Annotated in this window: 130 protein-coding genes, 1 riboswitch and 1 other annotated feature (1 of these 132 running past the window's edge); of the genes, 8 read left to right on the top strand and 122 right to left on the bottom strand. The window is 51.2% G+C overall.

All coding sequences use genetic code 11. The annotated features are described in order from the left end of the window. From M1D70_RS11615 to M1D70_RS11605, 3 genes are all read left to right on the top strand, one after another. A protein-coding gene (locus M1D70_RS11615; RefSeq protein WP_456289902.1) for a 2-hydroxy-3-keto-5-methylthiopentenyl-1-phosphate phosphatase crosses the window boundary here: on the top strand, positions 1-606 show its 3' portion. Its footprint begins 75 nt before the window's first position; only the last 606 of its 681 coding nucleotides appear in the window; the start codon falls outside the window, past its left edge; the stop codon is at positions 604-606. Further along, on the top strand, positions 607-1263 hold the full coding sequence (locus M1D70_RS11610) for a methylthioribulose 1-phosphate dehydratase (RefSeq protein WP_456289901.1): 657 nt from the start codon (positions 607-609) through the stop codon (positions 1261-1263). A 124-nt stretch (positions 1264-1387) separates the two neighbouring features. Continuing rightward, on the top strand, positions 1388-1681 hold the full coding sequence (locus M1D70_RS11605) for an SdpI family protein (protein ID WP_090910864.1): 294 nt from the start codon (positions 1388-1390) through the stop codon (positions 1679-1681). Positions 1682-1736: 55 nt separating this feature from the next. Here the strand turns inward: M1D70_RS11605 and M1D70_RS11600 are convergent, their stop codons facing one another. The 33 genes from M1D70_RS11600 to M1D70_RS11440 form a co-directional block, all read right to left on the bottom strand. After that, the gene (locus tag M1D70_RS11600) at positions 1737-1877 is read right to left on the bottom strand and encodes a hypothetical protein (RefSeq protein ID WP_009595238.1); all 141 of its coding nucleotides are present in this window, start codon (positions 1875-1877) and stop codon (positions 1737-1739) included. A gap of 88 nt (positions 1878-1965) precedes the next feature. Next, complete coding sequence (locus M1D70_RS11595; protein ID WP_009595199.1) at positions 1966-3081, bottom strand: hypothetical protein; 1116 nt, start codon at positions 3079-3081, stop codon at positions 1966-1968. A 23-nt stretch (positions 3082-3104) separates the two neighbouring features. After that, the gene (locus tag M1D70_RS11590) at positions 3105-3563 is read right to left on the bottom strand and encodes a hypothetical protein (RefSeq protein ID WP_456289900.1); all 459 of its coding nucleotides are present in this window, start codon (positions 3561-3563) and stop codon (positions 3105-3107) included. Further along, on the bottom strand, positions 3560-4051 hold the full coding sequence (locus tag M1D70_RS11585; protein ID WP_009595216.1) for an RNA polymerase sigma factor: 492 nt from the start codon (positions 4049-4051) through the stop codon (positions 3560-3562). The genes M1D70_RS11590 and M1D70_RS11585 overlap by 4 nt, the downstream gene beginning before the upstream one ends. A 231-nt stretch (positions 4052-4282) precedes the next feature. Beyond that, a complete protein-coding gene (locus M1D70_RS11580) occupies positions 4283-5107 on the bottom strand; it encodes a CPBP family intramembrane glutamic endopeptidase (RefSeq protein ID WP_456289899.1) in 825 nt (274 codons plus the stop codon). A 63-nt stretch (positions 5108-5170) separates the two neighbouring features. Beyond that, complete coding sequence (locus M1D70_RS11575; RefSeq protein WP_456289898.1) at positions 5171-6205, bottom strand: phosphotransferase enzyme family protein; 1035 nt, start codon at positions 6203-6205, stop codon at positions 5171-5173. 146 nt (positions 6206-6351) lie between these two features. Continuing rightward, positions 6352-6621 (bottom strand): CD3324 family protein, encoded by a 270-nt coding sequence (locus M1D70_RS11570; RefSeq protein ID WP_009595112.1) that lies wholly within the window; start codon positions 6619-6621, stop codon positions 6352-6354. Between the two features lie 281 nt (positions 6622-6902). Continuing rightward, on the bottom strand, positions 6903-7568 hold the full coding sequence (locus M1D70_RS11565; protein ID WP_456289897.1) for an HAD family hydrolase: 666 nt from the start codon (positions 7566-7568) through the stop codon (positions 6903-6905). Positions 7569-7587: 19 nt separating this feature from the next. Beyond that, positions 7588-8277: an HAD family hydrolase gene (locus M1D70_RS11560; protein ID WP_254664123.1), complete on the bottom strand. Its 690-nt coding sequence runs from the start codon at positions 8275-8277 to the stop codon at positions 7588-7590. Between the two features lie 88 nt (positions 8278-8365). Continuing rightward, positions 8366-8983 (bottom strand): DUF4367 domain-containing protein, encoded by a 618-nt coding sequence (locus M1D70_RS11555; RefSeq protein ID WP_456289896.1) that lies wholly within the window; start codon positions 8981-8983, stop codon positions 8366-8368. Then, the gene (locus M1D70_RS11550; RefSeq protein WP_456289895.1) at positions 8980-9279 is read right to left on the bottom strand and encodes an RNA polymerase sigma factor; all 300 of its coding nucleotides are present in this window, start codon (positions 9277-9279) and stop codon (positions 8980-8982) included. Before M1D70_RS11550 ends, M1D70_RS11555 begins: the two co-directional genes overlap by 4 nt. 219 nt (positions 9280-9498) lie before the next feature. Continuing rightward, positions 9499-10245 carry a DnaD domain-containing protein gene (locus tag M1D70_RS11545; protein WP_009595106.1) on the bottom strand — a complete coding sequence of 249 codons (747 nt, stop codon included), beginning with the start codon at positions 10243-10245 and terminating at the stop codon, positions 9499-9501. A gap of 18 nt (positions 10246-10263) precedes the next feature. Then, positions 10264-11559, bottom strand: coding sequence for an asparagine--tRNA ligase (gene asnS, locus M1D70_RS11540; protein WP_456289894.1), 1296 nt, complete (start codon positions 11557-11559; stop codon positions 10264-10266). Between the two features lie 30 nt (positions 11560-11589). Further along, positions 11590-12798 carry an acetate/propionate family kinase gene (locus M1D70_RS11535; protein ID WP_433939271.1) on the bottom strand — a complete coding sequence of 403 codons (1209 nt, stop codon included), beginning with the start codon at positions 12796-12798 and terminating at the stop codon, positions 11590-11592. Next, the gene (locus tag M1D70_RS11530; protein WP_009595114.1) at positions 12795-13667 is read right to left on the bottom strand and encodes a 3-hydroxyacyl-CoA dehydrogenase family protein; all 873 of its coding nucleotides are present in this window, start codon (positions 13665-13667) and stop codon (positions 12795-12797) included. Before M1D70_RS11530 ends, M1D70_RS11535 begins: the two co-directional genes overlap by 4 nt. 134 nt (positions 13668-13801) lie before the next feature. Then, positions 13802-15304 (bottom strand): AAA family ATPase, encoded by a 1503-nt coding sequence (locus tag M1D70_RS11525; protein WP_456289893.1) that lies wholly within the window; start codon positions 15302-15304, stop codon positions 13802-13804. After that, entirely contained in the window at positions 15297-15830 is a 534-nt protein-coding gene (locus M1D70_RS11520; RefSeq protein ID WP_009595224.1) for a hypothetical protein, read from the bottom strand. The genes M1D70_RS11525 and M1D70_RS11520 overlap by 8 nt, the downstream gene beginning before the upstream one ends. Before the next feature lie 257 nt (positions 15831-16087). Further along, positions 16088-16606: a cell wall elongation regulator TseB-like domain-containing protein gene (locus M1D70_RS11515; protein ID WP_009595138.1), complete on the bottom strand. Its 519-nt coding sequence runs from the start codon at positions 16604-16606 to the stop codon at positions 16088-16090. Positions 16607-16637: 31 nt separating this feature from the next. Continuing rightward, positions 16638-17939 (bottom strand): amidohydrolase family protein, encoded by a 1302-nt coding sequence (locus tag M1D70_RS11510; protein WP_433939269.1) that lies wholly within the window; start codon positions 17937-17939, stop codon positions 16638-16640. Further along, on the bottom strand, positions 17914-18579 hold the full coding sequence (locus M1D70_RS11505; RefSeq protein WP_009595150.1) for a redox-sensing transcriptional repressor Rex: 666 nt from the start codon (positions 18577-18579) through the stop codon (positions 17914-17916). Before M1D70_RS11505 ends, M1D70_RS11510 begins: the two co-directional genes overlap by 26 nt. Before the next feature lie 65 nt (positions 18580-18644). Beyond that, on the bottom strand, positions 18645-21521 hold the full coding sequence (gene dinG / locus M1D70_RS11500) for an ATP-dependent DNA helicase DinG (protein ID WP_036673793.1): 2877 nt from the start codon (positions 21519-21521) through the stop codon (positions 18645-18647). Between the two features lie 169 nt (positions 21522-21690). After that, positions 21691-22296, bottom strand: a complete 606-nt coding sequence (locus M1D70_RS11495) for a hypothetical protein (protein ID WP_341283258.1) — start codon at positions 22294-22296, stop codon at positions 21691-21693. 134 nt (positions 22297-22430) lie between these two features. Next, positions 22431-22814 carry an aspartate 1-decarboxylase gene (gene panD, locus M1D70_RS11490; protein ID WP_009595228.1) on the bottom strand — a complete coding sequence of 128 codons (384 nt, stop codon included), beginning with the start codon at positions 22812-22814 and terminating at the stop codon, positions 22431-22433. Further along, complete coding sequence (gene panC, locus M1D70_RS11485; protein WP_145035569.1) at positions 22807-23697, bottom strand: pantoate--beta-alanine ligase; 891 nt, start codon at positions 23695-23697, stop codon at positions 22807-22809. Before panC ends, panD begins: the two co-directional genes overlap by 8 nt. Then, positions 23694-24581, bottom strand: a complete 888-nt coding sequence (gene panB / locus M1D70_RS11480) for a 3-methyl-2-oxobutanoate hydroxymethyltransferase (protein ID WP_456289892.1) — start codon at positions 24579-24581, stop codon at positions 23694-23696. Before panB ends, panC begins: the two co-directional genes overlap by 4 nt. 281 nt (positions 24582-24862) lie before the next feature. Further along, positions 24863-25852: a biotin--[acetyl-CoA-carboxylase] ligase gene (locus M1D70_RS11475; protein ID WP_456289891.1), complete on the bottom strand. Its 990-nt coding sequence runs from the start codon at positions 25850-25852 to the stop codon at positions 24863-24865. Next, positions 25839-27137: a CCA tRNA nucleotidyltransferase gene (locus tag M1D70_RS11470; protein WP_456289890.1), complete on the bottom strand. Its 1299-nt coding sequence runs from the start codon at positions 27135-27137 to the stop codon at positions 25839-25841. Before M1D70_RS11470 ends, M1D70_RS11475 begins: the two co-directional genes overlap by 14 nt. Before the next feature lie 44 nt (positions 27138-27181). Then, the gene (gene bshA / locus M1D70_RS11465) at positions 27182-28345 is read right to left on the bottom strand and encodes an N-acetyl-alpha-D-glucosaminyl L-malate synthase BshA (protein ID WP_009595219.1); all 1164 of its coding nucleotides are present in this window, start codon (positions 28343-28345) and stop codon (positions 27182-27184) included. Between the two features lie 31 nt (positions 28346-28376). Beyond that, positions 28377-29084 carry a bacillithiol biosynthesis deacetylase BshB1 gene (gene bshB1 / locus M1D70_RS11460; protein WP_456289889.1) on the bottom strand — a complete coding sequence of 236 codons (708 nt, stop codon included), beginning with the start codon at positions 29082-29084 and terminating at the stop codon, positions 28377-28379. After that, the gene (gene mgsA / locus M1D70_RS11455; protein ID WP_009595198.1) at positions 29084-29503 is read right to left on the bottom strand and encodes a methylglyoxal synthase; all 420 of its coding nucleotides are present in this window, start codon (positions 29501-29503) and stop codon (positions 29084-29086) included. Before mgsA ends, bshB1 begins: the two co-directional genes overlap by 1 nt. An 18-nt stretch (positions 29504-29521) precedes the next feature. After that, entirely contained in the window at positions 29522-30325 is an 804-nt protein-coding gene (gene dapB, locus M1D70_RS11450; RefSeq protein ID WP_009595251.1) for a 4-hydroxy-tetrahydrodipicolinate reductase, read from the bottom strand. 11 nt (positions 30326-30336) lie between these two features. Further along, positions 30337-30882, bottom strand: a complete 546-nt coding sequence (locus M1D70_RS11445; protein ID WP_009595137.1) for a tetratricopeptide repeat protein — start codon at positions 30880-30882, stop codon at positions 30337-30339. A 49-nt stretch (positions 30883-30931) separates the two neighbouring features. Continuing rightward, the gene (locus M1D70_RS11440; protein WP_009595193.1) at positions 30932-31261 is read right to left on the bottom strand and encodes a nucleotide pyrophosphohydrolase; all 330 of its coding nucleotides are present in this window, start codon (positions 31259-31261) and stop codon (positions 30932-30934) included. Between the two features lie 223 nt (positions 31262-31484). Here M1D70_RS11440 and M1D70_RS11435 point away from each other — a divergent pair, with 223 nt between their 5' ends. Then, on the top strand, positions 31485-32354 hold the full coding sequence (locus M1D70_RS11435) for a YitT family protein (RefSeq protein ID WP_456289888.1): 870 nt from the start codon (positions 31485-31487) through the stop codon (positions 32352-32354). A 42-nt stretch (positions 32355-32396) separates the two neighbouring features. Here M1D70_RS11435 and M1D70_RS11430 read toward each other — a convergent pair whose 3' ends face one another. The 8 genes from M1D70_RS11430 to M1D70_RS11395 form a co-directional block, all read right to left on the bottom strand. After that, on the bottom strand, positions 32397-33254 hold the full coding sequence (locus M1D70_RS11430; protein ID WP_456289887.1) for a sporulation protein YpjB: 858 nt from the start codon (positions 33252-33254) through the stop codon (positions 32397-32399). A gap of 66 nt (positions 33255-33320) precedes the next feature. Then, positions 33321-33953 (bottom strand): DUF1405 domain-containing protein, encoded by a 633-nt coding sequence (locus M1D70_RS11425; RefSeq protein WP_009595245.1) that lies wholly within the window; start codon positions 33951-33953, stop codon positions 33321-33323. 132 nt (positions 33954-34085) lie between these two features. Next, positions 34086-34973, bottom strand: coding sequence for a menaquinol-cytochrome c reductase cytochrome b/c subunit (locus M1D70_RS11420; protein ID WP_009595210.1), 888 nt, complete (start codon positions 34971-34973; stop codon positions 34086-34088). 21 nt (positions 34974-34994) lie between these two features. Then, positions 34995-35666, bottom strand: coding sequence for a menaquinol-cytochrome c reductase cytochrome b subunit (gene qcrB, locus M1D70_RS11415; RefSeq protein ID WP_006209500.1), 672 nt, complete (start codon positions 35664-35666; stop codon positions 34995-34997). Between the two features lie 15 nt (positions 35667-35681). Further along, entirely contained in the window at positions 35682-36227 is a 546-nt protein-coding gene (locus tag M1D70_RS11410; RefSeq protein ID WP_015734548.1) for a ubiquinol-cytochrome c reductase iron-sulfur subunit, read from the bottom strand. A 169-nt stretch (positions 36228-36396) separates the two neighbouring features. Continuing rightward, a complete protein-coding gene (locus tag M1D70_RS11405; RefSeq protein WP_456289886.1) occupies positions 36397-36834 on the bottom strand; it encodes a DUF2487 family protein in 438 nt (145 codons plus the stop codon). A gap of 103 nt (positions 36835-36937) precedes the next feature. Continuing rightward, the gene (locus M1D70_RS11400) at positions 36938-37117 is read right to left on the bottom strand and encodes an IDEAL domain-containing protein (protein WP_009595190.1); all 180 of its coding nucleotides are present in this window, start codon (positions 37115-37117) and stop codon (positions 36938-36940) included. A 107-nt stretch (positions 37118-37224) separates the two neighbouring features. Further along, positions 37225-38379 carry a hypothetical protein gene (locus M1D70_RS11395; RefSeq protein ID WP_456289885.1) on the bottom strand — a complete coding sequence of 385 codons (1155 nt, stop codon included), beginning with the start codon at positions 38377-38379 and terminating at the stop codon, positions 37225-37227. A gap of 363 nt (positions 38380-38742) precedes the next feature. On the opposite strand from M1D70_RS11395, the gene M1D70_RS11390 reads away from it, so the two are divergent. Further along, a complete protein-coding gene (locus M1D70_RS11390; RefSeq protein ID WP_456289884.1) occupies positions 38743-39501 on the top strand; it encodes a class I SAM-dependent methyltransferase in 759 nt (252 codons plus the stop codon). Positions 39502-39572: 71 nt separating this feature from the next. Here the strand turns inward: M1D70_RS11390 and M1D70_RS11385 are convergent, their stop codons facing one another. From M1D70_RS11385 to M1D70_RS11165, 45 genes are all read right to left on the bottom strand, one after another. Further along, complete coding sequence (locus tag M1D70_RS11385) at positions 39573-40160, bottom strand: histidine phosphatase family protein (protein WP_009595148.1); 588 nt, start codon at positions 40158-40160, stop codon at positions 39573-39575. A 28-nt stretch (positions 40161-40188) separates the two neighbouring features. Beyond that, positions 40189-40791, bottom strand: coding sequence for an anti-sigma factor family protein (locus M1D70_RS11380; RefSeq protein WP_009595201.1), 603 nt, complete (start codon positions 40789-40791; stop codon positions 40189-40191). Beyond that, positions 40788-41381: an RNA polymerase sigma factor gene (locus M1D70_RS11375; RefSeq protein WP_015734542.1), complete on the bottom strand. Its 594-nt coding sequence runs from the start codon at positions 41379-41381 to the stop codon at positions 40788-40790. Before M1D70_RS11375 ends, M1D70_RS11380 begins: the two co-directional genes overlap by 4 nt. Before the next feature lie 407 nt (positions 41382-41788). Then, entirely contained in the window at positions 41789-42877 is a 1089-nt protein-coding gene (locus M1D70_RS11370) for a prephenate dehydrogenase (RefSeq protein WP_175320817.1), read from the bottom strand. Between the two features lie 53 nt (positions 42878-42930). Then, positions 42931-44028 carry a histidinol-phosphate transaminase gene (hisC, locus tag M1D70_RS11365; RefSeq protein WP_452519561.1) on the bottom strand — a complete coding sequence of 366 codons (1098 nt, stop codon included), beginning with the start codon at positions 44026-44028 and terminating at the stop codon, positions 42931-42933. Positions 44029-44068: 40 nt separating this feature from the next. Further along, positions 44069-44875, bottom strand: coding sequence for a tryptophan synthase subunit alpha (trpA, locus tag M1D70_RS11360; RefSeq protein ID WP_456289883.1), 807 nt, complete (start codon positions 44873-44875; stop codon positions 44069-44071). Further along, complete coding sequence (trpB, locus tag M1D70_RS11355; RefSeq protein WP_015734538.1) at positions 44872-46068, bottom strand: tryptophan synthase subunit beta; 1197 nt, start codon at positions 46066-46068, stop codon at positions 44872-44874. Before trpB ends, trpA begins: the two co-directional genes overlap by 4 nt. Next, on the bottom strand, positions 46065-46739 hold the full coding sequence (locus M1D70_RS11350) for a phosphoribosylanthranilate isomerase (RefSeq protein WP_096773285.1): 675 nt from the start codon (positions 46737-46739) through the stop codon (positions 46065-46067). Before M1D70_RS11350 ends, trpB begins: the two co-directional genes overlap by 4 nt. Before the next feature lie 12 nt (positions 46740-46751). After that, positions 46752-47561, bottom strand: a complete 810-nt coding sequence (gene trpC / locus M1D70_RS11345; RefSeq protein ID WP_009595123.1) for an indole-3-glycerol phosphate synthase TrpC — start codon at positions 47559-47561, stop codon at positions 46752-46754. Further along, on the bottom strand, positions 47551-48591 hold the full coding sequence (gene trpD / locus M1D70_RS11340) for an anthranilate phosphoribosyltransferase (protein WP_009595156.1): 1041 nt from the start codon (positions 48589-48591) through the stop codon (positions 47551-47553). Before trpD ends, trpC begins: the two co-directional genes overlap by 11 nt. Before the next feature lie 19 nt (positions 48592-48610). After that, on the bottom strand, positions 48611-50164 hold the full coding sequence (trpE, locus tag M1D70_RS11335; protein ID WP_009595247.1) for an anthranilate synthase component I: 1554 nt from the start codon (positions 50162-50164) through the stop codon (positions 48611-48613). 348 nt (positions 50165-50512) lie between these two features. Beyond that, positions 50513-50887, bottom strand: a complete 375-nt coding sequence (gene aroH, locus M1D70_RS11330; RefSeq protein WP_009595253.1) for a chorismate mutase — start codon at positions 50885-50887, stop codon at positions 50513-50515. A 2-nt stretch (positions 50888-50889) separates the two neighbouring features. Next, on the bottom strand, positions 50890-51984 hold the full coding sequence (gene aroB, locus M1D70_RS11325; protein WP_009595250.1) for a 3-dehydroquinate synthase: 1095 nt from the start codon (positions 51982-51984) through the stop codon (positions 50890-50892). Position 51985: 1 nt separating this feature from the next. After that, the gene (aroC, locus tag M1D70_RS11320; RefSeq protein ID WP_456289882.1) at positions 51986-53155 is read right to left on the bottom strand and encodes a chorismate synthase; all 1170 of its coding nucleotides are present in this window, start codon (positions 53153-53155) and stop codon (positions 51986-51988) included. Between the two features lie 168 nt (positions 53156-53323). After that, a complete protein-coding gene (locus tag M1D70_RS11315; RefSeq protein WP_456289881.1) occupies positions 53324-54127 on the bottom strand; it encodes a CheR family methyltransferase in 804 nt (267 codons plus the stop codon). Positions 54128-54169: 42 nt separating this feature from the next. After that, positions 54170-54613 (bottom strand): nucleoside-diphosphate kinase, encoded by a 444-nt coding sequence (gene ndk, locus M1D70_RS11310; RefSeq protein WP_009595207.1) that lies wholly within the window; start codon positions 54611-54613, stop codon positions 54170-54172. Between the two features lie 119 nt (positions 54614-54732). Then, complete coding sequence (locus M1D70_RS11305; protein WP_009595187.1) at positions 54733-55707, bottom strand: polyprenyl synthetase family protein; 975 nt, start codon at positions 55705-55707, stop codon at positions 54733-54735. Positions 55708-55863: 156 nt separating this feature from the next. Beyond that, positions 55864-56466: a UbiX family flavin prenyltransferase gene (locus M1D70_RS11300; protein ID WP_015734528.1), complete on the bottom strand. Its 603-nt coding sequence runs from the start codon at positions 56464-56466 to the stop codon at positions 55864-55866. Then, positions 56466-57338, bottom strand: coding sequence for a UbiA-like polyprenyltransferase (locus M1D70_RS11295; RefSeq protein WP_009595147.1), 873 nt, complete (start codon positions 57336-57338; stop codon positions 56466-56468). Before M1D70_RS11295 ends, M1D70_RS11300 begins: the two co-directional genes overlap by 1 nt. After that, positions 57331-58089 carry a demethylmenaquinone methyltransferase gene (locus M1D70_RS11290; protein WP_009595260.1) on the bottom strand — a complete coding sequence of 253 codons (759 nt, stop codon included), beginning with the start codon at positions 58087-58089 and terminating at the stop codon, positions 57331-57333. Before M1D70_RS11290 ends, M1D70_RS11295 begins: the two co-directional genes overlap by 8 nt. A 9-nt stretch (positions 58090-58098) precedes the next feature. Beyond that, a complete protein-coding gene (locus tag M1D70_RS11285; RefSeq protein ID WP_456289880.1) occupies positions 58099-58959 on the bottom strand; it encodes a heptaprenyl diphosphate synthase component 1 in 861 nt (286 codons plus the stop codon). Between the two features lie 103 nt (positions 58960-59062). After that, positions 59063-59614, bottom strand: coding sequence for a hypothetical protein (locus tag M1D70_RS11280; protein WP_456289879.1), 552 nt, complete (start codon positions 59612-59614; stop codon positions 59063-59065). Positions 59615-59726: 112 nt separating this feature from the next. Continuing rightward, a complete protein-coding gene (locus tag M1D70_RS11275) occupies positions 59727-60689 on the bottom strand; it encodes a 1,4-dihydroxy-2-naphthoate polyprenyltransferase (RefSeq protein WP_456289878.1) in 963 nt (320 codons plus the stop codon). A 121-nt stretch (positions 60690-60810) separates the two neighbouring features. Then, a complete protein-coding gene (locus M1D70_RS11270; protein ID WP_009595236.1) occupies positions 60811-61404 on the bottom strand; it encodes a DoxX family membrane protein in 594 nt (197 codons plus the stop codon). A gap of 161 nt (positions 61405-61565) precedes the next feature. Next, complete coding sequence (mtrB, locus tag M1D70_RS11265; protein WP_009595134.1) at positions 61566-61790, bottom strand: trp RNA-binding attenuation protein MtrB; 225 nt, start codon at positions 61788-61790, stop codon at positions 61566-61568. 85 nt (positions 61791-61875) lie between these two features. Beyond that, positions 61876-62148, bottom strand: coding sequence for an HU family DNA-binding protein (locus tag M1D70_RS11260; RefSeq protein WP_006209463.1), 273 nt, complete (start codon positions 62146-62148; stop codon positions 61876-61878). Between the two features lie 259 nt (positions 62149-62407). Then, the gene (gene spoIVA, locus M1D70_RS11255; RefSeq protein ID WP_456289877.1) at positions 62408-63886 is read right to left on the bottom strand and encodes a stage IV sporulation protein A; all 1479 of its coding nucleotides are present in this window, start codon (positions 63884-63886) and stop codon (positions 62408-62410) included. 606 nt (positions 63887-64492) lie between these two features. Further along, positions 64493-65245 carry a hypothetical protein gene (locus M1D70_RS11250; protein WP_009595110.1) on the bottom strand — a complete coding sequence of 251 codons (753 nt, stop codon included), beginning with the start codon at positions 65243-65245 and terminating at the stop codon, positions 64493-64495. A 396-nt stretch (positions 65246-65641) separates the two neighbouring features. Further along, entirely contained in the window at positions 65642-66001 is a 360-nt protein-coding gene (locus M1D70_RS11245) for a 2Fe-2S iron-sulfur cluster-binding protein (protein WP_009595225.1), read from the bottom strand. A gap of 60 nt (positions 66002-66061) precedes the next feature. Continuing rightward, positions 66062-66652: a hypothetical protein gene (locus tag M1D70_RS11240; protein WP_456289876.1), complete on the bottom strand. Its 591-nt coding sequence runs from the start codon at positions 66650-66652 to the stop codon at positions 66062-66064. Between the two features lie 43 nt (positions 66653-66695). Further along, positions 66696-66875, bottom strand: coding sequence for a DUF2768 family protein (locus tag M1D70_RS11235; protein WP_006209457.1), 180 nt, complete (start codon positions 66873-66875; stop codon positions 66696-66698). 144 nt (positions 66876-67019) lie between these two features. After that, a complete protein-coding gene (locus tag M1D70_RS11230; protein WP_009595189.1) occupies positions 67020-67295 on the bottom strand; it encodes a stage VI sporulation protein F in 276 nt (91 codons plus the stop codon). 63 nt (positions 67296-67358) lie between these two features. Continuing rightward, positions 67359-68399, bottom strand: coding sequence for an NAD(P)H-dependent glycerol-3-phosphate dehydrogenase (locus M1D70_RS11225; protein ID WP_456289875.1), 1041 nt, complete (start codon positions 68397-68399; stop codon positions 67359-67361). Next, a complete protein-coding gene (gene plsY, locus M1D70_RS11220; RefSeq protein WP_009595194.1) occupies positions 68392-69018 on the bottom strand; it encodes a glycerol-3-phosphate 1-O-acyltransferase PlsY in 627 nt (208 codons plus the stop codon). The genes M1D70_RS11225 and plsY overlap by 8 nt, the downstream gene beginning before the upstream one ends. An 11-nt stretch (positions 69019-69029) precedes the next feature. Beyond that, positions 69030-70352 carry a ribosome biogenesis GTPase Der gene (gene der / locus M1D70_RS11215; protein ID WP_009595099.1) on the bottom strand — a complete coding sequence of 441 codons (1323 nt, stop codon included), beginning with the start codon at positions 70350-70352 and terminating at the stop codon, positions 69030-69032. Positions 70353-70563: 211 nt separating this feature from the next. Then, positions 70564-71781 (bottom strand): 30S ribosomal protein S1, encoded by a 1218-nt coding sequence (gene rpsA, locus M1D70_RS11210; RefSeq protein WP_456289874.1) that lies wholly within the window; start codon positions 71779-71781, stop codon positions 70564-70566. A 120-nt stretch (positions 71782-71901) separates the two neighbouring features. After that, positions 71902-72492, bottom strand: coding sequence for a lysophospholipid acyltransferase family protein (locus M1D70_RS11205; RefSeq protein WP_009595120.1), 591 nt, complete (start codon positions 72490-72492; stop codon positions 71902-71904). Between the two features lie 21 nt (positions 72493-72513). Next, entirely contained in the window at positions 72514-73188 is a 675-nt protein-coding gene (gene cmk / locus M1D70_RS11200; RefSeq protein WP_176502384.1) for a (d)CMP kinase, read from the bottom strand. Between the two features lie 182 nt (positions 73189-73370). Continuing rightward, a complete protein-coding gene (locus M1D70_RS11195) occupies positions 73371-73658 on the bottom strand; it encodes a DUF5359 family protein (protein ID WP_036673814.1) in 288 nt (95 codons plus the stop codon). Positions 73659-73723: 65 nt separating this feature from the next. Then, positions 73724-74386: a flagellar brake protein gene (locus M1D70_RS11190; RefSeq protein ID WP_456289873.1), complete on the bottom strand. Its 663-nt coding sequence runs from the start codon at positions 74384-74386 to the stop codon at positions 73724-73726. Between the two features lie 212 nt (positions 74387-74598). After that, positions 74599-75948: a germination protein YpeB gene (gene ypeB, locus M1D70_RS11185; RefSeq protein ID WP_009595103.1), complete on the bottom strand. Its 1350-nt coding sequence runs from the start codon at positions 75946-75948 to the stop codon at positions 74599-74601. Positions 75949-76037: 89 nt separating this feature from the next. Continuing rightward, positions 76038-76184, bottom strand: a complete 147-nt coding sequence (locus M1D70_RS11180) for a hypothetical protein (RefSeq protein WP_009595221.1) — start codon at positions 76182-76184, stop codon at positions 76038-76040. 73 nt (positions 76185-76257) lie between these two features. Continuing rightward, a complete protein-coding gene (gene prsW / locus M1D70_RS11175) occupies positions 76258-76953 on the bottom strand; it encodes a glutamic-type intramembrane protease PrsW (protein ID WP_009595146.1) in 696 nt (231 codons plus the stop codon). A 57-nt stretch (positions 76954-77010) separates the two neighbouring features. Next, positions 77011-77622, bottom strand: coding sequence for a genetic competence negative regulator (locus tag M1D70_RS11170; protein ID WP_456289871.1), 612 nt, complete (start codon positions 77620-77622; stop codon positions 77011-77013). A gap of 201 nt (positions 77623-77823) precedes the next feature. Continuing rightward, complete coding sequence (locus M1D70_RS11165) at positions 77824-78195, bottom strand: hypothetical protein (protein WP_009595177.1); 372 nt, start codon at positions 78193-78195, stop codon at positions 77824-77826. Positions 78196-78288: 93 nt separating this feature from the next. Between M1D70_RS11165 and M1D70_RS11160 the strand changes: the two genes are divergently transcribed. Further along, positions 78289-79215: a polysaccharide deacetylase family protein gene (locus M1D70_RS11160; protein ID WP_456289870.1), complete on the top strand. Its 927-nt coding sequence runs from the start codon at positions 78289-78291 to the stop codon at positions 79213-79215. Between the two features lie 52 nt (positions 79216-79267). Here the strand turns inward: M1D70_RS11160 and M1D70_RS11155 are convergent, their stop codons facing one another. Genes M1D70_RS11155 through M1D70_RS11145 form a run of 3 tightly spaced genes read right to left on the bottom strand, consistent with a single transcriptional unit; the run spans position 79268 to position 81079 of the window. Next, entirely contained in the window at positions 79268-80086 is an 819-nt protein-coding gene (locus M1D70_RS11155; protein WP_456289869.1) for a metallophosphoesterase, read from the bottom strand. After that, complete coding sequence (locus M1D70_RS11150; protein WP_456289868.1) at positions 80083-80475, bottom strand: hypothetical protein; 393 nt, start codon at positions 80473-80475, stop codon at positions 80083-80085. Before M1D70_RS11150 ends, M1D70_RS11155 begins: the two co-directional genes overlap by 4 nt. A gap of 4 nt (positions 80476-80479) precedes the next feature. Then, positions 80480-81079, bottom strand: coding sequence for a CPBP family intramembrane glutamic endopeptidase (locus M1D70_RS11145; protein ID WP_009595100.1), 600 nt, complete (start codon positions 81077-81079; stop codon positions 80480-80482). A gap of 225 nt (positions 81080-81304) precedes the next feature. Beyond that, positions 81305-81534, top strand: a binding site (T-box leader). Positions 81535-81726: 192 nt separating this feature from the next. Between M1D70_RS11145 and serA the strand changes: the two genes are divergently transcribed. Continuing rightward, positions 81727-83319 (top strand): phosphoglycerate dehydrogenase, encoded by a 1593-nt coding sequence (serA, locus tag M1D70_RS11140; protein WP_009595252.1) that lies wholly within the window; start codon positions 81727-81729, stop codon positions 83317-83319. Between the two features lie 112 nt (positions 83320-83431). Here serA and M1D70_RS11135 read toward each other — a convergent pair whose 3' ends face one another. The 18 genes from M1D70_RS11135 to ribD form a co-directional block, all read right to left on the bottom strand. Next, positions 83432-84865, bottom strand: coding sequence for an ATP-binding protein (locus M1D70_RS11135; RefSeq protein WP_009595229.1), 1434 nt, complete (start codon positions 84863-84865; stop codon positions 83432-83434). Position 84866: 1 nt separating this feature from the next. Beyond that, entirely contained in the window at positions 84867-85583 is a 717-nt protein-coding gene (locus tag M1D70_RS11130; protein WP_009595176.1) for a response regulator transcription factor, read from the bottom strand. Positions 85584-85683: 100 nt separating this feature from the next. Further along, a complete protein-coding gene (gene ccsB, locus M1D70_RS11125; protein WP_009595211.1) occupies positions 85684-86937 on the bottom strand; it encodes a c-type cytochrome biogenesis protein CcsB in 1254 nt (417 codons plus the stop codon). Further along, positions 86924-88627: a cytochrome c biogenesis protein ResB gene (gene resB / locus M1D70_RS11120; RefSeq protein ID WP_009595213.1), complete on the bottom strand. Its 1704-nt coding sequence runs from the start codon at positions 88625-88627 to the stop codon at positions 86924-86926. The genes ccsB and resB overlap by 14 nt, the downstream gene beginning before the upstream one ends. After that, on the bottom strand, positions 88624-89151 hold the full coding sequence (locus M1D70_RS11115; protein ID WP_456289867.1) for a redoxin domain-containing protein: 528 nt from the start codon (positions 89149-89151) through the stop codon (positions 88624-88626). The genes resB and M1D70_RS11115 overlap by 4 nt, the downstream gene beginning before the upstream one ends. A gap of 125 nt (positions 89152-89276) precedes the next feature. Then, entirely contained in the window at positions 89277-90032 is a 756-nt protein-coding gene (locus M1D70_RS11110; RefSeq protein WP_009595165.1) for a pseudouridine synthase, read from the bottom strand. A gap of 21 nt (positions 90033-90053) precedes the next feature. Next, positions 90054-90392: an N-acetylmuramoyl-L-alanine amidase gene (locus M1D70_RS11105; RefSeq protein WP_433939235.1), complete on the bottom strand. Its 339-nt coding sequence runs from the start codon at positions 90390-90392 to the stop codon at positions 90054-90056. A gap of 148 nt (positions 90393-90540) precedes the next feature. Next, positions 90541-91074, bottom strand: a complete 534-nt coding sequence (locus tag M1D70_RS11100) for a spore maturation protein (protein WP_009595151.1) — start codon at positions 91072-91074, stop codon at positions 90541-90543. Between the two features lie 6 nt (positions 91075-91080). Continuing rightward, positions 91081-91713 (bottom strand): nucleoside recognition domain-containing protein, encoded by a 633-nt coding sequence (locus M1D70_RS11095; protein ID WP_009595212.1) that lies wholly within the window; start codon positions 91711-91713, stop codon positions 91081-91083. Between the two features lie 59 nt (positions 91714-91772). Then, entirely contained in the window at positions 91773-92957 is a 1185-nt protein-coding gene (locus M1D70_RS11090; protein WP_456289866.1) for a D-alanyl-D-alanine carboxypeptidase family protein, read from the bottom strand. 119 nt (positions 92958-93076) lie between these two features. Beyond that, complete coding sequence (gene ytfJ, locus M1D70_RS11085; RefSeq protein ID WP_009595256.1) at positions 93077-93526, bottom strand: GerW family sporulation protein; 450 nt, start codon at positions 93524-93526, stop codon at positions 93077-93079. Next, positions 93499-94179 carry a DUF2953 domain-containing protein gene (locus M1D70_RS11080; RefSeq protein ID WP_009595104.1) on the bottom strand — a complete coding sequence of 227 codons (681 nt, stop codon included), beginning with the start codon at positions 94177-94179 and terminating at the stop codon, positions 93499-93501. Before M1D70_RS11080 ends, ytfJ begins: the two co-directional genes overlap by 28 nt. 200 nt (positions 94180-94379) lie before the next feature. Next, positions 94380-94985, bottom strand: a complete 606-nt coding sequence (gene scpB, locus M1D70_RS11075) for an SMC-Scp complex subunit ScpB (protein ID WP_009595153.1) — start codon at positions 94983-94985, stop codon at positions 94380-94382. After that, a complete protein-coding gene (locus M1D70_RS11070) occupies positions 94954-95745 on the bottom strand; it encodes a segregation and condensation protein A (RefSeq protein WP_009595095.1) in 792 nt (263 codons plus the stop codon). The genes scpB and M1D70_RS11070 overlap by 32 nt, the downstream gene beginning before the upstream one ends. Positions 95746-95810: 65 nt before the next feature. Continuing rightward, the gene (ribH, locus tag M1D70_RS11065) at positions 95811-96278 is read right to left on the bottom strand and encodes a 6,7-dimethyl-8-ribityllumazine synthase (RefSeq protein ID WP_009595158.1); all 468 of its coding nucleotides are present in this window, start codon (positions 96276-96278) and stop codon (positions 95811-95813) included. 258 nt (positions 96279-96536) lie between these two features. After that, positions 96537-97775 carry a bifunctional 3,4-dihydroxy-2-butanone-4-phosphate synthase/GTP cyclohydrolase II gene (locus M1D70_RS11060; protein ID WP_009595119.1) on the bottom strand — a complete coding sequence of 413 codons (1239 nt, stop codon included), beginning with the start codon at positions 97773-97775 and terminating at the stop codon, positions 96537-96539. Positions 97776-97825: 50 nt separating this feature from the next. Continuing rightward, a complete protein-coding gene (gene ribE, locus M1D70_RS11055) occupies positions 97826-98494 on the bottom strand; it encodes a riboflavin synthase (RefSeq protein WP_456289865.1) in 669 nt (222 codons plus the stop codon). Between the two features lie 23 nt (positions 98495-98517). Next, the gene (ribD, locus tag M1D70_RS11050; RefSeq protein ID WP_456289864.1) at positions 98518-99618 is read right to left on the bottom strand and encodes a bifunctional diaminohydroxyphosphoribosylaminopyrimidine deaminase/5-amino-6-(5-phosphoribosylamino)uracil reductase RibD; all 1101 of its coding nucleotides are present in this window, start codon (positions 99616-99618) and stop codon (positions 98518-98520) included. A gap of 268 nt (positions 99619-99886) precedes the next feature. Then, positions 99887-100070: riboswitch (FMN riboswitch) on the bottom strand. 201 nt (positions 100071-100271) lie between these two features. Between ribD and M1D70_RS11045 the strand changes: the two genes are divergently transcribed. Then, on the top strand, positions 100272-100673 hold the full coding sequence (locus M1D70_RS11045) for an acyl-CoA thioesterase (RefSeq protein WP_456289863.1): 402 nt from the start codon (positions 100272-100274) through the stop codon (positions 100671-100673). A gap of 75 nt (positions 100674-100748) precedes the next feature. On the opposite strand, the gene M1D70_RS11040 is transcribed toward M1D70_RS11045, so the two are convergent. The 15 genes from M1D70_RS11040 to M1D70_RS10970 form a co-directional block, all read right to left on the bottom strand. Next, positions 100749-101180, bottom strand: coding sequence for a peptidylprolyl isomerase (locus M1D70_RS11040; protein WP_009595227.1), 432 nt, complete (start codon positions 101178-101180; stop codon positions 100749-100751). Positions 101181-101380: 200 nt separating this feature from the next. After that, positions 101381-102715, bottom strand: a complete 1335-nt coding sequence (lysA, locus tag M1D70_RS11035; RefSeq protein ID WP_456289862.1) for a diaminopimelate decarboxylase — start codon at positions 102713-102715, stop codon at positions 101381-101383. A 118-nt stretch (positions 102716-102833) separates the two neighbouring features. After that, complete coding sequence (locus tag M1D70_RS11030) at positions 102834-104468, bottom strand: spore germination protein (protein ID WP_009595242.1); 1635 nt, start codon at positions 104466-104468, stop codon at positions 102834-102836. Positions 104469-104491: 23 nt separating this feature from the next. Further along, positions 104492-104920 (bottom strand): stage V sporulation protein AB, encoded by a 429-nt coding sequence (locus M1D70_RS11025; RefSeq protein ID WP_009595161.1) that lies wholly within the window; start codon positions 104918-104920, stop codon positions 104492-104494. After that, entirely contained in the window at positions 104917-105561 is a 645-nt protein-coding gene (locus M1D70_RS11020) for a stage V sporulation protein AA (RefSeq protein WP_009595232.1), read from the bottom strand. Before M1D70_RS11020 ends, M1D70_RS11025 begins: the two co-directional genes overlap by 4 nt. A gap of 295 nt (positions 105562-105856) precedes the next feature. Continuing rightward, positions 105857-106612: an RNA polymerase sporulation sigma factor SigF gene (gene sigF / locus M1D70_RS11015; RefSeq protein ID WP_009595135.1), complete on the bottom strand. Its 756-nt coding sequence runs from the start codon at positions 106610-106612 to the stop codon at positions 105857-105859. An 11-nt stretch (positions 106613-106623) separates the two neighbouring features. Beyond that, entirely contained in the window at positions 106624-107082 is a 459-nt protein-coding gene (gene spoIIAB, locus M1D70_RS11010) for an anti-sigma F factor (protein ID WP_009595262.1), read from the bottom strand. Next, entirely contained in the window at positions 107079-107432 is a 354-nt protein-coding gene (gene spoIIAA, locus M1D70_RS11005) for an anti-sigma F factor antagonist (protein WP_009595152.1), read from the bottom strand. Before spoIIAA ends, spoIIAB begins: the two co-directional genes overlap by 4 nt. Before the next feature lie 91 nt (positions 107433-107523). Continuing rightward, positions 107524-108714 (bottom strand): D-alanyl-D-alanine carboxypeptidase family protein, encoded by a 1191-nt coding sequence (locus M1D70_RS11000; protein ID WP_009595223.1) that lies wholly within the window; start codon positions 108712-108714, stop codon positions 107524-107526. Between the two features lie 193 nt (positions 108715-108907). Then, positions 108908-109732 (bottom strand): purine-nucleoside phosphorylase, encoded by an 825-nt coding sequence (locus tag M1D70_RS10995; protein ID WP_456289861.1) that lies wholly within the window; start codon positions 109730-109732, stop codon positions 108908-108910. 58 nt (positions 109733-109790) lie between these two features. Then, the gene (locus M1D70_RS10990; protein WP_456289860.1) at positions 109791-110675 is read right to left on the bottom strand and encodes a site-specific tyrosine recombinase; all 885 of its coding nucleotides are present in this window, start codon (positions 110673-110675) and stop codon (positions 109791-109793) included. Positions 110676-110715: 40 nt separating this feature from the next. After that, entirely contained in the window at positions 110716-110949 is a 234-nt protein-coding gene (locus tag M1D70_RS10985; RefSeq protein ID WP_009595237.1) for a YqzK family protein, read from the bottom strand. 339 nt (positions 110950-111288) lie between these two features. After that, entirely contained in the window at positions 111289-111753 is a 465-nt protein-coding gene (gene fur, locus M1D70_RS10980) for a ferric iron uptake transcriptional regulator (protein ID WP_006209405.1), read from the bottom strand. Between the two features lie 109 nt (positions 111754-111862). Then, positions 111863-112486 (bottom strand): stage II sporulation protein M, encoded by a 624-nt coding sequence (gene spoIIM / locus M1D70_RS10975; RefSeq protein ID WP_009595126.1) that lies wholly within the window; start codon positions 112484-112486, stop codon positions 111863-111865. 89 nt (positions 112487-112575) lie between these two features. Then, the gene (locus M1D70_RS10970) at positions 112576-113790 is read right to left on the bottom strand and encodes an endonuclease Q family protein (RefSeq protein ID WP_009595195.1); all 1215 of its coding nucleotides are present in this window, start codon (positions 113788-113790) and stop codon (positions 112576-112578) included.

Raw genomic sequence — 113790 nt, 5'->3', positions numbered from 1 at the left:
GCCATCATGAAACACTTCAAACCGGAAGGCTTCGAGCCGCTCATGCAGGATACGGTTGACCGCACCATTTCAATTCGGGAAGGCGTTGGCCGCATGTTCGCGCTCTTCCCTTCCTCCATGAGAGAAGAAATTACCGAGTATGTGCTGAGCCATGCCGGGATAAGGGAAGGCTTCGCAGCGTTCCTTGACTATTTGAAATCCGAACAGATCGAGTTCTATGTCACAAGCGGCGGCATCGATTTCTTTGTCGATCCTCTGCTGAAGCCCTTTGGCATTCCGGCGGACCATATCTTCTGCAACGGTGCCGATTTCGAAGGGGATCGCATTAAGATTACCTGGCCTCATCCTTGCAAGGAATCCTGCCATAACGACTGCGGCATGTGCAAGGTTACGGTGATGGACCGTTTTCCAGCCGACCGATATTACCGGATTCTGATCGGTGACAGCCTTACCGATTTTGAAGGCGCCAAGCAGGCCGACCTGGTTTATTCCCGATCCACGCTCACCGAGCAGTGCAAGAAGCTTGGCGTGTTTCATGTACCCTTCGAGACATTTACCGATATTCAGAACGACATGAAAGACAAGTTTACGCAGGAGGTGCTGTAAGTGGCATTTTCAGATATCCAGCTCGAACAGAAACAGGCTGCGCTGCAGGAACTTAGAGGAATCAAGGAACTGTTTGCATCCAGAAACTGGTTCCCGGGTACAAGCGGCAATCTTTCTGTCCGTGTTGGCGATTTCCATCCGGAGCAGTTTTATTTTGCCGTCACGGCCAGCGGAAAAGACAAATCCGTACATACGCCGGAGGATTATCTCTTTGTGGACCAGAACGGTGTCCCTTGCGAAGCAACCGGCTTAAAGCCCAGCGCGGAGACTTTAATCCACTGTGAAATCTACCGGAAAACCGGCTGCGGCGCCATTTTCCATGTGCACACCATCGACAACAACCTGATCAGCGATTGGTATGGTGAACAAGGTTACGTGCCTGCCCAAGGAATCGAGCTGATCAAAGCCTTTAACATTTGGGAAGAGGACGCGGCGATCCGCATTCCGATCCTGCCGAACTATGCGGACATCCCGCGGATTGCAGAGCTCGTTCCCGGCGCGCTCGATCCGGCGGTACCCGGCATTTTGCTGCGCAACCACGGCATCTACGCCTGGGGCAAAAATGCGTTCGAAGCCAAAAAACATCTGGAGGCTTTTGAGTTTATATTCGAATACTCCTACCGCCGTTTGCTTCTGAATGCAGCCGGTTCCAAGTAATTTTAGCCTTGCGGGGATTGAGCTTAATCAGCCGGATATCCCGCGTGACAGGTCCAGGCACCCTGAAATCCGACCGCTTCGGTTCGGGGTGCATCCAGCTTATCCTTCCAGAGGAGTGTATAGGGTGCTTGAAAGCTTAGCCATCGGCGTCGTGTTTATTTTGTACGGATTGGTCCTCTTTTTGATTCCGCCTAAAAGCTCCAACAGTTTTTATGCTTACAAAACGACGTCTTCACTCAAAAATGAACGGAATTTTAAAGTTGCCAATGCCTACGTCAGCTTGCTGCTGATGATTTTCGGAGTCATCCTGCTGCTGATCGCCAGGCTTACCGGCCACTTCATGACGACCGTGATTTCGACCGTCATCGTTTTTATCCTGATTTATATTCTCGTTGAACGAAAGCTAAAAAACCTGTAAAACGATCACAATCGTTTTACAGGTTTTTTCTTTGGAACGCTAAACGCTAGGTGAATCATAGCCGATTCTGATCCTGCTCCGATAAAGAGATCGAAGGCGACGGTACCGGATCCGGCGAGGAGTAGGCATTGACGACAAACAAACAGGTCCCAACAAACAGAGCAATGTACAACAAATAATACAGATTCTTGGCCACAATATCTCCCCCCATGTCTCGTTCATCATTACTGGTTGATTTGAGCACGCTTGATCATCGGTTGGAATCTTTCAGATGATCAGATATTTCAATCGTTGTCGGAATCATAAAATGGACGATTTCCACTCCGTGAATCCTTCTTCGAGCCTGTCATCAGCTTGATTCCTCCTCCGATGAGAAGCACCGCTACGATTACGGTTTTCATGTAGGTTCGAATCCGGTAATCCAGGTGCAAATCCGGAAACAGCGTTTCAACATAAGGCATCACAACGCTCGTAAATACGAAATAGATGCCAAGAATGAGCAGGCCAAGCCCTAGCCAGCGCTGCTGATTTCCAAGGCCCGAGATGATCGGCCGATCCCGGAGCGGCTCCCGGCCATAGCGGCTGACTTGCTGCAAACCATCGAAAAAGGCATAAAACCAGATCAACGGGATCAAAAACAGAAATACCGAGAGCTTAAGCACATCCAGTACATAGATGCTGCCAAGAAATAGAACCATGAGCTGCAGTCCTCGTTTTTGCAAACCCAAATACATTTGACCCGCTCCGGGAAACGCCGACAGCAAGGTGGCAAACACTTTGCTGCGGCGTCCGCTCTCCCGGCCGCTCTCCAGCTCATCAAACAGCGTGCGGTCTATGAGCAGATCCCCGGCTTGCTTGCGGTGAACCAGCTGTACCACGTCAAACATGCAATAAAGCCATATGATCGGCAGCATGCCCAAAAACAGCAGGAACACCGATTCATGAGTCAACCCCGTCAGGAACACCAGAATCGTTCCAAGTCCGAAAAAGGCGATCAGGAATGACAGCCCGCGCTGCATCAAGCCCAGTTGAAAATGGCCAAGGCCGGGAATGAAGGACAGCAGGATGGTATAAAAGCGCTCGGACTCATCGCTCTTGTCCTGGCGAATCTCCATCGGCCGCCCGAATTCATCATGAATAATCGTGACGGGGGTATAACGGATCAACGCAATGAGCAGATCGAGCATGCTGATCCCCCAGATCATTAAAGCACCGAGAAGTCCCAGCGCAAATACTGCGTCGGAAGCCGACATGATCCCAAACAAAATCCCGCCGAACAGGCTTCCGAAGAACAGCAGCGGATATAACAGCGCCCGTCCCTTCCTCCCCCAGTAATAATGGCCGAGACCCGGAAGGATATTGAGTATAAAGGCAAAACCTTTACTTCGTTGCGGTTGCACTAAGCATCTTCCTTTCATTTTTCTTATCTGGATAATAGCCGGTCCAGCCAGCCCGTTGTTTTTTCCACCCATTGCTCACTATAGGAAGGCGTATCGGATAAAGGGACCTGACCGCTAATCTCACTGGGAAGCAGCCGGTCGAATGCCCCGGTGAAGAGGAACAGCATCGTAATGGACGCCGCTATGGCATAATGGACGATGGCGCGTTCGTACCAGCGCTTAGGCCGTTCCTGAATCCGCAGCGGTGCTTTCGGGGTGTAAGGCTTAATCTGTTCATGTTCCACCACCTGCTCGGCAAATGCTTCCGGATCTGCCATACCGGGAAGTTCGGCATCAAGCTCCGACAGAACCTGCATATAGATCTCCAGCACGTCGTCATCCGTTAGCATGAGCTCTTCATATGAAGTTCGTTCTTCGGGCGAGCCTTCCCCTCTAACATAACGTTCGGTCAGCAGCTTGAGCTCGTGATCCTTGGCGTTCATTTCCACTCCTCCTCCTTCCACGATTTCCGAATCCATTGTCTGGCCCGGTATAATTTCGATTCAACCGTCTTGACCGTGACATTCAGCTCGGCTGCGATTTGTTCGTAGTTTTTCTCTTCCAAATAAAAAGCCGTAATAATGACGCGGTGATTGTCCGGCAATGCTTCAATTTTCTCTCGAAGTTCCTCTCTTCTCTCCTTATGTATGAGCAGAGAAACCACATCCTCGTCCCGGGAAGGGAGTTTATCCAGCACTTCTTCATGTTCGCCGGGCAGCTGCTCCGGCGGTTTACGGGAAAGCTTCCTCTTCATGTCAATCGCTTTGTTCAAGGCGATGCGGGTAATCCAGGTCTTAAAACCTTCAGATCTGTACTGGGGGAGAGCTTTGTATACTTGTATAAACACTTCCTGCGACGCATCCTCCGCTTCCTTGGCATCCCGCAGGACCGAGTATGCCGTATGGAACACGTGCTGGCTGTATTGGTTCACCAGTTCCCGAAAGGCTTCTTGCTCACCTTGCAGGATGAGCGCGATTAACGTTTCTGCATCAATAACTCTCCCCTCCTTCCCAAATACATAGACGTCGGCTTTATAAGCTGCCCCTGCACTTTTTTCAAAAAAAATTAGGATGAATCTAAAAACAAGACCAACACAGCTTGTCCCCTAGTTTGCCCGTACCGGCCAAAACAAAAAAAACGTCTATCGACGCCCTTAGGAAGGTTACAGAATCATACCGCTAAGGACGAATAGAACGTTCATCGCAAAATGCATGACCATGACGGGAGCCAATCCTTTCGAACGAATAGCCACGCCGCCCATCATGATGCCAAAGATTGAAAACAACAGGCAAACCGGCCACGAAAAACCTAGGTGGTAATGGTATAAACCAAAGGTAGCTCCGGCGATGACAAGCCCTTTCAGCTCCCCAAATCCACTTACAAAATGACTAAGTATGTATCCCCGCCACAACAGCTCCTCAAGGACGGCATTGATCAGCGCAAATGATAGTGCATAACCGATAAGAACGAGAAGTTGCGGCTGTCCCCAGTCAATAAAAAATGAAAATATGGCACAGACGATAACCAGGAAAATAAGCATGAAACGCCAGATCGGATCCTTGAGCGGGCCCTTGAATATCCATGGAAAATAAATCGTTTTTCCCCATGAACCTGTGGCAAGGTATAACGGTTTTTCCTTCGTTAAAATGGCCGCCAGTGCAAAGGGGAATACAAATAATATCAGACTTAGCCTCGACAGGATGATCGCCCAGGCATCGTGCCCCGCTAATCCATTTTTAATGATTTCACCAGAAGAATGATAGAGCATATAACCTATCACCATGATAAGCGCCACGATGGCCGTGTCATTTATCTGAATCGATATCTTGCGTACGCTTCTAAGCTTGAACATCGTATATATTATCAGGATCAGTCCGATTCCCCACGCCACGGATAGAAGGAATGATGACCATTGAACCCATACGATGGTGGCGATCATGATGATCAAGCAGGTATTAAATTCACCTGGTTGGTTCGTTACTTGCAAGCTTTTCTCTCCCATTCTGTAACGCGTATGATGATAACATGATACCCTTCTATCATGACTGGATCAACTAGAGATTGGTACATCGTCTATTTCTATGGGCTCTACCACATTCAGCAGAAACGGACGTCCGCGCAAATATTCATGGATATAGGCTAGCGCATAGATTTGCTCACTCTTAAGACTTTCTGTCTCTCTTGGATTGGAGGCATGGTGACTATAATTCTCCATCATGATCATGATGAAAAAGCATTCCAGAGAATGAATATAATTCGAGCCCAACTTCCGCACGCTTTCATATCCTTGAAGCACTTTTAAACGTTGGTTCGGAACGAGTGACAACATTACCGCTGCCAAATCGTAAAGAAAATAACCATAGCCACATCTACCGAAATCAATCGGATGAGGAAATCCCCCTTCAAATACCAGATTCCCCAAATGCAAATCGGCATGAATGAGACCGTAGTTGAAATCGTCAGCGTTCATATGATCAAGCTGGGATATAACCTTTTCAGCTGCGAGTTGGTATAGTATAAATGAGGCTTCCGACAAAAAAGTCCCCGCATATCGTTCCAACTTGGCGAGCGCTTCTCTATAAGAGTTTATCCCCCATACCGGCCCCCGGCAATCAGAAGGTCTTTCGAAGCCAAGTGCCGCTTCATGCAGTTGAGCAATCAAGACACCTACCTGATAAGCCTGGTCTTCTGTAAGTCTTTCATGCGCATGCACTCCATCCACCCATTTCATAACGGTGACAAGAGGTGCTTTGAATCCATGATCTGTATCGATTGTCAACCATCTTAACCCACTTGGAGTGGTTATACCTGTCGGCACTTTGATACCTGCGGCAATAAGGGCATCCAGAAATTGAAGCTCCAGGTCGATTTCATTGCTGCACCGCCGATCCGAATGAATTCTTAACAAGCAGGTTTCATCTATGTTCGTCCTAACTTGATATGTAATCGTGTCCGAAATACCGATAAATTCAATCTCAACCCATCTCAGGTTATATTGCTGAAGTGCCGATACCGCAACCCTTTTGGCTCTTTCGAGCAGCGCACATCTTTGTTCTTCTGTTTCAAATTGAAAAAACTCATTCATGAACTCACCTCTGCTCTATGGATTTGAACGTTCTTGAATGATTATAATTGCTCAGCAGCTGCATTTCCTATATAACGATTAGTTTAAAATGACTTTTAAACACAAGAAAAAAGCCACATCAGAATCAGTTCCAATGTGACTTGCTTTTACTTGTTTTTGGTATACACGATTTTTTTGATGGAATCGCAGGATAAACAATACTGAGAAGAAAGCTGGTCAATCGTGGCGCCTGAAGCAAATAGCTGCCGGATTTCCAGGTTTCTTTTTTTCAAATACACCCGGCTGCCCGAGTTTTCTCCCCATTTCTTGCGCAAACCTTCGGGTTTCGGGATGTATACCATCCCGCCCTGTACATATTTTTGCACTTCCTTCAGCAATTCCTCGGGAAGTATAATATCCGCGTTTATATATTTCATGGTAGCTCTGCTCCTTAAAATTAAAATAAAGGTTTTAAGGATGCAAAGTCCAATAGATAAACGGCCCTCTCTACGCGAGGTAATCAGGCGGTAACTTTCTCATCGCTCCATGCAAACAACCGCCGTTGTTCATCATTTAGACTTTGCATAGAGCTCATCGTCAATCTTCCCATCATGATCATGCCCCTCCCTTCACAAATTATGACATTCCGACTGGTTAAGACCATTATAACCGATGTTAGGCGAAAAATCGAAGCCTCCGTCTCATCGGCAGGCCGATCCTAAACCGCTAAGCTTGCAAACGACCGGAGCATCTCCTCCACCGTTTTGAAGAAATAGGTCGGCTGGCATGCCTTCAGCTCTTCCTCCGAACCATAGCCGTAACCTGCAGCCATGCTGTGTATCCCGCAATTCCGTGCTCCTATTAAATCATGCATCCGATCTCCGATCATGACGGCTTCCGAAGCATGAATACGGCAGTTATCCAGAACATGCTGAATGATTTCGGTTTTGGCGGACCGGGTGCCGTCCAGTTCGCTTCCGCACACCATGGTAAAATAGGTGGACAGCTGGAAATGCTCAAGTATCGTTTGCGCAAAAACCGCAGGCTTGGAGGTAGCGACATACAACTGTCGCCCTTGCGATAACAATAGATCCAATACATCGCGAATGCCGACATATACTTCATTTTCATACAGGCCGGTGTCCTTGAAATATTCACGATAGCTCAGAATTGCTTCCCAAGCCTCGGCCTCGCTGAAATGGTACTTTTCGGTGAAGGTCTCCTGGAGCGGGGGACCGATAAAGCATTCCAGCTCGGAAAGATCGTTGACGATAATCCCATGCTGACCGAGTGCGTGCCTCACAGCTTTCGTGATGCCTTCGCGCGGATCGGTCAGGGTTCCGTCCAAATCAAATAGAATATGCTTGTATTTCAATTCGATCATTCTCCTTCTTTCATGATTCCTAAGTCAGATCCTTGAGCTCCATAAGATCCTTGATCATATAAGCAGGCCGATGACGGTCGCTTAAAGGGGTGCCCCTGCGATTATAATAACAAAAATCAATTCCTGCATTCGCTGCTCCTTCATAATCATCCGTAAGCGAATCCCCTATGTACAGCACCTCGCTTGAGTCAACCGCTAATTCCTGCAAAGCAAGCTTAAAGATATGCGGATCCGGCTTCCAGTACTTTACTTCATCCGAAATGATGAAGGAATCAAAATAATGAAACAAGCCTCCTGCCGCAAGACGTTTGCGCTGTGCTTCACCAATGCCGTTGGAAATCACACCGAGCGCAAAATTGCCGTGCAGGTGCTCCAGTATAAGATCGGCATGCGGCTCCAAATGGGGGGAACTGCAAAATAACCCCCAGTATGTTTCCGAGATCTCCCGGCACTGGTTAAATTCCCGCTTCAATCCAAGGAACGTGTCCGTGAAGGAGTGCTCCAACACCTGCCTAATGTCGTGATTATGCTGAATTCGGTTCATCCAGTAATTAAAATTGATCGGTCCGAATGTCCCCCAGAACTCATCCCACGTCAAATCCTCATGCAGACGGTATAACTCCAGCGCCTGCTGCATGCATTTCTTTTCGCTCTGACTGTAGTCTAGCAACGTGTTGTCCAGATCAAAAATAATGGCCTTGTATCTCATCTCCATCTCCCCCTCCGGCCGATGCTGCAACTATATGCATTCGATAATCCGGAAAGGTTCTCCTGCTAATCAGGATCTGAAACGGTCGTTAGTTAATAAAGCGCTCTGCGATTTCTATCATGTTCTCTTTTGTTAGCTTCGCTTTGCTGTTCAATGCGATATGGTAATAAAGATCTTGAGCCTCATCCACCCAAGCCAGGCCTTGATTAAAATAGGCGTCTGCGTATCGAACGTATATCATCTCGTGTCCACCTGCCAGAACCTTTTCGACATGGTCCTTATCGGCATAATGAATCTCCTGCTTGGAGTTCATGGCGCTTCGCTTGGTTGCTATTACGCTGATCGAGGTTTCCATGTCGCTGCCTTTTACGTAGGATAGCGAAATTGAGCCCGCGCTGGGCGGTTTTATCTCCTTAACGAAAATTCTTTTGCTTCCCGTCGATTCTTCCGCCTTCCGAATCAACTCATTTTGAATATCGTAATAAGCTTTTGTCGGCTCTCCCCCCTGAAACAAATCGGAAAGATCGGGGGTAAAGGAAAGGGTTCCTTCATGAAACGAATACTCTTTTAATATCCGGGAGGGAATATGGATGTCAGGCATTCCGCGCTTACCCGCTTCCTCTCGAAATACACCCAGATCCCCCATATGTAACGAACCTGCGTGAAATTCAAGTAAGGTTTCCTTTCCATGAATCTCTCTCTTCAAATCATTGATCTCTTGGTGTTCAGACAATGGTGATAAGCCATCTTATACAGCCAAGCAGAAAATGAGGTCTCTGGCTTATACGTCTCGAGTTTCTGGTAAGCCTTCACCATGATTTCCTGTACGGCATCCTCCGCATCCTGCCGCTGGTTCAGCAGTCTCCAGCAATACATGAAAATCTGCTGTTGAAATGCTTCAACGATATGTACAAAAGCTTGCCGATCCCCGTTTAACACCCGTTCTATGGTTACCTCGATGTCCAATTCCTTCATCTCTGGCTTCGTCGGTTGAATGCTCACTTTCGTCACTCCCCCCTCTCATCAGCAAATCATCCACTGAAGATGCCTTCATGATTTATAACACATGACAGCGGAAAAAAGGGACAGCTAGTTTCTGTATTTTGCAAGTTTTATTCGTATAAGACCGCATTTTCCATCATGAGTCAGATCGCTTGGAAACGGAATATTTCCATCCATCACATACAAAAAAAGCACGTCCTTCATGGACGTGCTTCTGAGCTATCTTCCGATATTTCTGAATTTCTGCGTATAGGCTTTGGCATCCTGTGCGGTACGCACCCGGTTGCGGCTCCATTCGAGCAGGATCCGGTCAATGTAGCGGAAATGCAGTTTGCCCGCGAATACCGCCTCTTTTAGCGCTAACAGGATCAACTCGTCCGGGTAGCGGTCCGCGTCGACCCAGCCGGAGATTGTCTCCAGCTCCATCGGCGATAGCGGACGTCCGAATTCCTTTTCGAAAATGGTGAACAAATTCCGCTCTTCCTTCTCAGGAGCCGGTTTCTCCGATGCAGCTGTTTTGCCGGAAGCTGGACGGGCATTCAACAGAGGTGAAGCAAACTTGGCTGCTTCAGGGCTTTTGTCCCTGCCCTCTTGGGCCAGACACGCAGCAAGCTTCTCATACAATCCGTTCAGATTGTACCGCTCATAATGAATTCCCTGGCCCTCGTCGACATATTCATCTATGCCGATCAGTCCTACCTTCATTAGGCGCTGCAGGCTTGCAGCGATGAAGGCGGCTGGAGAGCCCGTCACCTCCGCAAGCTCCTCCAGCGAAGGAAACGTCTTAAACTCCACCTGCTGATACCCGATCAAATGGATGACCAGCATCGCTTCGCGATCGCTTAAACCAAGTGACCGGTAATGCCGGAGCAGGGCATATGGAATGATCGCCATCCCTTGGCTCATGCCGGCAGCGGCGCCGGCCGTCCAACCGTTCATGCCGGTATCCGCGTTGCCGTGGTCCATGGACTCACCTCTCACGGCTTACGGGTACATCCGGTACAGGGTCCGTGGGAACGGAATCGTTTCACGAACATGATCCAAGCCGCAAATCCACGCAACGGTACGCTCAAGGCCTAAGCCGAATCCGGAATGAGGCACGGTGCCGTATTTACGCAAATCCATATACCATTGATAAGTTTCCATCGAAAGATCATGCTCTTTGAAGCGCTCTTCGAGCAGCTGTGGATCGTCAATCCGCTGCGATCCTCCGATAATCTCGCCGTAACCTTCCGGCGCGATCATATCCGCGCACAGCACGACCTCTGGACGATTCGGATCCGGTTTCATGTAGAAAGCCTTGATGCCTGCCGGATAATGGGTAATGAGGACCGGCTTGTCATACTTCTCGGCAATGGCCGTTTCGTGCGGCGCGCCGAAATCCTCGCCCCAAGGAATATCAAAATCCTGCGTGTGCAGGAATTCAATCGCCTCATCGTACGTAATACGCGGGAACGGCGCCTGGATTGCCTCCAGCTTCGATATGTCGCGACCGATCGTTTCAAGCTCCTGACGGCAGTTTTTAACGACGGATTGCACCACATGGCTGATGAACTGCTCCTGCACCTGAAGGCTCTCCTCATGGTCCGTGAAGGCCATCTCAGGCTCAATCATCCAGAACTCGATGAGGTGACGGCGGGTTTTGGACTTCTCGGCGCGGAATGTCGGCCCGAAGGAGTATACCTTGCCGAGTGCCATGGCAGCAGCTTCCATGTACAGCTGTCCGCTCTGGGTCAAATAGGCATCTTCATCAAAATATTTCGTGTGGAACAGATTGGTTGTGCCTTCCGCAGAAGTTGGGGTCAAAATCGGCGGATCCACCAGCGTAAAGCCGTTGGTATCAAAGTACTCTTGAACGGCACGGATAATTTCTGCACGGATCACCATAATCGCACGTTGTTTCTGCGTACGAAGCCACAGATGACGATGGTCCATCAAATAATCGACACCGTGCTCTTTAGGCGTAATCGGATAGTTTTCCGTAAGATGTATAATTTCAATGCCGGTAACCGTCATCTCATAACCCGATTGGCTCCGCGGCTCTTCACGTATAACACCCGTCACATACAAAGAGCTTTCTTGTGTCAGGCTTTTCGCGTCTTCCCATACCTGTTCGGATACTTCGCTCTTCACTACAACGCCCTGGATATAGCCGGAGCCGTCGCGAAGCTGCAGGAATTGAATCTTCCCGCTGGAACGCTTGTTGTTGATCCAGGCGCCGATCGTGACGGTCTCGCCGACATGCTGGTTGACGTTACGAATCACACTTTTGGTGGCCATGCATAAATCTCTCCCTTATATCACTACTATTTAACGGTTGGAAGCTTGAACGATACGATGCGTATCCCGAGCAATAACCAATTCTTCATTGGTAGGGACCACGAGTACCTCAACCTTCGAGTTCGCCGCGGAAATACGACGCGGCTCGCCTGATCGAATGCTGTTCAGCTCCTCATCCAATTCTACTCCGAGATAGGTAAGCTGCTCAAGCACTCTTTGACGAAGAACGATCGAATTCTCGCCGACGCCCGCCGTAAATACGATGACATCCACGCCATTCATGGCGGCAGCATAAGAACCGATGTATTTACGGACACGATACTCGTACATTTCAAAAGCTAATGTGGAGTTCGGATCGCCTTTTTCCATGCCTTCCGTGATCTCGCGCATATCGCTGCTGATTCCGGAAATCGCCAGCAATCCGCTGTGCTTGTTCAGCATGGAGTTCACTTCGTTGACGGTCAGCTCTTCCTTGTTCATGACAAACGGCACGATCGCAGGATCCAAATCACCGCTGCGCGTACCCATCATGAGCCCTTCCAGCGGCGTCATGCCCATGGAGGTATCGATGGACTTGCCGCCCTTTACCGCTGTGAGGGAAGCCCCGTTGCCGATATGGCAGGTGATGATCTTCAGATCCTCCAGCGGACGGTTCAGAAATTCTGCCGCTGCCTGGCTGACATAGGCATGGGAAGTACCGTGCGCACCGTAACGACGTACTTTATACTTATTATAAAGTACTCTCGGAATAGCGTACAGGTACGATTTCTCAGGCATGGTCTGATGGAACGCCGTATCAAACACAACGACCTGCGGAACGCCAGGCATATTGGTTTCTGCGGCTTTGATCCCCATCATCGAGGCCGGATTGTGAAGCGGAGCCAGATCGAACAAGCGGCGGATTTCCGCTTTGGCGTCACTGTCTACGAGAGCGGATTCTTTAAAAGATTCCCCGCCATGCACCACGCGATGCCCTACGGCCTGAATGCTTTCGATGGAATCGATCACACCGTGCTCCTCGTTCGTCAGCATCCCAAGCACTTTGCGGATCGCGGTAGTATGCTCCAGAATTTCGCTGACTTCCGTTACGTCCTGTTTTCCCGTCGGTTTATGCGTCAGAATCGAGGAATCCATGCCGATCCGCTCAACCAATCCTTTAGCCAGCACGGATTCATCCGTCATGTCGTACAGTTGATACTTCAGCGAAGAACTGCCTGCATTAATTACGAGAATATTCATACCCGGTCACCATCCTTGTCGTACTTGAAAAAGCCTTCTCCGGTTTTAACGCCCAGTTGTCCTGCGCGAACCAATTTCTTTAAGACAATCGATGGACGGTATTTCAGTTCGCCGTACTCGCGGAACATGCGCTCCAGCGCGGCGAGAATGGAATCCAGGCCGAAACGGTCGGCCATCTCCAGCGGTCCGTGCTGGAAGTTATATCCGATTCTCATGGCGTCGTCGATATCTTCCGCCGAGGCTACGCCTTCTTGCAGGAGATGCATCGCTTCGTTGATCATGAGCGTGATCATGCGGGTGGTGACGAAACCTGGAGATTCATAGACCATGATCCCCTTTTTATCCGAAACTTCCTCTACAAAGCGTTTGGTTTCGTTAAACGTATGATCTGAAGTCTTCAGGCCGCGAATGATTTCAACGAGGTCGACCTTGGAAACGGGATGTATGAAGTGCATGCCAATAACACGCTCAGGATATTTGGTGGAGCTGGCGAGCTCCGTCAAACTAAGCGTGGATGTATTACTTGCTAATATTACGTGGCTCGGACAAACTTGATCCAACTGTGTAAATACTTCTTTCTTTGCATCCAAGTCCTCTATGATCGTCTCAATCACCATATCGCAGGTGCTAAGCTCCGCAAAATGAGTTACTTTTTGAATCCGGGTCAGGATCAGTTTCTTCTCAGCCTGGGTAATTCCCCATTTCTCCAGTTGTTTATCTAGACTGGTCTCGATCATTCGGTATGAATAGTCCAGTTTCTCTGGAGTTTTCTCTACGAGCAGTACGTCAAGGCCCTTGGCTGCCAGCATCTCCGCAATGCCCTGCCCCATGGTCCCGCCGCCTACAACGCCGATTTTTTTGAAGTACATGGTTTCTACTCCACCCTTTCCTTATCTCTATACTTTAATTGTACCCCATTTGTCGAAAAATACATTTTAGAGCACAAAGTATAATAATATCTTAGCACGACAAAAAAGTAAAAAAAAATAACCAGCATAACAATTTATGCTGGTAAAAGCGCGTTTTCACGAAATTGACAACGAAATTGTTCTCCCGAGAGAATTTCTTCCTTCAACAGGATGTCAAGAGAATTGTCGAATATCGGCCGTTTCTGTTCCAAGAGCGTCTTGGTGCGGTTCATTAGCTCTTCCAATATCACATTGTTCTCTTTCATCAGCTCTTCGGTAGTAACCATGTTCATGTTAACGATACCCAGCGACGTCAGACCCGACTTCATCATCGTCTCCACGATGTTCAGAGACTGCTCGAAATCATTGCTGGAGCCCGTGCTTCGGCCACCGTAATAGATCTCTTCGGCGGCCGCGCCGCCAAGAGCGATCATAATCTGCTCTTCCAGGAAGGTTTTTGTGTATAAATACTGTTCCTGCTGCGGATTATGGCGAACATAGCCAAGCGCCTTGCCGCGCGGGCTGAGCGCGACTTGCTTCACGCTGCCTGGGCGCACCAGCTCTGCCATGATAGCATGTCCCAATTCATGGATGGCAACACGTTTTTTCTCTTCCAAATTCGATTCACGGTCGGAACGCTCGCCCATCATTACCTTGTCAATCGCCATGGACAGATGACGCTGATGGATAAATTGTTCGTTCTCGCGCATCGTATAGATGGCGGCTTCGTTCATGACGCTCTCCAGCTGTGCACCCGAGAAGCCGTAAGCTTCCTCTGCTATTTTCTCCAAGTCGACATCTTGATGCAGCGGCTTATTGCCCGCATGCAGATTCAAGATATGCGTCCGGCCCTTCTTATCAGGCAGATCCACTTGAATATGGCGGTCGAATCGTCCTGGACGCAGCAGCGCGCTGTCCAGCATCTCTTTACGGTTCGTTGCGGCGATCACCAGAATGCGAGGCGTTTCCTGCGAATAGATGCCGTCCATTTCGGTCAGGAGCTGATTCAGCGTCTGGTCGTACTCTCGCTGTTGGCCGCCTTCACGTTTACCGCCGATGACGTCGATCTCATCGATGAAGATGATGGCATTTTGCTTGTTTTCTTTGGCCGCGCGGTTGCGGGCATCCTTGAACAAATCCCGGATACGCCCTGCACCGACGCCGACATACATCTCCACGAATTCACTGCCTGAAGCAGCGACAAAGATAGAATCGGTATAATGGGCAGCGGCCTTGGCCATCAAGGTCTTCCCTGTTCCCGGAGGCCCTGTGAGAAGAATCCCCTTCAATGGACGAATGCCGAATTTCTTAATATCTTCGTGACGAATCAGAAAATCCAATGCTTCCCGCAGCTCCTGCTTAGCGTTATCCTGCCCGCCGATTTCCTCGAACGTCAGCTTGGCCGGGCCGCTCTTCTTCCGCTTTCGCTCATTTCCGGCACCAACCGCGATGCCGCCCTTCATCTTGGCTATAAACAGCAAGCCGCCTACGAGTCCTGTCGCTATTAAGAGAGGCACGATGTTCACGCCGACAAACACAAGGAATACCAACAAAACCGGAATGAAGCCTAAGATAATTTCTTTTGCTAATTTAGGCATGATTCCACACCTCCATTTTGCCAGGTTGACGCGGCAAGATTATAAATTTACCAGACTTGCCGTCCGACAAGCTGACATAGACATTGGTGTCGTCGATCGTTGCTTTTGCTTTCAAATTCGGTGACTGGGCAGCCAGCTGCTCGAGCGATGATTGAATATCGGTATACTGCTTATTGTCCATCGCTTCGGCAACCGACAGCATCGCTTGCTCCCACCATTGATCCAATGCTTCCGAGGAATGGTCCTCCACCTGGATTCTCAATTCCCGCTTGCCGATCACGGACTTGCCTTCCTGCTTAATATGCTGAACCAAACCTTGTAAATTCGCATCCGGAGCCAAATCAAGATTCAAAGTCACGGTATCCTGTTTAATATCTATATGAGAACTTTTCACGCCATCGTATTGTGACACAACAGTTGCGAGCGGATTCTGCAAAGCCATCTGCCGATACAGAAACCAACCGCCAAAGAGGACCGATGCTGAGATCACGACAGTCAGCATGATAGGTACAATGCGCAGTTTCATGAAGTTCCTCCTTCAATTTCGATATGAAATTTTGTATAGCAATTGCAGCACAATAATACATATAACAACGATATATAGTGACGCATGTAATTGATCTGCTTAATTCGTACAAGTACGAGTATATCACATCTTATATACTTTTTCATGCTTGTCTGTGAAAATATTTAGAACAGTTTTACCAATTCATTTCTGTATGCGCTTACATATTTATGTGCCAAAGAGGCATCCCTATAAGGGGACGCCTTTCATTTGTTTTATTATTGATTAGGAAGAATAATATCATTTCCGATGGCGTTTCCGTCTTGAAAACGATAGAATCTGTAGCCGCGCTGACCGTTGTTTTCATACTGCAGCTGCCAGGCATACTCGCCTTCATACATTCCCGGCAGCAATCGCTTGATGACCGCACCCGGCATTTCGTTACGGATCTGGTCCCGCATCACGGCCTCTGACATGCCCGTATTCAATAACACGGACTGAACGGCATCTGCCCCTTCAACAGGAACGTTATCGTCCGTAAACTTCACCCAGACCATGCGGTCTTGGTTGTCTTTATCTTTCCCGCTGACCACCCAATAGTTATTGTCCTCGCCCCATACCGATTTATAGGTCTTGTCGGACGAGACCAATTGGCCATGCTGTTTCGCTGCAAGGATCGCCATTCTTTCTTCATTCCACGTATCTTTCATAACATAGGAATAATAGAGCTGTAGGCCAAGCAATAGTAGCAGGACGCCGGACACGCTCAGCAGTATCCACTTCGTTTTTTTCTTCAAATCCGTCTTCCTCGCTCCCCTTGATTATTCCCTAGAGGGTTGTAAGACGCTCAAATGCACGCTGCGCTTCCCGGCGGATGCGTTCCTCGTCGAGAGTAAGGCTCGCGCCATTCTTCACCACCTGCTTGCCGTCAACCCATACATGCTCTACATCCTTCGCGCTGGCAGAGTAGATCGCGTGAGAAATATAGTCGGTCCGCGGAAGGAAATGCGCCTGATCCGTATTCAATGCGATCATATCGGCTTTCATCCCTACCGCGAGCGTACCGATATCCTCAAGGAAAGCGGACTTGGCTCCGTACTCCGTACCCATTCGAAGCGCTTCGGAGGCCGGAATGGCCGTCGGATCCCCGCTTACTCCTTTATGGATCAGGGCAGCCAGCCGCATCTCTTCGAACATATCCAGGTTATTGTTGCTAGCAGGTCCGTCGGTACCGAGCGACACCGTTACGCCGGCTTTCAGCAGCGCAGGTACGCGGGCGACTCCGCTGGCAAGCTTCAAATTGCTTCCGGGATTATGCGATACGGCTACTTGATGCTTGGCCAAGACTTCGATTTCTTCATCGGTCAGATGAACGGCATGCGCAAGAAGCGTAGGACGGGAGAACATGCCCAGCTTCTCCAAATGGGCAACGGGGCGAAGTCCGTAATCCTTAACATTCTGAGCCACTTCGGTTTCCGTTTCGGACATATGGGTATGCAAAGGCAGGTTCAAGTCATGGGATGCTTGAACGAATTTTTCGATGAAATCCGGCGGGCAGGTATAAGGCGCGTGCGGCGAGATCATCGTCGTAATTCTGCCGTCAGCCTTGCCATGCCAATCCTTCGCGAATGCCACCGCCTCATCCAGCTTCTGCTGCTGTACCTCGGGCGGGCATAAACCGATTACGCCGCGCGTCAGGACACCGCGCATTCCCGAGTCCTGGACAACCTTCGCGACCTGATCCATATGGTCATACATATCGACAAACGTCGTGGTTCCGCCCTTGATCATCTCCAGCACGGAGAGCGATGTGCCCCAATATACGTCGTCTGACGTGAATTTGGCTTCCATCGGCCACATTTTTTCCTGAAGCCATACCTGCAGCGCCAGATCGTCGCCATAACCGCGGAGAAGCGACATGGCGGCATGTCCATGCGTGTTCACCAATCCAGGCAGGAAGAACAGATGGGTTCCGTCGATAATCTCTGTTCCCTCTTCCACGACGGGCTCCTCTTCGCCCAGGTACGTGATCCTGTCGTTCTCAACCACCATGTATCCGCGAAGCACGGATCGGTCTTCCTCCAGTACAGCAAACGTTCCGTTCTTAACCATCCACTTCGTTGTTGTCATGTGCTGCATCCTCCTTGCCGTTATCCAAATAATAGGCCAAACTTTGCAAATCCGTTGTAAAATCAGCCGTATGAATCCGGATATGGGCTGGGGCTTTCAGGATGGTTGGCGCAAAGTTCAGAATCGCCTCGATCCCTGAGGCGATAAGCTGATTCGCTACGTTCTGCGCTTCGAAATCCGGAACGGTGATAATTCCGATTCGAATGCCGTGCTCATGAACCGTCTTCTCCAGCTCTTCCATCGGCTGTACGACCAAATTGTTAATTTTCATGCCAACTTTGGGAGAATACGAATCGAAAATCGCCACAATCTTCATATTATCCTTCAGGAATGCATTGTAATTCGATAATGCATGTCCAAGATTACCGGCCCCGACCAATGCGACATTGATCTTCTGGTCCAGCTTCAGAATCTGGCGAATCTTCTCGATCAGATAAGAAACATCATATCCGATCCCTTTCCGTCCAAAATCACCGAAATACGCCAGGTCCTTACGAATTTGAGCAGGATTGAGGTCCAGCTTCTGTCCCAGCTCCTGGGAGGAAACCGTGGAAACCTCCCTCTTCTGAAGCTCATTCAAATAGCGCAAGTATACAGGTAATCTGCGGACCACGGCTTCCGAAATTTTTTCCGATTTCATGCATGCTCCCCCTAATAATAGGCTAATAACTACATCTTTTTTTGTTGATCGTGCTTGGTTTCACTTTATTCAGCTTGGTTTCCCGCGCTTGCCTCTTCCTGCAGCCATTCCGAAATTCGGGGAACGATCCCCTCTGTCGGCATGTGCTCCATCTTCGGCCCCGGCAAGGAATATAAGAAATACTTCCCGTAATAGGATTCAATGACCCGGGTATCGTACACGATCACGATCCCTTTATCTTGTGCTGTTCTCACCAGACGCCCAAACCCCTGTTTGAAACGAATGACCGCTTGCGGAACCGAAAGCTTCATGAAGGGATTCTTCTTCTGCTGCTGCAGCAGTTCGCTCTTGGCTTCGACCAAGGGGTGATTCGGCGGCTGGAACGGCAGCCGGACGATGGCTAGACAAGTCAGCGCCTCACCCGGGATGTCTACCCCTTCCCAGAAGGAGCTGGTGCCCAGCAGCACGGAAGCGCTGTTGTCCTGAAATCTTCGGATTAACTTGGTACGGCTGGTTCCGTCCATACCTTGTCCCAATACCGTGATGTCGCTTGATGCCAGCGCTTCTTTCAGCGGCTCGTGCACCTGGCGCAGCATCCGGTACGAAGTGAACAGGACGAGCATGCGGCCATGTGTAGCGACGGCCGTATCGGCCAAAGACTTCACGAGCGTATTCACAAAGAGTGCATCCCCGACCGATCCCTTCACGCTCGGAAAATCGCGCGGCACGACAAGAAGGGCCTGTTCCCTATAATTAAACGGGGACGGGAGCTGAACCGTGTTCAGGTTCCCCGCTTCAGCCGCTTCCTGAAGACCCAGGTTCTCGATCATGAACTGAAACGATTTGTCCACCGACAAGGTCGCCGATGTCAGAATCACGCTTTGTTTCTTGTCAAAAAACAATTCCTTCAAATGAGCGCTCACGTCGACGGGCACGGCATACAGCTGCAGCGATTTGCTGCGGAAATTGCCGTTCGCCTCCATCCAGTATACCGTGCCCTCATCGTTCAGGGCCATGAAGGATCGCAGGTCTTCACGATGCGCGGCAAGGTCCTTAAACAGGCCCGAAAGGTCGGTTAACAGGCTGTCCGCGCTGTAGTCATCCAAATCTTCCTTCATTTCGGCGATCAGCTTATCGCCCTTGCGCACGACATCGCCCAGCGTCAGATGAATTTGATGCTCCAGCTCGGCCATCGAATCCCAATCCTTCGGCTTCTTAAGCGGCGACAGGCGGAGCGAGAATTGGCCGGCATCTCCCGGAGAAGCGTCTCCGCGTTCCGGAAGCAGTCCGAACAATTGATCGCTGAGCCGATCCCAGTTCTCTTTTGCGGTAATCAGGTCCGGATACAAACGGTCGATGACGGAAGACCATTCGACAGCCTTCTCGTGCGGCGAAGCTTGCAGCAGCTGGCGCAGAGCCGGGAGCTGCCCGCTTCGGCTGTCTTTGTACATGCGGGTCAAGGTATGGACCACCGAAAAATACTTCATTTGCAAGCCAAGGTGCTTGCCGGCGACATCCTCAAGATGATGCGCTTCGTCGATGACGAGGCGCTCATAGCTTGGCAGCAGCTGATGATTCGCCTTCACGTCGGTGAACAGCTTCGAATGGTTCGTAATGACGACATCCGCGATGCCTGCTTCATGCTTGGCCCTGTGATAGTAGCATTTGCGGAACCAAGGGCAGGCGCGTCCGAGGCAAGAATCCGAATCGCTGGAGATGGTCTCCCAAAAATCCCCTCCGCGTCCGCCTAGGTTTAGCTCTTCGTCATCCCCGTTCTCCGTCTGGGTCAGCCAGACCAGCATCTGGGCCGCAGTGATTACGTCTTCCTTCGGGGAATGAAAATCTCTTCTATTTATTTTATGTTCAAATTTTCTCAAACACAAATAATGTCCCCTGCCCTTGAAAATGGCCGCCTTAAAAGGAAAAGGAACAACCTGGGTGAGCAGGGGAATATCCCGGTCACGCAGCTGTTCTTGAAGGTTGATCGTATGCGTGCTCACCATAACCTTCTGTTCCTGCTTCACGCTTTGATAGATCGACGGCAGCAAATATCCAAGGGATTTGCCGGTTCCCGTGCCTGCTTCGATCAATAGATGTTTATTGTCATCCAGCGCCTGCATCACTTCCTGGAACATCATGTCCTGGGCATCCCTGCTCTCATAATGAGGCAGCGTTTCCTTCAGGCGTTCACGGACATCGTTCATGTATTGCTCGAAGCTTACATCGGCCAAGGGGTTAGGCTCCGTCTCATCCCTGACAGGTGCTATATCGTTCCAATCATCCACCGCCAAGGCAAACTGGCGGTAGTACGTATGGGTGTCTCCCGCTTGTACGGCTTGGAGCTCCCTGTCGGAACGAATGCCGTCAAAGAACCAGGCCAAGTCGCTGTCCTCGTCGGCAAACAGGTCGCTTAAACGCTGAATGGTGAGCAGCGGAAGCTCGTCGATCTCCTCCAAACATTTCAGCAGCGCATAGGCTGTGGCAAGCGCATCGCTGTCCGCCTGGTGCGGACGGTCATGCTCCAGGCCGAAATGAGAAGAGACCATCCCGAGCTGGTAGGACGGGAGCGAGGGAAAGCATATTTTTAAGAAGTGCATCGTATCTAGAATACGGCCGCTGAACGGTAAATAGCCGCAGCGATCGAGCGCGTTTTGCAAAAAGTTAAAATCAAAAGCGACGTTATGTCCAACCAATACGACATCGTCGAGCATGGGCACAAGCTCCATCATCATTTCTTCCAATGACGGAGCATCCGCTACATCACTGTCGGAAATGCCGGTCAAACCGGTAATAAAAGGAGGGATCGGAATCCCGGGATTGACATAGGTGCCGTATACGCGGGATATGCTTCGATCCTCTTCGATGATGGCCAGTCCAACCTGAATGATTTCATCTGCAGACTGGTTGCCCGTGGTTTCAAAATCCAATACGGCAAATTTCATTTCGATAAAATCCCTTTCCTCCAGACTAATTAACAGCATACCAGAAGTTGCGGGTTTTGAACATTCCGGGTAAAAAATCCCCCGGCTTTCTGTACCGCTCCCGTACGCAAAAAGCGATGCCAAAGTCTCAAGGTGAGCTCTGGCATCGCTTCTTGTTGTGGCTTGATTTCTACAGCAAAGAGATCAATTGGCTGCCGTACTGGAGCTCACCGCGATTCTGCTTGCAGACCTCCAGGTTGATCATGGGGTCGGGAAGCGTCGGATCGCTATGAATCGCCAGTGCAAAATGTTCCTCGGCCTTTGCTTGCTGTCCATTCAACACCTCGATGCATCCAAGCGCATTGTAGATCATCGCCCGAAGCTTTCTGTTGTCAGCCAGGGGCAGGATGGAGATCAATACGTCGGATGCTTGGGCGGTTTGCCCCAAATACAGATGGGACATGGCAATGTACAACTTGATCAGAAGGCTGTCCGGAAATACCGCAGCGGCTGCCTCAAACTGCTGTATGGCCGGCTGGAACATCAACAGCTTGTAGTAACCTTGACCGCGAACGAACGCATCCAGCTGCAATTCAGGCGCTTCGGTCGGCGGAAAAACCGGAGGTGACGCTGCACTCTCGCGGAAGATGGCCATTTTTTCTTCAAAATGCAGCCACTCCTCGATAATGCCCTCGCTCATGCTTTTGAGCATGTTCCAGTTTTGTACCAGCGCCTGTTTTTGGGGACCTTGAGCAGAAGGGTAATGCTTCACAATTTCATCTAACATGTTGTTCATTTCGGCGAATACATGTTGAAACATAGCTGCATCCCACCCTTAGCGGAAAAATGAGATCAGTGCGTCGACCTGAACTCATTTTCTGTAGAAGACGGTCTTTTCATCCCTTTAGGGTCCCGACACATTTTGGTTCTTCAGAGAATGGCGGCGTGAACTTCGCGATACTCCGTCGTAACCGGCTTATTCGACTCGTCGACGATCACGACCGTCGGGGTGTGATGGTCGTATTCCTCTTTGGACATCATGGCATAAGAAATGATAATGACGTTGTCGCCGGGCTGTACGAGCCGTGCGGCTGCCCCATTCAAGCAGATGACGCCGCTGCCGCGCTCGCCTTTGATCACGTACGTTTCCAGACGGGCGCCATTGTTATTGTTCACGATTTGAACTTTTTCATTCTCCAGAAGGTCTGCAGCCTCCATTAGATTCTCATCAATGGTAATGCTGCCCACATAGTTCAGATTGGCTTCCGTCACCGTTGCGCGGTGGATTTTGGATTTCATCATCGTTCTAAACATGGGATCCCCCTACTTTTGGTTGAAGTAATGCATTGTCAATGAGACGGGTACGGCCAAAACGCACGGCCAGCGCCATGATGACGGTTCTGTCTTCATCCACAATGCGGTATGAATCTTCCACGGGCGCGAGCTCCGGGAAGGTGAGCAATTCCGCGTAATCAATATCAGCGAGCGGAGAGCGGGATATATAATCCCGAAGATGAGCGCGGATCTCTCCTGCCGTCGTCGCTTGTCCCTGCCGGATTGCCTCCTGAGCCGTCCGCAGCGAGCCCGACAGCACAAGGGCCTGTTCCCGCTCTTCCGGCTTCAGATACACGTTGCGCGAGCTTAGGGCAAGGCCGTCGGATTCGCGAATGATCGGACATGGCACGATGGTCACATCCATATTCAAATCCCGTACCATTTGCTCTATGACGGCCACCTGCTGTGCATCCTTCATCCCGAAGAAGGCATAGTCAGGCTTTACGATATTGAACAATTTATTAACAACCGTGGTGACACCGTCGAAATGTCCGGGGCGGGAGGCCCCGCACAACAATGACGTAATTTCCGCTACGGCAATTTTGGTTTTGGTCGGCTGAGGATACATTTCCTCAACCGCAGGAATGAATACCACGTCCACCCCTTCGGATTCCGCCAACGCCAGGTCACGCGCTTCATCCCGTGGGTAAGTTTCATAATCCTCGCCCGGTCCGAACTGAATCGGATTGACAAAGATACTGATGACAACCGTACCTGACATTTCCCGCGCCTTCCGCATCAGGCTGGCGTGTCCTTCATGCAAATATCCCATCGTAGGCACGAGGCCTACCGGGCCTCTGCCGGATTCCAGCCGGTCCCGAAGCTCTGATCTTAAATCCGCAATGCTGCGAATCACTTTCATGATGTCGTGCCCACCTTTTCCTTCTGGCTTCCATATAATGCCGTTGTCGTTTCGGAACCGGCATTGTTCTCCGTCTTGAACACATGCTCCTCGGCCGGGAATGCGCGGTCCTTCACTTCCTTCACATACTGCGTGATACCCTCGCGGATAACGGAGCCGACATCGGCGTAGGTTTTCACGAAGCGTTTGTCCCGATAAGGGGATGCGTATTTCAATATATCATGGAATACCAGCACCTGGCCGTCACAATAACGACCGGCGCCGATGCCAATGGTCGGGATGCTCAGCGCTTTGGATATGTCAGCAGCCGTTTCTTCCGTAACCAGTTCCAACACGATAGCAAATGCGCCGGCCGCTTCAAGCGCCTTCGCATCGTTCATGAGCCGCTTGGCATCTTGGGCATCCTTGCCTTGAATCCGGTAGCCGCCGATCTGGTTTACCGACTGAGGCGTCAGCCCGATATGGCCCAGCACCGGGACCCCGGATTGTACGATCCGTTTTACGGTATCGGCGATTTCTTCGCCGCCCTCCATTTTCACGGCATGCGCATGACCTTCCTGCATCAATCGCCGCACGCCGCGCAAGCTTTCATCGATGCCTCCATGATAAGTCATGAACGGCATATCCGCTACGATGAACGTATCCTCGGCTCCGCGAGCGACGGCGCGCGTGTGGTACACCATGTCGTCCAGCGTGACGGGAATCGTGGAGTTATAACCCAGCACAACGTTGCCGAGGGAATCGCCCACCAGTATCATATCAATATCCGCTTCTTCCGCCAGCTTGGCGGAAGGATAATCGTACGCGGTCAGCATCGTGATCGGTACGCCCTTCTTCTTCATGTTCTTCAATTTCACGATGTTCAGTGGTTGTTTGCCTGCCATTGTGACACAGCCTCCCTGTGTGATGTAGTTAGACACAATAAAAAAAACCTTTTAGCACGTACTTGCTAAAAAGTCCGAAAGGCAAAAAAGAGTCACTCGCGATCGTCCCTTCTGTCTCGGTCCTTTCGGCTCAGAGCAGAATCCAACGTAACCGGCATAACAGTTATGAAGGTGTTCTAAATCATAATTCCCACTTGCTGCAGAGTGCAATTCGCTCATGGCGATACCGCCTCTATAGTTGTAGTATATCAAATTCCAGCTCCGATTTCACCATGTTTCATTTACCTGGTATTAAAAAGAATATCGCCTGAATACACGGGAACGAGTTCATCATGCTGGTTGCGGACCAGCAGAGCGCCATCCTGGTTGAGTCCCGTCGCAATCCCGCTAAAACGGTCACGGGCCGTCTGTACTTGAACCTCGCGGCCCACCGTACCGGATAAAGCTTCCCAGAGCGAGGCTACGGGCTCGAAGCCCTCCTCGTTGTACAATTCGTATAAAACCTCCATCTCCGACATGATGGACTGGATCAGCGATGTCCGGTTGACGGTTTTCCCGCCGGCGATGCGAATCGACGTCGCAACGTTCCGCAATTCCTCTGGAAAATCCGCTTCTTTCAGATTCGCGCTGATTCCGATGCCGGCAATGCAGTAGCGTACTCTTTCATCTTCGGTTGCAGACTCCAGCAGAATGCCGCAAACCTTTTTGCCCTGATACAGAATATCGTTCGGCCATTTGATGTCGGTTTGCACGCCGGCGGATTTAGCGATGGCACGGCATACCGCCACGCCTGTCAATAAGGTAAGCTGCTGGGTTAGATGCAGCGGCTGCTTCGGTCTGAGCACCAGGCTCATCCATATGCCTTTGCCTCTCGGGGAATGAAATTTCCTTCCCATTCTGCCCCGCCCCCCCGTCTGCTCTTCCGAGATGACAAGCGTGCCTTCGGCTGCCCCTTCTTCTGCCAACTGCCGGGCATCCTCCTGAGTTGACGCCGTTTTGTCCAACAGCTTGATCGATTTGCCGAAGTACCGACTGGTCATGCCCGCTGTCAGTTGATCCCAGCTCAGTCGGTCCGGCTCGTCCAGCATGCGGTAGCCAAGCCGCGGAACGGCCTCGAAATCATACCCTGCATTCCGAAGCTTATTGATCTGCTTCCATACGGCCGTCCGGCTGATGGACAATTTTCGGCTAATCTCTTCCCCGGACAGAAACTGACCGGCATTCTCCTGGAACATTCTCAGAAGTGCGTTGTCTTGATCATGATCCTTCATTATGAATTACCACCCGCTTTGCTTCTTCAATCAACGATTCCTTATCGTTGTTAATCAAACCTGCCGCCGCTTTCCCCAGCAGCAGCCCGAGAAGTTCCCCAAGCCACGGGCCTCCGCGTCTGCCCAGCGTCTCAAGCAATTCGCTGCCGGTGATGGCCAAATCCTTCAAGCTGCGGATCCGGAGATCCTGCAGCCACACGTCAAGCTGCCGGATGAAGGTCAGCGGAGCAGAAGACGCTCCCGTGTGATGCAAAGCCGTTTGCATTTCAAGCCATCCTTGGGCTGTCTCGACCCCATGGGCAAGGACTAGTCCGATCCACTTGAGCCTGCTGCTTTCGGCATCGCCCGCATTCGGTTGCTGCAGATAGGATTCATGCAGCGAGAGCAGTTTCACGATGGATTCCCGCTGCTTATTGGAAAACGTCCATGACCGCAGGAGCTCCTCTGCTTCCTGAGCTGTAATGCCGCATGCGAGCAGGAGCAAGGACCAACGGATCGTCGCGTGATCCGGTTCAATCCGCTCCATGGCTTCGATCGTCTTCCTATCATGCGTGGTATAGGGAAAGGGCGCTTTCATCCGGGAATGCAGTCCGCTGCGGACAAACATCTCCAATCCGCGCAGCGGGGACGGCCCAGCCAGAATTTTCTCGAATTCACTGCGGATGCGTTCCATCGCAATCCATCCTAAGGTGTCTCTCTCTGAGAGGATCCCTCTCCATGTACGGAGTGCGATGGAGAAACCGAACACAGAGGCAAAGCGGATGCAGCGCACCATGCGCAGGGCGTCTTCGCGAAATCGAAGACGGGCATCGCCCACGCAGCGAATCACCTTCCGGTCAATATCCTCTCGTCCGCCGAACGGGTCAACCCAGGAACCGTCAATTCCTCTGGCCATTGCGTTCATGGTGAAGTCGCGCCGCCTCAAATCTTCCTTCACTTCCCCGACGAAAGCGACCTCCGTCGGATGACGATGGTCCTCATAACCGCTCTCCACCCGATATGTCGTCACTTCAAAAGACTGGCCTTCCATCAGCACCGTCACGGTTCCGTGCTTGATTCCTGTAGGAATTACTTTGGGGAAGACGGAACAGGTGACTTCCGGCAAGGCGGCGGTGGTAATATCCATGTCGCTGACCCTGCGCCCCATGTATTCATCACGGACACAGCCTCCGACCCAATACGCTTCATGCCCATGCCGAAGCAGAGTGCGGATCACATCCGCACTCCGCTCGGCCATGTCCGGGTCCGCGTTGCGCCATCGAATCGAATTATACTTATCTGCCATAGTTTCCCGTTCCTTTTATCCGAAAAACAACGAGAGGGTCGAGCTTAACCGCAAACCGGCTTCAGCTCGCTAACCTCCCGTCCCAATACTCGGTAATAGATTTCCTCGTACTTGCCCCGTATCAATTCATTGCAGAACATCGTTTTGGAACGCTGCAGGCATGCCTTGCGCAGCCGTTCGCTGAGGGCTTCATCCTTACATATATCCAGCACATGCTGAGCCATCGAATGCGTGTCTCCGATTGGAGCCAGATACCCGGTTTCCCCATGGGTAACCAGCTCGGGAATGCCGCCTGCCGTCGATCCGACCGTTGGTACTCCGCACGCCATTGCTTCCAGGGCGACCAAGCCAAAGCTTTCTTTCTCGGATGGGAGCAGAAGCACGTCCGCCATCGAGATCACATGGGCAATCTCGTCTTGTTTGCCGAGAAAATGCACCTTGCTGCCAAGCCCCAGCTCATTGATCCGGCATTGGATCTTCGGAAGCTCCGGCCCTTCCCCTACTAATAGCAGTTTCGAGGGTACCTGCTCCTGCACCTGGGCGAATATTTCCAATACGTCGCCTACCCGTTTGACGGGACGGAAGTTGGAAATATGCATCATGATTTTTTCGTTTGGATCGGCATAATCCTTACGCAGCGATCTCGAATCCCGCGGATAATACACCCGCGGATCCACGAAATTATAGGTAAGGTCGATGTCACGGCTTATATCCAGCAGCTCCCGCGTCTCACGAATAAGATCCTGAGAAACGGCGGTAACGGCATCACTTTCATTAATGGCTAGCCGGATCAAATCCTTCAGCGACTCGTCCTGCGCCAGCACCGTAATATCGGTTCCGTGGAGCGTCGTAACGACTTTCAGCTGATCTCCGACCATCTGCTTGGCCAAGAAGGCACATACAGCATGCGGCACGGCATAGTGCACATGAAGCACGTCAAGCTGCTGCATTTTTGCCACCTGAGCCATTTTGGTCGCCAGCGACAGGTCATATGGGGGATAACGAAACACATAATAGTCGTTTACTTCTACTTCATGATAAAAAATATTTTTATGGAAAGTTCCCAATCGGAACGGAATGCTGTGAGCGATAAAATGAACCTGGTGGCCTTGCTCCGCGAGGAGTTTGCCCAGCTCGGTCGCCACGACTCCTGACCCGCCGAGCGATGGGTAACAGGTAATGCCGATTTTTAATGGTTGCTGATTCATGTCAGGCCTCCTTTATGTACGCCTCTATATATTATGCCTGCTTGGGGCCGAATAGATGAACAACATACGGACTTTTACAAGCAAAGCCCTCTGCATAAGGAATAAGCCTGCGCGCTCCAAGCAGTGAATCCCTGGCCCGCACACGCTCGATGTACCCCTCGGTCAACGGGGTTGAGACTGCATCTTCTTCAGCCTTCTCGAACTGGGAACGGTAACAAGACAAGGCCTGCTCCTTAACGCCGTATTGCTCCGTAACGTCAACGACCAAATCCGTTCTTCCGATATCGTTTATGAAATAAAAATAAAGCTCGTCCACCTTAACCGGCGGCTGCTCGGGCATGTATCGGCGAAGCTTGGCATTGAATACCGCTTCCTCAACCAACCGGCTGCAAGCGACATGGTCCGGATGGCGATCCTCCCAGTAGGGAGCAAATACAATAGAAGGAGAAAACTTGCGAATCTCGGCCGTGACCCTTTCAATATGCTCCGGCGTCACGAACAAACCGCGATCCGGCAGCCCCAGATTCGTTCGGGCCTTGAGATCCAAAATACCGGCAGCTTGCTCTGCCTCCTGCTTGCGAAGAGCGACGGTGCCGTTCGACGACATTTCCGCCTGCGTGAGATCGCAGATCCCGACCGACAGTCCAACTGCCGTATGCTTTGCAATCGTTCCTGCCATTCCGATCTCGGCATCGTCTGCATGAGCTCCGAAGATTAATATGTCCAGTTTGGTGTTCATCAGCTATCCACACCCGGTTTATATTTATGAACGAGTTCGCGCCATGCAAAATCGCCGCGGTCCAGCGCCTTGACGAGAATCTCAGCCGTCGCCACATTGGTAGCAAGCGGTATTCCCTGCACGTCGCACAAACGGAGGAGTGCATTGATGTCCGGTTCATGAGGCTGTGCCATCAACGGATCCCGAAGAAAAATAATCAGGTCCATCTCATTGTCCGCCACAAGAGCTCCGATCTGCTGATCGCCGCCCAGCGGTCCCGAAGCAAAACGGTGAATGCTGAGTTGGGTTTGCTCCATAATCCGGGTTCCCGTCGTTCCAGTCGAGTATAATTTATGATCTTCGAATACATTTTCATAAGCGATAACGAAATTGACCATTTCCTCTTTTTTGCGGTCATGCGCGATAAATGCAATATTCATAGTAATTTCTCCCCTATGTTAGTCAATAAAATGATCAAATCCGTAGACCAAACCGGTGTAGCCCATTACCTTCTCTATAGCCATTTTCACGCCCGGCATATAAGCTGCACGTTCATACGAATCATGTCGGATCTTCAGGCTTTGACCGTAACCGCCAAATATGACCTCCTGCTGGGCAAAGACGCCCGGCAGACGAACGCTGTGAATTCGGAAGCCGTTGTAATATCCGCCCCTTGCACCTTCAATGACTTCCTCTTCCTTCGGATTGCCTTGACGAATCTCCTCGCGGTTCGCGGCAATCATTTCCGCTGTTTTGATCGATGTTCCGGACGGAGCATCCAGCTTCTGGTCGCCATGGGTTTCGATAATTTCAACGTGAGGCAAATATTTGGCGGCCTGGGCAGCAAATTTCATCATCAGAATGGCTCCGATGGAAAAGTTCGGCGCGATCAATCCGCCGATGTTCTGTTCCGTACATTGCTTGTCCAGCTCTTCGATTTGCTCCGGCGTAAAGCCGGTCGTGCCCATGATCGGGCGAACGCCGTGCTTGATGGCCAACGCCGTATTGCTGTATGCAAATTGAGGCGCCGTAAAATCAACCATGACGTCCGGTTTGGATTCGACAAGCGCCATCTCCAGATCCGATGTCACCGTAATGCCGCAGGCAGGCAGACCCACCAGCGTTCCTGCATCGGCTCCCGCATCCGACAAGCCGACGGCAGCAACCAGTTCCAGTTCCTCGTCGCCCAATACAAGCTTCACTACTTCTTTACCCATACGGCCGCCGGCACCGACGACCGCAACTGTCCATTTGTTTGCCATGTTACATATCCTCACTTTCCATCCGATGCTGTATCCTGCATATATGATTTCAAGCGCTGTTTGAGTTCCTCCATAATATGCTGCAGCCCGCTCTCCTGCGGGTACAACGAAATTACCTCTTTAAGCGTGGTAATGGCGAGCGCATGCTCATCGAGTTCACTGTAAACAAGAGCAAGCCATACATAAGCCTGAGCGTACAAAGGGTCCATGGCTACGGCTGATTTGAGATGTCCCACGGCTTGATACAATTCAGCCTTGGTCACATCCTTGCGGTTTTCCACCATTTTTCTTGCTCGCTGCACCAGCTCCGCAGCCTTGATATGCTGTAAATGAAGAGCATATTCCGGTTTGTCCGGCTGCAGCCTGACGGCTTCCTCCGCATGCGTAATCGCCATCTCCAGCTTGTTGCTTCTGCCGTAGGTAATGGAGCACCGATAATGCACTTCGGCATCTCCCGGATTCGCGATGATCGCTTGCTCAAACCAACGCAACGCTTCTTCGAAATCATTTTGAAGTATGCATCGATATGCTTTTTGTATATAACTTTCAGGTTTCACGGGCTGTCCCTCCCCACAGCGGGTTTGGTACAGCATATGTAGCAGCTGCCTAATCGGTGTTTATTTTCGTCCAACGATCGGCATCGCGCGTAGAAAATTTATGCATCACTTTATCATGCGCTTCCGCGAGATCGATGCCGAGGGAATTGGCAAAACAGATCGTAATAAACAATATATCTCCAAGCTCCATTTCGATGGAATTTTCCGCTTCATCCATTTTTTTCGGCTTCTCGCCGAACTGATGATTAACTTCTCGGGCGAGTTCCCCCACCTCTTCCGACATTCGGGCCATCATGGATAAAGGACTGAAATAACCTTCCTTGAATTGTGATATGTATCGATCGACTTCCTGCTGCATTTCAGCCATTGATTTTCCCAAGACTCTTAACTCCCTTCACTGCACACTCAGCCTCAGCTTGCAACCTTCAAGCTGGGGCAGTCTTCTCTCATACGAGCGATTGGTTTTAAACCTATGTTATCGTAAAGCGGATTTGAAAACAAATAATTTTTTATTGCTGAAACCATATCGGCGCATACTAGACAGGTGTGAAGCAATCTGCAGACATTCCGAAATATCCACTATTGGAAATGCGAGGGGTCTTATGAAAACGTCCAAGTTGCTCCATCAGTTGCAAACGATCATTCCGATCATCGCCGGTTCTGCCATATACGCATTCGGACTGCTGTATTTCATCATTCCGAATGAACTCATGGAGGGTGGGGTCACCGGCATTACCGTACTGCTAAATTACGCCTTTAACATATCGCCGTCCCTTTCAACCATGGCATTGAATATCCCGCTGTTCCTGGTCGGAATGAAAATACTCGGAAAACGCCAGTCTGTCTATACAGGTCTCGGCATCGCATCCTTAACCCTGTTTCTGTGGCTGTTCGAATTACTGATCGACCGCGGATATGTCGTGCCTTTTCACACCGAGTATGATTATATTCTGGCTGCGCTTTATGCAGGGGTGACATTGGGGGCCGGGCTCGGCATCGTTTTCCGGTTCGGCGGGACGACTGGCGGCTCCGACATCATTGCCAGAATCATCAACCGGAAATTCGGGTTCAGCATGGGCCAGATCATTTTATCCCTCGATATTTTGATTATCGGTCTATCCTTATTCTTTATCCCGCTCGAGCGCATATTGTATACCCTGGTCGCCGTATTCATCGCTTCCAAGGTGATCGATTTCATACAGGAAGGGGCTTATGCCGCCAAAGCCTTCACCATCATCAGTGACCGGGCGCCTGATATCGCAAATCGCATATCTACCGAGATGGATCGCGGGGTCACGCTGATCCCGGCTATCGGCGCTTACTCCATGCAAGCCAAGCATATGGTATACTGCGTCGTATCGAGGCAGGAGATTCGCCGCCTTACGGGAATCGCCAAATCCTTGGACCCCCGGGCGTTTATTATCATTAATGATGTCAATGACGTGCACGGGGAAGGTTTTAAAGAGGAATAGCCCGGTTTGCACCGGGCTATTCGGACCATGATGGATATTCGACTACTTTCGGGGGAACATCGGTTTTGCGCTGTACAGCTGGCCGCGGTATTTGCGGTACCCTGCAAACGTTAATGCCGCCAAAATAAAAGCGGCAATGACCAGCTGCCAAGTCCATGGCTCTTTAACCTCTCCCAGCGGAGCAAGCGCAGGCTCGTCTTTTTTCTTGCCGAATAACATATTCATCATTTCCTCGCCCTGCGGAACCACTTTCCCCACTTGCGCCGTGTCTCCGGATGCCACCAGTCCCCCTGCATAGGAAATCCAGGATTCCATCATGTTGACATCCTCGGGCTTGCGCTGGATGACAACGGAAGGACGGATGAGCTCATAATGCTCGCTCAGGCTGTCGTAGGCTCGTCTCATGCCAGCCTGATCCTGCTGCTGCGCATACTGTCCCATGACTCTCAGGTCTTCGCGTATGACCTTGTAATATTGAAGCCATAACGCATCCCTGGCATGGATCAGGCTATCCGCTGCCATTCGGAGCTTGCCGGCGGACACCATCCAGTGCTGGGGCTCCTGCGTCGCCCTTGCCGTAGCTTCTTTCATCTCCAGAATGCTCTCAGCCAACGCGTGGATCCCCTCAACGCCGGTCAATCCTTGAAATGAGGAAGCCTCAAACAGCCCGGATACCCGGCGAATATCCTCTAACACGGCTTGTACATTGCCTTCCTCCACATGACGGTATAACTGCTCCACTTCCTTGTTCAGCGCTTTGGCCTGAATGGATGCAGCAGGCGAAGACTCCGACTGTCCGTTTGCCGCCGGGCTAGCCCATAGGGGATTACCCCAGCCTGCGGTAACCAGCAGAAGCAATGCAGACAGGGACAGAAGGAGCTTCGGAAAGATTCGTAACATGGGACATCCCTCCTACCGTATATGTATGGCAGAAGGGATGCTCATAGAACCGTGCCGGCGAAACGGCTAGCGTTGCTTGGGATTCCCGTATTTCATGAAGATCCAGCCGGCGAAACCGCTGAAGAGCGTCAACAGATAAGTGAACAGCTGGACGGCTGGCAGGTCATCATATAACGGACCGGGCAGCCACGGAAACACGCCATATGTATAATCGACGGTGTCGTTCAGCAGCGTCCAGGCAATGGCCCCGGTTAGGGCTGTCCAGCGGTAATGAAACAATCGGACGAACAGCAAGGCTTCTACTGCCATCGCCGTGTGCGAAGCGACAAGCATCCAATCCTGCCATGCCAGCACATCTCCTTGGGCTTGTCCGGCAAATATCATCGCAACCGCCCATATGCCATACTTCACGGATGTGACGACTGCCAGTGCCTCTATGAGATGCTGAAACAACGCGCCGCCGAGGCTCCGAGGCGGGTAGAGAAGCAGCAAAAGCGCCAAGCTGAAGAACAAACTGGCCGTCGGGCTGTCCGGCACGAATACGACCTGCCATATGTAGCCATGTTCCACCGTATCGGCCATTTGAGCGCCGTACCATATGTATCCATAGATTGTTCCAAGTACGTTGCAGACGAGCAGCAGCCAAAGAATCGATCGCTTGCTTAGAAATTCCCGGCTCCATAAAAACGAAATTGACAAACTCGGTCCTCCAATCCTGTTCCTGTATTCTTTAGACTAATGCCGATTATACCTAAACCAGGGACATATTTCATCTATGTACGCATTTAAAAAAGAACCTGACCGTAATACGGTCAGGTTCTTTAATGCATGTTACTCTGCAGCCGCTTCTGCCTTCTGGCTTGCGAGCCAATCAGCCAGCTGGTCGAGTTGTTCTTCGGTAACTCCAGCAGAGAGTGCAGTTTCCTTCATAGCCGGCATGCTGCCTTGGCCATTTTCGATGATAGCCACAATCTCTTCCTTGGTGTGGGTATCCCCGACGCCGCGCAGCGACGGTCCGGATGCCCCTTTCAAATCTGCAGCGTGACAGGAGATACAAGTAGCCGTTTTAAAGGTCTCCATTGCAGGATTATCCTTATCCACAATCGCTACGATGCTGTCTTCAGGCTGCTTGCCGCTGGTCGTTGGCAGACCAGCTGCACGTTTCTCGTGAGCTTCTTCTTCCCGCTGAATATGCTCCGGCTTCTGGCCCGTCGCTTCCAGCTCATGCTGATAGTGCGTCCATGCAGCATTGGTCAGATAGATGACGGCAAACAACGACAGAATCATCAGCGCCGAAGTGATAGGTCTCTTGTAGAACCTGCGTTCCTTTCCTGTATCCAGGAAGGGAACGAGGAGCAATGAGCCAAAGGCTACGCCGGAAACGCCAATCGTACCGAGTACCACATAATCACCGGATGCGTACGGAAGCTTCAAATATTCATACAGGAACAGGAAGTACCAGTCCGGCATCGGAATGACCGAAGCCCCCGGATCCGCCGGATAACCAAGCGGTGCCGGTTCCGAGATGGTGAGTACAAGGAAACCGACCAATACAACTACACCAACCATCCATTCCTTCAACAAGAAGTTAGGAATGAACGCTTCTGATTTGCCGGGGTATGCGGTGTAATCCGGCGGCGTAACCCAACCGCTGCCTTTTTTCACACGCGAATCGCCGACATAAACTACTTTTTCATCAGATTTATGACCATGTGCCATAAATATGCGCCTCCCTTCTTCTTATAGTGGACCGGAAATACCTTGTCTGCGGATCATGATAAAGTGTCCTACCAATAAGGCAAGAAGGACAGCCGGAAGGAAGAATACGTGAATAGCGAAGAAACGCGTCAGCGTTTCGGCACCTACGATCGTACCGCCTTGCAGCAATTCTTTAATGATAGGTCCAAGCCAAGGTACGGAGTTCGCAATCTCCAGTGTAACTTTTGTAGCGAAGTAAGCTTTGTTATCCCATGGCAGCAGGTAGCCTGTCAAACCAAGGCCGAGCATAACAAAGAAAATGAGCATACCAACGACCCAGTTCATTTCACGCGGCGCTTTGTAAGAGCCGGTAAAGAACACGCGCATCGTATGCAGGAACATCATAACGATTACCAAGCTTGCGCCCCAGTGGTGCATGCCGCGGACAATCTGTCCGAAGGCAACCTGTGTTTGCAGGTACTCGACACTGTTGTAAGCGTTTATGATATCCGGTACGTAATACATCGTCAGGAACATTCCCGACAGAATCTGGATGACTGTGATAAAAAACGTCAAGCCGCCGAAACAGTACACAAACGCGGAGAAATGATGCGCCGGGTTTACGTGTTCCGGTACCTCGTGGTCTGCAACGTCTCTCCAAATCGGCGTGATATCGAGACGTTCATCAATCCAGTTGTAGACATTCTTCAACATCTGAATCTACGCCTCCTATTTAACTACGGTATTTGGCACGATGGCGCCGAGGTAAATCCAGCCGTTCTCGATTTTCGTCTCGTACTGGTCAAGCGGCTTCGGCGCGACTGCCAGGTTCTTACCGTCCGGTGTATAACGCGCACCGTGGCAAGGGCAGTGGTATTCATCCGGGAAATTCTTGTTGTTATTCCATCCAACAAGGCATCCCAAATGCTTACAAATCGGTGAAAGCGCTACAATTTCACCTTGATCGTTCTTACGAATCCACGCCGTCAAAGTAGCCGTACTGTTGTACCAGCCGTCCTGCTGTTTGAGCTCGAAATGGAATTCCTGTGGATCGTTGGTAATTTTGCTCTCTTCCGCGACTTTTACAAAAGACCCTTCTTCCTTATTTTGAAGAATCGGATCAACGGCAAAGCGGAGCATTGGCAAAACTACTCCAGCAGCCATATAAGCTGTGGCACCGCCCAACGTGTATGTAAGAAATTGTCTGCGGGACATCTCTTTCTGTCGGGGTGGATTGTGCGATTCTTCATGCTCGTCATTGTGGTTGCTGCTCATTCTGTGTTCAACCCCCTTTGTCAACCGTTCTTAAGTGTCATCAATGATTAAAATCACACGACTTACTAGGACATACTAATAATATCTTAGGCACCCAAGACCGTCAAGAATTTGAATCCCAAATTTGGGTTCGCTTCCAATAGCCCTTTCATAAATTGTTGGTTTTTTGTCACAATTCAACACGGCTTTCCTGCTGCCACATTTCGCTGATCTGTCCGGATACGATGGCAGGCATAGGGATCGAGTCGCTGCCTTCCAGCCTGCGGCGCGACAGGACAAGCGTACTTTCGGGCACATCCTCTACAGAGAGCTCGGAATCGGCTGTCATGACCACCACGAACTTAAAGCCGATGGATTTGACATTGTGACAAACTTCATTTAGAAGCTTCATATCTTCAGTATTTCCATATTGTACGGCAGGATATGTAACCAATCTTCCCTTAAACGGAATTTCTGCCATATCCATAAAATCCCGGAGCCGTTCCAGCGCGGCTGTCGCCTCCCATGGCGTTTCCGTACCCGAAAGTCCGGTAAACGGAATCAGGCAGGTATCAAAATAAGGTTTCAGCTCCGGCCACGTCTGCTCGTCCACTTCACTAAATTTCATGCAAGGTACATCCTTTCTGCTCACTCATCATGATTTTGTCTTCATTATACGAGTGAAAGGGCAGGTTAGGCAAAAAAAAGAAGAAATGCGATAAAGCATTTCTTCAATTCAAAGTCCTCAGTTCATCCGTCAGGGTTCGGAAAGCCACTTCGTCGCCGGAAGCCAGCGCTTCGTCGATTTCCTTGTACAGCTCTTCGCTCCGATGCTTGCGCAATGCCTCGTCCCACACCATTTCGGCCGCCAGACCTAACATAACCTCGTAAGTAACCTTCATCTTATCCATTAGGATGCACCTCCAAACTAAATTTGCGTATAGCTTATATTCTTTCCCTTTAATTGCTTAACTTCCAACATATTTACGGCTGCTGCGAACTTGTCCAAACAACCATGCTAGAGGATCAAATCATCATTCGAATCGCTGATATGTATGCCGGCTTCCGCTGCCTTCAATCCAAGCGCGGTCATTTTGTATGATGTTCCCATGCTCTGGCTCTCCCCTATTCTGAGCATCCCCAAATGCATCAGCATTCGGATAATCCGCTGCTCCAAGATGTTTTGCGGACTATCATAATAGAAAGGACGGATTAGCCAGCCCAGCGATTCGTAAAGCGAGGCTGCCGTGACCCAATCTCTTGCGCATTGACTTATCCAGTAAACAAGAGAAGATATATTGGGAATTGCGCCTTTATACAGTCTTAACCAAAAGCGGAATATCTGTATCACGCTAACTTGATTTCCTTCCTCAAGAAACGAGGTTCCGGTTTCACTCAGGATCAACCGCGCATGGTTTTCCCTGATCCATTTTTTGGCGTAGGCATAATCGTACAGCAGCGCAAACCGGTCGGGATATTCAATGCAGGAACGACCATACCCGAACCGCCACGCTCCCTTGGTAATCAACGGCTCCGAAATATGCAGCGTACTCATGAGCTGCTGCTGATTGCGCCTATACATGAATCCTTCTTGGTTCAACTCGATATCGTGCCCGCCTACATATTTAAGAATCAGCTTGAGATCTTCAGCAGCTAGTCCCTGCTCATCCCGGTACGCCTCCGGATCATGCGGCAAACGCTCCAGATTTTGATGAAGCCGCTCCCGCAGCACATCGCGGAACCGCTCCTTCAAATCCGAGGGGACTTGAAACAAATACTTGGTCGAATGAGTAAAACCGTTAAACAGCCAGCCGCTCCGGCGATAACGTGCGACCGCCTCCCGCGGACTTTCCGTTATGGCCGCAGCTGCCTTCTTGTTTGAAGAAGCTTTATCTTCTTTCTCCTCCAAATCCGCCGTATGACGGATGGCGGCCGTCAGTTCTTCCAGGCTGTAGCCTGTTCGAGTGTCAAAGACCAGATTGTTCAGAAAACGCAAATCGCTTGGTGACAAGCTGCTGACCTGCTCCTCGAAAAACTCTCTTCGCCCGAGCTTGGACAGGATGCTCTGGATCAGTTCGTGCTTCGAATTTCGCTTAGCGTCACAATCATAGTGATTCGCTATATTGCTAAGCTGTCCAATATCGGCATATGTGAGCATATCCGCTAGATTCATCTTCCATCGCCTCGCCGTTTTACAACCATTATGGGAAGGTTTTGGACTTTTGATACCTGATGCACCTCGGTTTGATGAAATATTTTTGATTATTTCTATATAGAAATGACTATGCTCTCTTATTAAATGATAGAATACATTCAAAAGGTTACAGGAAACCGCACTTGATGTTTTTATAACGAATACAAAATGAAGCCCAGCTTTTTTTAAGACGGGCTGATTCCATTAATACAGGAGGATCACCATGATAAGAACGCCGGAACACGAAATATAACTTGGTGCGAATCGAATCCGCGGACCTCCCTTAAGAGCGTTTTATATGAAGAAACTTATTCATGATAAATGACTCGGAGGTTAAGAGAGATGATAAAAGATGCTGAATTTTTAAACTTCATACAAAACATGGATCACCATTTTTCGGGATGGGACTTTTCGCGTATTACCGCTTCCGGCCGCATGCAGTCCCACGCTCTCCCCTGGTCTTTGGGCAGCGTGGTGCTCCCTTTGATGCGAAATGCCGCTACGATGCTGGACATGGGGACGGGAGGAGGAGAATTCTTGTCCTCCCTGCAGCCGCTCCCCAAAACCGTTTATGCCACCGAAGGGTACAAACCGAACGTTCAGATTGCGAATCAAAGACTTGAGCCGCTGGGCGTAAACGTTGTCTATTTTGAAGAAGATTCCTCGCTTCCTTTCAAGGATCGTTATTTTGACCTGATCATCAATCAGCATGAATCCTATTCGGCAGCGGAAGTAAGAAGAATATTGAACGAGCGTGGGGTGTTCGTAACCCAGCAATCCGGCGGAACCGATTGTTATGGGATAAACGAATCGCTTGGCGTTCCGCTGAATGAAGAGTTCGCTCATTGGAACCTGGCCATAGCGGCTCAAGAGCTGCATGATCACGGTTTCAAGGTTACCTTCAGCCGCGAGGACTTTTTACCGCAGCGATTTTACGACATCGGCGCACTGGTTTATTACTTGATAGCGATTCCCTGGCAGATTCCGAATTTTACGGTGGAGCGCTATATCGAGCCTTTACATCATATTCACCGGATGATCCGGACCAATGGCTACTTCGAGGTCCAGCAGCACCGGTTTATTCTAATCGCCGAAGTGTAAACGTCAACCTAGCCAACATAAAGAAGGAGCCTTCCCGGCGGAAGGCTCCTTCTACTAATACACGCTCATATTTACGATTGGTTCGTCAACAGATGCTTGGTACAGTTAAACAGCAAGGGTGACCAGTCATCCTCTTTTCTCTCCAGGACGGTGAGCGACAGATTGCCGATCCGTTCGCTCAGAGCGCCACGGCACACCAGCTTGTATAACTGCGCTAAAAAACCGCCATGACTGACAACCAGAATATTGGCTTCCGGATGCTTATGCCACATATCATCGAGAAAGACAAGCCCTCTGGACTGAAGCTCCAGATCCGTTTCCTGACCCAGATCCAACATGTGCCAATCGGCACCGAACCGGGTTTCACGCTCTTCCGCTGTCAAGCCTTCCACCTGACCGTACTTACGCTCACGCAAGCGGTTATCCGGCGGCGCCAAGGGAATGTTCAGCATGGACGAAATGATCTTCGCGGTTTCTTCAGCGCGGGAGAGCCCGCTGCTGATCGCGAAGTCCCATCGGTAAGGCTCCTGCAGAAGTCTTTCCCCAAGCAAACGCGCTTGACGACGGCCTTCCTCATTCAGTGGTATGTCCGTTTGGCCTTGGATTTTGCCTAAAGCGTTCCAATCCGTTAATCCATGGCGAACCAAGCCGATCTGCATGCCGCCTCTCCTCCATCCTATCCATATTTTATCTTCTGACCCGATTTAGTCTTTTTAGGAAAAACAAAGCGCATCCGATTCCCAAAAGGGAAAGTATCATCCAGTATTCTGGCTGAGTGGGACTCATATCAACCACAAAAGGATCAATAATGCCGCTGTTGGTTTTTGGGATGTTGTAATCGTCCTTGGCATTCAAGCCTTGGGCCGTATCCGCTACGCCTGTAGGGATAATCCCTGTCGTTACGGCTTCCGGAACCGGATCAGGCTGATTGCCCGTCGCTGCAAAATAAACAAAGCTGCAAACGAACAAGGCCAGAAAACCGGCAATCATCAGCGTCAGCCGCTTCCGGAACACCCGGCTAACCGCCCGGCTCTTGGACGTTTCCTCCACCAGCCAGGGAAAATCGCGATAAATGCGGTCCATCACATTGCGGTTGATCTGTTCAGCGTCCATGTCGGGAAGCTCATGCTCCAAGGCATGAACCATGTTCTGGCTTTCCACCCACATTTCGTACTCCGCTGCACATGAACTGCAGGTTTGAACATGCGCAATCAGCCGTTGTCGCCGCAGATCGTTGTCCGGTAAATCCCAGACCGTTTCCATCAGCTCTTGGGCTTCATTGCAAGTCATCTGTTCTTCATCCCTCTCAGATCCTCAAAAACCGGCTCATAAAAATAGGGTTCGAGCTGAATTTTTACGCTGCCGCGGGCTCTGAACAACAGTGACTTAACCGAACTGACGCTTTGACCTAAAATATCTGCGATTTCCTGGTAATCCAGTTGATCATACTCCCGAAGAATCAGCGCCGATCTCTGCTTCTCCGGTAAATTATTAATCGCTTCCCTTACCATATGTACTCGTTCACTGCGCAGGATCGCCTGCTCCGGAGCGACCTCCAGCGGCGCCACTGGCACGACCCCGCTCTCTTCCAGGGGCAATGTGCCGCTGCGATGCTTGCGAAGTTCGCTCAGCACGGTGTTGCGCGCAATGGTGTAGAGCCAAGTCGAGAAGGATGCATCCACTTCCCGGAAGGAATGCAGGCTCCGGAAAGCCTTGTAGAACGTTTCCGAGCATAAATCTTCGGCCATTAGCTCCATGTGCGAGCTTTTTAACATATGATAGACAAATGCCAATATTTTTCTCTGATAACGCCGCATTAATTCGGAATAAAGTTCGGTATTGCCTTGCTTAATTTCTTGGATTAGTTGGGAATCCGTCATATGATTTTTCGTTCCTCCTTCACCCACCGGTGCCCATTCCTTGTCATTTCCACCTTCATGAGGAAAATCAAGGATTTGTGCAAAAGTACCGTCAAACCATATATAGTTACGCCTCATGTTGTCTGACTATTCTATGTATTTGGCAATTTCCCCAAATCTTCTACACTAGCACTCTAGCATTATAGCACATATTGGAGAAAAGTTCAGGTTTGTGGCAGAAGGTTTTCCACGGATAGGAAAATAGGCAAAAAAAATCCGCCTTCATCATTGAAGGCGGCTGCACAAAGTGCAATATTTTGGATAGGAGTGGAGAGAAACCATACTGTACTTTTATTATATGTATACGTTTTCATTTTGTCAACACTGAAAACGCATTTATTTCCGGTTGTTTAAAAACAACCGGAAAATTACTGATACACCGAGTGTCCTTGCGATAACAACAGCTCTTTAGCCCGCTCCTGTTCGATTTCATTGCGGAAGGAAAGCCTCATCACGCCCGGCACATCTTCCCGACTCTCGATAATCTGCATGTTGCTGAGGTTGATGCTGTTCGTCCCGAGCTCCGTCGCAATGCGGCCGATGATGCCCGGATGGTCAGGCACGTCCAAATACAGATCAAATTGGGACACGATCATGCCCTTGCGCCGCTCAGGCAGGACGCTGCGGAATTCCCCTGCCATGCGGAAAGCCTCTTCGATCGCAGCACCGTCCTTCGACTCCAGCATATCCATGAATCGCCGGATCCCTTCATTCCAGTCTTGCAGCAGCGTCAGCATGACCCTGCGATTGTTTAAGAGAATGTCCCGCCATACGACCGGGTCGCTGGAAGCGATGCGGGTTATATCCCGAAAGCCCCCTGCGGCCAAGGTGCGGTACAACGGATTATCGTCATTATAGGAGCTGATCTGATTGACTAACGCCACTGCGATCACATGAGGCAGATGGCTGATCGCTCCAACGATCTCATCGTGAAGTCTCGGCTCTACCTTCACAATATGGGCACGCGTGTGAGACAAAAGCTCTACAAGCACGTTCAGCTTATCCTGAGGGACATCGTCCGGCGGAGTAAGCACGTAATATGCATTCTCGAACAATACGGTGGAGGCAGCTCCAACACCGGACCGCTCCGAGCCCGCCATCGGATGACCGCCGATGAAATACGCATCCTTAAGGGCAAGCTGGGACGCGCATTCGGCAATGCTTGCTTTGGTGCTGCCAACATCCGTAATAATGCATCCCGGCTTCAGCCGCATTTCGCTCAAACGTTTCATGTACATCTCAAGACTGCCTACGGGAACGCATAAAAAAATGACGTCCGCGTCTAGGGCAGCTTCTTCTACCGAAAGCGTAACCTTATCAACGACGCCTTTAGCAATGACCTGGTCGGCATATTCTTGGGTGTGGGCATAACCGGTAACGGTTATGCCAGGTTTTCCTTTGAAGTTTAAAGCTAACGAACCGCCGATCAAGCCGACGCCGAATATGGAAATTTGCATTGTCATGTTCTCTCTCACTCGTTTCAAGCTGCGATTATTGTTGTGTCATTCGATCAGGCTGGCGCATTCACTTCGCTCAGCACTTGTTCCAAAGCGCCGATAAAAGCCTTATTCTGTTCTTCGGAGCCTACGGTTACGCGAATATAGTTCGGGTACAGTTCAAATCCAGGCCGTACGATAATGCCTTTGCTAAGCAGAGACTTAAACACTTCGGTTCCTGGCTTCTTCACATCCACCATAATGAAGTTACCGTTCGCAGGAAAATAAGATAGTCCAAGACGATCAAATTCCCCTTGTACGTAATGGATTCCATCGGCATTCATTTGACGGCATTTCGCTACGAACTCCTGATCTTTCAGGGCTGCCTTCGCCGCTACTTGAGCCAGGCGTCCCGTATTAAACGGCTCACGTACCCGATTGATCAAGGAAATGACTTCCTGCTGCCCGATGCCGTAGCCGATCCGGAGGGCGGCCAAGCCGTATATTTTGGAGAAGGTACGCAGGATGACCAGATTCGGATAACGCTCCATTAACTTGATGCTGTCCGGGTACGAAGCGTCCGTTACATATTCATAATAAGCTTCATCAAGCACAACCATTACGTGGGCCGGGACTTCATCCAGGAAGGAAACCAGCTCGCTTTCGGAAACGATGGTTCCGGTCGGATTATTCGGATTGCACACCCACACGATTTTGGTTTTGTCCGAAACGGCTTTGGCCATGCCCGGCAAATCGTGCTTACCGTCCACCAGCGGCACCTCGATGCATGTCGCACCTTCGATATCCGCGTTCGTTTTATACACCGAGAAGGTCTGATCCGCCATGATGGTTTCATCCCCCGGTTGCAGGAATGCCCGGATAATGAGGGCAATAATTTCATCGGATCCGCAGCCGAAAATAATCTGATTGCGTTCAATTCCCAGCTGGCCAGCAAGCTCCGCCGTTAAATCGGCCGCACTTCCGTCCGGATACAGGCTGAGCGTTCCCAGTTCGGCGGTAATCGCTTCGGTTGCGCGCGGCGAGCAGCCGTACGGATTCTCGTTGGAGGCCAGTTTAATGACGACATCCAGCCCTAATTCCTTTTTGACTTCTTCGATCGGTTTCCCGGGCTGATATACGGGAAGATTAACAATTTGCGCTTTCGGTTTCATACGATATTCGCCTCACCTTTCATAACTGCTATGGACAACACTATCCTTTTAATTGTGCCACAAATTCCCTGATTTGCAAAAGTCCCTGCTGTCTTGTCTCTTCCTTCTCCAGCAGAGGAATGGTTGATTCAATCTGACGCACAATCGCGCTGCCGACAACGACGCCGTCGCAGATTTTTGAGAATCTGGCCACCTGCTCACTGGATGAAATGCCAAAGCCGATCGCGATCGGCACGCTGCTGTACTGCCTTACCGTCTCAAGGAAAGACTCCACCCCCGAGTAAAAATCGGTACGCTCGCCAGTCACGCCAAGCGAGGATACGCAGTACACAAAGCCGGTCGCTTCGGAAGCGATGTTCGCGATCCGCTCATGGGAGGTAGGGGCCACCAGCGGAATCAGATGAACTCCCGCCGCGTGGGCGCGTTTCCGAACCTCCTCGGATTCTTCCACCGGAAGATCGGGAATGATCAAGCCGCTGATGTCATGCCTTACCACTTCCTCGAAGAAAACGTCCAGTCCGGTTTGCAGTACCGGATTGTAATACGTGAACAGGATGAACGGCAGCTTGCTGCCCCGCTCTCTTGCCAGGCGCGCGGTTTCCATGCAAGTGCGAATGGTCACCTTGCTCTTCAGCGCGCGCTCGGAAGCGCGCTGGATGACCGGTCCGTCGGCAAGGGGATCCGAGTAGGGAACGCCGAGTTCAATAATGTCGGCTCCCGCGATTTCAAGCTCATGGATGATATCCAGCGTCGACTTCACATCCGGATCTCCGACGGTGAGATAAGGGATCATGGCGGTCTTGTTATGTTCCTTCAACGACGCAAAGGTCTGATCGATTCGGTTCATTCGGTTTTCCCTCCCGTGTAAGCCATGATGGACTCCACGTCCTTGTCGCCGCGACCGGATAAATTAATCACGACGATATCGTTCTCGGTCCACGTGGATGCCATCTTTACGGCTTGCGCTACGGCGTGCGCGGATTCCAGGGCAGGAATAATGCCTTCCGTGCGGCATAACAGCTGCAGGGCATCGAGCGCCTCTTGGTCGGTTATCGGTACGTACTGCACGCGTTCAATGTCTTTTAAATAGGAATGCTCCGGACCAACGCCGGGATAATCAAGGCCGGCTGAAATGGAATGCGCCTCCTGTACTTGTCCGTACTCGTCCTGCAGCAAATAACTCATCGAGCCTTGGAATACGCCTTGTGTCCCCTTGGACATGGTAGCCGCATGAAAATCGGTATCCACTCCCTTGCCTGCCGCTTCGACGCCGATCAATCCGACTTCCTTGTCTTCAAGGAACGGATAGAACATGCCGATCGCATTGCTACCGCCCCCGATCGGCGCAAGAATGACGTTTGGAAGCCTTCCTTCCGTCTCCAGTATCTGCCTCCGGGTCTCGTCACCGATAATGCGCTGGAAGTTCCGCACCATCATCGGATACGGATGCGGCCCTACAGCGGAGCCCAGCACATAAAAGGTATCCTCGACGTTGCTGACCCAGTAGCGAAGCGCCTCGTTGCCGGCATCTTTCAGCGTTCGGCTTCCCGACGTCACCGGAATTACTTCGGCACCGAGCATTTTCATGCGGAATACGTTCAACTGCTGCCGCTTGGTATCTTCTTCGCCCATAAATACCTTGCATTCAAGACCCAGCAGAGCGGCTACGGTCGCGGTCGCTACGCCATGCTGTCCGGCACCCGTTTCGGCAATGACCTTGCCTTTGCCCATGCGCTTGGCTAACACGCCTTGTGCAATGGCATTGTTGATTTTGTGCGCGCCGGTATGGTTCAAATCCTCGCGCTTCAGGTAAATTTTAGCCTTGCCGAGATGTTGGCTGAGCCGCTCCGCGTAATAAAGCGGCGTTTCCCTTCCGGAATACTGTTTCAGCAAATAGGCGATCTCCTCTTTAAAAGCAGGGTCCTCCGAAAAACGATTATATTCTTGCTCAAGCTCTATTAAAGCGTTCATCAGTGTTTCCGGCACGAACCGGCCTCCAAACACCCCGAAACGTCCATTACGGTCAGGAAGCTGTGTCATTTCCCCTTCACCCTTTCTACAAATGCGGTCACTTTGTTTATATCCTTCACGCCAGGCTCGCTCTCTACGCCGCTGGATACATCCACCCCGTACGGAGCGTACTGGCCGATCAAATGAGCAACATTATCCGGATCGAGCCCGCCGGCTACAAACAAGGGAATCCCTTGCCGTTCAGCCCATTGCTGGTACGCCGGGATCAGATCCCAGGCAAACGTCTTGCCCGACCCTCCGCCGTACACCGGATCATAGGTGTCGATCAGCAGTCCGTCGATGCAGCCCGCATACGAATCCAGTGCCGACAGACGTTCTGCTTCCGGACGGTCACTTCCGATCGATACCGCCTTAAAAACGGAAACCGGGAAGCGCTCCTTCACTTCCCGGCAAAATTGCGGCGATTCCTGACCATGCAGCTGCACGACGTCAAGCGCCGTTTCTTGAAGAAGCTCTGCGAGCTCGCTCAAATCAGGGTTAACCAAGACGCCGACGGCAGCGGGAATCTTGTCATGCTCCCATTCCCGCAATACTTGCACCAACTGCGCAGCCTGCTGCGGCGTTACCCGCCGCCGGCTCTTTGCAAATACGAATCCGATATAATCCACAGGTAAGTTTATCATAGATTTTAGCACTTCAACGCTTTGAAGTCCACATATTTTTAGAGCCGTACTCATCATCGAATGTCCCCTTTATTCCATGTCTGCAGCTATCGGCAGAGGTCCCATCAGATCGTTCACAGCGCGGAACACGTCCTGCTGGCGCATGAAATGTTCCCCCACCAGAACCCCATGTGCCCCAACATAATGCAAGTAGGAAATATCGGCGGGGCCTGATATTCCGCTCTCGCTGATCAACGTAACTCCCTGCGGAACTTGTGCCGCGATATCCGCCGTTGTCTGCAATGAGGTCTCAAAGGTCCGAAGATTACGGTTGTTAATCCCGATCAGACGGGCCGTTCCCAGTCCGAGAACCGATTCCAGCTCTTGCCCATCGTGAACCTCAATCAGGCAATCCAATCCGATCGAGCCTGCAACGTCAATGAACTCCGCGATGCGCTGCGGCGCAAGTATGCTCGCAATCAAGAGAACGGCATCCGCACCCAGCAGGCGCGCTTCGTAAATCTGAGTCTCGTCGATAATGAAATCTTTGCGCAGCAGCGGGATGTTGACGGCCGCCCTTACCGCTTGCAAATATTCTCCACTTCCCTGAAAGTAATCCTTATCCGTCAGCACGGACAGACAATCGGCATCGGCTGCTTCGTAAGCCTTGGCGATCATAACCGGGTCAAAGTCGGGACGAATCAACCCTTTGGAGGGCGAAGCCTTTTTGACCTCGGCGATTAACCCCATGCTGCGTTTGCGTCCCATGGACAACGCCTTCTCAAACCCGAGAGTCGGAGGCAAATCCGCTATTTGCCTCTCTGCTTCCGAGATGCTGAACGTTTCTCGCAGCTGTGCAACCTCATTGCGTTTCGTTTCTACGATTCGATCAAGATACATAACTCATTTCCCCCGTTCTTGAGATCAGCTGCTCCAACTTGGACTGCGCCAGACCGGAATCAATCGCTCCCGCTGCACGCTGGACGCCTTCGGCCAAACTATCCGCAAGTCCCGACACATAGATGCAGGCACCGGCATTGGCAAGCACGATGTCCCGATAAGCACTGCGTTCTCCGCGCAGTACCGAGCCGATGATGGCCGCATTCTCTTGTGCGTCGCCGCCCAGGATATCGTTCATCGGATGAACCGACAGACCCAAATCATGGGGGTGGATATCATAAGTGCGGACTTCTCCGCCCCGGAGCTCCGATACCCGGGTAGGCGCCGAGACGCTGATTTCATCCAGCCCATCGTGGCTGGTCACCACCATGGCCCGCTTCAAACCGAGCTCTTTGAGGACCTGCGCAATGGTTTCCGTTTTGTTCATATCGTATATCCCGAGCATCTGCCGGTCCGCGCCCGCCGGGTTCGTCAGTGGCCCCAGCATGTTAAATACGGTCCGGACCCCGAGCTCTTTGCGAGGAGCAGCCGCATGTTTCATCGACGGATGATAAATTTGGGCGAACAGGAAGCAGATTCCGATATCGTTCAGGCAGGCTGTGGCTTGTTCTGCGGTCAAGTGGATATTGACGCCAAGCGCTTCCAGCACATCGGCGCTGCCCGCCCGGCCCGATGCCGAACGGTTGCCGTGTTTGGCCACTCTGACCGAAACCGAGGAGGAGATAATGGCGGATACGGTAGAAATGTTAAACTTGTGAATGCCGGATCCTCCGGTGCCGCATGTATCGAGCAGCTGGTTCCGTTCGGTAACGACACGTCCGCCCGCGCCTCTCATCGCTTCGGCAAATCCGGTTATCTCTTCTACGGTCTCTCCCTTCATTCTTAAGGCCGTCAGCAGCGCGCCGATTTGAGAATGGGTCGCATGGCCTTCCATTATGGTCTGCATAACCCCGCGAGCCTCTTCCCGGCTCAGATCCTGACCGCCGATCAGCTTTGAAAGGCTGGATTGCATCGTCTCCATCACGTTCATTACGATCTCCTCCTTCATGTTAAGGTGTATATTGATACAGATAATCCTGATTGATTAAGTCGTTGGCCCCCGTGCTGGACGGAAACATCGCTTCCGCGACGCGGATCGCCTTCAGCATCCCTTTGGCTTTATTAATGGTTTCCTCATACTCCTTCTCGGGAACCGAGTCCCATACGATTCCGGCCCCTGCCTGAACATAAGCTTTGCCCTGGCGAAAAATGATCGTGCGGATCGTAATGCAGGAATCCATATTGCCTCCAAAGCCCAGATAACCGATGGCCCCGGCATATGCGCCTCTCGCTTCCCGCTCCAATTCGGCAATGATCTCCATTGCCCGCAGTTTCGGAGCTCCGGATACCGTTCCTGCTGGCAAACAGGACAGAAAAGCATCAAAGAAATCCTTATTCTCGCTCAGCTGGCCGGATACGCTGGATACCATATGCATCACGTGGGAGTATTTTTCAATCTCCATGAACGTATCGCATTTCACCGTGCCGAACTCCGATACGCGGCCCAGGTCGTTGCGGCCGAGATCCACCAGCATCAAATGCTCCGCGCGTTCCTTCTCGTCCTGCAGCAGATCATCCGCCAGCGCCTGATCTTCGGCTTCGTCGCTGCCCCTCGGCCTTGTCCCCGCGATCGGTCTTGTTTCCAGCCTTCGTCCTTCCACCTTCACCAAGGCTTCAGGAGACGTCCCCACGATAATGTCGTCGTCCATTTTGAGGTAATACATGTACGGCGAAGGATTCAGCGTTCTCAGCACCCGGTAGACGTGAAGCGGCGATACATCGGTTTCGATATGGAAGCGCTGGGACAAGACAACTTGAAAAATGTCGCCTGCACGAATATATTCCTTCGCTTGCTCCACATTGGAGAGATACTTCTCTTTGGTCATGTTGGATTTAATATCGCCCATGTCGACATCGGCCGGAATGCCTCTGGAGTTTACGTTCTCCCGCGGCCCCTGATCCTGAAGCTGTTCGGCCGCCGCTTCCAGGGTACGGCATACATCCATATAGCTCTGACGGATGGTGTCGTCCGAATCTCCAGGTTTCACGTGCACGTTCCCGACCAGCATGATCTGCTGCTTCACGTGGTCGAAGACAATGACTTGATCGCAAAACATGAACCGGATATCATCCATCCCGAGATCATCCATCGCGTGTGCAGGCAGCTTCTCGTAATATTGAAGCAGATCATATCCGAAAAATCCGATGGCCCCTCCGGTAAAAGGAGGCATCTCCTTCAGCTGCGGGCTGCGGTACGTACGCAGCAGCGCTTTAAGCTCCTCGACGGGCTTGCCTTCCAGCAAGGAACGCTCCCCGTTCTTTTCAATCTCAATCTTGCCTTTTTTACCCGTTATCATTAAGAAGGGGTCTGTTCCGATGAACGAATACCGTGCCCACTGTACGCCGCCCTCAACGCTCTCTAGTAAAAATGCCCGTTTCCGCTCCGCATACCGCTGAAAAATGCGAATCGGGGTTTCCATATCGGCTAACAGTCTGATCGCTACCGGAATCAGGTTGTATTCACCTGCCATTGCCACCACTTGCTCCATTGATGGATTCGCCATGTCAATCCCTCCTTAATGAATGTATACAACAAAAAAACCTCTACCGAAGTAGAGGTTAACGTTCAGAAGAAGTCTATGAAAAAAGAGCGCGGTCAAAGGACATTCAACCCGTTCATCGACAACCTACAGCGCTGAATTTCCATGGAACGGAAACAAGAAATAGACCTGTATCCGTACGAACATGCCGTAAGATTCATCATGAAATCAAGTGTATCCTAAAACCTGATGATGTTACTCCCTAAAATGCCTCAGCTCTTCTCAACTCATCTGTAAAACCTAACTCTACTCAGCTATTCTGATATCACTATACAGGATAATGCCGTGTTACCGCAACCCTAAATTTCAACATCAAGCGTTTGAGCCCGATAAATCCGGACGCAGCCGCTTGGCTTCGTTCAAATACACATGCTTGATCTCGCTCTGGCTTTTGTCCGTATTGACCTGCACCATAAACCGGATGCAGCGCGGCAAACTGCCCTGAACGGGGATTTCAACCGAACACATCAAAGGGACGAGATCCCAGCCCTCCAGCTGGCGTATCGCCTTGGCCGGGAACGTTGCATCCAAATCCTGCGTCATCGTAATCCATATGTTGCTGATATATTCAGGCTGCAGCTCGTTGCGTCTCACCATCTCTTCCAGCAGTCGCAGCGTCTCCTGTACGATCTCCTGCTCATCGTTGCGGGTGACGGTTGTCGCCCCCCGGATTCCCCGATTCATCATGACTATCCCTCTCCCTTCAACTGTTCGACCACGGATCGAACAGCTTCTACCGGTACATCCTTAACGATGCTGACGGAACCGATGGATTCCGGTACGATAAATACCATTTGCCCCTCGGCGAACTTCTTATCATGCTGCATGGCATCCATGATGCGATCGACCGAGACGTCATCCGGCAAGATTACCGGCAGATTCACCGCCTTCAGCATGCTCACCGTCTCTTTGTGCAGACCCGCGGGTCTGCCAAGCTTCTCAGCAAGTCGGGCCGATCCCGCCATGCCGATTGCAATCGCCTCGCCGTGCAAGAATCGGCCGTAACCGCCAACGGCTTCGATGGCATGGCCAATGGTATGCCCCAGATTAAGAATGGCGCGCAAGCCGCCTTCCCGCTCATCCTGGGATACCACGTCCGCCTTGATCGCGCAGCCGCGCTCCAAGCCGTAGATCAAAGCTTCCGGCTCCAGGCTCTGCAGCTTAGAGCCGTTCTCACGGCACCAGTAGGCAAAATCCCGGTCCAGGATCAAGCCATGCTTCACCATTTCCGCAAGGCCAGAAGACACCTCGCGCGCCGGCAGCGACATCAGCGTATTCACGTCATAAACCACCATGACGGGCTGATGAAAAGCGCCAATCATATTTTTGGCCAGAGGATGGTTCACCGCCACTTTGCCGCCTACGCTGCTGTCATGGGCAAGGATCGTGGTCGGGATCTGAACAAACGTCACGCCGCGCATGTATGTCGCCGCGACGAATCCGGCCAAATCGCCCACAACGCCTCCACCCAGCGCGAAGACTGCCGAGCTGCGGTCCAGCTTGCCGTTGATGGCCGTGGTCATAACCTCTTCATAGACCTGTAGGGATTTGGAGGACTCGCCGGAAGGGACGATATGGGAAATGACCGTGTACCCTTCCGATTTCAGCTGCTCCTCCACTTGCGCCAAATAGTGAGGCGCCACTTGATCATCCGTTACGATCAGATGCGGGCTCTTGCGTGTTATGCCATGCTTCGCGCTCAGCTCGCCGAGGGTATTCAGAATCCCCGCACCGATATAAATCGGATAGGAACGCTCTCCCAGTTCCACATGTAATGTCCTCATATCAGTAGTTCTCCAGCTGTTTCAGGTAGTTTTGGTAATTCGTATGGATTTCCTCCATCGAATCGCCGCCGAACTTCTCAAGGAACGCCTTCGCTACCTCCCAGGTCACAACGTGCTCCATCACGACGCTGGCTGCCGGAACCGCACAAGCATCCGAGCGTTCAACCTGAGCCGTAAAGGCTTCCTTCGTGTCGATATCCACGCTTTGAAGCGGCTTGTACAGCGTCGGAATCGGCTTCATGACGCCGCGCACGACGATCGGCATGCCGTTGGTCATTCCGCCCTCGAAACCTCCCAAGCGGTTGGTCGCACGGTGGTATCCGCGTTCCTCGCTGTACATAATCTCGTCATGCACCTGGGAGCCGCGCAGCTCGCCTGCTTCGAATCCGATGCCGACCTCAACGCCCTTAAAGGCGTTAATCGACATCACGCCCTGCGCGATGCGTCCATCCAGCTTGCGGTCATATTGGACATGGCTGCCCAATCCGACCGGCAATCCTTCGATGATGCATTCCACGATGCCGCCGATGGAGTCGCCTTCTTTTTTGATCTCGTCTATGTAGGCTTCCATCTTCTTCTCGGTCTCTTCGTCCACCACGCGAACCGAAGAAGCTTCCGTACGCTTGATCAGCTCATCGATCGAAAGATGGTGCGGGGGAGCCTCGATTTCGCCGATCCGGATGACCTGGCCAGCCACTTTGACGCCAAACTGCGCCAGGAATTGTCTTGCGATAGCGCCAACGGCAACGCGGACCGTGGTTTCACGGGCACTGGAGCGTTCCAGCACGTTACGCAGATCCTTCAGGTTGTACTTCAATCCGCCGTTCAGGTCGGCATGACCCGGTCTTGGACGATGTACCCGTCTCTTCGCCTCGTCGTTGCCCTCTATCGGCTCCACGTTCATAATGTTCTGCCAATGCTTCCAATCGTTATTCTGGACGACCAGCGCGAGCGGCGCACCGGTTGTATAACCGTGACGCACACCGCCAAGGATTTGCGCGGTATCCTTCTCGATCTGCATGCGGCGTCCCCGGCCGTAGCCCTTCTGTCTACGATGGAGCTGAAAGTTCAGTGCGTCGAAATCAAGCTCCAAGTTGCTTGGAAGCCCTTCGATTATAGTTGTCAGCTGAGGCCCGTGCGTCTCCCCAGCGGTTAAAAACCGTAAGCTCATGATGCTTTTCCCCCTTTAGGCTTTTAAGCGTTAAACCGCTAAACTCCGCGAACATCTTCTGCTCATTATAGTATAGGTCTAACGCTTTGACAAGAATGTCGACAAACGAGCAAAAGCGCCTCTCATCCTGCGGATTGAAAAGCGCTTTATGCGTTAAGACTGCCGTCTCTATTGAATTTTACGGTAGAAAAAGGTCTCGTTGCTTTCCAGGCCGTACTGTCCCGGATTAAAGATCTGTTCGGTGCTGCCCACAAACAGAAATCCGCCCGGTTTCAGGCTCGCGGCAAATTTCTGATACAGCTTGTGCTTGGCCCCTTCCGTGAAATAAATCATCACGTTCCGGCAGACTATCAGATCATGCCCGGCTTCGAACCGGTCCGTGAGCAGATTCTGCTTGTGGAAGGAGACCTCCTTCTTCAAGTTCTCGCTGAATCGATACAGCGAGCCCTCTTCCTTAAAATAGCGGGCGGCTACTCCGGAAGGGACGTCCTTGAGTGACCTCTCGACATACAGACCTTCCTTCGCTTTATGTAACGCACCGTCATCGATATCGGTCGCCATGATGCGCGCCCGGCCCAGCATGTTTTGTTCCGCCAGGATCATGGCAAGCGTATAGGGCTCTTCGCCGGTCGAGCAGGCAGCGCTCCAAACCTTCAACACCCCGGGATTCTGCTTGGCCAGCTCCGGCAATATTTTGTCCCGGAGCACTTCCCACCGGTTCGGGTTGCGCCAAAACTCCGAGACGTTAATTGTCATCCGGTCCAAAAACTCATGAAAGAGCGGCTTGTCCTTCATCATCGCATCGTAAAAGGCCGAAAAGGTTTCAAACCCCTTCTTCATGCGCAGCGTCGTCAGCCTTCGCTTCATCTGCGCTTCCTTGTAATCGGCCAGGTTGATCCCCGTGCTTCGCTCGATGCTGCGAACAAAGCCGATATAATCGGGATCCTCCAGTACTGGTTCATGTTTCGTCATCGTATCATCCTGTTAATCAGATTATTCCGCTTCCCGCTTCGCTTACAGCCAAGGGGACAGCGTCTTGTTGTACTCAACCAATTCCCGATCATCAAAAAAATTGGCGATCTCGCGCTGCGCGCTTTCAGGCGAATCCGATCCGTGAATCAGATTATGCGGCGTATGAGCTGAAAAATCCCCGCGTATCGTACCTGGCAGCGCATCCTTCACATTCGTTTTGCCGATGACCTGGCGAGACAAAGCGATGATGTCGTCACCTTCCCAAACCATCGCAAACACCGGTCCTGACGTGATGAACCCTACCAGGTTATCGAAAAAATCCTTGCCTTCATGTTCCGCATAATGGCGCTTGGCCAGCTCGTCCGAAATCTGCATAAACTTGCCCGCAACCAGCTTGAATCCTTTATCCTCCAAACGGCCGACGATTCGGCCGATCAGCCCACGCTGCACACCATCGGGTTTAATCATCAAAAAAGTACGTTCCATAGGCCTCATCACGCTTCCCCTCATCCTAGGTAATTGAACAATTGAACCTTCATTCCATGCTCAAGTGATGTTACATGTTTGTACCCGTATTTTAACAGAAAGCAACCTCTTGGGTAAGGCTAATATGACCGCTTTGTAATAAAATTTGCGATATCTCTAAGCTGTTTTTTGGTCTTGATGTCAGGCAGCGTATCCAATGCAGCCAATGCTTTACCTATATACCGATCAGCCAGCGCCTCGGATCTCGATATGCCTTCGCTTGAGGTTACAAGCTTTACGGCGCCCGACACATCGCACTGGCCATTTAGTGCATGAATCCGTTCCAGCTCCTGCAGCAGCGGTTCTCTCCGCTGGCTGTCCTCGAGAGCAAAAATGACGGGCAGCGTAATGTTTCCCTGTCTCATATCGCTCCCCGGGGGCTTGCCAATCTGCTTCTCCGTCCCGCACAGATCCAGGAGATCGTCCTGAATCTGAAATGCCATGCCGACGTTATATCCGAATCGATACAGGCTGTTGGCCACCTTGCGGTCCGCATCCGCAGCCAACGCGCCGAGCTGGCAGCTGACGGCAATCAGGAGCGACGTCTTGCGGCGAATGCGGAGAAGATATCTTCTGACGTCCTGTTCGGTATTAAAGAAATCACGAATCTGCTCCATTTCGCCAATGGACATCTCAACCATGGCCTTGGCCAGAATCTGATGAATTTCAGGCTGTTTCAGGTGAGTCGTCAACTGGAGTGCCTTACCATAAATATAATCGCCGGTATACATGGCGATCCGGTTGTCCCACTTGGCCTTCACCGTGGGTTTGCCGCGCCGCGTGTCCGCATCGTCAATCACGTCGTCATGAACGAGGGAAGCGCTGTGGATCAGCTCCAGCGGCACGGCCACATGCTTCAGCTTATCAATGTCATAGTCGCCGAATTTGCCGCCCATCAGGACAAAAACGGGACGGAGGCGCTTGCCGCCTGCTCTAAGCAGATGCAGGGAAGTCTCTGTCAGCTCGGGACTGTCGCCTTCGACGCTGAGATAGAGCTCCCTTTCGATAACGTCCATATCTTTTTTTAATGTTCCGAATATGTCAAATCGTTTCATCTCTTCACCCGTATGCTTAGATTCTCATTCCATAACTCCGGCGCTACCTTGCGATTTCAGCAGGCCAAGCTCTGATGCGAACTTGAAATATAAGCGTAACCCTTCCTGTTGTCGTTCATCAAATCGCAGCACAGGTTAATGCCTGAACCATTGTTGCTAGTCACCCCATCTGGTGTACAATTCATGTTCGATGCGTAAGCTGTCCAATACCTTGCCGACCAAAAAATGGACGATATCATCAATCGTTTTCGGTCCGTGATAGAAGGCTGGCATCGCCGGAATGATTTTGACCCCAAGCTTGGCCAGCGTCAGCATGTTCTCCAGGTGAATGGCATGCAGCGGCGTTTCTCTCGGGACAAGCACCAGGGGACGGCCCTCCTTCATCATGACGTCGGCGGCGCGGCCCATCAGGTTATCGGAAGATCCGTGTGCCACCGAGGATAACGTGCCCATCGAGCATGGCATGATAATCATGCCTTCCACCAGGTAAGAGCCGCTGGCAATCGTAGCTCCGATGTCGGAGATCGGATGGTATATCACGTTCCCCTCGAAACCGCCGAATTTCTCGGCCAGCACTTCCTCACGGTTGCCCGCCTGAAAGCCCATTTCCTCCTTCAGCACGCGCCAGCCCGCATTAGAGATAATCAATTGCACATCGTAGCCCAGCGAGAGCAGGGTCTCCGTGAGACGAACCCCGTATATGCTGCCGCTGGCCCCCGTAATGCCGACAACCCAGCTCTTTCTGCGCATGGATTTCATCAGATGTAACGCACCACCAAATCAATGAGAGTGAATACGAACAGAATGATGCTCAGCGTACTGTTCATGGTAAAGAACGCGGTTTGCAGGCGGCTCATATCATTTGGCGACAAGATGTAGTGCTGATAGAACAAAATTCCGCAAGCGATCACCATGCCCGCCAAATACCACCAGCCCACCGGCGTCACAAAGAAAAGAACGATAAAACCGACAGCCGTAACGACGTGGAACCCGCGAGCGAACCAAAGCGCTTTGTGCAGGCCGAACCGGGAAGGAATCGAGTACAGCCTTTCTTTTGCATCAAACTTCTCGTCTTGGCAAGCATAAACGATATCAAATCCGCCCGTCCAAAACGCAAGCGCGATATAAAACACCATCGCCTTCCAGTCGATTTGACCGGTTACCGCAACCCATCCGCCCAGCGGGGCAAGCGCCGTTGTAAGGCCGAGCACCAGATGGCATAACCATGTGAACCGTTTGGTAAAGGAATAAATGATAAGCATGAAAATAGCGATAGGCAGCAAACGGAAAGCAAACGGGTCCAGCATGTAAGTAGCCCAGAAAAACACGGCGAAAGACAGAATAATAAATATGATGACCTCCAGCGGCTTCAGCAGGCCTGCCGGAATGGCGCGATTAGCCGTGCGGGGGTTCTTGGCATCGATATGTTGGTCGGTGAGCCGGTTGAGTCCGAAAGCTGCGCTTCGCGCACCGAACATGGCAAGAAAGATCCAGCCGATATCTCCCCAGGACGGTAATCGGTCAAACACGACGGCCGATCCTAGAATCGCCCCCATAAAAGCGAAAGGCAGAGCAAACAGCGTATGCTCCACTTTAATCATTTCAAGATAAGTTCCTATTTTCTTAAACATCCAGATTCTCCTTGATCCCAATATGCAAGGCTGCTATGCCACCAGTCAAGGGAAAGGCCTGAACCTGTTGAAGTCCGGTCTGACGGAAAGCTTCGGCTAACTCCTCTCGTCCCGGGAACAAAGCCAGCGATTCGGGCAGCCATTTATACTGCTCATAACGCTTGGCTACCAGTTTCCCCATCCGAGGCAGCACTTGTTGGAAATAAAAATAATAAATGCCTTTGAACGGCTGCCAAGTCGGCTTGGACAGTTCGAGACATACCACCATCCCGCCGGGTTTAACCACGCGTTTCATCTCACGCAGAACCTGCATGTAATCCGGCACATTGCGAAGACCGAAACCGATCGTCGCGTAATCGAATTGGTTATCTTCGAACGGCAGGCTCATGGCGTTTCCCTGAACCAGCTCGATCTGTGGTTCGAGTCCATGCTTGGCAACCTTCTCCCGGCCGACGTTCAGCATCCCCTCACTGAAGTCGAGTCCGACTATGTGTCCGGATTCACTTGCCTGGGCCATGCTAATTGTCCAGTCGCAGGTTCCGCAGCATAGGTCGATGGCCGTATCGCCATGGCGCATGTTCATCTTTTTCATCGTATACTTGCGCCAGGCTTTATGTCTTCGAAAGCTGAGAATGTCGTTCATCAAGTCGTATTTGCCCGATATGCTTTCGAAGACGGAATGGACATATTGCTCTTTCGGATTTTTGCCGTCATGCTTGATTGCGTCTAACTTGGTTGTTTGATTATCCACTGCATCCCCCTACCCTTCACTTACGACGGACCGATATGTGTTAAGCCGTTTCAGAAACGGGTCCAGCATACCGGCGTACGGGCTCTCACCCACGCGGCCTCCCAGCAGCTGCTGTACGGCGCTGACGGATTCCCGGAGCTTGTCCAGCAGCTTCTCCGAAGCCTTATGCTTCAGAATCAGCTTCCGCCAATCCTTCATATCCGTTTTTCTGCCCACCAGCATTTTCCGTTCCTCGTCGCTCCCCGACTCGATCAGATGCCAGTACGCGTAGCCGCATCTGCCGATGTCAGGCGTCGCACAGCGTTCCATCTCCTGCACAAGCGTTTCACATTCCGTAATTTCCTTGAGCAGCTTCTCCCATGTTTCTTGCACGGACACCTCAAGCAGCGGAGTAAAAGAAAGAAACAGCTGCATATTCAGCTGTACCGTTAGCTGTAGATATTCTTCAGAAGGCAGCAGGTTTTTTTTCATTTTGCCGTATAATCTCATCTTCATCACGTTCACTTCGCTAACCGCTTTGCTCAGAAGCGAGATGACGGCAATTTCGCCCTTAAGGGCCAGGAGCTGATAAAAACGGCTGCTGAAGTAATCCCCTGCGAGCACTTTCAGCTGCCGGGAGCGCATCATTGCCTCTCCTTGATTGCCTTCCGTAACGTCGATGCTTTCATGCGTATCGAGTCCCACCTGAACCAGTGAGGTAACCAGCGCGTACAATTCTTCGTGTCCGGCAATATTCCGTCCCGAATCCATTAAAAATATGTATAACAAATGAACACGGGCATCCGGAAAACCCGGAAGTTCCGTGTGGTTCTGAATCATATCATAGTTTATATATTTCTCTGCCAGTTCTGGTACGCGATACGGTTTCATTCTCAGCCTCCGTGCACTTGATGTTCTTTTGTCCAATTGAGCCCACAATCCAATCTATTATAACACATGTTCAGGGCACGTACATGCCCTGTCATCTACTATTTTACCCCTTTCCAGGGCCGCTGAACTGCTTTGGCCAAAGATTCGTAAAGGTCAGGTTCAGCGCAGCAGCGACGGAAGGCGGCACATCCTCGTTCTCCAGCTGGGTTAGGACTTCCGCATAGCGTGAATCCCATGCTTCCCTGTTCATATTCGAGGCCAGCAGCATATACCGTTTTCCTCCCCAGCGATCGATGGCAACCACCCTGAGATACAGCTGCCTCACATTATCCGTGCCTTCGAACGAATAGGACATAATGCTCGCGATGTCCTCGTAAACCTCGGAGGCCGTTTCCGTGGCATCGCTCAATTTGATATCCAGCGTCAAAGCGCCTTCTTCATAGTCCGCCCGGCTTATCTGAAGATTTAGAGGTAGACTCATCAGGGAATCCACTAAGCCGGCATCGCTTAACTCGCGGCTGTGGTATGGTACCGCCGCGGGCACAGCACCGACCTTATAACGAGCTTGCGAGTGGAACCCCATCAACAGGCCAAGCAGGATGAATGCAATCGCCGCAGGCAAGAGTACCGCTTGTACGGATTGCCAATGCTTCATGACCGAAACCTCCTCTGTTCCTAGTTTCTTCCGCTCCTCTGAAGTCCATACCTCATTGTATAAAGAAAAAAAGCAGGCTATGCCTGCTTCTGGTAAAACGAACGGGATTCGGTTAGAAGAGCGAAAGCGAGGTCAACGTCACGGCCACAGCCAGCGCCGCGATCCTGGCCAAATTCATGACCACGAAATTTTGCACCGCGATCACGAAGGTTTTCTCTTTGGATGGATGTGCGGTGAATGCGGCTCCTTTTTTATATACCGGGACAATGGTGACGAACACCAGCAGAACCAGCACAGGGTGCACCTTCATCAGAAGAAGAGCCGCCAAGTCCAGATAAGCAAGGCAGTACAGAAGCCGGAACAGTCTCAGCGAATGCTTGAATCCGATATATACCGGCAGCGTATACCGTCTGTTCTCCAAATCCTCATCCATGTCGCAGATGTTATTGGCCAGCATGATGTTGGCAATCCCGAGAATGGCTGGCAACGATACGACCAGCAGCAGCAGCACCTCGGGAAGGTTCACCTGAAGGGAGAGGACGCTCCCTTGAATATCCATAACCGCCAGATGGCTGCCCTCAGCATGGATCCAAGCCGAGATGAAGATAATGACAAACCCCATGAACAATCCGGAGAACAGCTCGCCTAGCGGCATCCGCGAAATCGGAATCGGTCCGAACGAATATAATATCCCTACGGCGAAGGACAATCCGCCAAGCAGCAGAATTAACCAGCCCGTGGACAGGAACAGCGCTATGCCGGATCCGACGGCCGTCAGCAGCAGCAGAGCGATGACGGACACAACCGCCGGCTCTTTCAGGTTATAACGTACGATGGCATTATGCTGCTCGTAACCGAAGCCGTTCTTTTTAATCGCTTTTTTGTAATCGTAATAATTATTGATCGCCGTTGTTGCCATATCAAACGACAGCAATGATGCGAGCATCAGGGCAAAATGATACCCATTGAACTGCTGAAAACGAAACAGCGCATACAAGGTTCCGAACAGGAACGGGATCATGCTGGCAACCTTCGTCTGAATTTCCACCAGTTTAAAAAAAGCACGGATTCCCATGACCATCATCCTTTATCCATATTGATCTGATTTCAGATTAAAGGATTTCTTGGCCGCGGTCTGTTCGAATTGTACTTGACAAACGCGTGATGAAAGTGACGAATGTTACTTTTGGGCAGGATCAAACTTGTTCCGGAATATCCCTATCCTTGCGCTTGCGGCTCCAAGGCGTACCCAGCAGCGGCAGCGCCCAGCGGTCCAAGCCGTACCAGCCCGCGACTTTCCAGGCCAGCACCAGCCATGTCGCCAATATAAACAACAACGGATTGGAGCTTACCGTGCCCGCGAATAAAAAGCTGGCATTCATTAACCCGCCGAAAAACGCGGCAATACCGGTCAGCAGTCCCAAAATCAGCCCGAGTCCTACCAGTACCTCGCCGAAGGCCACCATATAGGCAAACAGCTTGGCATTGGGAAGCACGAACCCTTCAAGGAAAGAAGCATACCATCCGGTGACGTCCTTTCCTTCTTCCGCCTTTGCCAGCGCGCCGCCGACAAAGCCCTTAATGGCCGCTCCGGCTTCGCTTCCCGTCCAGGCTTCGGCTGTCAGCTTTTTCAAGCCCGACGTTAACCACGCGTAACCGAGATACAGCCTTACCAGCAGCCATATCCACGCCGAGCGCGTACTGTTGAACAAAAACATGGATACCGGATTTTCAGGGACCACAATATACTGTCCGTCTCTGTATTGTTTCGCCATGATTTCTTCAATCATCCTTTCGTATTTTTATTCATTCCATTCCCGCTAGTATATCCATTGTTCGACAAAGCGGCAAGTGCCTTTAACAATTTGTTAACACACATTCCGCGCGAATAAACACGAAATACAAAAAAGCCCCACCAAAATGGCGGGGCTATTTCATATGATGATTTTCCTCAGATGCCGGATTCGATCTTCCCGTGTTTGGTCATGATCTCGGCTTTGCCGCGTATTTTCACCGCGGACGTATGATCCGTGAACTGGGCGATGATGACTTCGCCTTTGTCCAGCTTCTCGGTATGATGAAAGCGGGTATCCTGACCGCGGGTAAGACCGATTACCTGCACGCCATGGTCCAGCGCTTTGACAATAAAATAATCGCCGTTCTGAACGTTCTCCATTTTCCAGGCCTCCTCGCCGTAAGCCTAAAAGAAAAGGCCGTGAACGAATTCACGACCTGTGCTCTTAGGTAATATGTAGAAATCTTTATTTGATTCCGTCTTTGAGCGCTTTACCAGGTTTAAATGCAGGAATTTTGCTCGCAGGGATTTCGATTTCTTCACCTGTTTGCGGGTTGCGGCCTTTCCGTGCGGAACGCTCGCGAACCTCGAAGTTGCCAAAACCGACCAGTTGTACCTTGTCTCCACTTTGCAATGCTTCGGAGATTGCATCGAAAACGGCATCAACCGCTTTAGTTGCATCTTTCTTGGAAAGCTCAGTAGATTCAGCTACTTGTGTAATCAGATCCGATTTATTCATTCTTTCACCTCCCTAACAAGGAATGTGCTCCACTTGCTATTCACTGTTTCCGTTTTACCGCAAATTATACGTGCAATCGGGTATTTTACCCCTATCTCGCGTTTAGAATGCATGACGCGGAACAAATTTATAGTAATACAGCCATCTCATAATTTCAAGCGTTTTGCTTTGCTGGGCCAAAGAAAACATGAAAAACAGCCGCTAATCGGGACTTTTGACCCGTTAGCGACTGCATTTTCAACACCTTTCCGGCGCCCACTTAAAGAATGATTGCGATCAAACCGCCGGAGCCTTCGTTAATGATGCGACCCAAGGTTTCCTGCAATTTGTATCTGGCATTGTCTGGCATCATCGCGATTTTTCCTTGGATTCCTTCACGGACGATCGAGTGCAGCGAGCGTCCGAATATGTCGGATTCCCAAATTTTGATCGGATCGTTCTCGAAGTCCTGCATCAGGTAGCGCACAAGCTCCTCGCTCTGCTTCTCCGTGCCGATGATCGGCGAGAACTCGGATTCTACGTCCACCCGAATCATATGAATGGATGGCGCGGTCGCTTTCAATCTTACCCCGAAGCGGGTGCCTTGGCGGATGAGCTCAGGCTCATCAAGCGCCATCTCGGCCAGGGAAGGAGCGGCGATGCCGTACCCCGTCGTTTTGACCATCTCAAGCGCTTCGGCGAAGCGATCGTATTCCCGTTTGGCATGGGAGAACTCCTGCATCAGCTGCAGCAGATGATCCTTGCCTCGGATCTCGACACCCACGACCTCCATCAAGATCCGGTCATACAGTTCGTCAGGCGCGAAGAGATCGATCTCGGCAACGCCCTGACCCATATTCATGCCGCTGAGTCCGGCGTGGTTGATGAAATCATATTCCATGAACTGGCTAACCACACGATCCACGTCACGCAGACGGCGGATATCTTTCACGGTATCTCTCACCGAGTTTTCATAGTTGCTGCGGAGCCAGTGGTTCTCGTTAAGCACCATAACCCAGCTAGGCAGATTGACATTCACTTCATGCACCGGGAACTCATACAATACCTCACGAAGCACACCGGTCACATCATCGTCGGTCATGGTAGCCGCACTCAGCGTCATGACCGGAATGTCGTATTTCTCTGCCAGCTCATTGCGCAGCTGAAGGGCTTCTTCGCTGCGGGGACGCGTGGAGTTAATGACAACGACAAACGGCTTGCCGACTTCCTTCAGTTCCTCGATGACGCGCTCCTCGGCCTCAACATAAGAGCTTCGCGGGATCTCCGCAATGCTTCCGTCCGTCGTGACAACGACGCCAAGCGTGGAGTGCTCCTGAATGACTTTGCGGGTTCCGATTTCGGCCGCTTCCTGGAACGGAATCGGCTCTTCGAACCATGGCGTCGAGATCATTCTCGGGCCATTCTCGTCCTCGTAACCCTTAGCACCTTCAACGGCATAACCAACACAATCGACCAATCTTACGTTGACCTCAAGGCCATCCGTAACCTTGATTTGTACCGCGTTGTTCGGCACGAATTTCGGCTCGGTCGTCATGATCGTTTTCCCTGCAGCACTTTGAGGCAGCTCATCGACAGCTCTTGCCCGATCCGCCTCGTTCGTAATGTTCGGGAGAACAACCGTCTCCATAAACCGCTTGATGAACGTTGATTTTCCCGTACGGACGGCACCGACAACACCTAAGTAAATGTCCCCTCCGGTCCGTTCGGCAATGTCCTTAAAAATGTCCACTTTTTCCAAAAGAGATCCCCTCCTCAAATTACTCCGAAGGAAAAATGCTTTAAGAGCATCCGCTTCGTGTTCCACTCATAGCCAAAGCCATTGCAACAGATGAGCAGCCTTTACAATGTCGCCAGCATCCCGCCGCCGGTATTCCATGAGTTTGGATGGAAACGGCAAAGCGGCGTAACTCGTACATGCATTTGGACTAGTAACATCATATGTACCGGGTTCAAAAATATGACGGTTGCCCCTTAAAGTCCGTCCAGTTTTTTTTAAGATATCGAATATGCCTGCAGCTGCCAGACACGCAATCGAATACCGTAAGAAAAACCACCGCTCGGGGCACGGTCTGTCTTCGCGCTGTCACGCCTTTCAGACGCTTTCTAGTGCCTCATGATGTGGGCAACCGGCTCTTGCCCGCACTACTCTTTCAGATTATGAATATGCGCGGACTTTACTAGATATTCCAAAGAGATTCAGCCCTATTCGAAAAAACGATCGAAGAAGAGACTCGAGGATAAAAAAGTAGACCCGCCTTATGGCTGCCATACCTCATTCTTCAGGCAGAAACCGGCAACCAGGCGGGACCAAAAAAAATACCCGCCGATATCGACGGGTACGGGTTTAGGATAGGGGCTGAGCCATAGGCTGCCCGTCCTTCCATGCATAGGGTACGGATTTTACGGGTACATAATAGGATTCCTTCTCCAGAAACACCCGTAAATCCTCTCCTTCTTTGGGCTCGGAGCCGTTTTTCTGGATAGCCTGCATAATATCAAAGGCATAATCGGCGTAAACGGTGCCCTCTTCATCCATCATAAAAGGCATTTCCTGGCCCGAGTATACACTCATTAACTTAAGGGATTTGGCCTCGGTTTTCGACAAATCCACCGCCGTATAACCCGGGTAGAGGGCTTCCCCTGCCGGAAGGGCGTTTTCATTCGCCATTTTGTACAGATTCACGGCTCGCTGAACGTCATTCACCTTCTGAGCCGTTGTTAAGTCCATGACCTTCACGGTGGGTTCGGTTTCCTCATTAATAATGAGAAAATAACCGCTGCCGCCTTTCTCGAAAGCCGTATCCGGAATTTGGTCGATATATCCTCGGCCCTTCAGCTGATCCAAATCGACCCGGTATTTCTCATACTTCGGAATTTCCGCGCCTGCCGTAATGATCGGCAGAATTCCTTGCTCTTGATAAAAATCGTCCACGGCCGACTGAATCCGTTTGACACTTTCCCTATAGGAAACCTTGTTCTCCTGCAGCTTCTCGTCAGGATATAGACAACCTGTCAGCAACATCGGAAACAGCACCAGGACTAAGACGGCAGACATCCGCTTCGTACGGCCAGCCGCTTGGGTCATCCAAGTGTTCATACTCAACTAACATCATCCTTCGCTTTAAGAGGTTGTTCAAAAAGTCCGATTTTGATAAGAAAACCAATCGAGGCAAATTCAAGGCTGAGCGAACGCGATTCAGAAGCAGGTTTTCTTGCGATATAGAATTTCATCAACTCCGTTAATAACTTATAAATCCTATATCTAACACGAAGTGAATCAAGAAGCCACTCGGCATCGAATCTTGAATTCAGCCGGGCCTAGGCAAATGCTTACGAAGTATGTTTCCTCCGGAAACATTTTAGGTGCTCACGTACAAACTACGTACGCTCCGCTCCTGACGTCCCTAGCTTCACTCAAATGAAGCGTTTTGAAAAAACGCACATCGGAAGCATAAGCCTCGGTGCTGAAAACCGATCTTTTTGAACTCGCGTTTTAAATAAAGTCATCGGACTCCCGGTTCCTCGCTGCCTCCAGCTGCTTGCGTATCGCGGCTTTAAGGGGATCCTCGGGGATTATCACCTTCAAATGGCTCGTAATCCTCGTCTGGCAGGATAACCGGTAGCCTTGTTCCATCATCGACGTTCCCAGCTTCCTGATTTCCTTGGTCTCAGGAGCAGAGCAATGTCCGCGTTCCTCATCCGGTACCAGGATTTTGCACATTAGACAGCCTGCTTTGCCTCCGCAACGGGTCGGAATGCGTACACCGGCACGACGCGAGGCATCCAGCACATTCGTGTTCGGACGAACCTTGACCTTCTTCTGATCCGGCAGAAATAATACCTCGTACTCCAACGGTAAACCGCTCCTTTTCTTATGTACCCGCTCTTCCATGCTGCCGGTTCGATTACCGTGCTATGGCTGTAGTCCGATTAATCGCTTCAATACCATCCGATGTTCCTCGCTCAACCGGTTTCGGCTTAACAACCGCTGAAGCAGCGGCAAATGTTGGTTCATATCCCTCAATATCGCCTCCGAAATGGCAACGTAACGATCCGGTCTGTCTCGAAGCACATTAAACACCAGTTCGTGGGATAACGGCATCAGCCGTACCGTGACGTCCCGTATGTGACGCGCTGGCGCTGCAGGATAGAGCAATTGATCGATTTCAACGCGATAGGAGGAACCCTCCGAATTCACTTCAAATCCGCCTACAAGTTCAATCGGGACTTTCTCTAATTCATAGTGGCTCAGAATGGAAGAATATATCCCTTCCTGATCGAGTCGGGGAGCGTCTACTGCCAGAAGGGCCAGCGTCTCATGCAGCGGCTGAATCCCCCCTGCATCGGCGTAAATATCGATATCCCTCGGCGGCTTGCCTAATTCTACGCCCTGAAGGAGCAAGCAGCAGCTTCCCCCCAGCAGCCAAGCGACAGGCGCCTGATTCAGTTTGTGAATGGCAGTAGCTAACGCCTTCTCCAATTCCGGCAGATCATTCAGCGTCATGCTGCACCCCTTTACCGTATCATCCCGGAAGCGGCTTCCCATATTAAATGATGGAAGCCAGTCCGATAATAAAACCGAAAATCATCATCATAAAGGCCACAAACGATAGCGTGCCGCGCAGAAAACCTTTGGTCTTGCTTCGCGCAAGCGTAACCACGATGACGGACAGCGCCATAATCAATAATGCGACAAGGGACAGCCACATCTTTTGCATCGGATCCATGTCACGAAACTCTCCAATCTCTCTTCAAATTATTCAACCTATTATATCACGAAAATGATAGTGCCTCACCCTGAGTATGGCGAAAAAAAGAACAAAAGCCGCATTCCGGCAAAGGATGCGTCTTTTGTTCATGATCAGCATATCTTATTTGTTCATCATCATTTTCATCAAGGCTTCCATATTGCTCGGATTCATGCCGCTCTTCTTCACCGCTCCGACAATTTCCTGAATCGTGTCCTCGCTGACAGGTATGTTCGCCATAGCAGATACCTGCTTGATCAGCTGGCGGAGCTGGGCTTCATTTTGCATAGTAGACGGCTTAACCGTGCTAGCCAGCTTATTGACAGCCCCTGAAGAAATTTTCTTTCCGCTTTTCTTGTTAATCGCATTCAGTACATCCTTGTGAAAGCTTTTGCTCATTTCCACCCCTCCTCCGACATCCTCACATCAATATATGAGTCAATCCTCGGAATGGTGAATAAGCTAGGTGTGCCATTGCTCCCAAGTCTCGAGCGGCATCATTTCCATCTCGGTCTTGGGGTCCCGGCCCATTAGGGCTTCCACGGCGACGCGGGGATTCCGGTCTTTAAACAACACATGGTACAGCTGGTCGGCAATCGGCATCTGCACTCCGTATTTCTCGGAAATGGCATGCGCGGCTTTGGTCGTGCGTATTCCTTCCACCACCATCCCCATGGATGCGAGAACCTCATCAAGCTTCTTGCCCTGACCAAGCATCGATCCCGCACGCCAGTTCCGGCTGTGCTGGCTCGTAGCGGTAACCACGAGGTCGCCGATCCCGGCAAGCCCGGCAAACGTCAGCGGATTCGCGCCCAACTCCATGCCGATTCGCAAAATTTCTGCCAATCCCCTCGTAATAAGCGCCGCCTTGGCGTTGTCGCCGAAGCCCAATCCGTCGGACATGCCGGCGCCCAAAGCGATAATATTCTTCAGCGCTCCGGCCAATTCCACGCCGATCATATCCCGGTTCGTGTACACTCTGAAATACGTGTTCATAAACAGGTCCTGGGCGGCGGCAGCCGCCTTGGCGTCCAAGGATGCCACAACGACCGTTGTAGGGCAGCGTCTCACCACTTCCTCCGCATGGCTGGGTCCTGATAGTACGACTACGCGACCTTCCTCGCAGCCCAGCTCTTCGGATATGACGGTCGACATCCGCTTCAGGGATTCAATCTCGAATCCTTTGGTTGCGTGAATCACCAGCATATCTTCGCTCCAATACTGCTTCAGCTGGCCCGAAACCTCCCGCATCGCGGACGATGGTGCAACGATAACCACGGCAGCAGCCGAGGAGACCGCCTCTTCCATATCGGTCGTGGCGCGAATGTTCGAAGATAACTCCACCCCGGGCAAATAACGGTTGTTGGTATGCAGTTCGTTGATTTCACGGGTCTGTTCCTCCGTTCTCGTCCAGACGACAACATCCAGATCATTCGAAGCGAGAACACTTGCCAAAGCGGTTCCCCAACTGCCTGCCACCAGAACAGCGACTTTGTCAGACAACGCGCTTCCCTCCTTTGTCCTTTCCTTTTCCGGAACCAAGCTTGTTTTCACGTCCCTGTACAAGCTTCACGATGTTCGAGCGATGACGCCAGAAGGCGAATACGCATATGATCAAGCTTGTCCAAAAGATCGGCCAGGAATAATCCGCGATCAAGAGGAAAACAGGGGTAAGCACTACAAAAATAAGGGAACCCAAAGATACATAACGGGTAAAAACAATGGATAGAATGGCGATAATGCCTGCTATAAGCGCTGGAATGAAGCAGAGCGTAGCAAGCACCCCAATGGCGGTTGCAATTCCTTTGCCGCCTCGAAAGCGGAAGTAAAGAGGCCAATTATGACCGATGATGGCGGCAATCCCGCATAATCCCGGCAGCCACGCATTGTCTCCCCCGAGCCATCGTCCGATCCAAACCGCAGCGATGCCCTTAATTACATCCAAAGCCAACACCAGAATGGCAGGTCCTTTTCCCAGGACGCGAAGGGTATTGGTTGCCCCGGCGTTCCCGCTGCCATGCTGACGAATGTCGATCCCTTTCAGGATTTTGGCAAGCAGTACGCTAAAACTCACCGAACCAAGTAAATAACAAACTACAATCGCTACGATCTCCAGAATCAAGCTATTCTCCCCTAACTCTCATCAGACTTTCTTCGAGTAAATATCCTGATGGGTGTACCTTCAAAGTCAAAAGCGGCCCGAATCTTGTTCTCAAGGTAACGCTCATATGAGAAGTGCATCAATTCCGGATCGTTGACGAATACGACCATGGTCGGCGGCTTGACCGCCACCTGTGTTGAATAGTTAATGCGCAATCTTCTTCCCTTATCCGTTGGAGGAGGGTTGATTGCAATCGCATCGGATATGACATCGTTAAGCAGATGCGTCTGCACGCGAAGCGAATGCTGATCGGCCACATGTTTAACGACAGGGAGCAGCTTCTGCAGGCGCTGCTTCGTCTTGGCCGACAAGAATACAACCGGCGCATAGGTCATGAACAGGAAATGGTCCCGGATCTTTTTCTCGAACTGCTGCATCGTCTTGTCGTCTTTCTCGACCATATCCCATTTGTTGACGACAAACAAAGACGCCTTACCGGCCTCATAAGCATAACCGGCGATATGCTTGTCCTGCTCGATAATGCCTTCTTCCCCGTTGATGAGCACGAGAACGACATCCGCCCGCTCGATGGCCCGCATGGCCCGCATGACGCTGTATTTCTCGGTGGTTTCATACACTTTTCCGCGTTTGCGCATGCCTGCCGTATCGATGAGGACGTACCGCTGGCCATCTTTCTCGAATGGCGTATCGATCGCATCGCGGGTAGTGCCCGCAACGTCGCTGACAATGACGCGCTCTTCTCCCAGAATGGCATTGACGAGAGAAGATTTGCCCACATTCGGTCTGCCGATCAAGGCGACACGAATAACATCCTCGTCATATTCGTCATCTTCCAGTTCCGGCAGGTTCTCGACGACAACGTCCAAGAGATCGCCGATCCCTGTCCCGTGGCTGCCTGATATCCCGACAGGATCGCCAAATCCGAGGGAATAGAACTCATAGATATCATCAGCGCGCTTCAAATTATCCACTTTGTTTACGCTGAGTATGACAGGTTTACCGGAACGGAACAGAATCTGTGCAACTTCCTCGTCCGATTGGGTAACCCCCGTCTTCGCATCGCACATAAATACGATGACATCCGCTTCTTCAATCGCAAGCTCGGCTTGCATGCGTATGGATTTCAAAATCATGTCATCGCCGTCGATTTCGATACCGCCTGTATCGATGACACTGAACGCTTTACCGTTCCATTCGGCACTGCCGTAAATCCGGTCACGGGTAATCCCCGGTTTATCTTCAACGATGGCTAATCTGTCGCCGATCAATCGGTTAAATATGGTGGATTTACCGACGTTAGGCCTTCCGACGATAGCCACTACGGGTCTTGCCATAGTCACTCCTCCTGTCAATTCTTACGATTATCATCATAGCAAAAAACGTTACAATTGGCTAACCTTTCATCTGCATTTCTATTATGCTCTACCCCATGTTACAACATCCGTAAACGTTCGTCCCCTAAAAAAACAAATGGCGAACCCAGATTTCTGGGTTCGCCGACTTCGTTATGATAGGTCAATAGACCGAACAAAACTGTTCCCGGGCTTACTTGAATTTGCTCAGCTTATCGCCGAAACGCTCGCCAAGCGTAACGCTCATGCCTTGGTTGTTCAAAGAAACGTTCGGGTTGTCTTTCAGGTCGATTTTAGGACCTTTGGACGGTTTTTCAGCTCGCGGAGCTTGAGCTGGCGCTTCTTCGGTTTCTTTGATGCTCAGGCTGATACGCTGCTCGGAAGTGTTGATGTCAAGTACTTTAACCTGAACTTCTTGGCCTTCCTTCAGTACTTCTTGCGGAGTACCGATATGCTTGTGGGAGATTTGGGAGATATGAACCAAACCTTCTACGCCTGGTGCCAATTCAACGAAAGCTCCGAAGGTAACCAGACGTTTTACGACGCCCGTTACGATGTCGCCCGTGTTGAATTGCTCGCCAGCTGTTTCCCAAGGACCCGGAGCAGCCGCTTTGATGCTGAGGCTGATTTTGCCTTTTTCAGGATCCACTTTCAGCACTTTCACGCGCACTTGATCGCCTTCGGACAATACATCGGATGGCTTGTCAACATGGCTCCAAGCGATCTCGGATACGTGAACCAAACCGTCCACGCCGCCAACGTCAACGAATGCGCCGAATTGCGTGAGGCGTTGCACCGTGCCTTCCAGCACTTGTCCGTCTTGAAGCTCGGACATCACTTTTTGTTTGTTCGCTTCGAACTCTTCTTCCAGAACGTCCTTCTGGGAAAGAATCACTTTGTTGTTCTCGCGGTCCAGCTCTTTCACTTTTACGCGAAGCGTGCGGCCTTTGTAGTCGCTGAAGTCTTCAACGAAGTGACGCTCGACCATGGAAGCAGGAATAAAGCCGCGTGCGCCGACATCGGCTACGAGTCCGCCTTTAACCACGTCAGCCACCGTTACTTCGAATACGTCCTGATCCGCAAAATGCTTCTCAAGGTCTTCCCAAGAATTCTCGGTGTCGATCGCGCGCTTGGAAAGAACCAGGCTTTCCTTGTCGTCGTTGATGCTAACGACCTTGCACTCTACCTCTTGGCCAACCTGAACCGCATCCGATGCATTATCAAGCTGTACAGAAGACAGTTCGCGAACAGGAATTACGCCGTCATATTTATATCCAATGCTTACGTAAGCTTGGTTGTCCTCCAGTTTGACGATCGTCCCTTTCACGGTGTCCCCTTTTTTCAAGGATACGATTTGGTCCAGCTGCTCTTGGTTTTCAGCAGCCTCTTGATTTCTTGTTTCTTCCGACATGTCAAATAACCTCCTCAATTCAAACCCCATTTATTTAAACTCGCATTCGCGAAGTTCAAAACATAATTGCTGTAGTATCTTTCCAACCTTCCCATGCTTTTTATGCATGGAGCGAATAAATCAGTTCACGGTTGGTTTGCCGCTGGCCCGCATTTCGTGAATCTTGGCCATGATCAATTCGGTTGCCCCGTCCAGTGCCTCCGGTGACTTGTCACCTTCGAACCGGGACAGATCCACGGGTGCGCCGTAGATGATTTTTACCTTTCGGAACGGCTTGTAGTCTCCAATGATGGCAGCCGGTACGACCGTTGCCCCACTGCGGAGAGCGAAGCTTGCCGCGCCACGTTTCGCCGCGGTTGCATCCGAATTGCGCGTGCCTTCAGGGAAGATTCCCATAATCTCGCCCGAACGCAAGATCGTAAGAGCGGTTTTGATGGAATCTTTACTCACTCCGCCGCGCTTGACCGGAAAGGCCCCCAGCTGGCGAACCAGCCATCCGAAAACCGGAATGTTGAACAATTCGGCTTTGGCCATGAACTTCACCTGGCGCTTGACGTGAATGCCGACAGAAATCGGATCTCGAACGCTAATGTGATTGCTGCAGATTAGCACGCCGCCTTCCGAAGGTATGTTATGTACGCCGACAGATTCGAATCTGTAGAGAATAGCGAACAAACCGCGGACCACCGCTCTGCAAAAAACGTAAATCATGCCTTTTTCTCCCCATCCCCATTAAGTTTCGCAATATGAAAGAATCGCTTCGACAACCTGATTGATATCCATATGCGTCGTATCCAGTATGATGGCATCCTCTGCGCAACGGAGCGGGGACACTTCACGTTCCTGGTCAAGCCTGTCGCGTTCTGCGATATCTCTTTCCAATTGTTCCAGCGTTATGCCTTCATCACTTAACTCATGGAAGCGGCGGAGCGCACGTTCCTTGACACTGGCCGTCATGAAAATCTTCACCTCAGCATCCGGCAAAACCGTCGTGCCGATGTCGCGTCCATCCATGACAACGCCCTTATCCAGTGCCATTTGCTGCTGTAAACGGACAAGCTTTATTCGCAAACCTTCGATTCGTGCATATTGGGATACCACTGCACTAACCTGATGTGAACGAATATACGGCGTGACGTCTTCCCCGTTCAGCCAAACCATTTGACCATTTTCATGCGGTTTTAATTCAATCACCATGTTTTGTGCATGTTGAAGCACTTTTTCGGGATTTTCCGGAGAAATCCCTTGGTTCAGCATGAACCAGGTGACTGCCCTGTACATGGCGCCGGTATCCACGTAGATGTACTGCAGCCTGCTGGCTACCATACGCGCTACCGTGCTTTTGCCCGCGCCTGCCGGACCGTCGATGGCAATATTAATTCTGTCGCGATAACCTGTCCCCTGCATAACCAACGGGGCATTCCTCCTCAAACATATACCTCGAAATCGAAAGGGCTTACCATCCGATCAGGGACGGGATCACCGTTCCTCTAGTGAAAATATATAAGAAAGTCCGAGATAAACAAGGCACGATCTCATATTTCAAGAAAAAAGCAGGCGCCCGCCTGCGACGTGAAAATTATACCACACTAGCTAGAGCGATGCAAAAGAGAAGGGGTGTTTTCTCCCATCCAATCGTTTACATTTGGCTCATTAACGGGAACACCCTCCATCTGCTGAATCGGCGAAAGGTAGGGCCGGCTTGGTTCATAATGCAATAGCAGCTGGACGATCACCAAAGCGAATGCGAGCCCTATCAGCAGCTTAAGCAGCACTTGACCGTATCGGTCATGGAGAGCTTGTCCTTTATCGCCCGGCATGGGATCCTGCCTGGTTTTTCGCCGCAGCTGATTTTGATCGTTAGATGACTGGGACATAAGCACACGGTCCTTCCGAGACAAAATTTTCCGCTAGTGTGCCACCGGCTTGTCCATTTTATGCATCAACGGTTGCGAAAATCAAACTGGCGCTCAAAGCAATAACGGATCAGCTTCTGACGCTCCATATCTACGATCTGATTAAATTTCAGCATGACGATGCTTCGGTTGCCTGGCAGCTGCTTGACCCTGACAACTTCGCCTTCAAAAGGGACATGCTCCACCGATCCGTTCTTGAACGGAATAAGGATCCAGCAGCTTAACAAGCTCCCTTCCGCAAACGATTTGTCGGGTTCCAGGTAAAAGGATACCCCTCCGCCGCCGACATCATCGGTTTTGGTCAGCAACCGCGTGCCGTCTTTGGCCATCACCGCTAACTCGAGCTCGGCTTGTACCCTCAGAAAGCTCCTTCTCTGCACCTTCGTGATCTGATCCTGCTCCGGCTTTTTGATGCGAACCAGGCGTATAACGTCTTCATGGTGACTCAGGACATAGGAATTGAAGAAGTTCTTGACTCCGCCCTCCGTCAAAAAATAAGCGGAAAGCTCGTCCCCGATATACAGCTTCTTCAGCCTGCCCGTTCCTTCCTGAAGCGGAACCTCCATATACATCGATTCGTCATCCATGTCGGAAATGCGGGATTTGTAAACAATGCTGGCTTCCTTCTCATCCCCCGTATCCAACTGGATATAGAGGACGTCGTTGATCTTTGGATACAATGCGCTCACCCACTAATTCATCATAATCATTATTTTCCATTATATCACGGGATGACCGGGACCATGGGATAAAATCTTCGAATCCGGTCGATTCATGTCTTTCCCCGGGATACAGATGTATTCCTTAGACACTATACTGGCTGCTCTGCAGCAGTTCTCCGCAAGCAAAAAAAGCCGATTCGGGAAATCCCCGAACCGGCTTATATGACATCAAGATACGACTATTTAATTCCTGCCTGCGCATCCTTAACGACCTCGACCGTTTCTTCCAGGCCCGTATCCGCATTAATGTAAATCCGGTATTGAGAGCCGTTGATCCGTCCGCCGAACTCATAACACAGCACATCTTCGGAACGGTCGTTTTTGATTAAGGCCTTGCGGTGGTAGAGCACCTTGAATTCAGGGTTCAAAACCTTCTCCGCTTCGGCGAGGCTGAGCTTCGGCTGCGGGATATCGCGCTTCACCTGGTGCTCGTAAACAAAGTCGCTCGCCTGAAATCCGATGACCTCACCGTTATCCATGGCCGAGCGCACGGTGATTTTCTCAGGATAAATCAGCACGCCGTCTTCTTCGCGCACAAAAGAGAAGTTGGCCAGGTTATCGTATTGGTCGGCCGATACGACCGTCATGTCGGAATAGCCTTTTTTCGTCAGGAATTGCTGGGCTTTGTCGATGGCATCCTGAACGGATGCTCTCTTCGCGCCTACGTTCCGTTCATCCGTGTAGGAGATCAGCTGGCCGCCTTTTTCGGTGAAATCCATACTGAGCATATGGCCCTTCGGGTGTTTGACTTTGGCCGTGTAGGATACCCACTCGGTGCCGCTACCGTTCTTCGTAACTTGTACGTTGGCTTGATTGCCCGTGTCGGAGAATTTCAGCGCTTTGCGCTTCACATCCTGCTCCGAGACCGGCATGCCTGCCAGCTGCTTCACGGAACGTCTGTCATAAATGCTGCTTACCGATGGTCCCCAATCAAGCTCAGGATAAGACTCTACTTTTTTATCCACCGTTTTGAATCCGTCAATAATCGAGTTATCTTCGACTTTATTCGTAGCCAAGGCCGTTTCAACGTCCATCCAGCGCAGACTGTTAGCGATGACCTTGTTCTGCACATGTTGCAAATCCTTCGTGATTTCGCCGGAGTTGGCATATAACGATTTCAACGTTTTGACTTCATTCTCGCTAAGCGGTTCCTTCGTTAAATCGCGCACGCCCGTTTTGTAGGCAAAATTCGATATCCGGGACAGGAACTCTTCGGTTTTGTTGAACGGAAGCAGCGTTAGCGGCAGTTGACTGATTTCGTTCTGCGCCTGGCTGGTCAGCCGCCATACGTTCATCAGCCCCTTCCGGTGCATCCCTTGGGAGGTCGAGCTGACCGCAAGCGTATTGCCGAGCTCGGCATGAATCCTGTCCATATTGTACGACAAGTCATGGAAAGCCCGTTGATACTGGTTCTCGGCGTTAATCAAAATGGCGTTCTTTTCTTTATTTTCTTGATATCCCCAAACCAGAGCCCCGATCAATAATATGGTGGCTACAGGAAACAGAATAGCGCTTAATCGTTTGTACATGATGCGATAGTCTCCTTTCTTCTACTCACTGCCGTTAGTTTGACTAGAAGAAAGAAGTCTTATGCATCCCTGGATCATTCCTTCATCAATTAGAAATCTTCCTCAATATCGAAGTGATCCCGGTTGTTGCACAGGCACTGCTTAAATCCGGTTTCGATCCGGCCCTGCTCCTTCTTTCCGCGCAATACGAATCGCTCACCGCAATCCTTGCAAAGAATTTTCACTTTTACACGCAAAAAAAGGCACCTCCCTTTCTATGATTCCCTGGCTGTCAGCCAAGGTCTATAGAATGAAGTGTGCCCTGATTTGTTACGTATTAACCTCTTCCTCCCGTTTAATGAAGCGGAAAGGAGAGCGGTTGTTCGCTCTGGAGATTTTGCCCATGCCGCCATACCACAGCAGAACCATTAGCGGAACGATAAACCATACCCATGTGTGCGTCAGCAAATTCAGAATCAGGTCATAAAGACCATGCCACATCCAAGGCAGAACCATGGACAGCACGAGGAAGAATCTTCTTCGCTTCCCTTCCGTGAACCTCGCATGTCCCATGTAGTATCCCATGATGACGCCAAACATTGCGTGTCCCGAAACGGGCAGCAGCGCCCGCATGAACATCGGGCCGAAGGCTGCCTGACTGTACCAGGCGTAAAGCAAATTCTCTACCGTAGCAAATCCCAGCGATATCGCAACTGCATATAGTATGCCGTCATAAGGCTCGTCAAATTCCGTATGATTAAAAATAATATGATACATCACGAACCATTTTAAAAATTCCTCAACGCCCGCCGAAACGAACAGTGAGTTGACTACCGGATTGTCGCCAAGCCATAGTATCATTCCCCGCTGCAAAATCATGACCGGGAAAACGATCAGAACCCCTAGCATGAACACTTTGATCACCATGTGCAGGGGTTCTTGATCATACCTGTCCTTCAGGTAAAAATACGTGAGCAATGCGAGTCCCGGCGCCAAAGCTGACGCAATGATCGAGAACACCAGCACTGAAATTCCCCTTCCGTTAGTTGCGGGCCTGAAGTCCGGCACGCACGCCCACATTGATTAATGCTGACGCTGGAAGTGTGTACAGATAACCTCAACCGCTTGCTGAGGCATCACTTTCTTCCCGTATTCCTCCAGCATAGCCTCCGTCACCGAAGAGGATTCGCCGAACTCGGCCAGCATTGCAATTATAGCCGGCAGCTTCTCGTTATCCAATTCCTCGGGCTCGAAGTACAAAAACCATTTATCCATATAGTGATAGAGCTTGCCCGCTCCGCCTACAAGGTCCTTCAACATATGCGATGCTTCAATGAGCACTTCAAAATCCTGAAAAACATAGACGATGGTATCACTTTGATCCAGCGTTACTTCCATTTCATAAATCTCGTCCGGCATATCTTCTTCGGACAAGCCGCCGAAATGATGATCGTATTTCCCTCTCGTCACAATAACCACCATGCCTTGGGCAGGCAGTGCAAACACCTCAACGGCAAGAGGTCCGGTGGCATCAAATCCGAGTTCACTGTATGCCTGATCCATCATCTCCGTAAACAGGTCATAAACTTTCGGTATTTCCTGCCACATCTCTTCCTTCTGGATCCCACGCTCACTCAGATCGTCAAACGTGAGGAAAATCCGTATCTTATCTTGACTCAAACGCTCTATTTTCATGACAGGATCCTCCTTACGTAAACAAAAGTTTATAACAAATTATGATGTCTGGATTATGACGTGATAAAAATGGTTTTATATAATTGATTTTATCATTTAATACCCACAAATGCACGTAAATATGTAGCTGAAGAAAAAAGAATCATTCACAGGGATTCGTGAGGCCGTTCCCCGAGAATGATTCAAAAAGGTTGATGCCGTTTACAAACCCGGTATGACGGTGTGGGTCTCTTTCAAAATCTGTTCGACTTCGGTCTTCACATCAGGGTTGTTTCGGATGAAATCCTTGACCTGCTTCAGGTTGGCAGCCTTCGAATGAGTCGATGCCTGTACCCCTGCAGTTCCATTGGAATGAGTGGAATCATGTCGGCCTGAACTGGGAGACACGCTTTCTCGGCTGGAGCCGCCAAACTGGCTCTTGTTGCCTTGAATTTTACTCATCGCGGTATTCGCAAACCGGCCAAGATTCGCGTCTTTCATCATCGAGGAGAAGAACATGCCGTTTTTCCGGGAAATCATCCGGGATGCAACGGCACCGATAATGACACCATATAGAAATGACGAAGTCTTCACTAATGATACCTCCTTCTATGATAAACTCGAGTTTATTGTTCTCGCACCGCCAGGAACTCATGCTACATAAATACAGGAAAGTGAGATGGAATCATGGTTAGAACACGAACAGTCCTTCTGTTGGCCTGCTGCCTGATGCTCAGTGCATGCGGCGGCAACGGCGCCGCTCAGAAGCAAGGCGCGGCTACGGAAGGCGGTAATACCCAGACGACGCAGCAAAACGAATCCACCGGGCAGGTGTCCCCTCCGAAAGAAAACACCGATCCTTCGGCCGATCTGGACAAGCCTGAAGACCCATCCAGCACGAGCTCGAGTAAATCCCCGGATTCCCCGGACCCGTCCGAAGAGGCCGTCAAGGATCCGGAAGCAGAGCTCCCGTCCGAACCGAAATACCACATGAATAAGGTGTACCGAATCGTACCAAACGATGAATCCGTACCCGAAAAGGTGGTGCTGCTCACATTTGACGACGGTCCCAAGGATGAAAAAATGATCAACCGCATGATCGATACGCTCGACAAGCATAAAGCCAAAGCCATTTTCTTCGTGAATGGATACCGCGCGAAGGAGCATCCCGAACTGCTGAAGCTGATCCATGACCGCGGTCAAATCATCGGCAATCATTCCTGGGATCATATCGACCTGAAAAAGGAAAGCAAACAAAAGGTCGAGAAACAGATCGGGGACGTCCAGAAAATCGTCAAGGAAGCAACGGGAGCGGAACCGAAGTTTTTCCGGCCTCCGTTCGGCTCCGGCGGAGATACCGTCAAGGAAGTAGCACTGGAGCATGACCTGCTGTTCATGACTTGGTCCAACGGTTCCCTGGATTGGGAAAGCAAAAACAAAAACAAACCCGATGCCGTTGTGAGCAACGTGCTCGAGCAGCTTCATCCCGGCAGCAATATTCTGATGCATGAGCTTCCGTGGACTGCCGAGGCCCTGGACACTTTGCTGACCAAGCTCGAGGCCAAAGGGTATGGATTCGTTGATCCGCGATGGATCGAGCCTAAAATAAGATAACCCGAAAAACCGGAAAAACCTTAATTCTGCCGTCAAACATGCGACGATCGAATTAAGGTTTTTTGCGTAACGTAATCACATGATATTCCGCCGGACATTTCAAGCGCAGCGGAATATGGGAAGTGCCGAACCCCCGGCTGATCAGCAGCCTGGAGGATTGGACAGACTCGCCTGCCTTCCTCGGCAGCGTATACCATCCGGATTTATACTTCTTGTAAAAGCGCTCCAGACGAACCGCTCCGGCAATCGGCAGCACAATCTGTCCGCCATGGGTATGACCTGCCAGCAGGAGATCCCCGTGCGTTTCTTCCTTGCCTTTGAGCCAGATCGGATCGTGCACCAGAATGATGTGATACTGGTCTTCCGCTGCATTTCCCCGGAATTTCGTATACGGATGTTTCCTGCTTGCCGGCTGCCTAACTCCGCTAAGAACAAGACATTCGTCATCCCGCTTCAACGTGACGGTCTTGTCATTCATAAGAATGACCCCGCTCTCCCGCAATACCTTGCGAACGGCGTCCTTGCCTGCATACAGGTCGTGATTTCCCAGTACGGCATAAACGGGAGCGATGCGGGCCAGAACCGACATGTTATGTCTCAACCGCTCAAGAGGCACCCCTTTTTCGGTAATATCCCCGCCCAGGAGCACGCAATCCACCGATGATATATTGGATAATAGCTTCTCTTCAGACAATTGTCTGCGATGTATGTCGGTGATGAACAGCATCCGAAACCCGTCAAACGACCGCGGAATACGCTCGGATACCACTTCCTCTTCACGCAGCCGATAGCCCCGGGCTTCAGCCCTCATCCAGCCGATTGCGCCTGCACCGAGTGCCGCAGCACCCGCTATCCACATCAACACACTCATAATATCTCCTTTAACAATTCCCTTAATGGAGGCGCTCCGATAAGTCCCCACCACAGAAGACCTACCATTAACAATATGAAGATGACAATTAATGAGTTCACAAACCACTTGCTCATTCTTACGCGATAGGAGGAATATGTATTCGTTCGTTTAGGCGCCGAAACCTCTTCCTCTATCGGATTCTGGTTTGACCTTGTCGATCTGGACCGGCTTAATCCATCCGCCGCGCTGCCGCCCCGCGTCTTCGGTACCGCAGTGCTTACGGGAGCTTGGGATTTAGATCGACTCCGACTCCCCTCTGCCTGCAGCGGCTTTTCCGCCGCCCTCTTTTCGGATTGAGCCGATGACTTGTTCTTCCGGCCTTTATTTCGGCCCTGATGCCGTTGCATTCTGCTAAGCTCGTTCATGTTCCTCTTTCCTCCGAAACCGTATCAACATTCCCGATATGAAATCTATCAGAAAATGGCACAGAATTGGCGCCCAAATGGTACCCGTTTGTATATAGACGTAGCCCAGACCGTAACTGCTCAAGAAAACCCATCCAGTCGGCAGCCAATGCTTTAAATATCGGACATGGATCAGCGCGAACAAGATGCTTGTCCAATACGGTCCGAACGCATGCTGTATCGCTCCGCGAAACAATAATTCCTCGCAGATGGACACGATCAGGGCGATAACGAATATATGCCAAACCGGCCTTTTCCTGAACAGCATTTCATTGATCCCGCCGTCGTCCATGCTATCCTCCGACACGAACCGGGACAATACAAAGTCCACTGCCAGCATCGCTGCGGCAAGTCCGAGACCCCAATAAACAAACTCGATCTCCTTCGGAAAAACAAATAATCCGAACGGATTCCGGTGCTGAAACAAAATCCAGATCAAACCGACGATAAGCGTCAACGCTTGCGTAAGATACAGATTGATGAGCAGCAGCCGATCGTTCAGCTGGTGGGCTTCGATTCTTTTAACGCGTATTTTAAATTTTTTCATAGAAGATGGGCCTGTCTTTCATCTTGATTTTTAAGATATCTTCGTGTACAACCACAGTAATATAAGTATAATTTAATCATAGGCGGGCATATGCATCATAGCAAATTAACGGCATGACATTCAAGGCTATCCCTTGTTTCTTCCCCTGCTCCTAGGCGGTTGGCCTAAATAAACACCTATTGACACAATGTTAGAGCCATGATACATTATGAAAAAATTAATCTGTGAAAACCGATGACGGAAAAGAGAAACCGTAACGTCCTCAGAGAGCCGATGGTTGGTGCAAATCGGTGGCGTAAAGTATTCTTGAGCGTTCCTGAGATATTTCGCTGAAACTTGGAGTAGGCGCAAATCGGATGATATCCGTTACCAATCATGGTCTGAACAGACCGCTTGAGGCTGCCGCAACTTGGCAGCGAATAAGGGTGGCACCACGAATAACTCTCGTCCCTTACTACGGAGGTAGTATGCGGATTGAGAGTTTTTTATGTTCCTGTCTCTTTGCCACGACACCGCGTCAAACTTGTATAGACCTCTTGCAGCTTTATCGGAATTTCTGGTGTATAACGGAGCGCGCGCTAAGCGTAATCCTTATTCAATATTGCAGTACCGCATTTTATAGTGGATTTTAAGGAGGAAGAGAAACCATGTTTAAAGTATTGGTATCGGATCCGATCAGCGATTTGGGGATCCAGCAGTTAATGGACGCCGCCGATGTGCAGGTAGACAAAAAAACCGGGCTTAACGAAGACGAGCTCACTGCCATTATCGGTGAATACGACGGACTCCTCGTTCGGAGTCAGACGCGTGTTACAGAACGCATCATGAATGCAGGAACCAATCTCAAGGTGGTTGGCCGTGCCGGCGTTGGCGTGGACAACATTGATCTTGAAGCGGCAACAAAGCGCGGGATCGTTGTTATCAATGCACCTGACGGCAACACGATCACGACGGCAGAGCATACGTTTGCTATGATGATTGCCCTCGCCCGCCACATCCCTCAAGCTTATGCCAAAACGGTAGGCGGAACCTGGGATCGCAAATCCTTCCTCGGCGTAGAGCTCCGCAACAAAACGCTGGGCGTTATGGGCATGGGACGGATCGGCAGCGAGGTGGCTAAACGCGCCAAGGCTTTCGGCATGAACATTCTCGCTTTCGATCCGTTCCTGACGGAAGAACGCGCGGATAAGCTGGGCGTGAAGCTTTCCTCCGTGGATAATATTATCCGGAACGCAGACTTCATCACGGTTCATACTCCGCTTACGCCGGAGACGCGCCACATGATCGCCAGACCGCAATTCGAGGTCATGAAACGCGGCATGCGTATCGTGAACTGTGCCCGTGGCGGCATCATTGACGAGCGCGCGCTCGTGGAAGCCATCGATGAAGGCATTGTAGCCGGAGCCGCATTTGACGTATTCGAACATGAGCCGCCTGAAAGCGATCATCCGTTCCTGAACCATCCGAAGGTTATCGTCACTCCGCATCTGGGTGCATCCACTGTTGAAGCCCAGGAGAACGTTGCGATCGACGTTTCCGAGCAAGTGCTGCATATCCTGCGCAACGAACCGTTTAAGAATGCGGTCAACTTCCCGCTTGTAGCCGCAAGCGTCATGAACAAGCTGCAGCCTTACTTCTCGCTCGGCGAGAAATTGGGCAGTGTAGCGGCCCAGATCACCGCACACGCGGTAAAGGAGATTCACGTAGACTATGCAGGAGAGCTGGCTGAAGTCGATACGCAGGCCCTGACCCGCTACATCGTGAAGGGCGTGCTGGAACGCCACCTCGGAAGCGAAGTGAACATTGTCAACTCCATGCATTTGGCGAAGAGCCGCGATTTGCATGTCGTTGTGTCGCAGACGCCAAAAACCAAAGACTTCACCAATCTCGTTACCGTTACGCTGAAAACGCAAAACGGCCTGGAACGAATCGTTGCGGGTACGCTTCTTCTGGGATACGGCGAACGAATCGTCCGACTGGATAAATTCCCTGTCGATATCTCACCTGAAGGCCATCTGATCCTGATCTCCCACAACGATAAACCGGGCATTATCGGACGTGTCGGAACCCTGCTCGGCGAGAACGATGTCAACATCGCCTCCATGCAGGTGGGACGTAAAGTGATCGGCGGCGAGGCCATCATGCTGCTGACGGTGGATAAAGACGTTCCTAAGGACGTTCTGATCAAGCTTACCGGCTTGTCGGAGCTCAACACGGCGCAGCAAATCGCGCTAGGCTAAACTTTAATCCAAGGGGTTAATCATTGTTCCACGTAGAACAAGATTAACCCCTTTATTTCAACAAAAAAACACGCTCCTTGCGAGCGTGTTTTGTCTTTTGCGCGGGCATTCCCTAGGATTCTGCCGCTTTTGTCGGGATCGTCATCGTAAACACGGTGCCTTTCCCCACTTCGCTTGTCGCGTTGATCGTTCCATGGTGCGCGGTCACGATATTTTTCACGATGGCAAGGCCAATGCCGGTTCCCACCGTCTCCCCACGCACACGCGCCTTATCGGCCTTGTAGAATCGTTCGAATACAAAAGGCAGGTCTTCCGGCGGAATGCCGACACCCTGGTCGCAAACCTTCACCTGGAGCGCCTCCGTGTTGGATACGGCGATCCGGTCTGCCGTAATTTGAATTTTCTTGCCTGAAGGCGTATGACGGAAAGCGTTATCCAGCAAATTGGTCAGCACCTGTTCAAGCTTGTCTTCATCCGCCGCTTCGAGCTGAAGATTCGAATGGAGCTTGTTCAGCTGAAGATCGATATCCCGCTCTTTGGCTCGAACCGCAAATTTCCGGAATACCCGCTCGCACAATTCGCCTGCATCCATCTCGCGCAGGGATAACTCGGCATGCCCTGCCTCCATGCGCGTCAAATCAAGCAGATCCTTCACCAGACGCCCCATCCGCAGGGATTCCTCATGAATGACCTGTATGAGCTCCCTGCTCTCTTCGGGTGAAGCTGCCATGCCGTCCAGGAGCGCTTCGCTGTATCCCTGCATCATGGACAGCGGCGTCCGTATTTCGTGCGACACGTTGGCAATGAAGTCCGTCCGCATCTTTTCTAATGTAACCTGTTCGGTTATGTCCCTTAACACCACGACGGCTCCGCGGATCACGTCATCCGAATACAGGGGGGCCATATGGGCTGACCAGATTCCCTGCTTCACATGCAGATCGGCGCTTTGGTCTTTGCCTTCGTTGACGGTGGCGTAATATAACTCGCTGAGCGGTTTTGGCATGACATCGGCCGCCCAGCCTCCGCCCTGAAGCTCATCGTCCCACTGCAGCCCTTTCCAGGTCTTCATGATTTCCAGTCCCGGCGGGTTCACCAGGATGACCTGCCCGTGATTGTCAAACGTAATCACGGCGTCGCTCATGCTTCTCAGCACGCTGGACAGGTGCTCCTTCTCGTGGTTCAAATTGCGGATGTTCGTTTCCAGCTCCGCTGCCATATGGTTAAACGTATTGGCCAGCTCGCCGATCTCATCACTGGTCACAAGGTTCAACCGCGTGCCGTATTTCCCTTTACGGATATCGTTGGCTGCCTCGATGAGCTGCTGCATGGGCTGCGTAATTTTCGTCAGCAGGAACAACCCGAAAAAGGTGGTCATCGAAAAGCCGATAATGGCGACATAAGTAAATAAACGCTTGATGGCATCCGAGTTCGCGAAGGTGGTATCGATATAAGGGAGCAAGAATAAACCGAGCGTCAGCAGTACGCACGCGACCAAACAGGTTATCGTAATCCACAGCTTGCCGACAAGTGATCTCCAAAAACTCACGTTACTTCGGTACCTCCAGCTTGTAGCCTACTCCCCATACGGTCGTAATCATCGCTGCGGACTCCGCGGATACCTTATTCAATTTTTCGCGCAGACGCTTCACATGGGTATCGACCGTGCGAAGATCGCCAAAAAACTCGTAATTCCAAACATCCTTCAGCAGTTCTTCCCGCGAGAACACTTTGTCCGGGGACGAGGCCAAATAGTGCAGAAGCTCGTATTCCTTCGGCGTCAGGCTGATTTCATGCCCGCCGGCCGTCACGCGGTGGGCATCGTGTTCAATGATCAAGTGAGGGAATACGATGCTGTTGCTTGGATTCGGCTCCTTGCTCAGATAAGCCGTCGCGGACGAACGGCGCAATATGGCTTTAACGCGATAGATCACCTCGCGAGGACTGAACGGTTTCACCACATAATCGTCGGCGCCCACCTCGAATCCCTGAACGCGGTTAATCTCCTCGCCTTTGGCGGTCAGCATCAGGATCGGCGTAGACTTCACCTGACGAAGGCGGGTGCATACTTCAACGCCGTCCATGCCGGGCAGCATGACATCCAGAATAACAAGCCCGTAATCCTCCGAGCTTGCTTTGCGAAGAGCAGTCTCCCCATCCTCCGCCTCCTCGATTTCATATCCTTCCTTCTCCAGATACATTTTCAACAAACGGCGAATCCGTTCCTCATCATCAACAACAAGAATGCGATTTCCGTGCTCAGACATTGGCAGCCAACTCCTTCATTTTTATAGGGAAAATCAGAAGTGGCCCTCTTGATTAAGAAAGGGCCCTTCTGATTGTTAATTCACATCTATTCAATTGCCATTAGTCGGTGCCTGCATAGGAATGCAGACCCGCGATAATCAAGTTGACGCCGACCAGCGTGAACATGACCACGATAAAGCCGATAACGGACAGCCAGGACGAATATTTGCCCTGCCATCCGCGCGATAGCCGGAGATGAAGGTACACGCTGTAGAACAACCAAGTAATAAGCGCCCATACTTCCTTCGGATCCCAGCCCCAGAATCGGCCCCATGCAATCTCTGCCCAGATCATGGCGAAGATGAGACCGCCAAGCGTAAATACGGGGAAGCCGATCGCGATGGCTCGATAACTGATTTCGTCCAGATCATCCGGATCCAGTCGATGGAGTGCGGGCTGAATGAATTTAGCCAGCGGTTTGCGCAGGATCAGGCGGAGCAATCCGTAAAGGATCAATCCGGTGACCAGCGACCATACCACCGTATTCAGCTTACGTCCAGCGTTCACGCCGTGCATCCAGGACGGAGCTTCCATGAGTGGAGATTTCATGCCCAAGAAAGACTGCATGCTCTCCGTTTCGCTTTTATAAGGTGCGACAAGCGGAGGCATGTTATATTCCACTTTTACTATTGTACTATTTTCTGTCTTCGGGTCAACCAATGTCTGGTTAAACTCCGCCTGATATCCGCCTGCACGGAAGCTGTATACCGACAAAATAAATCCGATCAGCACCACGATGGCAAACATGACGAGCTCAAGCCAGCGCTGTTCCCTGCGCGCACCCTTGTCCGTTCCGCTAAAGTTAACGGTCCGGAGCAGGTGCATCAAGCCGGCAATAAAGCCGACCGCAAAAAACGCATCGCCCAATGCCGCCAATGTAACGTGGATACCCAGCCAATAGGACTGAAGCGAAGGAATGAGCGGCTGCACCTGCTGCGGGAACACGGCGGCATAGGCCATGATCAGGATTGCCAGAGGCAGTGCAAACAATCCGAGCAGCGATTTTTTGTAGATAAAATAAAGTACGAGGAAGGCAATCATGATTGCCATCGACAAGAAGGACATAAACTCATACATATTGCTGACCGGCACATGCCCCGAGCCCGCCCATCTAGTAAAGAAGTATAGCAAGTGTCCGATCAAACCGATCGTTGTCGTAACAAATGCGATCTTACCCCACTTCGCCAAATGGGCTTCCGGGTCGCGTTTGCGGAACCGGCGTCCCATGACGGCAAGTCCGTACATGATAAATGCCACGCAGTATAAGGTAAAGGCGACGATAAATGCGTCGCCGCTGAAATCAATTAGATTCATGCTTAGTCCCCCTGTTATTCTCCAATGACTTTTCATCGACTTCGATATTCATTTGCTTGAGGATCGCGGAGATCTCCTTGCGAAGTCCAAACCAGTTCTTGTTCGTATGCGCGCCCAGCGTCAGCGTTCCGTTATCAATACGCAGCCAGATCCGGCGATGGGTGAAATAAAAGCCCATGATCAAGCCGATCATACCGATGAAACAACCAACCCAAATGAACGGCATGGCTTTATCCACACGAATATTCAGATAAGTCGTCGATTCCGAAAAGTCCACATCGTCCATGCTGAGCACATCCAGTTTTACGAGTGCCTCCCCACCCGCCAGCTGCGCATTGATCGCTTCTTGATTGAAACGTTCCTTATCGATCTGTTTAGGGAAGTAGAAGTACTGAATGCCTTCCTTCGGCAGATCAGGTCCCTTAATCAGAAATAAGAATGCAGGCGCATTCGGGTTAGGTGACAAGTTGACCGGCTTGCCGTTATCGCCCAGCCCAAAATCGGTAAAGGACTGTGTAAGCGTTAACGTATATTCCCCTGCCTGATATACTCTTTGGGGATCGTTGATGGACAGCGTGATTTTGCCGTATTCCTTACCGCTCTTGCTGTCAATCAGCATCGGCGAAACCGTACGGAGAATCGGGGTCAGATCATAATCGAATTGATAAGCCTTTAACCCTTTGTAATTGAGCGGATGGTTCACTTCGATGTTATGGCGCGTCAATTCCACGAGCTGAGGCTCTTTATCGAGATCGTCGCAATTGGCCTCGCACATATACAGGATGGCCTGGGTTTGGAATTCCTTCGGCAGCACTTTGTTCTTGCCTTTGAATTCTTCAGGCATATCGTCCTCGGTATAGAATTCAACCTTAAAGCCGTCGTTCAATAAATAGTAGCTGGTGTTCTTGATGTGCACAGGCTCATCCTGGGGAAAGGCCATATGCTCGTCCATATGCAGTCCCGGCAGGTTCCGTCCCAAAACAGCGAGAAGGAAGATAATCAGGCCGATATGAAGAACATAAGGGCCCCAGCGGCTGAACCGCTGCTTCTCTGCCAGAAGCGTCCCGCCGTCCGTTCGAACGCGATAGCCCTTTTTCTTAATGATCGGCTTAATCCGCTCAACCCAGTCGGCCCCGTCCTCTTGGACTTGTCCTTGGTATACCACCTTCTGACGGGTAAGAAAGGACATATGCTTCGGAATCCGTTGTCTGCTGAGCGCTTTGTAGAGCGGCAGGACACGGTCAAGACTGCAAATGACAAGCGATGCGCCGATCATGACGAGCAGCAGAACGAACCACCAAGACGTATATGTATGTGACAGCCCGAGCAAGTAATAAATATGCCCCAGCTGTCCGTACTCCTCTTTGTAGTAGACAGAGGGGTCAATGTTAAGGAAAGTGCTCTCCTGCGGAAAGATCGTCCCCAGCGAGGAGCCGATCAAGGTTAGCAATATGAGATATATTGCTACTTTTACCGAAGAGAAGAAATTCCATACCCGATCGATAATACCGGGATTTTCTTTCTGCGATCGACGGGCAACGCCGTCATACCGCATTTCCAGAATCGGCTGGGCCTCCGCTTCCTCGGTCAGCGGCTTGCCGCAAGCCTCGCAGAGGACCGTCCCCGTTGGATTCTGGTGTCCACAATCACACTTCGTATTCTGGATCAAAGGCTTGGAACCTTGACTCATTTCGCATTCACCAACTGTTCAATTTGTTTGTCAAGGGTGTTCAAATCCAGTTCGCCTATGCGAATATGGTCAATCTTGCCGGAGGCCGTAACAAAAAAGGTCGTTGGCATCGGCCCAACCCCGAAGCTGGCAACAGCGTTCCGCTTGGGATCCATCAGGATGGGGAATTTCACGCCGGTTTGAGCAACAAAATTCTCTACCGTCATTTTGTTCTCGCCCACATTGATTCCGATGATCTCAACGCCCTGGCCGCTCCATTTTTCCCACTGGGCTTGAAGTGCCGGCATTTCCCGCACGCACGGCGGACAGTAGGTGCCCCAGAAATTAATAACCCTGGCCTTGCCTTCGTATTCACTCATGGTATGTACGTTGCCATCCATGCCTAGAAGTTCGAAATCCGCTGCCTTTTGCCCTACTTTGGGAACCTCATCAGAGCCGAATACAACGGTTGCAACGGCGTACACTCCGATCAGGATGATGGCAAGCAGAATAACAATCTGTACGCTTTTCTTAGATTTGCCCATATAGCAGCAGCTTCCTTTCTATGACATTCATCATATCGCATACTACGGGTGTGAACATCCTATGAACAATTATAACGAAATTTGTCATAAACGCCGCTCGCCATTTTGAATATTATGTGTCGGGTTTAACGTTTTTTCTTCGGTTTCCCACCCGGCTTTGCGGCTTTCGCCATCTGCAGGAGCTGGTTGATTTCGTCCGCCGTCAAATGGCGGTACAAGCCCCGCTTTAAATTTTGCAGCAGCAGATCCCCGTAAGATATCCGCTTCAATCTCAATACCGGATGGGAAATCGCCTCGAACATCCTTCTCACTTGACGATTGCGGCCTTCATGAATCGTGATCGAAATAACGGATTGTTTATTGTCCGGATCCACGTCCTTATACTCCACTTCCGCAGGAGACGTCATTCCGTCCTCCAGCATAATCCCTTGACGAAGCTTGTCCAGCTCGGTGCCGTGGGGCACCCCTTTCACGGTAGCCAAATAAGTCTTGGGCACATGGTATTTGGGGTGGCTGAGCAGATTGGCAAACTCCCCGTCGTTAGTCAGCAGCAAAAGACCCTCCGTATCGTAGTCCAAACGTCCAATCGGATATACCCGCTCTTTAATGCCTTTGAGATAATCCGATACAATTTTACGGCCTTCGGGATCGGAAGCGCTTGTAATGACTCCCTTCGGCTTATTCAGCATGACATATACCTTTTTCTCATTCTTAATCGGTTTGCCTGAAACCGTAATGATATCCTGGGCTGGATCGGCCTTCGTGCCGAGCTCGGTAACGGTCTCACCGTTTACCTGCACCTTGCCTTCAAGAATCAATTCCTCGCACTTGCGGCGGGAAGCGACTCCGGCCTGTGCCATAATTTTCTGTAATCTCTCCATGTTCGTTAGGTCACCTCATCCCTAATGATAACCATCGACAGGATAAATCACAAGCGCGTTCCATGGAAAATGTGCCCCTGGGCAGGTGTCGGAGTGGGGAAATAAGTAGAGCGGGGAAATATCATGGAGTCTGGACAGCTCCAAAATGATTTTGCTGGCGGTAAACAGCTGCGTTTTCTGGTCCAGCGTCATCGACTCGTAGCTGGCATTGAAGTCGCCCTCCAGACAGATGTGGATCTGTCCCGGTTGGACCAGCACGGAAGAAGCGGACACGGAGCCGTCCGGATGGATCTTAAAATCCCAGTTCCGCGGTTCCTGCGCGCACACGGTATGATGAATAACAAAACCCTCGATTTCCATCCCATCACCCCTACTACAAATTGTGATTGCAGCAGTATATGACATGGCGGAATCAAGGGTATAGGCATACGTCCTGTTACATTGAAAAAACGCACCTTCTTACTATATGACTTGCTTTCGGCTTTCTAACAGTCGTCCATGAAATCAATTAACCGAACACCAGCAAGCAGACGGCAATCGCCGCAATAAACCCGACCAAATCGGAGAACAGTCCGACCTTCAACGCATAGCGGCCATTGCGGATGCCCACGGCGCCAAAATAGACGGTCAACACGTATAAGGTAGTGTCCGTGCTTCCCTGTATGGTCGAAGCGATTCGGCCGATCATCGAATCCGGTCCGTATGCGCGGATCAGCTCCGTTGTGTAAGCGAGGGAGCCCGTACCTGTCAGCGGCCGTAATATTCCCAAAGGCAGAATCTCGCTAGGTACGCCGAGCGATTGCAAAAAAGGGCCCGTCCAACCGACAAAAAACTCCAGGGCGCCGGAAGAGCGGAATACGCTTATGGCGACCATCATGCCAACCAAATGCGGAATGATCCCGATCGCCGTGGAGAAGCCGTCCTTGGCTCCGTCCACAAACGATTCGTATACGGGCACTTTGCGCGTATAAGCATAAAGAGGAATAAATGCGATAATAATGGGTATTGACCAGGCGGAAACGAGATTAATCCAAGACAGCAAGACTCATCACCCCTTCACGTCCGGGTTCAGGCCTGTACCGATTCCGGGCGGCTTCTGGCGGCGCATCGTTCGTCTGCGATACCATCGGTCGGCGATAATTGCCGCGGCCGTCGCAATCGCAGTGGCCAATAGCGTGGTTCCGACGATTTCCGAAGGATTGGCAGATTCATAATTTAGCCTGATCGCGATCAGCGTTGTCGGTATCAGCGTAATGCTGGCCGTGTTTAACGCCAGGAGGGTGCACATCGCCGGAGATGCCGTTTCCTTATCCGGATTCAATTTCTGAAGCTCCTGCATCGCTTTGATTCCCATCGGGGTCGCCGCATTGCCCAGACCGAACAAATTGGCGCTCATATTGGACAATATGTATCCCATTGCGGGATGATTTTTCGGTACATCCGGGAACAGGAAGCGGACAACCGGCCCCAGCAGCCTGGCCACTTTTTTCAGCAGACCCGCGTCCTCTGCGAGCCGCATCATGCCAAGCCAGAATACCAGTATGCTGATAAGACCGAAGGAGACGGTTACACCCGTTTGGGCTCCGTCGAATGCGGCTTTCGTGACGCTGTCGATGTTCCCGTTGACGGCCGCAAAACAAAACCCGATCACAATCATCCCCATCCAAATCAAATTGATCATCTCTTCGCCCCCGTTTTGCTGCCCCGCTGTTATGAGAATACACGATTCTTTAGCGAAGGCTAGTTATGTGCGCCCCTGAACAGATGCCGGAGCACTTCTCCTGCAGACTGCCAAAGCGACAAGGAACCGACGGGCCCCAGAGCGCTCCTGGACTTTTGCAAGACCTCAGGGGCTTCAGGAAGTTTGCTTCCTTCCGTGTAAACCGGAACCTTGCCGATGCTGACATTATCGAGCAGCAGCTCAATATGCCCCCGCAGCCCAAAAGACAAGTCGGGCGTGCTTGCTTTATGCAAGACCAGTCTCTTCACCAGGCGCGCTTCCTCATCATGCGCGAACGCATAAGTGAAGGAACTGCCCGTGACGAGCGGATAGCCCTGGATTTTCTGTCCCTTTTCCGTGACCTTTTTCAGTGGAAAATGAGCAAAGCCATAATCCAGCATGTTGGAATGGTCGTTCCAATCGTTGCCGTCATTCAGTGTTACCGCTGCGATTTGCTGACCGTTACGAGTAGCAGAGCTCACCAGGCAGCGGAATGCTTTTTTGGTGTAACCCGTTTTGACGCCGTCCGCCCCTTCGTAGAAGCGCAGCATTTTGTTTTTGTTGTCCCATTTGTAGTCCCATGCTTCATTCGGGTTGGGCGCTTTCTTGGTAGGGGTTTTGACGATCTCGCTAAAGACCGGATTCTTGAGGGCATATGCCGTCAGTTTGGCTACGTCATGCGCTGACGAGTAATGCTCGTCGTGATCCAGTCCATGCGGATTCATAAAATGCGAATTCGTCATGCCGAGCGAGGCGGCCTTCTCGTTCATCAATAACACAAAGCCTTCTTCCGTACCGCCGACATGCTCCGCAATGGCCGTGGCAGCATCGTTGCCGGAGCGCAGCATCAAGCCGTACAGCAGATTCTCAAGGGTCATCTCCTCGCCAAGCTTCAGGAAGATCGAGGAGCCCTCTTTGGCAAAAGCATTCTTGGAGACTTTGACGCGATCATCCAGCTTGCCGTGTTCAATGGCCACGATGGCGGTCATAATCTTGGTCAAGCTGGCGATTCTTAAACGCTCGTCCCCGTTCTTGCTGTACAGCATTCTCCCGGACGTCACGTCAATCAGCGCAGCTGCCTGTGCATGATTGGACGGGCCTTGCTCGTGATCTGCATGTACAGGGACAGCCGTAACCAGCAAGCAGCATATGGCGATCAACATGGATAACATAGACTTGCGGTTCGTCCATTTCATTTTCATCATTTTATCCTCCGGTGTTCAGAAATCTTGTACAAGTATATGTCGTCCTCGCTGAAGGTATGTCCATTTCATTGCAGCAAAAATCCCTTCCGTCATGAACGAAAGGGATCTGCCTGCTTCAATCAGTATGCCGGCGGAGGCGTCGTGCTGCCTGCGGCATTGCTTCCCGATTGAAACATCGACTGGATTTGATCGAGTAAATACGGGGTCGCATCGATAATCCGTTCAAACAGATGTGTCTGGTTGTCCAGCGGAACGATGTGCACGCCTTCTTTACCCACGACCAGGAAAGCTATCGGCCGGATGGACACGCCACCGCCGCTGCCGCCGCCAAAAGGAAGGGCATTATGGTCGGTATGCGTCCCGTTAGCGGTATTATGGTGTGTGCCGCCTGCTTCAACGTTGTAGTCGCTCCCGCCCGCTGCAAAACCAAACGCCACCTTACTGATTGGCAAAATGACGCTGCCGTCAGGGGTATTCACGGGGTCGCCTACGATCGTATTCACGTCCACCATTCCCTTGATGTTCTCCATAGCCGTTTGCATCAAGCCTTGAATAGGGTGTTCTGCCATGATCTAATTCCTCCTTTCACCTTTAACACGCGAACTATAAGTACCAGTCCAGCATACATAGCTTTTCCGCAGGAGATTTTCGCTATGCAGCAAAGCTCTGTGGAAATTTGCGGCGGACCGTTAAAGACCGGTACCACCTGGATTTCCGGCAGCTCATCCATAATCAGCCGGTACGACATCCATCCCATAATGGTATGCTTAACAGCATGAAGCAGCCCGGTTGCAACCGCGGTATCGGCCGCATGCTCCAAAGCAATCCGGGTTGACCAGCGCACATCCATGAGATGAACGGCCGCCATCGTTTGCCTTGCCCACTTTTTAAATCCTTTAGTAGTCAGCAAGACCCGCACATAGTCCCTATATCGTATAGTTCGCCTTGAAGTTTCTTTGTTTTCTTTGGAACCGAGCTCAGTCCCCTCGTCCACGGGAACGGTCTCTTTTTTATACTCAATGCCACCGTTGGCCAAGTGAAAGGGAACTTCGTATTTGCGCGTGATCCATCCAAAGAGCATTTTCATTTCCGCCAATACTTTATATTCATTTTTTCTTAGGACCACGTCCAGCTTTATCGTGACCTTCGAGCTTAGCACAACGATCAGCAATGCGATAAGGAGAACGACCAGGCCGACCGCAAGAAAGATCCATATCCTCACGAAGTAACCCCCAAAACGAACTTAGTAAAATGTAATCCGCTTGGCTTAGTATGGCAAAAGGGTCTCCAAATGATGCGAAACTGCTTCGATCCTCTGCTTTCATATGCCTGGAACGACAAAAAAAGGTCCCGGACGCGGATTATCCACGCTCAGGACCCATTTCTCAAATGAAGCATTATACCATATATGATGGCTAGCTTTCAGCTTTCCTCCACATCATCAAACGTAAGCTGTTGTCCGTCAAGCTTGTCGAACAGCAGCTGCGTTTCCTCTTCCAGATGATCGTTATCCTCGAATTGCGACGGCTCCGGCAAATCCTTGATGTTCGCAAGCCCGAAATAATCCAGAAACGATTTGGTCGTTCCATACAGAATCGGTCTGCCAATCGCCTCCGCGCGTCCGACTTCTTCAATCAACCCTTTGCTTACCAGCGTATGGATGGCTCTTTCGGACTTGACGCCTCGAATGTCTTCAATCTCCACCCGCGTAATCGGCTGCCGATAGGCCACGATGGAAAGCGTCTCGAGCGCGGCTTGCGACAATGAGGAGCGGGAAGGCGAATACGCCAGACGTTCGAAATACGGGGCGTGCTCGGCCAGCGTCGCGATTTTGTAGCTCCCTGCAATCTGCACGATCTGAATTCCCCGTTCATATCGCTCCCATTCTTCCTTCATATCCTCCAGCGCTTCGCCAACGAGGCCATCCGATTGCTCGGTGATTTCAGCAATTTGCTTTACCGACAAGCCCTCTTCTCCCGCCAGGAACAGAAGCCCCTCAATAATCGATTTCAGCTTCGGATATTCCATCAATGCGTTCTTCCCCTCTCCACTCCATGACGATATCTTCAAACAATTTCTCTTGGTAGCACAGGATTTGCTTCATCTTCATCAGCTCCAAGATAGCCAGAAAGGTCACCACGATTTCATGGCGCTCCATCTCCTCGTGCAGCAGCTTGGAGAACAGAATCCTGCCTCCCGGCCCGACCTGCTCCAAAGCGTCCATCACCTGCCGGATCCGGTCCTTAACCGATATTTCATCCCGCTGGATGCGGGCATACGATGTGCGTTTGACGGCTTTACTTAACGCTTTTTGAAAAGCTGCGATCAAATCCGAGATATGTAATCCCTGCACCGGGTTCTCTTCCACTTCCGGCATGTAAGGAGTCAGATCCTCCGCTTCCTTGGAGTAAATCATGCTGCGTTCCCATTCCTTCTCATGCAGATGACGGGCGATGCCTTTGTACTTGCGGTATTCGATCAGCTTCGCGATGAGTTCCGCTCTCGGATCCATGTCATCCTCTTCAAAAAAATCGAACTCGTCCATTTCGATAACCGGAGGCTTCGGAAGCAATAGCTTGCTCTTTATAGACAGCAGCGTTGCAGCCATCACCAGAAATTCGCTCGTAATTTCCAGTTCCAGCTCCTGCATGTTGTGCAAATAGGCCATGTATTGTTCGGTAATCTCGCTGACGGGAATATCCTGGATGTCGATTTCCGCTTTATCAATCAAGTGCAGCAGCAGATCGAGCGGTCCTTCAAACGTTTCCAGCTTGTATAATACGGTCACGGTGAATCCTCCCGCCAAAAATAAAATGCAGTGCTCTATAAAAAGAGCACTACATTAAATAAGCACTATTTTAGGCTTTTCGTCAAGTTCGCCATTTCAATGGCCGCCATGGCGGAATCCCAGCCTTTATTGCCTGCCTTCGTTCCCGCCCGTTCGACGGCTTGTTCAATGTTCTCCGTCGTGACGACGCCGAAAATCGTTGGTACGCCGGTCTTCAGGTTAATGGCGGACACGCCCTTGGCCACTTCGTTGCACACATAATCATAGTGCGTGGTGGAGCCGCGAATGACGGTTCCCAAGGTGATGATCGCATCGTATTTGCCGCTTTCTGCCATCTTTTGGGCGATGAGCGGAATTTCAAACGCCCCCGGCACCCAGGCGACGTCGATTTCGTTGTCCTGTGCGCCGTGACGCTTCAAGGCGTCCAGTGCCCCGCCAAGCAGCTTGCTGGTGATGAATTCGTTGAAACGACCTACCACGATGCCGTATTTCAAACCTTCGGATACTAAATGACCTTCAAATATTGTTGCCATGTTGGATGACTTCCTTTCGGGTTGGAGTTTATATAAGGTCTTGCAGTGATCATAGCAATTGCTGTGCATTTCAGTCGCTGCCGGATCAAATCGTTCTTCCGATCGCTGTTAACTCCTGATTTCATGAACTATTTATTCAAGGTGGAAATCAGGAGTTAAAGGCGACCGCTGGCGCTTCTCCAGAACTAATTTGCTCCTCTGCTCATCAATGCCTCGGCAAATCCGTCTTCTCAAAAAGACCTTTTATTGGGTTGGTGATTAATTGGCACTCTCGTTCTGCTCGATATCATTGAACTTCAGCATATGACCGAGCTTCGCTTGCTTGGTGTGCAGGTAGCCCGTGTTATCCTCGTTCTCCGGCATTTGAATCGGGACGCGCTCCACGACCTCCAGGCCGTAACCTTCGAGCCCCTTGATTTTACGCGGATTGTTTGTCAGCAGGCGGATCTTCCTTACGCCCAAATCCTTCAGGATCTGGGCTCCGATGCCGTAATCGCGCAGATCCGCCGCAAAGCCTAGCTTCAGGTTCGCATCGACGGTGTCGAGCCCTTCTTCCTGCAACTTATAGGCTTTCAGCTTGTTGATCAAACCGATGCCCCGTCCCTCCTGGCGCATATAGAGAAGCACGCCTCTGCCTGCTTCATCGATCTGGCGAAGGGCCGCCTCAAATTGCGGACCGCAGTCGCAGCGATGGGAGTGGAACACATCCCCTGTCAAGCACTCGGAGTGCACGCGGACGAGAACCGGCTCACTCGGGTCGATCTCTCCTTTTACCAATGCGACATGCTCTTTGTTGTCCACGTCATTGGTGTAGGCTACGGCTTGAAACACGCCGTAGTCGGTCGGCATCCGCACCGCCACCTCGCGCTGCACGAGCTTTTCTTTTTCGTTGCGGTAATGGATCAAATCCTTGATGCTGATCAGCTTCAGATCATGCTTTTTCGCGATCTCCATCAAGTCTGGAAGCCTTGCCATCGTGCCGTCTTCCTTGATCACCTCGCAGATGACGCCTGCCGGATAGGAGCCGCTCAGGCGGGCTAGATCGACAGCCGCCTCCGTATGTCCTGCCCGGCGAAGAACGCCGCCGTCTTTGGCAATCAGCGGAAACATATGGCCCGGTCTTCGAAAATCGGCGGCCGATGCATTTGGATCCAAGATGCCGTTGACGGTTATGGAACGTTCATGAGCGGATATGCCCGTCGTGGTGTCCTTATGGTCAATGGAGACGGTAAAGGCCGTTCCATGATAGTCCGTGTTTTGCGTCACCATCGGTTTAAGATCGAGCTCCCGAGCCCTGGCCTGCGTCATTGGCAAACAGACCAGCCCGCGGCCTTCGGTGATCATGAAATTGATGACCTCAGGGGTAGCTTTATCCGCTAATGCGATAAAATCGCCTTCATTCTCGCGGTCCTCGTCATCAACAACGATGACGACCTTGCCTTCCTTCAAATCTGATAACGCCTCTTCGATCGTATGAAATGAAAAGCGCTCATCCATCCCTATTCCTCCTTCTTCTCATGGAGATATCTCTATATGCAAGAAACGGCTTAGGCAAAGCCATGCTCGGCCAGGTAATCCCTGCTGATCCCCGATTTCGTGCCGCTTCTGCTTCCTGCGCCTTCCGAACCGTAGTGCAGCAGGTGATCTACATATTTCCCCAAAATGTCGCATTCGATATTAATCGTGTCGTCCGCTTTTTTATAAGCGAGCACCGTCTCCGCCAGCGTATGGGGAATGATGGACACCGTAAAGGAGGAATCCGTCGTTTTGACAACGGTCAAGCTGATTCCATCCAATGTGACCGAGCCTTTCGGAATGATATATTTGAATACGTCCCCATTCGTGGGCGAAATCTCGTATACCACTGCATTCTGATCGGCCTTTACGCTCCGAATGACGCCGATGCCATCCACGTGTCCCTGAACGATATGGCCTCCGAATCTCCCTCCGGCTGCCATCGCCCGTTCCAAATTAACCTTCCCGCCCGGCTGCAGCTCCTTGAGATTCGTATTCCTATAGGTTTCCGGCATAACGTCAACCGTAAATACGCCCTTGTCGATCGCCGTAGCCGTCAAGCAGACGCCATTTACGGATACGCTGTCGCCCAGCTTCAGATCGTCCATAATCCGGTTAGCGGAAATGCTCAGCAGCATGGCCTCCCCTTGGCGCCCGATACGCCGCATCTCGCCGATCTCCTCGACCAATCCAGTAAACACAGGCTTCCCTCCTTTCTCGCTCCTTATTTCCAGACCGGAATGCCAGTGACGTAGATATTGTCGCCCAGTCTTTCGGTCTCAAGTCCTGTCAGCGAAATCGCTTGGTTCATCTGTTCATAACCGCTGAACATGTAATTTCCCGGCGCATCATTCCCGCCGATGATTTTGGGAGCGATAAACTGGATGAGCCGGTCCACCAGCTTCTGCTCCAGCATCGAGCCATTAAGCGTACCGCCGCCTTCCAGCAAAATCGAGGCGATCCCCTTTTGTCCCAATTGCAGCAGCGCTCCCTTCAGATCCACCCGCGGTCCAGGCCCGCAGGGGATGACCTGAACACCAAGCTCTTCCAACTCGGTCCGCTTCGTGTCATCCGCCTGCTCCGTCGTCAGGATCCAGGTGGGCGCCAATCCGTCTGACACGACATGGCTGTCGAGCGGTATCCTCAGGCTCGAATCCACGATGATCCTGACCGGGTGCAGCCCCTCAACGCCAAGCCGGGTCGTCAGGCTCGGGTTATCCGCGATAACCGTAGACACGCCGACCATGATGCCTTGATGGCGATGGCGCAGCGTATGCACCAGCTCCCGGGATTTTTCATTGGAGATCCACTTGCTGTCCCCGGTTTTCGAAGCGATCTTGCCGTCCAGCGTGCTGGCCGTCTTTAACGTGACGAAGGGCCGGCCCGACGTAATGAATTTAACAAAGGCTTCGTTCAGGCGAAGAGCGCGATCTTTAAGGATACCCGTTTCAACCTCGATTCCCGCTGCGCGCAGCATCTGAATCCCTCTGCCCGCCACGAGGGGATTCGGATCCTCGCAGGCCACAACCACCCGCCGAACGCCCTCGGCGATAAGCCTCTCGCTGCAAGGCGGCGTTGCGCCGTAGTGACTGCAGGGCTCCAATGTCACGTACACGGTACTGCCTGCCGCTTTCGGCCCGGCCATATTCAGGGCATGAACCTCGGCATGCGGCGTTCCGCGTTCCAGATGCGTGCCCACCCCGGCGAGAGCACCGTCCTTAACGACGACGCAGCCGACTACCGGGTTGATCCCGGTTTGGCCCTGCGCACGTTCAGCCAGATCCAGCGCAAGTGACATATAGAATTCATCGTTGACGATATCCATGCTAAACATGCCCCTTTCCCAACGTTCATACAAAAAAGCCCTGCCAAAGATTCCGAAGAATCCTTAAACAGGGCTTGATGGAAGTTAATCATTGACACGATAAATAACCGTCATGAATGCAGATTTCGCGTATAGCAAGCGACCCAAATCCGTCACAGGCGAAACCAAAAAAACGCCGTCACAGCTTTGAATTGCATGTGAAAACCTGCACATAACGCATGTCACGCTGTGCGCAAAGACACAATAACATGTGCTGCTTATGTGTCTTTCACTCCTTCTCCCATCCAGACTATACTGTCGGTCCCGGATTTGCACCAGGTCCACCGCATACGATGTGAAACGTCACATTCATATCCGGGTCACGGACTAAGACGCAGCACTCTGCTTCGATAAGCTCAATCACTGCGTTCATCACCGCCGGTAGGGAATTTCACCCTGCCCCGAAGGATTAAACATATGAAATTGTTTGATCTTATGATGAATCTTATCACCCCCTTTTGAAAATTGCAAGAAAAAACAACTAACTTTTTTAAAGCGAATAACTTTAATGCTGTCATTAGCATGGACTTTTGAAGGAGAACGCTTCCCGAAAGGAGAACAGTTAAGTAGGGTAAGCAAGGAGGTAAGAAGTAGTTGAAAAGGAGCGAGCCACGATGAAAACTTCGCTGGACATTATCGTCCGTCCCACGGAGATCGACGTCAACGGACATGTAAACAATGCAAAATACCTCGAATACCTGGAGTGGGGCCGGGAGGAATGGTACGAAGCGGGAGATCTGCATTATGATGTGCTGAAACGGCTCGGGGTTCAGACCGTCACCGTCAATATCAATATCAATTACCGCAAGGAGTGCGGCCAAGGCGAACGGCTGACCGTCGTGACGGAACCCGAGTCCATGGGCCGCACGAGTTACGTCATGGCCCAGCGGATATACAACGAACAGCATGAGCTGTGCGCGGATGCCATCGTTACCAGCGTGGCGATGGATGTAAACTCACGTAAAGGCCGGCCCGTCCCCGAAGAACTTCGCCGATTGTTCCCAGCCCCTGCGTAATCCGCCCTTTGCGGCGGCCATAAAAAACAGGCTCACCCCTGAGGGTGAGCCTGTTTTTGCATGATGCTGAATTTATTATGCTTCGTACACTTCGACTTTTTCCATTTTGTCGCGGCCTTTGAATGCATCCACGTATTCCATGCCTTCAACAACTTTGCCGAATACGGTATGTTGTCCGTCCAAATGCGGCTGCGGCTCGTAGCACACGTAGAACTGACTTCCGCCGGTATTCCGGCCGGCATGCGCCATGGCCAAGCTTCCGCGCTCGTGCTTGTTAGGATTGATCTCGCAGTTAATGGTATAACCCGGTCCGCCGGTTCCCGTTCCTTGCGGACATCCGCCTTGAGCAACGAATCCAGGAATTACGCGGTGAAATACCAGACCGTTATAGAAGCCGGAGTTGGCCAATTTCTCAAAATTAGCCACCGTGTTCGGTGCATCGTTCTCGAACAGGTCAAGCACAACCTCTTTGCCGTTTTCCAAGGTGATCTTCGCTTTTTTTGCCATATGTGTGTATCTCCTTCCGTTATCTCAAACGCTTTTATCGATTTTTTTACAATGCAAGTTATAGTTTACTATGTTTTGAGCCTCGAAGCAAAACGAACTTGTCCCTCCCCCGCGACCATAGCCGACGGAAGGCAGGACGAAGAGCCCTGACCGCAGCCGGAGGCTTTGGCGGGCCCTTCCTATCCAGAGACATTGACGTCTTATAAACTCGTAACGGTTTCTTTTGTTACATCCGCCGGCACGACATCGTTGCTGATGATATCGGCAAGCGATTCGCGGCGAACGACCAGATTGCTTTGCCCATCCTTCACGAATACGACCGCAGGCTTGCGGATCCGGTTGTAATTGCTGGCCATGGAATAGTTGTATGCGCCCGTGCAGGACACCGCCAGCAGATCGCCCGTTTCAACCTTCGGAAGCTCCAGGTCCCAAATCAGCATGTCTCCGCTCTCGCAGCATTTGCCGGCAATGGATACCGTTTCTTCCGGCTCTTCTTTAGCACGGTTTGCAAGCAGCGCTTCGTATTTCGATTCGTAGAGTGCCGGACGCGGATTGTCCGTCATGCCGCCGTCGACGGCAACATATTTGCGCACCCCGGGAATATCCTTGCTGGTGCCCACCGTGTAGAGCGTGGTGCCTGCGTCACCGACGATGCTCCGACCCGGTTCCACCCAAATTTCAGGAAGCTCGGAACCAAGGCCCGCAAAATGGTTCTTTACCGCATCCGTAATCGCTTTTACATATTGGGATACTTGAAGCGGCGTATCTCCATCCACGTAGCGGATACCGAATCCGCCGCCCAGGTTCACGACCTTGAACACAACGCCCAGGCCTTCTTTTACGGAAGCTGCAAATTCAGCTACGCGCTGAACAGCCATCTGGAAGCCTTCTACCTCAAAAATTTGGGAACCGATGTGGGAATGGATGCCCATGAGATGAATATTGGCCTGTGCTTCCGCAAGCTGCACCGCTTCGTACGCAGAGCCGTTGCCGATATCAAAGCCGAACTTCGAATCGGTTTGTCCTGTCGAGATATATTCATGCGTATGCGCCTCGACGCCCGGTGTCACGCGAAGCAAAATGTTGACCTTGCGGTTCTTCTCGGCAGCGATGGCCTGCAGCATATGCAGTTCAATCACGTTATCAACAACGAAACAGCCGATTTCGGCATCCAGCGCCATCTCGATCTCTTCCGGCGTCTTATTATTTCCGTGGAAATGAATCCGTTCCGCAGGGAATCCAGCCTGAAGCGCCGTGTACAGCTCTCCGTCGGAAACAACGTCGAGCGACATGCCTTCCTCGTCGGCCAATCGGCACATGGCCATAACGCAGAACGCCTTGCTTGCATACGCGACTTGGAACTTCAAACCGGAAGCCTTGAAGGCCTCGATGTATTCCCGGCAGCGGTTGCGAACCGACTGCTCGTCTACGATATATAGTGGTGTTCCATATTGAGCTTTCAAATCGGATGTGTCACACCCGCCGATTTCCAAATGCCCCTGATCGTTAATCTTGCTTGTACCGTGTAAAAACATGCTTACAATTCCTCCGATCCATTGTTTCAAAAATAGGGTAATCGAATAATTGTTCACAGTATAGCAGACAACGGAAGGTAATCAAAATGGATTTTTCAACACAACATTTGTGTTATTGTTAGTGCTCGCCCCTCGGATTCATTTCCGGGCCCATTTTCGTGTTGTCACGCGTTTTGTTGAGAGCCGGGCGTCTTCTTGACATAAGCAGCGGTTTGCGGAATAAAATTTCACCCATCGCTTTTGCACTAAATGGTATAAACGGCCATAAATAAGACGAGTTATAGGAACGGTGGGTCGTCAGAAGCAGAATTAGAAGCGTTGTCCCGATGACAAAACCCTTCACCCCGAACATGGCTGTGGCCAGCAGCAGGACCAGCCTGACCATCCGGTTGGCCAGCCCCAGCTCATAACTTGGAGTCGCAAACATCCCTATGGAGGCAACCGCCATATACAAGACAACCTCGTTGACAAACAATCCGGTTTTAACGGCAATATCGCCGATCAAAATCGCAGCGATCAAGCCCATTGCCGATGCGAGCGGCGTCGGTGTATGAACCGCGGCCAAGCGGAGCAAATCCACGCCGAATTCCACGATCAGAAACTGCAGAATAATGGGAATTTTCGCATTCTCCTGCGGACCGATGATATCGAGACCCGGCGGCTTCAATTCAGGATGGACAACCAGCAGCATCCACAACGGGAGCAGGAACATGGAAGCAAAAATGCCTATAAATCGTATCCAGCGAAGATAGGTCCCCATAAACGGGGTCTGGCGATTCTCTTCCGCATGCTGACAGAGATCCAGGAAGGTGGTCGGCATGATCATCACACTCGGCGATGTATCCACCATAATGACGATCCGGCCTTCCAGCAGATGGGAAGAGACCACGTCCGGACGCTCGGAATAACGGACCAGCGGATAGGGGTGCCAGCCCTTGTTTACAATCGCTTCCTCCAGCTGCTTGTCGCCAAGAGGGAGCCCCTCCAAATCGATTTCCTGGATTTTCTTCCGGATGGCTTCTACCTGGGTACGGTCGGCTACGTCATCGATGAAGACCAAACTGACGTCCGTTCTCGTACGCCTTCCCACTTTGATGATCTCCACATGCAGTCCCGGATCACGAACCCGTCTCCGCACGAGGTTAACGTTCGTCACCAGCGTCTCCGTAAACCCGTCCCTGGCGCCTCGAACAACGCGTTCGACAGCCGGCTCTTCGAGTCCCCGTACGGGATATTTCCGGGTGTCCAGGATGATGGCGGAATGCGCATCCTCGATGAACAGCGCGCATAGGCCTGACAGGACCTCGTCAATCACCTTGCTGAGCCTGGTGTCCCGCTCTACCTGAACATGGGGAATATAGCGGTTCATGATTTCGGAAAGCGCATGGTTGTTAACGTCGTCTGGCGTCAGGTACGTCAGCCTTGTCAAAATTTCCGTCACCACGACATCGTTGGTGAACCCGTTTAGAAAGAGAAGCCCCGCATTTCTGCCGGCAAAGTTCATCTCGCGGAATACCACGTCAAACGAAACCCCAAGGCCGATCACTTCCTTAAGCGTTTCTTTCAGTTCGCTCAACTTCGCGGGAACATCGTCCGTTTGCTGCCAATAAATGACGGATTCCTTGGTGCTGTCGGAGGTTTCAGCCTCCCTCTTTTCCTTTAGCGCTTCTTCCTCTAACGCTTTGATCTCGGATGGGGGAATGATCGGAATCCCGGCCTCCAGTTCGCCGCCATGCGTTGTTTTCTCGTCCATAACCTACCTCCTAGCCATAACTGTCACTTGCTGTAAACAAACCAGTCGAACAGGGAACCCGCTACCTTGCCTGCCACCATGGCCATCAGAAGACCAAACAAATACCCCTTCAGCCGGAGCCGCTTGGCCAGAATCGGCAGGACATTCAATACTTCCGTCAGTGCGGCTGCCAGCATGCCGATAAATATTCCGCACATCAGTCCGATTATGGTACTCACGACCGGTCCCAAAGGAACGGACCATCTCCAGAAATCGGCCACCGTGCCAATGAAGGATCCCGTTATCAATGCTCCTTCATACCAATGCACCCGGCTGTAAGTCGCCGTCAATTGGGACAATCTCGGTATGATGTCCAGCACTATGATGAGCGCAATCACGCCCCCGCCGACGGCGATGCCTCCGGCTACGCCGAGAACACAGGTAAATACCCCTTGCAGAATGGACATCATCATGGTTTTTTCCCCGTCGTATCGGCATCGGCGTTCATTTTCCGGTATTCTTCGGCAACCACGAACTGATCCAGATTTTCCTGATAGAGGTACATTTCCACCTCCAGCGGGGTCGGTTCTTCATTCCATTTTTTCTTGAACAAATGATTGAAGAACACCGTCATGCCGAATCCGAGCCCCAGAGAGTAAGCGATCTGGAACAAATAGGGATGCTCGTCTCGTTTTCCCGTCACCATTTCGACAATCCGGATCTGGACCTCGAGCATGTTGACATCTGCATGAAAGTTCATGATGGTGAGCGCAGAACCGAAAAACAAGAGCAGCCAAATGAGCGGGAACCACAGCTTGGATCGCTTGCTGTCCGGACCGACAAGCTCCACCAGGGTATGATGGTTACCCATCGGTTCAATATGGGCGCCCGGAATCAACCCTTGTATCTTCGGAATGATTTGAATCAGATCCATGACAAGACGGTTGCCGTCGATATCCTTCGGCTGAGTCAACGGCAGGGCTCTGAGCCGTTTCTCCCATTCGGGCTCACAGACTATGAAGGCGACATCGCCTAGTTTGACGGTCTGGTCTCTCGGCAGCCGTATTCGGCTCCGCAGCTGCAGAAACACCGTCGGAGTGGGATTAACCTTCATCCGAAACACTCCTTTACTGCTAAATTACCGTTAGTATGGGAAATTGCCATCGTTTCTACTCGGATTTACCATACTTTCTTTAATCGCCGGACCGGCCAGGACCGTTATACAAAAAAACAAGCTAATCAACCACCGACATCTCACTTAGAAGACAAGCCCCCTTTAGGGAAAGTTCGCCAAGCGAGATAAAGGGGGAAGACGCTGAAGTGGTTACGGTCTTATTTCCGCAAGAAAGCGCCGTCCCAGAAGGACGGCGCTCTCTTTGTGCAGGCTTTAGGATACGGTATAGATCCCGCTACTGCGCGATCTCGTTCCGAATGCTCTGCAATATTTTTTTCTCAAGCCGCGATACCTGCACCTGGGATATGCCCAGCCGGGTGGCAACTTCCGACTGCGTCTGATCCCGGTAGTACCTTAGATATACAATGAGCCGCTCCCGTTCGGTCAAGCCCCCTATCGCTTCGTTCAAGGCCAGCTTGTCAAACCATCGTTCCTGCGAATCATCGGCAATCTGATCCATTAGCGTGATGGGATCCCCGTCATTTTCAAATACGGTCTCATGAATCGAGGTTGGCGGTTTGTTCGCCTCCTGGGCAAACACCACTTCCTCGGGCGTTACCCCCAGCTCTTCGGCAACCTCTTTCACCGTGGGAAGACGATCGAGCTGCTTGGACAGCTCGTCCCGCTTCTTCCTGACTTTGTTGGCCATCTCCTTAAGCGAACGGCTGACCTTCAGAGTCCCGTCGTCCCTTAAGAAACGCTGAATTTCACCGATAATCATCGGTACGGCATAGGTAGAGAACTTTACGTCATAACTGAGATCGAACTTGTCCACGGATTTGAGGAGACCGATACAGCCGATCTGAAACAGATCATCCGGCTCATACCCACGGTTCATAAACCGTTGAACGACAGACCAGACAAGACGAATATTACAGTTGACGAGCGTGTCCCGGGCGACATTATCCCCGCTTTGGCTAAGTGCAATGAGTCGTTTGACCTCCGCGTCGTCCAAATAAGTCTGCGAAGTTTTCTTCACATCGGCATCCATTTGTCCAACCCCTAATTATATAAAGCTTTCTTAGATTCGATCCTCTTTTTCATTTTGATCGACGTACCGTTGCCTGGTTCGCTGACCACTTCAAATTCGTCCATGAAATTTTCCATGATGGTGAATCCCATGCCGGATCGTTCCAGCTCCGGCTTCGAGGTATACAGCGGCTGCTTCGCCATCTCCAGATCTTCGATCCCGTGGCCGGAATCTTCGATGCGCAGCGTGATCATATCCCCGTCTATCGAGGCTTCAATCTTGACGACCCCTTCCGGGTCGCTGTCGTAACCATGGATGATGCTGTTCGTGACGGCCTCGGAAACCACCGTTTTCAGATCGTTCAGCTCATCCATGTTGGGATCCATCTGGGAGATGAATGCAGCCACGGCGACACGGGCAAAGGATTCGTTTTCCGACCTAGCGGCAAACTGCAGCGACATAAAATTATGCTGTGCTCTTCCTTCACTCATGACACTACCTCCAGACCCGAGAGTGCCGTGCCCTCGTTCTCGTATATCGGCATGATTTTGAACAGCCCCGACATGTCAAGCAAGCGGTAAACCTGCGGCTTGACATCGCACACCGCCATCTTTCCGCCCTTTTGCTTGATGAATTTATAGCGTCCCAGAATGACTCCCAGCCCTGAGCTGTCCATAAAATCCAAGTCTTTTAAGCTCAGCACCAAGTGCTCTGTTTGACGTCTCTGAATGGCTTCATCCAGCTGCATCCGGACATGATCGGCCGTATGATGATCCAGCTCGCCGGACAGACGGACGATCAGAACATGCCTGTGATGCTCCATATCAACATGCAGATTCATGTTTGTTCACTCTCCTCCCTGACATGAACAAGGATTTCTACATTCGAAAAAGACATTCCTGCATCACGACAAAACTAGAAGAAAACTCCCATTAATCTACATGAAACAACTTGCCGGTTGTCCGTTTGAACAGCTTCCAGAATCCGGCCTTTTCCACCTCGACAGGCGATGTCAGCTCGAACTCCTTCACGAGCTGTTCCCCCTGATAGACAGACAGCTTGCCGATGACTTGTCCGGCGGCTACCGGTGCCTTCACGTTCGGATCCAACTGAATCTCATGACGGATGTCCGGATTCTTTACGCCTTTCTTGACAAGCACGCTGTAGTCTTTTTCCGCTTGAATCGAGATCTCGGGCACGTTGCCCTTTTGAACCTTCACGATACCGAGCACTTCGCCAGGCTTATAGATGGAGTGCATCGTGTATTGGGAAAAGGCATAATCAAACATGCGCGATACTTCATTGTTCCGCGTCTTGGTGTCCGGAGCCCCCATGACAACCGCTACAGCGCGCAGCCCGTCCCGTTTGGCCGTTGCCGATAAACAGAACTTGGCTTCGGACGTATACCCGGTTTTCAATCCGTCCGCGCCCGTGTAAAACCGCACCAGCTTGTTCGTATTGACCAGCCAGAACGGTTTCTCCGAATCTTTGCGCAAGTAATCCTGATAAGCGCCGGTATATTTGGTGATCTGGTCGTATTTCAGCAATTCCCTGCTCATGACCGCTATGTCATGGGCCGATGTATAATGATTCTCTGCAGGAAGTCCGTTGCAGTTCACGAAATGCGTATCTTTCATCCCCAGCTCCGCCGCTTTCTCGTTCATCATTTTCACGAAGCCTTCTTCCGAGCCGGCAATCTTCTCAGCCATCGCAACGGAAGCATCATTGCCCGACGCCATGGCAATGCCTTTGAGCATCTCGTCCACGGTCATTTCCTCGCCGGGCTCAAGAAAAATCTGGGATCCGCCCATGGATGCCGCATATTCGCTGGTGCGCACCTTATCGGTCAACTTCAATTGTCCTTCATCGATGGCTTCCATCGTAAGCAGCATCGTCATTACCTTGGTGATGCTTGCCGGAGGCAGCTTATCATGGCTGTTTTTCTCGTAAATAATGGTTCCGGTATCCGCATCCAGCAATATAGCGGAACGGGCACTTGGCGCCAGCTCCTCTTGAGATGATCCTCCGCCGGGTTTGCTATTTTCTTCCGCATAACTTGGTACAGCCGCACTGGACAATCCCACGGCTAGAACTAGGAATCCAGCGATTAACGCTTTTTTCACTTCCGTCCCCTCCTGACATTCGTAATGGCATCCCGCTGTGCGCGGGTCTGCTATTCATTGTCGTCAGGTTGAAAACAAATTATTCCAGTATTTTACGGAAAATTGTTGCCATTCATCTAAAAGGACATAACAAAGAGGCTGGGCTTTTCGCAGATTTACATCTGCAAGAAGCCCAGCCTCATGCTAATATCCATTACATTTTGGGAATGATGGCCATAACGAGCGCCAGGAATTTCTCACGGACCTTCTCCGCTGTTTCCATCACTTCGTCATGGGAAAGCGGTTGATCCAGTATGCCCGCTGCCATGTTGCTGATGCAGGAGATGCCCAGCACCTCAAGCCCGGCATGCCTTGCCACGATGACCTCGGACACGGTGGACATGCCTACCGCATCCGCACCAAGCGTGCGCAGCATGACAATCTCAGCCGGCGTTTCATAAGTCGGTCCCAGCAAACCCGCGTAAATCCCTTCTCTCAGCACGATGCCCTGACCCACGGCGACTTCTTTTGCCAATTGGCGAAGTTGACGGCTGTAAGCCTGGGACATGTCCGGGAAGCGCACGCCAAGCGCCGAATCGTTAGGCCCGATTAACGGGTTGGTTCCTGTCATGTTCAGATGATCGGAGATCAGCATGAGGTCGCCCGGCTCAAAGGACGTGTTGATGCCGCCGGCCGCATTGGTAACGAGCAGGCTCTTTACGCCCAGCTCCTTCATGACGCGTACCGGAAAAGCCGTTACTTCCGGGCCGTAGCCTTCGTACATGTGGAAGCGACCCTTCATCAGGACGACTGGCCGGTCGTGGATCGTGCCCAGCAGCAGTTCGCCTTCATGTCCTTCCACCGTCGATACGGGAAAATGAGGAATGTCCGTGTAAGCGATCGAAACCGGATTCTCAATCAATTCCGCCAGCACGCCGAGCCCCGAACCCAAAATCAGGCCGACCTCGGGCTGGACGCCATTCTGCCCTCGTATGTATGCTGCTGCTTCCTTAATGCTTTGCTGATGGACTGAACTCATATTCATACCTCTCCTATTCTGATAATAAATTGTAGATCCTAGAGCCGGTAAGTCCGCCCTATGATCTCGGATGATAATGATCGTATACTTCCTTCATGCTTTTCTTGGCAGATTGATACATCCCGGTTGTGGACAATGCCGAGTGTCCCAGCATCTCCTGAACCGAACGCAAGTCCGCGCCGTTCCCCAGTAAATGCATGGCAAACGAATGCCGAAGGGTATGCGGCGTGATGTCCTCGTCAATATCGGCAAGCTTGCCATACTTTTTAATAATTTTCCAAAAACCCTGCCGTGTCAAGCGCGTTCCCAGCGAATTCAGGAATAACGCGTCTTCACCGGCATCCCTCATCAGCTTGTCCCGCATATCTCGCACATACAATGCAACGCTCTCGGCCGCAATGGGGGTGATCGGCAGAATACGCTCCTTCCCACCGGAAACCGCGCAGCGTAAAAAGCGCATCTCCAAATGGATGTCATGGATGGACAGATTCACCAATTCCGAGACCTTGATGCCCGAAGCGTACAGCAGCTCAAGCATCGCTTTGTCCCTGGCGCCCTGCGGGGTACCGGAATCGGGAGCCGACAGCAGCTTGTCCACCTGCTCCACGGTTAGCGACTTCGGCGGCTTCCGTTCCGGCTTCGGATTATCCAGCAGCTGGGTCGGATCCTGTACAATAACGGCTTGACGCACCAAATACTGAAAAAAGGAACGCAGGGAAGCCGTGCATCGAAGCAGGCTCGATGCCGCCTTCCCCTGCTGCCTCAGCCTTCCCACATACAGCCCGAGCAGCGTTCGATTCACCTCACGCGGATGGGTGACCTCCCTTTCAGCTGCAAATGCAAGGAATCCTTGAAGGTCGGCCCGATACGATGCTATCGTGCTTCGGGACAGTCCCTTCTCGTCCTCCAGATATTGTACATATTCGTCCAGATATGGTTTCATGATCTTTTGCTCCTATTCCCGCGGCCCTTTGCAAGCACGATCACTCTCCGTACCAGTAATACAATCGGAGACGCTCGGCCGGCGAATAACGGGAGTCCATGGTGCTCTCCGGCTGAAAAGCCTTTACCGCTTGACCCGAAGGCGCACGGTAAGGATCTACTGGTGTTAGCCAATCGCCTACCCATCCCAGCACGAAGTAAAAAAACATGGTCAACACGGCAAACATCGAAATAAAACGGATCAGTGAGCCTATTTTTCGAATAGATATAATCACTGGCAGCGCCTCTCTTTCACATGGCATCGATCGCTCAATTGAAAGCGGGTATTGCGGTATCATTTCACGTAAAGCCTATGATACAAGCTGCAGGATTATGACGGCATCCCTCTTATCTCCGATCAGCCATTGGGCCCGGCGGTTATTCTGAAGAATAAAAAAAACGTCTAATCGACGTACTTGGATGATGTAAAAGTATAAATTGTGCTTAAAAGTGAACGATACGATAATCGTGCATGAACCGCCTAATATAGTTAATTATCTAAAAAGCCCTCCCGGCTTACCGCCGCAGAGGGCTGCCGTGATGATCATCACTGCGGTTTGTTGAAAGATATAAAATTAGGATTTGTCCTGGTCATTCTTGCCCTTCTCTTTGCAACGGTAGCATATGCCATGGAAATCAAGCCGGTGGTCATGAACGGTAAAGTTGAATTCTCGCTCTAACCGCTCTTCCAACGGACCGAGCCAATCCTCGCGTATTTCATCCATGCTTCCACATTGAGTACATATCAAATGATGATGGTGATGCTTCGAAGTATCCGTCCGCAAGTCGTAACGGGCGACACCATCGCCAAAATTTATCTTCTCTACAACATGAAGCTCACTGAGCAGCTCTAGGGTACGGTACACGGTTGCCAGACCGATCTCCGGAGCCTTCTCTTTCACGAGCATAAATACATCCTCTGCGCTAAGGTGGTCGTCTTCATTTTCCAACAATACGCTTACCGTGGCTTCCCGTTGGGGCGTTAATTTGTATCCTTGGGATTGTAGCTGCTGCTTAATTTTGTCGATCCGCGCTTCCATCGTTTCCCTCCCCCTTGGAAATCACTGCACGTTATTGTTCACTTCCTTCATTATAGGGGGATTTGACAAACAAAGTCAAACGGTTTTGCTTTATGGAAAAATTCGCGGATTATAGCAACATGGGCGTAACCCAGCGCATCATGGCGGGGGTTACCCAGGTTTCAAAGGAAGCGACCCCGAGCGTCAGCATGACCATGAAAAATGTCAGCATGGCATACGAAGCAAAAGGCTTCATCATGCTGCCTCCCCGATTCATGATAAATCGGTCCCTGATAATGTATAGAGAGAAGGTTATCGCCGCTACACTGCACATCATGAGCACGGGGATGATGAGCAAATTTTGCGGTGCAATCGACACCAGGGCGAACAGCAGGCCTTTCCATGAATACTGTCCCACCAGATAACCGACCGTAAACCCGATGAGAACCCCTTTTAGAAAATCCAATATCAATATTCCCGGGAGCCCGATGACGGACAATCCCAGAATCCATATCAAACCGATCCATTTCAGATGCAGGGCTGCGATGCTCCAGTAAGAAGACTGACTCATGGATTCTCCACCGTCCTGCACGTTAACAAAAAAGTGGTTTAAATAGCGGGCCATTTCCTGCTGCTGCTCCAATGAAAGCGCATTGACCATCAACGCTCCAAACAGCACGCCCACTAAAAACAAGACGCCTACAAACACATAGAGCATCGTCTGATCCTTAAAGGCCTGGCGGAATGATTGCATAGAATAGAGTCTCCTTTCTGTGTCTCTACTCTACTCTATGACAATCGTCAGCCTTGTATGACCTGCTTGGTTGAAAGAGTTGACCCGATTTACCGGAGCACCTTCCCGTAAGAGCCTCCGCCGCCAGCCGATAAGGGCAGCGTCCCATTCCGGGCCATCACGATGCTTGCCGCGAGTCCCTCGCCGGCAACGGCCGCCAGCTCGGCTTCCGTGGCCTGATGAAGGATATTCATTTCGGTGCCGAATGCGTCAAGCAGCTTCGACATGGAGGACTTCCCAAGACCCGGGATGAACTCTAGCGGAACCTGGTAGTGATACGAAGGTCGGCTCTCCGGCACCACGGGCTCCGTGCGGTCAGCGATGTTAAGAATTCGGTCGAACACCCCTTGAACCAGCTTGGTGCTTCCGCAGTACGGGCATCGCACCAAATCATGAATGTCGCTCCCTTCATCCAGAATGCTGTCGCATCCCACGCAATAGGTGCGATGGTATTTACCCAGTCTGGGATTCAGCCCGTAGTTCGCACTGATTCTTCTCCCGTTGCTAGCCTGAAGCGCCTGGCGAAATTCTGCGAATGAAGGCTTGGCCATGTCGATCCGGTTGTATTCCCTGCCGATCTTCCCGAGGGAATGCGCATCCGAATTGGTCAAAAAGGAATAGGCATCCAGCTCGCTAATACGTCCAGCCATCGAGGAATCGGCGCTGAGCCCAAGCTCGATGCCCGCAATCCCGTTCAGATCGAACACCTCGCTCATACGGTCAGCCATGCTGCCGTAAAGCCCCTTATGGGGCGTAAAGACATGAGCGGGTATCAGCAGCCCGCCGCGTGCCGTAATCTCTTGCTGCAGCTCCAGCGGACTGACATAGATGCGCTGGGAACTCAGCTGGACGTTTTTCATATATCCGGCCATCCAGCCGGTGAACTCCTGCATCGTGCTCAGGTCGGGAAAATAAGCCAGCACATGGGCCGCGCCTCGGCCGCTTTCACGTATTTCAATCTCGCTGCCAAGCAGGATTACCGTATCCCGGTACGCAATTCCGCCCCCGTCGATCTCCTGCATGACGCCGCTGTCCAAACACTGCAGAATGTCTTCCTGCACCGAAGGAGAATGGCAATCGATGATGCCGATCATCTGAATGCCTTTCCGCTCCGAAGCTTCGACGGCTATATTTTCAAAGGTCAGGTTGTTGCTTGCGCTTATTTTCACAGCTTGCCCGCTGCTTGTGCGACCGATATGAATATGCATGTCGCAGTAATAGGACTGAAGCTTCCCGGCAGAGACGTTTTCGTCAGGATGCTGCAT

This window comes from Paenibacillus sp. AK002 (assembly GCF_053903045.1).
This window is presented reverse-complemented; position numbering and strand designations above follow the sequence as displayed.

Bases quoted from the DNA above. Each gene is read 5' to 3' on its own strand.
- M1D70_RS11590 (WP_456289900.1), bottom strand. From the start codon at position 3,563: ATGAACGCCAAGGATCACGAGCTCAAGCTGCTGACCGAACGTTATGTT.
- M1D70_RS11575 (WP_456289898.1), bottom strand. From the start codon at position 6,205: ATGAATGAGTTTTTTCAATTTGAAACAGAAGAACAAAGATGTGCGCTG.
- M1D70_RS11570 (WP_009595112.1), bottom strand. From the start codon at position 6,621: ATGAAATATATAAACGCGGATATTATACTTCCCGAGGAATTGCTGAAG.
- M1D70_RS11565 (WP_456289897.1), bottom strand. From the start codon at position 7,568: ATGATCGAATTGAAATACAAGCATATTCTATTTGATTTGGACGGAACC.
- M1D70_RS11560 (WP_254664123.1), bottom strand. From the start codon at position 8,277: ATGAGATACAAGGCCATTATTTTTGATCTGGACAACACGTTGCTAGAC.
- M1D70_RS11545 (WP_009595106.1), bottom strand. From the start codon at position 10,245: ATGGACCACGGCAACGCGGATACCGGCATGAACGGTTGGACGGCCGGC.
- asnS (WP_456289894.1), bottom strand. From the start codon at position 11,559: ATGGCCACCAAAAGTGTGATTCGTAACGTCAACCAGCATGTCGGCGAG.
- M1D70_RS11535 (WP_433939271.1), bottom strand. From the start codon at position 12,798: ATGAATATTCTCGTAATTAATGCAGGCAGTTCTTCGCTGAAGTATCAA.
- M1D70_RS11530 (WP_009595114.1), bottom strand. From the start codon at position 13,667: ATGTACTTCAAAAAAATCGGCGTTGTAGGCGGCGGGACCATGGGGCAG.
- M1D70_RS11525 (WP_456289893.1), bottom strand. From the start codon at position 15,304: ATGCCTAAATTAGCAAAAGAAATTATCTTAGGCTTCATTCCGGTTTTG.
- M1D70_RS11520 (WP_009595224.1), bottom strand. From the start codon at position 15,830: ATGAAACTGCGCATTGTACCTATCATGCTGACTGTCGTGATCTCAGCA.
- M1D70_RS11510 (WP_433939269.1), bottom strand. From the start codon at position 17,939: ATGACAACAACGAAGTGGATGGTTAAGAACGGAACGTTTGCTGTACTG.
- M1D70_RS11505 (WP_009595150.1), bottom strand. From the start codon at position 18,579: ATGAAATCGGAAAAAATTTCGGAAGCCGTGGTCCGCAGATTACCTGTA.
- dinG (WP_036673793.1), bottom strand. From the start codon at position 21,521: ATGAAATTTGCCGTATTGGATTTTGAAACCACGGGCAACCAGTCTGCA.
- M1D70_RS11495 (WP_341283258.1), bottom strand. From the start codon at position 22,296: ATGAACAACATGTTAGATGAAATTGTGAAGCATTACCCTTCTGCTCAA.
- panD (WP_009595228.1), bottom strand. From the start codon at position 22,814: ATGTTTAGAACGATGATGAAATCCAAAATCCACCGCGCAACGGTGACG.
- panC (WP_145035569.1), bottom strand. From the start codon at position 23,697: ATGAAAGTGATTCGCAGCATTGCGGATTTAAGATCAGAGCTTCGGGAC.
- panB (WP_456289892.1), bottom strand. From the start codon at position 24,581: ATGGCAGGCAAACAACCACTGAACATCGTGAAATTGAAGAACATGAAG.
- M1D70_RS11475 (WP_456289891.1), bottom strand. From the start codon at position 25,852: ATGAAGGATCATGATCAAGACAACGCACTTCTGAGAATGTTCCAGGAG.
- M1D70_RS11470 (WP_456289890.1), bottom strand. From the start codon at position 27,137: ATGGCAGATAAGTATAATTCGATTCGATGGCGCAACGCGGACCCGGAC.
- bshA (WP_009595219.1), bottom strand. From the start codon at position 28,345: ATGAATCAGCAACCATTAAAAATCGGCATTACCTGTTACCCATCGCTC.
- bshB1 (WP_456289889.1), bottom strand. From the start codon at position 29,084: ATGAACACCAAACTGGACATATTAATCTTCGGAGCTCATGCAGACGAT.
- mgsA (WP_009595198.1), bottom strand. From the start codon at position 29,503: ATGAATATTGCATTTATCGCGCATGACCGCAAAAAAGAGGAAATGGTC.
- dapB (WP_009595251.1), bottom strand. From the start codon at position 30,325: ATGGCAAACAAATGGACAGTTGCGGTCGTCGGTGCCGGCGGCCGTATG.
- M1D70_RS11435 (WP_456289888.1), top strand. From the start codon at position 31,485: ATGAAAACGTCCAAGTTGCTCCATCAGTTGCAAACGATCATTCCGATC.
- M1D70_RS11430 (WP_456289887.1), bottom strand. From the start codon at position 33,254: ATGTTACGAATCTTTCCGAAGCTCCTTCTGTCCCTGTCTGCATTGCTT.
- M1D70_RS11420 (WP_009595210.1), bottom strand. From the start codon at position 34,973: ATGGCACATGGTCATAAATCTGATGAAAAAGTAGTTTATGTCGGCGAT.
- qcrB (WP_006209500.1), bottom strand. From the start codon at position 35,666: ATGTTGAAGAATGTCTACAACTGGATTGATGAACGTCTCGATATCACG.
- M1D70_RS11410 (WP_015734548.1), bottom strand. From the start codon at position 36,227: ATGAGCAGCAACCACAATGACGAGCATGAAGAATCGCACAATCCACCC.
- M1D70_RS11405 (WP_456289886.1), bottom strand. From the start codon at position 36,834: ATGAAATTTAGTGAAGTGGACGAGCAGACGTGGCCGGAGCTGAAACCT.
- M1D70_RS11400 (WP_009595190.1), bottom strand. From the start codon at position 37,117: ATGGATAAGATGAAGGTTACTTACGAGGTTATGTTAGGTCTGGCGGCC.
- M1D70_RS11395 (WP_456289885.1), bottom strand. From the start codon at position 38,379: ATGAATCTAGCGGATATGCTCACATATGCCGATATTGGACAGCTTAGC.
- M1D70_RS11390 (WP_456289884.1), top strand. From the start codon at position 38,743: ATGATAAAAGATGCTGAATTTTTAAACTTCATACAAAACATGGATCAC.
- M1D70_RS11385 (WP_009595148.1), bottom strand. From the start codon at position 40,160: ATGCAGATCGGCTTGGTTCGCCATGGATTAACGGATTGGAACGCTTTA.
- M1D70_RS11380 (WP_009595201.1), bottom strand. From the start codon at position 40,791: ATGACTTGCAATGAAGCCCAAGAGCTGATGGAAACGGTCTGGGATTTA.
- M1D70_RS11375 (WP_015734542.1), bottom strand. From the start codon at position 41,381: ATGACGGATTCCCAACTAATCCAAGAAATTAAGCAAGGCAATACCGAA.
- M1D70_RS11370 (WP_175320817.1), bottom strand. From the start codon at position 42,877: ATGCAAATTTCCATATTCGGCGTCGGCTTGATCGGCGGTTCGTTAGCT.
- hisC (WP_452519561.1), bottom strand. From the start codon at position 44,028: ATGAAACCGAAAGCGCAAATTGTTAATCTTCCCGTATATCAGCCCGGG.
- trpA (WP_456289883.1), bottom strand. From the start codon at position 44,875: ATGAACCGAATCGATCAGACCTTTGCGTCGTTGAAGGAACATAACAAG.
- trpB (WP_015734538.1), bottom strand. From the start codon at position 46,068: ATGACACAGCTTCCTGACCGTAATGGACGTTTCGGGGTGTTTGGAGGC.
- M1D70_RS11350 (WP_096773285.1), bottom strand. From the start codon at position 46,739: ATGATGAGTACGGCTCTAAAAATATGTGGACTTCAAAGCGTTGAAGTG.
- trpC (WP_009595123.1), bottom strand. From the start codon at position 47,561: ATGTATCTTGATCGAATCGTAGAAACGAAACGCAATGAGGTTGCACAG.
- trpD (WP_009595156.1), bottom strand. From the start codon at position 48,591: ATGAACGTGATGGAGACGATGCAATCCAGCCTTTCAAAGCTGATCGGC.
- trpE (WP_009595247.1), bottom strand. From the start codon at position 50,164: ATGGCGAATCCATCAATGGAGCAAGTGGTGGCAATGGCAGGTGAATAC.
- aroH (WP_009595253.1), bottom strand. From the start codon at position 50,887: ATGATGAATCGGGGAATCCGGGGGGCGACAACCGTCACCCGCAACGAT.
- aroB (WP_009595250.1), bottom strand. From the start codon at position 51,984: ATGAGGACATTACATGTGGAACTGGGAGAGCGTTCCTATCCGATTTAT.
- aroC (WP_456289882.1), bottom strand. From the start codon at position 53,155: ATGAGCTTACGGTTTTTAACCGCTGGGGAGACGCACGGGCCTCAGCTG.
- M1D70_RS11315 (WP_456289881.1), bottom strand. From the start codon at position 54,127: ATGACGAAACATGAACCAGTACTGGAGGATCCCGATTATATCGGCTTT.
- ndk (WP_009595207.1), bottom strand. From the start codon at position 54,613: ATGGAACGTACTTTTTTGATGATTAAACCCGATGGTGTGCAGCGTGGG.
- M1D70_RS11305 (WP_009595187.1), bottom strand. From the start codon at position 55,707: ATGAAACGATTTGACATATTCGGAACATTAAAAAAAGATATGGACGTT.
- M1D70_RS11300 (WP_015734528.1), bottom strand. From the start codon at position 56,466: ATGAAATCCATGCGCAGAAAGAGCTGGGTTGTCGGCATTACGGGGGCC.
- M1D70_RS11295 (WP_009595147.1), bottom strand. From the start codon at position 57,338: ATGTTTAAGAAAATAGGAACTTATCTTGAAATGATTAAAGTGGAGCAT.
- M1D70_RS11285 (WP_456289880.1), bottom strand. From the start codon at position 58,959: ATGAAACCGTATCGCGTACCAGAACTGGCAGAGAAATATATAAACTAT.
- M1D70_RS11280 (WP_456289879.1), bottom strand. From the start codon at position 59,614: ATGAAGCATTGGCAATCCGTACAAGCGGTACTCTTGCCTGCGGCGATT.
- M1D70_RS11275 (WP_456289878.1), bottom strand. From the start codon at position 60,689: ATGGGAATCCGTGCTTTTTTTAAACTGGTGGAAATTCAGACGAAGGTT.
- M1D70_RS11270 (WP_009595236.1), bottom strand. From the start codon at position 61,404: ATGATTGAAGAAATCATGGCGAAACAATACAGAGACGGACAGTATATT.
- mtrB (WP_009595134.1), bottom strand. From the start codon at position 61,790: ATGGAGAACGTTCAGAACGGCGATTATTTTATTGTCAAAGCGCTGGAC.
- M1D70_RS11260 (WP_006209463.1), bottom strand. From the start codon at position 62,148: ATGAATAAATCGGATCTGATTACACAAGTAGCTGAATCTACTGAGCTT.
- M1D70_RS11250 (WP_009595110.1), bottom strand. From the start codon at position 65,245: ATGAACACTTGGATGACCCAAGCGGCTGGCCGTACGAAGCGGATGTCT.
- M1D70_RS11240 (WP_456289876.1), bottom strand. From the start codon at position 66,652: ATGACGCTGAATGATCTGCCGGAATTGGAGAAGGCGTTAGCTACTGCC.
- M1D70_RS11235 (WP_006209457.1), bottom strand. From the start codon at position 66,875: ATGGATCCGATGCAAAAGATGTGGCTGTCCCTTGTCGCATTATTGATT.
- M1D70_RS11230 (WP_009595189.1), bottom strand. From the start codon at position 67,295: ATGAGCAAAAGCTTTCACAAGGATGTACTGAATGCGATTAACAAGAAA.
- der (WP_009595099.1), bottom strand. From the start codon at position 70,352: ATGGCAAGACCCGTAGTGGCTATCGTCGGAAGGCCTAACGTCGGTAAA.
- rpsA (WP_456289874.1), bottom strand. From the start codon at position 71,781: ATGTCGGAAGAAACAAGAAATCAAGAGGCTGCTGAAAACCAAGAGCAG.
- M1D70_RS11205 (WP_009595120.1), bottom strand. From the start codon at position 72,492: ATGATTTACGTTTTTTGCAGAGCGGTGGTCCGCGGTTTGTTCGCTATT.
- cmk (WP_176502384.1), bottom strand. From the start codon at position 73,188: ATGCAGGGGACAGGTTATCGCGACAGAATTAATATTGCCATCGACGGT.
- M1D70_RS11195 (WP_036673814.1), bottom strand. From the start codon at position 73,658: ATGTCCCAGTCATCTAACGATCAAAATCAGCTGCGGCGAAAAACCAGG.
- ypeB (WP_009595103.1), bottom strand. From the start codon at position 75,948: ATGTACAAACGATTAAGCGCTATTCTGTTTCCTGTAGCCACCATATTA.
- M1D70_RS11170 (WP_456289871.1), bottom strand. From the start codon at position 77,622: ATGAAAATAGAGCGTTTGAGTCAAGATAAGATACGGATTTTCCTCACG.
- M1D70_RS11160 (WP_456289870.1), top strand. From the start codon at position 78,289: ATGGTTAGAACACGAACAGTCCTTCTGTTGGCCTGCTGCCTGATGCTC.
- M1D70_RS11155 (WP_456289869.1), bottom strand. From the start codon at position 80,086: ATGAGTGTGTTGATGTGGATAGCGGGTGCTGCGGCACTCGGTGCAGGC.
- M1D70_RS11150 (WP_456289868.1), bottom strand. From the start codon at position 80,475: ATGCAACGGCATCAGGGCCGAAATAAAGGCCGGAAGAACAAGTCATCG.
- M1D70_RS11145 (WP_009595100.1), bottom strand. From the start codon at position 81,079: ATGAAAAAATTTAAAATACGCGTTAAAAGAATCGAAGCCCACCAGCTG.
- serA (WP_009595252.1), top strand. From the start codon at position 81,727: ATGTTTAAAGTATTGGTATCGGATCCGATCAGCGATTTGGGGATCCAG.
- M1D70_RS11130 (WP_009595176.1), bottom strand. From the start codon at position 85,583: ATGTCTGAGCACGGAAATCGCATTCTTGTTGTTGATGATGAGGAACGG.
- ccsB (WP_009595211.1), bottom strand. From the start codon at position 86,937: ATGAATCTAATTGATTTCAGCGGCGACGCATTTATCGTCGCCTTTACC.
- resB (WP_009595213.1), bottom strand. From the start codon at position 88,627: ATGAGTCAAGGTTCCAAGCCTTTGATCCAGAATACGAAGTGTGATTGT.
- M1D70_RS11115 (WP_456289867.1), bottom strand. From the start codon at position 89,151: ATGGGCAAATCTAAGAAAAGCGTACAGATTGTTATTCTGCTTGCCATC.
- M1D70_RS11110 (WP_009595165.1), bottom strand. From the start codon at position 90,032: ATGGAGAGATTACAGAAAATTATGGCACAGGCCGGAGTCGCTTCCCGC.
- M1D70_RS11105 (WP_433939235.1), bottom strand. From the start codon at position 90,392: ATGGAAATCGAGGGTTTTGTTATTCATCATACCGTGTGCGCGCAGGAA.
- M1D70_RS11095 (WP_009595212.1), bottom strand. From the start codon at position 91,713: ATGATCAATTTGATTTGGATGGGGATGATTGTGATCGGGTTTTGTTTT.
- M1D70_RS11090 (WP_456289866.1), bottom strand. From the start codon at position 92,957: ATGATGAAAATGAAATGGACGAACCGCAAGTCTATGTTATCCATGTTG.
- ytfJ (WP_009595256.1), bottom strand. From the start codon at position 93,526: ATGGCAGAACACCCTATTCAAGGCTTGATGCAAACGGCTATGGAGAAC.
- scpB (WP_009595153.1), bottom strand. From the start codon at position 94,985: ATGGAATATCCGAAGCTGAAATCGATTATTGAGGGGCTTCTGTTCCTG.
- ribH (WP_009595158.1), bottom strand. From the start codon at position 96,278: ATGGCAACAATATTTGAAGGTCATTTAGTATCCGAAGGTTTGAAATAC.
- M1D70_RS11060 (WP_009595119.1), bottom strand. From the start codon at position 97,775: ATGGATGAGCGCTTTTCATTTCATACGATCGAAGAGGCGTTATCAGAT.
- ribD (WP_456289864.1), bottom strand. From the start codon at position 99,618: ATGGATATCGTCAACGATGAATTCTATATGTCACTTGCGCTGGATCTG.
- M1D70_RS11045 (WP_456289863.1), top strand. From the start codon at position 100,272: ATGAAAACTTCGCTGGACATTATCGTCCGTCCCACGGAGATCGACGTC.
- M1D70_RS11040 (WP_009595227.1), bottom strand. From the start codon at position 101,180: ATGGCAAAAAAAGCGAAGATCACCTTGGAAAACGGCAAAGAGGTTGTG.
- lysA (WP_456289862.1), bottom strand. From the start codon at position 102,715: ATGTTTTTACACGGTACAAGCAAGATTAACGATCAGGGGCATTTGGAA.
- M1D70_RS11030 (WP_009595242.1), bottom strand. From the start codon at position 104,468: ATGGACGAGAAAACAACGCATGGCGGCGAACTGGAGGCCGGGATTCCG.
- M1D70_RS11025 (WP_009595161.1), bottom strand. From the start codon at position 104,920: ATGATGATGTCCATTCTGCAAGGGGTATTTACCTGTGTTCTCGGCGTA.
- M1D70_RS11020 (WP_009595232.1), bottom strand. From the start codon at position 105,561: ATGAAGGTTAATCCCACTCCGACGGTGTTTCTGCAGCTGCGGAGCCGA.
- sigF (WP_009595135.1), bottom strand. From the start codon at position 106,612: ATGGATGCCGATGTGAAGAAAACTTCGCAGACTTATTTGGACGACGCG.
- spoIIAB (WP_009595262.1), bottom strand. From the start codon at position 107,082: ATGAGTGAAGGAAGAGCACAGCATAATTTTATGTCGCTGCAGTTTGCC.
- spoIIAA (WP_009595152.1), bottom strand. From the start codon at position 107,432: ATGAATCTGCATGTTGATATGGAGCATCACAGGCATGTTCTGATCGTC.
- M1D70_RS10995 (WP_456289861.1), bottom strand. From the start codon at position 109,732: ATGAGTTCAGTCCATCAGCAAAGCATTAAGGAAGCAGCAGCATACATA.
- M1D70_RS10990 (WP_456289860.1), bottom strand. From the start codon at position 110,675: ATGAAACCATATCTGGACGAATATGTACAATATCTGGAGGACGAGAAG.
- fur (WP_006209405.1), bottom strand. From the start codon at position 111,753: ATGGAAGCGCGGATCGACAAAATTAAGCAGCAGCTACAATCCCAAGGA.
- spoIIM (WP_009595126.1), bottom strand. From the start codon at position 112,486: ATGCAATCATTCCGCCAGGCCTTTAAGGATCAGACGATGCTCTATGTG.
- M1D70_RS10970 (WP_009595195.1), bottom strand. From the start codon at position 113,790: ATGCAGCATCCTGACGAAAACGTCTCTGCCGGGAAGCTTCAGTCCTAT.